Source organism: Pseudomonas sp. CAU 1711 (assembly GCF_039888625.1).
Taxonomy (GTDB): Bacteria; Pseudomonadota; Gammaproteobacteria; order Pseudomonadales; family Pseudomonadaceae; genus Aquipseudomonas.
Window position 1 is genome coordinate 57,672 of the sequence record NZ_JBDQQT010000011.1, and the last position, 113,049, is coordinate 170,720.

99 protein-coding genes and 6 tRNA genes (2 of these 105 running past the window's edge) are annotated in these 113,049 nt (G+C 66.8%); 29 read left to right on the forward strand and 76 right to left on the reverse strand.

Annotated features, from left to right (window positions below; genetic code table 11):
- Both AAFN46_RS13715 and AAFN46_RS13720 read right to left on the reverse strand, forming a co-directional pair.
- Positions 1 to 1,395: the 5' portion of a cyclic peptide export ABC transporter gene (locus tag AAFN46_RS13715; RefSeq protein ID WP_347809251.1), read on the reverse strand. 261 nt of this gene lie to the left of the window's left edge; 1,395 of the gene's 1,656 nt are visible here — the first part of the coding sequence; it begins with the start codon at positions 1,393 to 1,395; its stop codon lies off the left edge, out of view.
- 18 nt (positions 1,396 to 1,413) lie between these two features.
- On the reverse strand, positions 1,414 to 4,677 hold the full coding sequence (locus AAFN46_RS13720) for an amino acid adenylation domain-containing protein (protein WP_347809252.1): 3,264 nt from the start codon (positions 4,675 to 4,677) through the stop codon (positions 1,414 to 1,416).
- Between the two features lie 518 nt (positions 4,678 to 5,195).
- Here AAFN46_RS13720 and dusA point away from each other — a divergent pair.
- Complete coding sequence (gene dusA, locus AAFN46_RS13725; protein WP_347809253.1) at positions 5,196 to 6,206, forward strand: tRNA dihydrouridine(20/20a) synthase DusA; 1,011 nt, start codon at positions 5,196 to 5,198, stop codon at positions 6,204 to 6,206.
- A gap of 75 nt (positions 6,207 to 6,281) precedes the next feature.
- Positions 6,282 to 7,205, forward strand: a complete 924-nt coding sequence (gene tal, locus AAFN46_RS13730; protein ID WP_347809254.1) for a transaldolase — start codon at positions 6,282 to 6,284, stop codon at positions 7,203 to 7,205.
- 64 nt (positions 7,206 to 7,269) lie between these two features.
- Here tal and rssC read toward each other — a convergent pair whose 3' ends face one another.
- Both rssC and rssB read right to left on the reverse strand, forming a co-directional pair.
- Positions 7,270 to 7,764, reverse strand: coding sequence for an anti-sigma factor antagonist RssC (gene rssC / locus AAFN46_RS13735; protein WP_347809255.1), 495 nt, complete (start codon positions 7,762 to 7,764; stop codon positions 7,270 to 7,272).
- Positions 7,761 to 8,945 (reverse strand): two-component system response regulator RssB, encoded by a 1,185-nt coding sequence (gene rssB / locus AAFN46_RS13740; protein WP_347809256.1) that lies wholly within the window; start codon positions 8,943 to 8,945, stop codon positions 7,761 to 7,763. Before rssB ends, rssC begins: the two co-directional genes overlap by 4 nt.
- A gap of 213 nt (positions 8,946 to 9,158) precedes the next feature.
- On the opposite strand from rssB, the gene AAFN46_RS13745 reads away from it, so the two are divergent.
- On the forward strand, positions 9,159 to 9,458 hold the full coding sequence (locus AAFN46_RS13745; protein ID WP_347809257.1) for a PilZ domain-containing protein: 300 nt from the start codon (positions 9,159 to 9,161) through the stop codon (positions 9,456 to 9,458).
- 53 nt (positions 9,459 to 9,511) lie between these two features.
- Here AAFN46_RS13745 and AAFN46_RS13750 read toward each other — a convergent pair whose 3' ends face one another.
- Entirely contained in the window at positions 9,512 to 10,213 is a 702-nt protein-coding gene (locus AAFN46_RS13750) for a VacJ family lipoprotein (protein ID WP_347809258.1), read from the reverse strand.
- 246 nt (positions 10,214 to 10,459) lie between these two features.
- Between AAFN46_RS13750 and AAFN46_RS13755 the strand changes: the two genes are divergently transcribed.
- Entirely contained in the window at positions 10,460 to 11,116 is a 657-nt protein-coding gene (locus AAFN46_RS13755; protein WP_347809259.1) for an HAD family phosphatase, read from the forward strand.
- A gap of 124 nt (positions 11,117 to 11,240) precedes the next feature.
- Entirely contained in the window at positions 11,241 to 11,504 is a 264-nt protein-coding gene (locus tag AAFN46_RS13760; protein ID WP_347809260.1) for a DUF4404 family protein, read from the forward strand.
- A 352-nt stretch (positions 11,505 to 11,856) separates the two neighbouring features.
- Here AAFN46_RS13760 and queF read toward each other — a convergent pair whose 3' ends face one another.
- The 5 genes from queF to AAFN46_RS13785 form a co-directional block, all read right to left on the reverse strand.
- Positions 11,857 to 12,684, reverse strand: a complete 828-nt coding sequence (queF, locus tag AAFN46_RS13765; RefSeq protein ID WP_347809261.1) for an NADPH-dependent 7-cyano-7-deazaguanine reductase QueF — start codon at positions 12,682 to 12,684, stop codon at positions 11,857 to 11,859.
- A gap of 109 nt (positions 12,685 to 12,793) precedes the next feature.
- On the reverse strand, positions 12,794 to 13,708 hold the full coding sequence (locus tag AAFN46_RS13770; protein WP_347809262.1) for a hypothetical protein: 915 nt from the start codon (positions 13,706 to 13,708) through the stop codon (positions 12,794 to 12,796).
- Positions 13,709 to 13,852: 144 nt separating this feature from the next.
- Positions 13,853 to 14,632 (reverse strand): ABC transporter permease, encoded by a 780-nt coding sequence (locus AAFN46_RS13775; RefSeq protein WP_347809263.1) that lies wholly within the window; start codon positions 14,630 to 14,632, stop codon positions 13,853 to 13,855.
- Positions 14,629 to 15,561 carry an ABC transporter ATP-binding protein gene (locus AAFN46_RS13780; protein WP_347809264.1) on the reverse strand — a complete coding sequence of 311 codons (933 nt, stop codon included), beginning with the start codon at positions 15,559 to 15,561 and terminating at the stop codon, positions 14,629 to 14,631. The genes AAFN46_RS13775 and AAFN46_RS13780 overlap by 4 nt, the downstream gene beginning before the upstream one ends.
- Before the next feature lie 119 nt (positions 15,562 to 15,680).
- Positions 15,681 to 16,355, reverse strand: coding sequence for a transglutaminase family protein (locus tag AAFN46_RS13785; protein WP_347809265.1), 675 nt, complete (start codon positions 16,353 to 16,355; stop codon positions 15,681 to 15,683).
- A gap of 115 nt (positions 16,356 to 16,470) precedes the next feature.
- Here AAFN46_RS13785 and AAFN46_RS13790 point away from each other — a divergent pair, with 115 nt between their 5' ends.
- Positions 16,471 to 18,915, forward strand: coding sequence for an acyl-CoA dehydrogenase (locus tag AAFN46_RS13790; RefSeq protein ID WP_347809266.1), 2,445 nt, complete (start codon positions 16,471 to 16,473; stop codon positions 18,913 to 18,915).
- A gap of 59 nt (positions 18,916 to 18,974) precedes the next feature.
- Complete coding sequence (locus AAFN46_RS13795) at positions 18,975 to 19,385, forward strand: PA2817 family protein (protein ID WP_347809267.1); 411 nt, start codon at positions 18,975 to 18,977, stop codon at positions 19,383 to 19,385.
- 382 nt (positions 19,386 to 19,767) lie between these two features.
- Here the strand turns inward: AAFN46_RS13795 and AAFN46_RS13800 are convergent.
- From AAFN46_RS13800 to AAFN46_RS13815, 4 genes are all read right to left on the reverse strand, one after another.
- Positions 19,768 to 19,843, reverse strand: a tRNA-Gly gene (locus tag AAFN46_RS13800).
- A gap of 1 nt (position 19,844) precedes the next feature.
- Positions 19,845 to 19,920: transfer RNA gene (locus AAFN46_RS13805), tRNA-Glu, on the reverse strand.
- Between the two features lie 98 nt (positions 19,921 to 20,018).
- A tRNA-Gly gene (locus AAFN46_RS13810) sits at positions 20,019 to 20,094 on the reverse strand.
- Between the two features lies 1 nt (position 20,095).
- Positions 20,096 to 20,171, reverse strand: a tRNA-Glu gene (locus tag AAFN46_RS13815).
- A gap of 221 nt (positions 20,172 to 20,392) precedes the next feature.
- Between AAFN46_RS13815 and AAFN46_RS13820 the strand changes: the two genes are divergently transcribed.
- Entirely contained in the window at positions 20,393 to 21,163 is a 771-nt protein-coding gene (locus AAFN46_RS13820) for a hypothetical protein (RefSeq protein WP_347809268.1), read from the forward strand.
- 6 nt (positions 21,164 to 21,169) lie between these two features.
- Positions 21,170 to 21,832 (forward strand): glutathione S-transferase family protein, encoded by a 663-nt coding sequence (locus AAFN46_RS13825; protein WP_347809269.1) that lies wholly within the window; start codon positions 21,170 to 21,172, stop codon positions 21,830 to 21,832.
- 31 nt (positions 21,833 to 21,863) lie between these two features.
- Here AAFN46_RS13825 and AAFN46_RS13830 read toward each other — a convergent pair whose 3' ends face one another.
- The 3 genes from AAFN46_RS13830 to AAFN46_RS13840 form a co-directional block, all read right to left on the reverse strand.
- Positions 21,864 to 22,034: a hypothetical protein gene (locus tag AAFN46_RS13830; protein ID WP_347809270.1), complete on the reverse strand. Its 171-nt coding sequence runs from the start codon at positions 22,032 to 22,034 to the stop codon at positions 21,864 to 21,866.
- 110 nt (positions 22,035 to 22,144) lie between these two features.
- A complete protein-coding gene (locus tag AAFN46_RS13835; RefSeq protein WP_347809271.1) occupies positions 22,145 to 23,053 on the reverse strand; it encodes a response regulator in 909 nt (302 codons plus the stop codon).
- A 2-nt stretch (positions 23,054 to 23,055) separates the two neighbouring features.
- Positions 23,056 to 24,360, reverse strand: a complete 1,305-nt coding sequence (locus AAFN46_RS13840) for an ATP-binding protein (protein ID WP_347809272.1) — start codon at positions 24,358 to 24,360, stop codon at positions 23,056 to 23,058.
- 163 nt (positions 24,361 to 24,523) lie between these two features.
- On the opposite strand from AAFN46_RS13840, the gene AAFN46_RS13845 reads away from it, so the two are divergent.
- Together AAFN46_RS13845 and AAFN46_RS13850 are read left to right on the forward strand one after the other, a co-directional pair.
- The gene (locus AAFN46_RS13845; protein ID WP_347809273.1) at positions 24,524 to 24,691 is read left to right on the forward strand and encodes a DUF2897 family protein; all 168 of its coding nucleotides are present in this window, start codon (positions 24,524 to 24,526) and stop codon (positions 24,689 to 24,691) included.
- Positions 24,692 to 25,453 carry a CPBP family intramembrane glutamic endopeptidase gene (locus AAFN46_RS13850; protein WP_347809274.1) on the forward strand — a complete coding sequence of 254 codons (762 nt, stop codon included), beginning with the start codon at positions 24,692 to 24,694 and terminating at the stop codon, positions 25,451 to 25,453.
- Here the strand turns inward: AAFN46_RS13850 and AAFN46_RS13855 are convergent.
- The 3 genes from AAFN46_RS13855 to AAFN46_RS13865 form a co-directional block, all read right to left on the reverse strand.
- Positions 25,404 to 26,138 (reverse strand): amino acid ABC transporter substrate-binding protein, encoded by a 735-nt coding sequence (locus AAFN46_RS13855; protein ID WP_347809275.1) that lies wholly within the window; start codon positions 26,136 to 26,138, stop codon positions 25,404 to 25,406. The two genes, AAFN46_RS13850 and AAFN46_RS13855, sit on opposite strands and share 50 nt — an antisense overlap.
- A 158-nt stretch (positions 26,139 to 26,296) precedes the next feature.
- Positions 26,297 to 27,067, reverse strand: coding sequence for an amino acid ABC transporter substrate-binding protein (locus AAFN46_RS13860; RefSeq protein ID WP_347809375.1), 771 nt, complete (start codon positions 27,065 to 27,067; stop codon positions 26,297 to 26,299).
- Between the two features lie 128 nt (positions 27,068 to 27,195).
- Positions 27,196 to 27,825, reverse strand: a complete 630-nt coding sequence (locus AAFN46_RS13865) for a TetR/AcrR family transcriptional regulator (RefSeq protein WP_347809276.1) — start codon at positions 27,823 to 27,825, stop codon at positions 27,196 to 27,198.
- 168 nt (positions 27,826 to 27,993) lie between these two features.
- Here AAFN46_RS13865 and AAFN46_RS13870 point away from each other — a divergent pair, with 168 nt between their 5' ends.
- From AAFN46_RS13870 to AAFN46_RS13905, 8 genes are all read left to right on the forward strand, one after another.
- Positions 27,994 to 29,781, forward strand: coding sequence for an acyclic terpene utilization AtuA family protein (locus AAFN46_RS13870; RefSeq protein ID WP_347809277.1), 1,788 nt, complete (start codon positions 27,994 to 27,996; stop codon positions 29,779 to 29,781).
- A 92-nt stretch (positions 29,782 to 29,873) separates the two neighbouring features.
- Entirely contained in the window at positions 29,874 to 30,752 is an 879-nt protein-coding gene (locus AAFN46_RS13875) for an SDR family oxidoreductase (protein WP_347809278.1), read from the forward strand.
- A gap of 4 nt (positions 30,753 to 30,756) precedes the next feature.
- Positions 30,757 to 32,373: a geranyl-CoA carboxylase subunit beta gene (gene atuC, locus AAFN46_RS13880; RefSeq protein ID WP_347809279.1), complete on the forward strand. Its 1,617-nt coding sequence runs from the start codon at positions 30,757 to 30,759 to the stop codon at positions 32,371 to 32,373.
- A 156-nt stretch (positions 32,374 to 32,529) separates the two neighbouring features.
- Positions 32,530 to 33,690 carry a citronellyl-CoA dehydrogenase gene (gene atuD / locus AAFN46_RS13885; RefSeq protein ID WP_347809280.1) on the forward strand — a complete coding sequence of 387 codons (1,161 nt, stop codon included), beginning with the start codon at positions 32,530 to 32,532 and terminating at the stop codon, positions 33,688 to 33,690.
- A gap of 129 nt (positions 33,691 to 33,819) precedes the next feature.
- Positions 33,820 to 34,617 carry an isohexenylglutaconyl-CoA hydratase gene (gene atuE, locus AAFN46_RS13890; protein ID WP_347809281.1) on the forward strand — a complete coding sequence of 266 codons (798 nt, stop codon included), beginning with the start codon at positions 33,820 to 33,822 and terminating at the stop codon, positions 34,615 to 34,617.
- Between the two features lie 133 nt (positions 34,618 to 34,750).
- Positions 34,751 to 36,733 carry a geranyl-CoA carboxylase subunit apha gene (gene atuF / locus AAFN46_RS13895; protein WP_347809282.1) on the forward strand — a complete coding sequence of 661 codons (1,983 nt, stop codon included), beginning with the start codon at positions 34,751 to 34,753 and terminating at the stop codon, positions 36,731 to 36,733.
- A 92-nt stretch (positions 36,734 to 36,825) separates the two neighbouring features.
- On the forward strand, positions 36,826 to 39,393 hold the full coding sequence (locus AAFN46_RS13900) for an EAL domain-containing protein (protein ID WP_347809283.1): 2,568 nt from the start codon (positions 36,826 to 36,828) through the stop codon (positions 39,391 to 39,393).
- A gap of 39 nt (positions 39,394 to 39,432) precedes the next feature.
- Positions 39,433 to 40,251 carry an NAD(P)-dependent oxidoreductase gene (locus AAFN46_RS13905; RefSeq protein ID WP_347809284.1) on the forward strand — a complete coding sequence of 273 codons (819 nt, stop codon included), beginning with the start codon at positions 39,433 to 39,435 and terminating at the stop codon, positions 40,249 to 40,251.
- A 49-nt stretch (positions 40,252 to 40,300) separates the two neighbouring features.
- On the opposite strand, the gene AAFN46_RS13910 is transcribed toward AAFN46_RS13905, so the two are convergent.
- From AAFN46_RS13910 to AAFN46_RS13945, 8 genes are all read right to left on the reverse strand, one after another.
- Positions 40,301 to 40,780: a hypothetical protein gene (locus AAFN46_RS13910; protein ID WP_347809285.1), complete on the reverse strand. Its 480-nt coding sequence runs from the start codon at positions 40,778 to 40,780 to the stop codon at positions 40,301 to 40,303.
- Positions 40,781 to 40,915: 135 nt separating this feature from the next.
- The gene (locus AAFN46_RS13915; protein WP_347809286.1) at positions 40,916 to 41,722 is read right to left on the reverse strand and encodes a hypothetical protein; all 807 of its coding nucleotides are present in this window, start codon (positions 41,720 to 41,722) and stop codon (positions 40,916 to 40,918) included.
- Positions 41,719 to 42,303, reverse strand: coding sequence for an RNA polymerase sigma factor (locus AAFN46_RS13920; RefSeq protein ID WP_347809287.1), 585 nt, complete (start codon positions 42,301 to 42,303; stop codon positions 41,719 to 41,721). Before AAFN46_RS13920 ends, AAFN46_RS13915 begins: the two co-directional genes overlap by 4 nt.
- Positions 42,304 to 44,025: a VWA domain-containing protein gene (locus tag AAFN46_RS13925; protein ID WP_347809288.1), complete on the reverse strand. Its 1,722-nt coding sequence runs from the start codon at positions 44,023 to 44,025 to the stop codon at positions 42,304 to 42,306.
- Between the two features lie 63 nt (positions 44,026 to 44,088).
- Positions 44,089 to 45,525, reverse strand: a complete 1,437-nt coding sequence (locus tag AAFN46_RS13930; protein WP_347809289.1) for a PLP-dependent aminotransferase family protein — start codon at positions 45,523 to 45,525, stop codon at positions 44,089 to 44,091.
- A gap of 195 nt (positions 45,526 to 45,720) precedes the next feature.
- Positions 45,721 to 46,527 (reverse strand): OmpA family protein, encoded by an 807-nt coding sequence (locus AAFN46_RS13935; RefSeq protein ID WP_347809376.1) that lies wholly within the window; start codon positions 46,525 to 46,527, stop codon positions 45,721 to 45,723.
- Positions 46,527 to 46,886, reverse strand: coding sequence for a DUF4398 domain-containing protein (locus AAFN46_RS13940; RefSeq protein ID WP_347809290.1), 360 nt, complete (start codon positions 46,884 to 46,886; stop codon positions 46,527 to 46,529). Before AAFN46_RS13940 ends, AAFN46_RS13935 begins: the two co-directional genes overlap by 1 nt.
- Positions 46,883 to 47,710 (reverse strand): transporter substrate-binding domain-containing protein, encoded by an 828-nt coding sequence (locus AAFN46_RS13945; protein ID WP_347809377.1) that lies wholly within the window; start codon positions 47,708 to 47,710, stop codon positions 46,883 to 46,885. The genes AAFN46_RS13940 and AAFN46_RS13945 overlap by 4 nt, the downstream gene beginning before the upstream one ends.
- Before the next feature lie 114 nt (positions 47,711 to 47,824).
- Between AAFN46_RS13945 and AAFN46_RS13950 the strand changes: the two genes are divergently transcribed.
- Positions 47,825 to 48,748 carry an alpha/beta hydrolase gene (locus AAFN46_RS13950; RefSeq protein ID WP_347809291.1) on the forward strand — a complete coding sequence of 308 codons (924 nt, stop codon included), beginning with the start codon at positions 47,825 to 47,827 and terminating at the stop codon, positions 48,746 to 48,748.
- Positions 48,749 to 48,799: 51 nt separating this feature from the next.
- Here AAFN46_RS13950 and AAFN46_RS13955 read toward each other — a convergent pair whose 3' ends face one another.
- Complete coding sequence (locus AAFN46_RS13955) at positions 48,800 to 49,729, reverse strand: FAD-binding protein (protein WP_347809292.1); 930 nt, start codon at positions 49,727 to 49,729, stop codon at positions 48,800 to 48,802.
- Positions 49,730 to 50,479, reverse strand: coding sequence for an electron transfer flavoprotein subunit beta/FixA family protein (locus AAFN46_RS13960; protein WP_347809293.1), 750 nt, complete (start codon positions 50,477 to 50,479; stop codon positions 49,730 to 49,732).
- 306 nt (positions 50,480 to 50,785) lie between these two features.
- Between AAFN46_RS13960 and AAFN46_RS13965 the strand changes: the two genes are divergently transcribed.
- Entirely contained in the window at positions 50,786 to 52,468 is a 1,683-nt protein-coding gene (locus AAFN46_RS13965) for an electron transfer flavoprotein-ubiquinone oxidoreductase (protein WP_347809294.1), read from the forward strand.
- Between the two features lie 48 nt (positions 52,469 to 52,516).
- Here AAFN46_RS13965 and AAFN46_RS13970 read toward each other — a convergent pair whose 3' ends face one another.
- From AAFN46_RS13970 to AAFN46_RS14025, 12 genes are all read right to left on the reverse strand, one after another.
- Positions 52,517 to 53,017: a VOC family protein gene (locus AAFN46_RS13970; protein WP_347809295.1), complete on the reverse strand. Its 501-nt coding sequence runs from the start codon at positions 53,015 to 53,017 to the stop codon at positions 52,517 to 52,519.
- 115 nt (positions 53,018 to 53,132) lie between these two features.
- A complete protein-coding gene (locus AAFN46_RS13975; protein WP_347809296.1) occupies positions 53,133 to 55,520 on the reverse strand; it encodes an RND family transporter in 2,388 nt (795 codons plus the stop codon).
- Between the two features lie 18 nt (positions 55,521 to 55,538).
- Positions 55,539 to 56,615: a YCF48-related protein gene (locus tag AAFN46_RS13980; protein ID WP_347809297.1), complete on the reverse strand. Its 1,077-nt coding sequence runs from the start codon at positions 56,613 to 56,615 to the stop codon at positions 55,539 to 55,541.
- 171 nt (positions 56,616 to 56,786) lie between these two features.
- Positions 56,787 to 58,148, reverse strand: coding sequence for a DUF1329 domain-containing protein (locus tag AAFN46_RS13985; RefSeq protein ID WP_347809298.1), 1,362 nt, complete (start codon positions 58,146 to 58,148; stop codon positions 56,787 to 56,789).
- A gap of 368 nt (positions 58,149 to 58,516) precedes the next feature.
- A complete protein-coding gene (locus AAFN46_RS13990; protein ID WP_347809299.1) occupies positions 58,517 to 59,887 on the reverse strand; it encodes a DUF1329 domain-containing protein in 1,371 nt (456 codons plus the stop codon).
- A 58-nt stretch (positions 59,888 to 59,945) separates the two neighbouring features.
- A complete protein-coding gene (locus AAFN46_RS13995) occupies positions 59,946 to 61,874 on the reverse strand; it encodes a DUF1302 domain-containing protein (RefSeq protein WP_347809300.1) in 1,929 nt (642 codons plus the stop codon).
- A 358-nt stretch (positions 61,875 to 62,232) separates the two neighbouring features.
- Positions 62,233 to 64,890 (reverse strand): aminopeptidase N, encoded by a 2,658-nt coding sequence (gene pepN, locus AAFN46_RS14000; RefSeq protein ID WP_347809301.1) that lies wholly within the window; start codon positions 64,888 to 64,890, stop codon positions 62,233 to 62,235.
- Between the two features lie 59 nt (positions 64,891 to 64,949).
- On the reverse strand, positions 64,950 to 65,795 hold the full coding sequence (locus AAFN46_RS14005; RefSeq protein ID WP_347809378.1) for a DUF2797 domain-containing protein: 846 nt from the start codon (positions 65,793 to 65,795) through the stop codon (positions 64,950 to 64,952).
- Positions 65,796 to 65,803: 8 nt separating this feature from the next.
- Positions 65,804 to 66,067: a DUF1315 family protein gene (locus AAFN46_RS14010; RefSeq protein WP_347809302.1), complete on the reverse strand. Its 264-nt coding sequence runs from the start codon at positions 66,065 to 66,067 to the stop codon at positions 65,804 to 65,806.
- Positions 66,068 to 66,107: 40 nt separating this feature from the next.
- Positions 66,108 to 66,965, reverse strand: a complete 858-nt coding sequence (locus tag AAFN46_RS14015; protein ID WP_347809303.1) for a rhomboid family intramembrane serine protease — start codon at positions 66,963 to 66,965, stop codon at positions 66,108 to 66,110.
- A complete protein-coding gene (locus tag AAFN46_RS14020; RefSeq protein WP_347809304.1) occupies positions 66,962 to 67,936 on the reverse strand; it encodes a metallophosphoesterase in 975 nt (324 codons plus the stop codon). Before AAFN46_RS14020 ends, AAFN46_RS14015 begins: the two co-directional genes overlap by 4 nt.
- A 1-nt stretch (position 67,937) precedes the next feature.
- Complete coding sequence (locus tag AAFN46_RS14025) at positions 67,938 to 68,825, reverse strand: NAD(+) kinase (RefSeq protein WP_347809305.1); 888 nt, start codon at positions 68,823 to 68,825, stop codon at positions 67,938 to 67,940.
- Positions 68,826 to 68,860: 35 nt separating this feature from the next.
- Between AAFN46_RS14025 and AAFN46_RS14030 the strand changes: the two genes are divergently transcribed.
- A complete protein-coding gene (locus AAFN46_RS14030; RefSeq protein ID WP_347809306.1) occupies positions 68,861 to 69,838 on the forward strand; it encodes a DUF1853 family protein in 978 nt (325 codons plus the stop codon).
- Between the two features lie 84 nt (positions 69,839 to 69,922).
- On the opposite strand, the gene AAFN46_RS14035 is transcribed toward AAFN46_RS14030, so the two are convergent.
- The 5 genes from AAFN46_RS14035 to AAFN46_RS14055 form a co-directional block, all read right to left on the reverse strand.
- Entirely contained in the window at positions 69,923 to 71,032 is a 1,110-nt protein-coding gene (locus AAFN46_RS14035) for a cyclic nucleotide-binding domain-containing protein (protein WP_347809307.1), read from the reverse strand.
- A gap of 16 nt (positions 71,033 to 71,048) precedes the next feature.
- Positions 71,049 to 72,002, reverse strand: coding sequence for a pyridoxal-phosphate dependent enzyme (locus AAFN46_RS14040; protein ID WP_347809308.1), 954 nt, complete (start codon positions 72,000 to 72,002; stop codon positions 71,049 to 71,051).
- A gap of 62 nt (positions 72,003 to 72,064) precedes the next feature.
- Complete coding sequence (locus AAFN46_RS14045; protein WP_347809309.1) at positions 72,065 to 73,426, reverse strand: chromosome partitioning protein ParA; 1,362 nt, start codon at positions 73,424 to 73,426, stop codon at positions 72,065 to 72,067.
- Positions 73,427 to 73,635: 209 nt separating this feature from the next.
- Positions 73,636 to 74,067 carry a nuclear transport factor 2 family protein gene (locus AAFN46_RS14050; protein WP_347809310.1) on the reverse strand — a complete coding sequence of 144 codons (432 nt, stop codon included), beginning with the start codon at positions 74,065 to 74,067 and terminating at the stop codon, positions 73,636 to 73,638.
- 64 nt (positions 74,068 to 74,131) lie between these two features.
- A complete protein-coding gene (locus AAFN46_RS14055; protein WP_347809311.1) occupies positions 74,132 to 76,165 on the reverse strand; it encodes an NADPH-dependent 2,4-dienoyl-CoA reductase in 2,034 nt (677 codons plus the stop codon).
- Positions 76,166 to 76,366: 201 nt separating this feature from the next.
- Between AAFN46_RS14055 and AAFN46_RS14060 the strand changes: the two genes are divergently transcribed.
- Together AAFN46_RS14060 and AAFN46_RS14065 are read left to right on the forward strand one after the other, a co-directional pair.
- A complete protein-coding gene (locus AAFN46_RS14060; protein ID WP_347809312.1) occupies positions 76,367 to 77,413 on the forward strand; it encodes a carbon-nitrogen hydrolase family protein in 1,047 nt (348 codons plus the stop codon).
- A 1-nt stretch (position 77,414) separates the two neighbouring features.
- On the forward strand, positions 77,415 to 78,455 hold the full coding sequence (locus AAFN46_RS14065) for an AraC family transcriptional regulator (protein ID WP_347809313.1): 1,041 nt from the start codon (positions 77,415 to 77,417) through the stop codon (positions 78,453 to 78,455).
- A 270-nt stretch (positions 78,456 to 78,725) separates the two neighbouring features.
- On the opposite strand, the gene AAFN46_RS14070 is transcribed toward AAFN46_RS14065, so the two are convergent.
- The 11 genes from AAFN46_RS14070 to gspE form a co-directional block, all read right to left on the reverse strand.
- A tRNA-Asp gene (locus AAFN46_RS14070) sits at positions 78,726 to 78,802 on the reverse strand.
- A gap of 21 nt (positions 78,803 to 78,823) precedes the next feature.
- Positions 78,824 to 78,899: transfer RNA gene (locus tag AAFN46_RS14075), tRNA-Val, on the reverse strand.
- A gap of 146 nt (positions 78,900 to 79,045) precedes the next feature.
- Positions 79,046 to 79,558: a type II secretion system protein M gene (locus AAFN46_RS14080; protein ID WP_347809314.1), complete on the reverse strand. Its 513-nt coding sequence runs from the start codon at positions 79,556 to 79,558 to the stop codon at positions 79,046 to 79,048.
- On the reverse strand, positions 79,555 to 80,697 hold the full coding sequence (gene gspL, locus AAFN46_RS14085; protein WP_347809315.1) for a type II secretion system protein GspL: 1,143 nt from the start codon (positions 80,695 to 80,697) through the stop codon (positions 79,555 to 79,557). Before gspL ends, AAFN46_RS14080 begins: the two co-directional genes overlap by 4 nt.
- Positions 80,694 to 81,656 (reverse strand): type II secretion system minor pseudopilin GspK, encoded by a 963-nt coding sequence (gene gspK, locus AAFN46_RS14090; RefSeq protein WP_347809316.1) that lies wholly within the window; start codon positions 81,654 to 81,656, stop codon positions 80,694 to 80,696. The genes gspL and gspK overlap by 4 nt, the downstream gene beginning before the upstream one ends.
- Entirely contained in the window at positions 81,653 to 82,318 is a 666-nt protein-coding gene (gspJ, locus tag AAFN46_RS14095; RefSeq protein WP_347809317.1) for a type II secretion system minor pseudopilin GspJ, read from the reverse strand. Before gspJ ends, gspK begins: the two co-directional genes overlap by 4 nt.
- Entirely contained in the window at positions 82,315 to 82,704 is a 390-nt protein-coding gene (gene gspI, locus AAFN46_RS14100) for a type II secretion system minor pseudopilin GspI (RefSeq protein WP_347809318.1), read from the reverse strand. The genes gspJ and gspI overlap by 4 nt, the downstream gene beginning before the upstream one ends.
- Positions 82,701 to 83,240, reverse strand: coding sequence for a type II secretion system minor pseudopilin GspH (gene gspH, locus AAFN46_RS14105; RefSeq protein ID WP_347809319.1), 540 nt, complete (start codon positions 83,238 to 83,240; stop codon positions 82,701 to 82,703). Before gspH ends, gspI begins: the two co-directional genes overlap by 4 nt.
- A 6-nt stretch (positions 83,241 to 83,246) precedes the next feature.
- Positions 83,247 to 83,669: a type II secretion system major pseudopilin GspG gene (gene gspG, locus AAFN46_RS14110; RefSeq protein ID WP_347809320.1), complete on the reverse strand. Its 423-nt coding sequence runs from the start codon at positions 83,667 to 83,669 to the stop codon at positions 83,247 to 83,249.
- A gap of 7 nt (positions 83,670 to 83,676) precedes the next feature.
- Entirely contained in the window at positions 83,677 to 84,891 is a 1,215-nt protein-coding gene (gene xcpS, locus AAFN46_RS14115) for a GspF family T2SS innner membrane protein variant XcpS (protein ID WP_347809321.1), read from the reverse strand.
- Between the two features lie 56 nt (positions 84,892 to 84,947).
- Positions 84,948 to 86,459 (reverse strand): type II secretion system ATPase GspE, encoded by a 1,512-nt coding sequence (gspE, locus tag AAFN46_RS14120; RefSeq protein WP_347809322.1) that lies wholly within the window; start codon positions 86,457 to 86,459, stop codon positions 84,948 to 84,950.
- A 398-nt stretch (positions 86,460 to 86,857) separates the two neighbouring features.
- On the opposite strand from gspE, the gene AAFN46_RS14125 reads away from it, so the two are divergent.
- Positions 86,858 to 87,457, forward strand: coding sequence for a type II secretion system protein N (locus AAFN46_RS14125; protein ID WP_347809323.1), 600 nt, complete (start codon positions 86,858 to 86,860; stop codon positions 87,455 to 87,457).
- Positions 87,454 to 89,400 carry a type II secretion system secretin GspD gene (gspD, locus tag AAFN46_RS14130; protein ID WP_347809324.1) on the forward strand — a complete coding sequence of 649 codons (1,947 nt, stop codon included), beginning with the start codon at positions 87,454 to 87,456 and terminating at the stop codon, positions 89,398 to 89,400. Before AAFN46_RS14125 ends, gspD begins: the two co-directional genes overlap by 4 nt.
- A 45-nt stretch (positions 89,401 to 89,445) precedes the next feature.
- On the opposite strand, the gene AAFN46_RS14135 is transcribed toward gspD, so the two are convergent.
- The 14 genes from AAFN46_RS14135 to leuC all read right to left on the reverse strand — a co-directional run bounded on the left by AAFN46_RS14135 (position 89,446) and on the right by leuC (position 105,733).
- Positions 89,446 to 90,657 (reverse strand): O-succinylhomoserine sulfhydrylase, encoded by a 1,212-nt coding sequence (locus AAFN46_RS14135; protein WP_347809325.1) that lies wholly within the window; start codon positions 90,655 to 90,657, stop codon positions 89,446 to 89,448.
- Positions 90,658 to 90,668: 11 nt separating this feature from the next.
- On the reverse strand, positions 90,669 to 92,174 hold the full coding sequence (gene purF / locus AAFN46_RS14140; RefSeq protein ID WP_347809326.1) for an amidophosphoribosyltransferase: 1,506 nt from the start codon (positions 92,172 to 92,174) through the stop codon (positions 90,669 to 90,671).
- A gap of 32 nt (positions 92,175 to 92,206) precedes the next feature.
- Entirely contained in the window at positions 92,207 to 92,770 is a 564-nt protein-coding gene (locus tag AAFN46_RS14145; RefSeq protein WP_347809327.1) for a CvpA family protein, read from the reverse strand.
- Between the two features lie 88 nt (positions 92,771 to 92,858).
- The gene (locus AAFN46_RS14150; protein ID WP_347809328.1) at positions 92,859 to 93,425 is read right to left on the reverse strand and encodes an SPOR domain-containing protein; all 567 of its coding nucleotides are present in this window, start codon (positions 93,423 to 93,425) and stop codon (positions 92,859 to 92,861) included.
- A complete protein-coding gene (folC, locus tag AAFN46_RS14155; RefSeq protein ID WP_347809329.1) occupies positions 93,409 to 94,707 on the reverse strand; it encodes a bifunctional tetrahydrofolate synthase/dihydrofolate synthase in 1,299 nt (432 codons plus the stop codon). The genes AAFN46_RS14150 and folC overlap by 17 nt, the downstream gene beginning before the upstream one ends.
- The gene (gene accD / locus AAFN46_RS14160; RefSeq protein ID WP_347809330.1) at positions 94,704 to 95,579 is read right to left on the reverse strand and encodes an acetyl-CoA carboxylase, carboxyltransferase subunit beta; all 876 of its coding nucleotides are present in this window, start codon (positions 95,577 to 95,579) and stop codon (positions 94,704 to 94,706) included. The genes folC and accD overlap by 4 nt, the downstream gene beginning before the upstream one ends.
- Positions 95,580 to 95,710: 131 nt before the next feature.
- On the reverse strand, positions 95,711 to 96,331 hold the full coding sequence (locus AAFN46_RS14165) for a phosphoribosylanthranilate isomerase (RefSeq protein ID WP_347809331.1): 621 nt from the start codon (positions 96,329 to 96,331) through the stop codon (positions 95,711 to 95,713).
- Between the two features lie 56 nt (positions 96,332 to 96,387).
- A complete protein-coding gene (gene truA / locus AAFN46_RS14170) occupies positions 96,388 to 97,245 on the reverse strand; it encodes a tRNA pseudouridine(38-40) synthase TruA (protein ID WP_347809332.1) in 858 nt (285 codons plus the stop codon).
- 3 nt (positions 97,246 to 97,248) lie between these two features.
- Positions 97,249 to 100,035 carry a FimV/HubP family polar landmark protein gene (locus AAFN46_RS14175; protein ID WP_347809333.1) on the reverse strand — a complete coding sequence of 929 codons (2,787 nt, stop codon included), beginning with the start codon at positions 100,033 to 100,035 and terminating at the stop codon, positions 97,249 to 97,251.
- A gap of 154 nt (positions 100,036 to 100,189) precedes the next feature.
- Positions 100,190 to 101,194, reverse strand: coding sequence for an aspartate-semialdehyde dehydrogenase (locus AAFN46_RS14180; protein ID WP_347809334.1), 1,005 nt, complete (start codon positions 101,192 to 101,194; stop codon positions 100,190 to 100,192).
- A 104-nt stretch (positions 101,195 to 101,298) separates the two neighbouring features.
- Positions 101,299 to 102,411: an aspartate-semialdehyde dehydrogenase gene (gene asd, locus AAFN46_RS14185; protein WP_347809335.1), complete on the reverse strand. Its 1,113-nt coding sequence runs from the start codon at positions 102,409 to 102,411 to the stop codon at positions 101,299 to 101,301.
- A 55-nt stretch (positions 102,412 to 102,466) separates the two neighbouring features.
- Positions 102,467 to 103,549 (reverse strand): 3-isopropylmalate dehydrogenase, encoded by a 1,083-nt coding sequence (leuB, locus tag AAFN46_RS14190; RefSeq protein ID WP_347809336.1) that lies wholly within the window; start codon positions 103,547 to 103,549, stop codon positions 102,467 to 102,469.
- A gap of 97 nt (positions 103,550 to 103,646) precedes the next feature.
- A complete protein-coding gene (gene leuD / locus AAFN46_RS14195; protein WP_347809337.1) occupies positions 103,647 to 104,294 on the reverse strand; it encodes a 3-isopropylmalate dehydratase small subunit in 648 nt (215 codons plus the stop codon).
- An 11-nt stretch (positions 104,295 to 104,305) separates the two neighbouring features.
- Positions 104,306 to 105,733: a 3-isopropylmalate dehydratase large subunit gene (gene leuC, locus AAFN46_RS14200; RefSeq protein ID WP_347809338.1), complete on the reverse strand. Its 1,428-nt coding sequence runs from the start codon at positions 105,731 to 105,733 to the stop codon at positions 104,306 to 104,308.
- 166 nt (positions 105,734 to 105,899) lie between these two features.
- On the opposite strand from leuC, the gene AAFN46_RS14205 reads away from it, so the two are divergent.
- Positions 105,900 to 106,781, forward strand: a complete 882-nt coding sequence (locus tag AAFN46_RS14205; RefSeq protein ID WP_347809339.1) for a LysR family transcriptional regulator — start codon at positions 105,900 to 105,902, stop codon at positions 106,779 to 106,781.
- A 118-nt stretch (positions 106,782 to 106,899) separates the two neighbouring features.
- Positions 106,900 to 109,815: an EAL domain-containing protein gene (locus tag AAFN46_RS14210; protein WP_347809340.1), complete on the forward strand. Its 2,916-nt coding sequence runs from the start codon at positions 106,900 to 106,902 to the stop codon at positions 109,813 to 109,815.
- Between the two features lie 54 nt (positions 109,816 to 109,869).
- On the opposite strand, the gene AAFN46_RS14215 is transcribed toward AAFN46_RS14210, so the two are convergent.
- A complete protein-coding gene (locus AAFN46_RS14215) occupies positions 109,870 to 110,319 on the reverse strand; it encodes an Hsp20 family protein (protein WP_347809341.1) in 450 nt (149 codons plus the stop codon).
- A 106-nt stretch (positions 110,320 to 110,425) separates the two neighbouring features.
- Between AAFN46_RS14215 and AAFN46_RS14220 the strand changes: the two genes are divergently transcribed.
- Entirely contained in the window at positions 110,426 to 111,172 is a 747-nt protein-coding gene (locus tag AAFN46_RS14220) for an SDR family oxidoreductase (protein WP_347809342.1), read from the forward strand.
- 1 nt (position 111,173) lies between these two features.
- Here AAFN46_RS14220 and AAFN46_RS14225 read toward each other — a convergent pair whose 3' ends face one another.
- The 3 genes from AAFN46_RS14225 to AAFN46_RS14235 form a co-directional block, all read right to left on the reverse strand.
- A complete protein-coding gene (locus tag AAFN46_RS14225; protein WP_347809343.1) occupies positions 111,174 to 112,142 on the reverse strand; it encodes a tRNA-dihydrouridine synthase in 969 nt (322 codons plus the stop codon).
- Between the two features lie 76 nt (positions 112,143 to 112,218).
- Positions 112,219 to 112,668 carry a thioesterase family protein gene (locus AAFN46_RS14230; protein ID WP_347809344.1) on the reverse strand — a complete coding sequence of 150 codons (450 nt, stop codon included), beginning with the start codon at positions 112,666 to 112,668 and terminating at the stop codon, positions 112,219 to 112,221.
- On the reverse strand, positions 112,665 to 113,049 hold the 3' portion of the coding sequence (locus AAFN46_RS14235; RefSeq protein ID WP_347809345.1) for a bifunctional 4-hydroxy-2-oxoglutarate aldolase/2-dehydro-3-deoxy-phosphogluconate aldolase. 266 nt of this gene lie beyond the right edge of the window; the window shows 385 of its 651 coding nt (coding positions 267-651); the start codon falls outside the window, past its right edge — the gene reads right to left on this strand; the stop codon is at positions 112,665 to 112,667. Before AAFN46_RS14235 ends, AAFN46_RS14230 begins: the two co-directional genes overlap by 4 nt.

Here is a 113,049-nt window from a genome sequence, read left to right on the forward strand (position 1 = left end):
CGCCAGACGCTTGCGCTGGCCTTGGGAGAGCCGCGTGGTGGACAGCAGACCGGCGGCATCGATGGCGACCTTGCGCTCCATGCGCAGACGATTCAGCCAGGCATGGGCCAATTGCGCATCGAACTCGCCGGCGGGGCCGACCAGGCGCTCGAACAGGTGGAAGGTGGAAAATACCGTGGCGAAATGGCTGCGATACCACTCCGTCCGCTCGGGTGTGACGGGCTGGCCATGCAACGACAGTCGCCCTTGCGCCGGCTGGTAGAGTCCGGTCAGCAACTTGGCGAGTGTCGACTTGCCGCTGCCGTTGCCGCCGACGATGAACAGGGTTTCCCCCTGCTCCACCGTCAGGTCGATGGGCCCCAGGCTGAAGCCATACTCGTCGCCCTCTCCGGGATAGGCGTAGGTCACCCCCTCCAGCCTCAGCAGCGGGCCGCTGCCGCTGGCCAGCGCAGGTTTCGCCTCGGGGAACTCCGGGCAATAGGGTGCGAGAGCCAAAGACTCGATCTTCGCCAGGGCCACGCTGCCGGAGACCAGGTTCGGCAGGCTGCCGATCAGGTCGTTGAGGGGCATGCGCAGGAACATCAGCACCAGGACGAAGGCCGCCACGGTGGAGGCCGGCAACCCCAGCCAGGCGCCGGCGGCGAACAGGCCGCCGGCCAGGCCGAGGATCAGCGTCACCGTCCAGTTCAGGCTGAGGGTCCAGTAGCGGTCGGCCCGCACTTCGTTCAGCCGTGCGCGTTCGGCGGCCGGCTGCAGGTCGAGGGTGTAGAAGCGTTGCCGGCGCCAGGCATTCAGGGCCAGCTCGTAACGTCCCTCGATGCATGCCTCGTAGGCGGTATAGAGCTGATCGTCGGTATCGCGCACCCGCTTCATCAGGCCACGCATGCGAGCGAACCAGCCGTAGGCGAGCCACACGCCGAGCCCCAGCCCCAAGGCACAGAGCAGCAGCAATTGCCAGGAAAGCCAGGCCAGATAGACGCAACCGCCGAGCATCAGAATGCCGTTGTAGAGCACGAACGGCAGGCGATTGAAGGCCTGGCCGATGGCCTCGATGTCCTTGCTGAGGGTCGCGTAGAGACTGGCCGCGCCGATGTTCTCCAACTGCTCGATGGGGGTATCCAGCAGGCGTTTGACCATCTGCAGGCGCAGCTCGAAGATCACCCGGTGCCCCAGGGCGGTCAGCAGCGCCTGAGCGCCGAAGCCACAACCGAACAGCACCAGCAGCAAGCCCGTGAACAAGGCGGCGTGGCTCAGGCCGAGCGCAACGCCACCACCGATCAGCCGGTTGATTTCATTGAGCAAGGCAATGCCCGCCGCCGCGCTCGCCAGGCTCGCCAAGAGCCCCAGCGCCAGCAGCGCGCGATGGCGTTGCAGCAGGGACAGGAAAATCGTCATGCATGCACCTCAGCGTGCTTATTCGAAGGCTTCCAACAGGCTGTCGATCAGCGCCAGCTTGTCATTCGGTTCGGCATGCGCGCTGCGCTCGAGCAGCGCGGCCATGTCGCCCAGCCGCGGATGGGCGAACAGCTCGGCCAGGGTCGGCTCGTGCCCGTAGGCGCTGCGCAGGCGGGACTGCATGCGCACCAGCTGCACCGACTGAGCGCCCAGGGCAAACAGGTCATCGTTCACGCTCTGCACCGGCACCCCGAGCACCTCATGCCAGATCGTCGCCAGGCGCAGCTCCCACTCGCTGCGGGGCGGCGGCCCTTCCTCCGGGCCTTGCCAGCGCGGCTCGGGCAGGCCCTTGCGATCCACCTTGCCATTGGCGTTGAGGGGGAAGCCGTCGAGCGTCACGAAAACCGCCGGCACCATGTAGCCGGGCAGGCGCTCCCGCAGGTGGGCGACCAAGGCGTCCGAGCTGGGCGAATCACCGCGCAGGTACGCCACCAGCGCCTCCTGGCCGCCCGGCGCGCGGCGCACGACGACCACGGCCTGCTGGATCCGGGGATGACTGGCGAGGGCGGCTTCGATCTCCCCCAGCTCGATCCGAAAGCCCCGCAGCTTGACCTGGAAATCGCGCCGACCGATGAACTCGATTCGTCCATCGGGATATTGGCGCGCCAGATCCCCCGTGCGATACAACCGACTGCCCGGCCCCGCGCCCGGTGCATCGCTCGCGCAAAATGGATTGGGCACGAAGGCCGCGGCGGTCAGCTCCGGCCGCTGCGCATAACCACGCGCCAGGCCGGCGCCGCCGATATACAGCTCCCCGGTCACGCCTGGCGGTTGTGGCTGCAGGTACTCATCGAGGATGTACAGGTGGTTGTTGGCCAGTGGCCGGCCGAGCGGCACAGTCGCTCCCGCCACCTCCCGCACCGGCTCGGCGGCGGACCACACGGTCGTTTCGGTCGGCCCGTAGAGATTGGTCAGCGTCACGCCCCGCACCAGCAGCCGCCGCGCCAGGTCGGCGCCAAGGGCCTCGCCACCGCAGAGCACGCGCAGTCCGTTCCAGGCCGGGCTAGCGTGCTCCACCAGCATTTCCCAGCTGGCCGGGGTGGCCTGCATAACGGTTATCGCCTGCCGCTCCAGCAGGCGCAGCAGCTCGACAGGCTGCAGCACCTGCTCGCGGGTTGCCAAGACCACACAGGCGCCATGCAGCAGCGGCAGGAACAGCTCCAACCCGGCGATATCGAAACCGAGCGTGGTCACCGCCAGCAGCCGGTCATCGGCAGTGATCCGCGCGTAATCCTGGATGCCATGGAGAAAGTTGACGAAGGCTTGCCGGCCGATCTGAACACCCTTTGGCCGCCCCGTGGAGCCGGAGGTGTAAAGGCTGTAGGCGAGCTGTTGCGGATGCACGGCTAACCCAAGGTCGTCGACGCCGTATGACGCCAACTCGCTACCGAGCGCCTCCAGGGTGACCACCGGCGGATACTCGGCGAAGGCACCGGCCATGACCTGGCGAGTAAGGACCAAGCAGGGCTGGGCCTGCCCCAGAATATCCGCGTTGCGGACGGCGGGCTGCGCCGGATCCATGGGTAGATAGGCCGCACCAGCCTTGTGAATGGCCAGCAGGGCGACGAGCAAGGCTGCTTCACGCTCCAGGCACACCGCCACCAGCCGGTCACGCGCGACGCCGGCCTGGCGCAACCAGTTGGCTAGACGGTTGGCCCGAGCATTCAAATCGCCATAGCTGAGCCGCTCATTGCCGCAGATCAGCGCGATACGCTGCGGCGCGACTCGGACTTGCCGCTCGAACAGCGCAAGCATGTCCTCCCCTTCATTCAGCGGGCGGGCGGTCCGGTTCCACTGGCGCAGCGACCGTTCGCGCTCGTCATCGGCCAGCAGCGGCAGACGCCAGACCGGCACGTCCGGCTGGCCGATCAGCGCCGCCAGCAGCTGCCGATAATGCGCCGCCAGTCGCTCGGCGGTAGCCGGCAGGAACAGCTCCAGGCTGTACTCCAGCTCACAGAACACGCCGTCCGGCCGCAGGGCAACGTCCAGGCTCAGGTCGAACTTGGCGCTATCTGCGTCCGTGCGCACCTGCTCGGCCCGCACCTTCGCCAGGGATAGGCATACAGGCGCGCCGCTGCTGAGGTTGAACATCACCTGAAACAGCGGACTGCGACTCGCATCGAACTCCACCTGCGATTGCTCCAGCAGCATCTCGAACGGCAGTTCGGCATGATCGAGCGCCGCCAGCGACTCGCCGCGCAGCCGTCGGCACAGCGCCCGGCCGCTAACGGCCTCGCCCAGTTCGACGCGATAGACGAGTGTGTTGACAAAGAAGCCGATCAGCTCCTCCAGCTCGTACTGCCCGCGTGCAGCATGGGGCACGCCGATGGCGAATTCGCGCTGGCCACTGTAGCGCGCGAGCAGCACCTGCCAGGCTGCCAGCAGCACCACGAAGGGCGTGCAACCCTCGGCGCGGCAGAAGCTGCGCACCGAGTCTGCCAGCTCCAGCGGCAGCTCGAAGCGCAAGCGTCGCCCCCGATGCCCTTGCCTCGGTGGCCGTAAGTGGTCGGTGGGCAACTCCAGGACCGGAATTCGTTCACCCAGGTAATCGCGCCAGTAGGCCAGATCGGCACGCAGCGCCTCCCCATTCAAGCGCTGCCGCTGCCAGACGGCATAATCGGCGTACTGCACCGGCAATGGCGGCAGATCCACCGCTTGGCCGTCGAGCTCCGCGCGATAGAGAGCCGCCAGGTCACGCACCAGGATAGGGTTGGACCAAGCGTCCGAGACGATGTGATGCATGGCCAGGAGCAGGCCGTGATGCTGCTCGCCAAAGCGCAGCAGAACTATCCGCAGCAGTGGCGCCCGCTGCAGATCAAAGGCGCGCAGGCTTTCCAGCTCCAGGCGCTCGCGCAGTAGCCCGAGGCGCTTCTCGGCCGACACACCTGAGCAATCCTCCAGGGGGATCGCGAACCCATTGCCGGAACAAACGACCTGAAGCGGCTCGCCGTCGTATTCCACGAATTGCGTGCGCAGAATCTCATGACGCTCGATCAACGCGCCGAACGCGCGCTCCAGCGCCGCCACATCGAGGAGCCCATCCAGCAGGAAGGCGCGAGTCAGGTTATAGGAGGCTCCGGCCGGATCCAGCTTGTGCAACAGCCAGAGCCGTTGCTGGGCAAAAGACAGTGGAGCCGGCTCCGCCCCCGGGCGGGAAAGGATGGCGTCGGCCGATGCTTGCGCCTCGTCGAGCAATAACGCCAATAGCGCATCGTCATTCATAGCTGGACATCCCGAATGCGCCGCATGGGCACCATTTTCAGAGGCCCGAATCCTATTCGCTAATGACAATCATTGTCAAATCAATCAGAGAAACATTCCGCACCCAGCCTTGACCTCAATCCGCGCCACTTCACCGGTGACCGCCCGCCTCACCAGCACGGCCATTAACGGGCAGCCGGACCCAGAAAGGAGCCGGAAGATGGCGGGAGCAGACGGCCGCAGCCTGGCCTCTGCGGCACTCCGCGAGCGGCATCGGGCGACCGCTCGAGCGCTCAAGACCGGGCAGAGCGAAGCGCCGATCAGCCGTTCGCTTGGGGTGAGCCACTCTCTAGGGGCTGCACGATGCACTGGCGTCATGGCCGTGAGGCTGCGGAGACCTTGGCAGCCAAGTCACATGCGACACTCCGAACCGAGGCCGAGCGGCCCTGGTGGGACAAGCAGCTATCCAGGTGGTAAATTCGCCCGCTTAAAGAATGTCCGGAAAGCCCTGAAAAGCAGTTGAGAACGCGACACGCGAAATGCCTTTAGAATCAGCCTCACAACCAGAAACCACGCGCCCTAGACTGTCCCGCCGCTTCTCCGTTGCGCCGATGATGGACTGGACCGACCGCCATTGCCGCCACTTCCTGCGCCAACTGTCCAGCCAGACCCTGCTCTATACCGAGATGGTCACCACCGGCGCCCTGCTGCATGGCGATGCCCAGCGTTTCCTGCGCTATCACCACTGCGAGCACCCGCTGGCCCTGCAACTGGGCGGCAGCAATCCGCAGGAGTTGGCCGCCTGCGCGCGCATGGCCGAGGAGCACGACTACGACGAGGTCAACCTGAACGTCGGCTGCCCCAGCGACCGGGTGCAGAACAACATGATCGGCGCCTGCCTGATGGGCCACCCGCAGCTGGTGGCCGACTGCGTCAAGGCCATGCGCGACGCGGTGAGCATCCCGGTGACGGTCAAGCACCGTATCGGCATCAACGGCCGCGACAGCTACGCCGAGCTATGCGAGTTCGTCGGCACGGTGCGCGAGGCCGGCTGCGAGAGCTTCACCGTGCATGCGCGCATCGCCATCCTCGAAGGCCTGTCGCCCAAGGAGAATCGCGAGATCCCGCCACTGCGCTACGAGGTGGCGGCACGGCTCAAGCAGGACTTCCCCGACCTGGAGATCATCCTCAACGGCGGCATCAAGAGCCTGGAGGAATGCCAGCAGCACCTGCAGACCTTCGACGGCGTCATGCTGGGCCGCGAGGCCTACCACAACCCCTACCTGCTGGCGCAGGTCGACCAGCAACTGTTCGGCCTGGACCGACCGGTGCTCGGCCGCGCCGAGGCGCTGCTCCGCATGCGCCCTTATATCGAGCAGCACCTGGCCGAGGGCGGCGCCATGCATCACATCACCCGCCACGTGCTGGGCCTGGCCCAGGGCTTCCCCGGCGCCCGGCGCTTCCGCCAACTGCTCTCGGTGGACGTACACAAGACCCAGGAACCGCTGGCCCTGCTGGACCAGGCCATCGAACTGCTCGGCGGACGCTGAAAAGCCCGCGCCAGACCGTTGAGCGGCCCACGTCGCTCGGGTAAGGTCGAGGTCATGTAACGACAGGGCCTCGTCATGACCTCTAAGCTGGACCAACTCAAGCAGTACACCACAGTAGTCGCCGACACCGGCGACCTCGATGCCATCGCCCGGCTCAAGCCGGTGGACGCCACCACCAACCCCTCGCTGCTGCTCAAGGCCGCCGCCCTGCCCCGTTATGCGGAGCTGCTGGATATGGCCGTAGCCGACTGTGCCGGCGACCCGGGCCTGGCCTGCGACCTTTTCGGCGTGGCCGTCGGCCAGGAGATTCTCAAGGTGATTCCGGGGCGCATCTCCACCGAGGTGGATGCGCGGCTGTCCTTCGACGGCCAGGCCACCCTGCGCCGCGCCGAACGCATCATCGAGCTGTACGACCGGGCCGGTATCGGCCGCGACCGCGTGCTGATCAAGATCGCCTCGACCTGGGAAGGCATCCGTGCCGCCGAACAGCTGGAGAAGGCCGGCATCCAGACCAACCTGACCCTGCTGTTCTCCTTCGCCCAGGCCGTGGCCTGCGCCGATGCCGGGGTGTTCCTCATCTCGCCCTTCGTCGGGCGCATCTACGACTGGTACAAGAAGGCCGAAGGCCGCGACTTTGTCGGCGCCGAGGACCCGGGCGTGCAGTCCGTGTCGCGCATCTACCAGTACTACAAGGCCAACGGCTACTCGACCGTGGTAATGGGCGCCAGCTTCCGCAACCTGGGGCAGATCGAGCAGCTGGCCGGCTGCGACCGTCTGACCATCAGCCCCGAGCTGTTGCAGCAACTGGCCGACGACCAGGGCGAGCTGCCGCGCCTGCTCCAGCCGGGCAGCGGCGAGTCGCGCCAGGTATTGGACGAGGGCGCTTTCCGCTGGGCCCTGAACGAAGACGCCATGGCCACCGAGAAGCTGGCCGAAGGCATCCGCCTGTTCGCCCGCGACCAGGAGAAGCTGGAGGCCCTGCTGGCCGCCCGCCGCTGAGCCTGGCACAAACGAAAAGGGCGATATCCGCGGGGATATCGCCCTTTTCACATCCGTTGGCGACTCAGCTGCGCTCCAGCGCATTGACCAGGTCGTGGAAGGCCTCGCGATTGGACTCGTTGAGCCCCATGAGAATGCGGTGAGCCTCCAGCACCTTGGAGCGCACCATCTCCTCGGATTGGTCCTGCGAAGGTAGGTCGCTCAGGCACTCCGGGCAGGGCACCGGACGGTCGACGATGTTGAATACCTGATCGAAGCCCATCGACTGCAACAGGCGGGTGATGTCCTCATGAGTGGTCACCACCGTGGGCAGCAGGCCCACCTTCTGCCGGGACAGGATGGAAAGCTTGGCCAGCAAGCCGAGCGTGGTGCTATCGATGCTGCGGGTTTCCGTCAGATCGATGACGATCGCCGTGAAATTCAGCGCAGAAAAGATCTTCTCTATCGTTGCATCCAGGGCCGAACACAGGGTCAGGCGCACTTCGCCCATGAACTTCAGGACGAAGGTACCGTCCTGCTCGGCGAACTGGATCCTACCGGGGCTATTCCCAGGATTCATGCAAGGTTCCTGCTCAACACCAGCAAGGCGATATCATCCGGCATATCGTGCAGATTGGCCAGTCCGAAGACCTGGCGCAGGCCATCCAACGAGCCTCCGGCCTGGCTGACCAGTCTGGGCAGCGCGGCCTCCTTGTCTTTGAGCGTGTCGCCGGGCAAAAGATCCAGGATACCGTCCGACATCAAGGTCAGACTGAAGGACTGCGGCAACTGCATGACCTGATCGCCGTAGCTGGCCTCCTCGAACAAACCCACCGGCAGGCCGCGGCCCTCCAGATAACGGGCCTCGCCTTCGCCGAACAGCACCGGCAACGGCAAATGGCCGCCGATGCTGTAGGTCAGACGGTCGCTCTGCAGATCTATCACCCCACCGAGCATGGTCACGTGCTTGCCCAGCTTGCAGTTGATCAGGCCACGGTTGATGTGACCGAGCACGTCGGACGGCTTGAACTCGGGCAGGACGCCACCACGCTTCCACTCATAGAGCAGGCGCGTGGTCATGAATTTGAGCAGCACGGTGACGAAGGCCGAGGAGGCGCCGTGACCTGAGACATCGGCCAGATAGAAGGCGATACGGTGCTCGTCCACCCGGAAGTAATCGACGAAGTCGCCCGAGAGGTAGAGCGAGGGGATGATCTGGTGGGCGAACTCCAACCCATCCGCCTGCCAGGGCGTACCCGGCAGCATGTTCATCTGTACCTGGCGCCCGGCGTTCTGGTCCTCCTGCAGCAGATGCAGGCTGGCCTGCAGCTCGCGGTTGGTCGCCTCCAGCTTCTCGCGGTAACGCTGGTTCTCCAGGCGTAGCTGGAAGCGGTCCAGGGCCCGGCGTACCGAGTGCTCCAGCACGGCAAGATCTTCCAGCGGCTTGATCAGGTAATCGGCGGCGCCCAGGCGCAGGGCCTCGACCGCATCGCTCATGACCCCGGCGCCGGACACCACGATGACCGGCACCTCGCTTCCGAGGGCATTGATCCGGCGAATCAGCTCCAGCCCGTCGACCTGCGGCATGCGCAGGTCGCAGATGACCACATCGGGTTGCTCGCGCTCGAACACTTCGAGCCCCTGTAGTCCGTTACCGGCCTGCAGGACCAGGAAACCGCTGTCTTCCAGATAGGCGGCCAGGCTGGCGCGCACCACCTCGTCATCGTCGATAATCAGCAGCTTGGCGCTGGGATTGGGCATGGGCGATCCAGGCAAACGACGCCGGAAAGAGATTGGATTGGCCATCCGGAACCGGGGAAACCTCGGTGCTCGGACGATTCAAGGCGCAGACGGTACTCCCATCTTCCGGGCGATTCAAGCCGCTGCCGATTGTCGCCCGGCGCCTTTACACCCGAAATCCGCGAGGGGTATAAGACCCTCGGGGAGTGCCCGAAAAACAAGAGGACAGGGTCCATGAGCCAGAACGATCGTGCCTACAGCGAGAAACGTGACTTCATCCGCATGCGGCTGGAAGCCCCGGTTACCCTCCACCATGCCGGCCGGGAAATCGCCGCCCAGTGCCTGGACCTGTCCAGCACCGGCATGCAGCTGGAAGCCGACTGCCAGGTCGCCATGGGCGAGCGGGTGAAGGTGCATATCCCATCCGACCATAGCGAGCTCAAGGGGCTCGAGGCCCAGGCCGAAGTGGTGCGGGTCACGCCGCTGGATGACGGCAGAACCTCCATCGGCCTGGCGATATTGTCGATGAGCTGAACACGAGAAAGGCGGCCTAGGCCGCCTTTCTTCTTGCTGCGCAGGGCACGACGTCAGAAGTCGTCCACCACTTCGCCGTCCTTGACCTTGAACTCGCGGTTCTGCAGGTAGGCGTTGCGGATGAAGATGTACTTGTCGCCGGTAATCATCTTCTCCGCCGACAGCAGGCTGGCGCGGGTGTCGACCACATCCACCGCACGGGTGACGTTGCGGGTGGGCACATGGTCGATATAGGGGTAGGGCTCGAGGAAGCTGTCCGGGATCTTGGCACCGGCATCGCGCACCGTGCTCGGGCCGAGGAACGGGATGACCAGATACGGGCCGCTATCGACGCCCCAGGCGCCCAGGGTCTGGCCGAAGTCCTCGTCGTTGCGCTGCAGCCCCATGTGGCTGGCCACGTCGAAGAAGCCCAGCAGGCCGATGGTGCTGTTGAAAATCAGACGCCCGGTATCGACGCCGGCGTCGTGCAGCTTGCCCTGCAGCAGGTCGTTGGCCAGGTTGCCGACATCGCCGAGGTTGTTGAACACATTGTGCACGCCATCCTCGAGAAACTGCGGAGTCACCGCCTGGTAACCCTTGGCCACGGGCTTGAGGGCATAGGTGTCGAGGGTATCGTTGAAGCGGAACACCGGACGGTTGAAGGACTCCCAGGGGTCCTCCTCGTTCGCACTGGCGGCCAGCGGCAGCAGTGCCACGCTGGTCAAGGCACACAGACGGGCCAGTCGAGCCATCCAGCTCGTGCCGATCATACGCATTTGCAGTCTCCCCATCGCATCGGTAGTGTGCGGCCCGCAGCCGCTCAGGAATCTGAAGTCGCGCAGTATAAACATCACGGCTCTCCATGACAGCAGCATAGCGGACTGGCGCGAGGCAAATCACAGCCATCATGACGAGGGCGGGCGCCACTGACGGATCGTGGGCGCCGCGAGATGAGCGCCGCGTAACTTCATCGTCACACGGGCTCGCTACCCTGCCCGCACACCTAGGGAAGCGAGCCTGTCATGCCTGAGCGCCAATTCACCGCCCTGCTATTCGGCCTGAGCGGCTGCCTGGTCGACCACGGCGCCCGCACCCTGGCCATCGCCCTGCAACACAGCGGCCTCAACCAACGCCCGCAGCGGCTGGAGCCCATGCTCGGCGCCCTGCAGGCCAGCGCCGACGAATGCGCCGAGCCACTCCCCGGCGTGGAGGAGCTGCTGGCCGACCTGCGCCAACAACAGCTGTCCTTCGCCTGGCTGGACGACCTGCCGGACAGCGTGGCCCGGCGCCTGGCCAGCCCCCTGCCGAACGGCACCCCGGGGCAGACGCTGAACGGCAGCCGCCCCTGGCCCGCGCCCGACTCCATCTGGCACTGCCTGAGCGGCTTGCGGGTCGAGCAGCTGGACGGCTGCGTACTGATCGCCAGCGAGCCACGCCTGCTGCAGGCCGGGCTCAACGCCGGGCTCTGGTGCATCGGCCTGGCCACCTGCGGCCCGCTGTGCGGGCTGGCCCTGGGCGACTGGCAGGCACTTGCCGCCGGCGAGCGCGAGAAGCTGCGCGCCCAGGCCACCCTGGAGCTGTACCGTCTCGGCGCCCACTCGGTGATCGACCATCCCGGCGAACTGCCCGCCTGCCTGCTGGATCTGGCGACGCGACGCGGCAAGGGCGAGAAGCCCTGAGCCGCTAAATGTTGCGCCGAGCCGGGCAAGCAGCGCCGCGCTGGATTAACCTTCTACTACCGACGAAGCCGAACCCTGCTCGCCAACAGGGGGCCACTCTGAGGTAACCGAGAAGGAGACGACCATGCCGGCACGCCTGCAGCAACACCTCCAGCGTCTGAGCGAGGAGCTCGCCAAGGACGCACCGCTCGACACGGAAGACCGCGCCGCCCTGCTCGAACTGATGCAGCAGATCGACCTGAAGCTGGCCAAGGAGCTGGCCGGCGACCCCGATGCGACCCTGGTGGACGGAGTCAACCTGGCCGTCGAGCGCTTCGAGAGCCAGCACCCGACCCTCACCGGCACCCTGCGCAACATCCTGCAGAGCCTGGCCAATATGGGCATATGAGGCATCCAGAGCAGAGAAAGCCCGCTTTCGTGTAATGCTGTTCACTTAAGAAAACGTCGCGATTTCTTTACAGAGCCATGGCGTTTTTCTGGCTTGTGTCTGCCCGAGGGCACACTGCGCAATGCCCTCGCCTGGATGCTCTCCCGGCAAAAGGTGTACCTAAGTGCTCCCCTCTCCCGCCGGGAGAGGGGCTGGGGGTGAGGGACTATCGCCTACTCGTTGCTTGACCCTCACCCCGGCCCTCTCCCAGGGGGAGAGGGAGAACGACAGCCGCAGACCTGAACCAAGAAAAGTCCGGTCGTGGCCGTGATGCCGCTAGGTGAACAGCATTACGCTTTCGCGGGCTTTTGCGTTACTGGCGCACCAGCCGGCGGTTGTCCGGGGCGATGGCCTCGGTGCTGCGGTAGGGGTTGATGTCCAGCCCGCCGCGGCGCACATAGCGCGCATAGACGGTCAGCCGCTCAGGCTGCAGCAGGCGTTGCAGGTCGAGGAACACCCGCTCCACGCACTGCTCGTGGAAGTCCTGATGCTGGCGGAAGCTCACCACATAGGCCAGCAGGCCGGCCGCATCCAGGCGCGGGCCGCGGTAGTCGACCACCAGAGTGCCCCAGTCCGGCTGGCCGGTGACCGGGCAGTTGGATTTCAGCAGGTGGCTGTAGAGCACCTCCTCCACCACCTCGCCGCCACAGCGCAGCAGCTCCGGACGCGGATGGGCATAGTCGCCGACCTCGATCTGCAGATCGTCGATGCAGCGCCCCGGCAGCGTCGCCACGCCCTCGGCAGCCACCTCGTCCAGGCCACGCACGCGCACCGTCACCGGCGCACCGGCGGCAGCGGACAGGTCGCGCGCCAACACCGCCTCGACCTCGGCCGGGCTGGCATAGGCCGTCTGGTTCAGCGAGTTGAGGTAGAGCTTGAACGACTTGGACTCGATGATGTTCGGCGAGTCGGCGGGGATGGCGAACTCGCCGATGGCCACCACCGGCTTGCCGCTCGGAGTCAGCCAGGACAGCTCGTAGCAGTTCCAGTAGTCCACGCCCCGGTAGGGCAAGGTGCCGGCCGTCAGCCCCAGCTCGGCCCACTTGGTGGTGCGCGAAATGGGGAACAGCAGCTCGGGGGCGTACTGGGAGACGTATTCGCTGGACTTGCCCAGCGGCGAGTGTTCGGCGGGATGCTGCATGAAGACGGCCTGGAGAGCGGGAAACGACGGGCATTGTACTCCATGCCCTGCGCCCTCTTGCCAGCGGCAGCCCATGCCCCTCCGCACAAGCCACGGCAGCCTGGCCGGTTCAGGGCGCCACGCAGCCGACCCTGAGCAGCAGCGGCGCGCCGGGATAACTGCCGCTGCTGAACGTGGGCGTGCACTGCACCGGCGGTAGAGTACGCAGGAACTCGGCGGCGGGCTGGGCCTGGATCGGCCCCTCCGGCACCAGGCTCAGCTCCAACGTGGCGCCGGGTTCCAGGTGCAACGGGTTGCCGTCGATAGAACCGTCCACGGCGAAGCGACTGGGGTTATGCACACTGAGCAGGCGCAGGCGCGACGACGCCCCCGGGAACAGCTCCTCCAGCAGCGCGCCGGGCCAACTGGCACGGCCACGGCACTCGTAGGCGTTGGCGGCCGTGCGCAGCAGATCGGGATCGACCACCTCGACCCGCGCATTCAGATCGATGCGCCCCAGCCAGTCCGGGTGGCCGGCGCGATTGCCCTCCGGGTCCGCCACCTCGCTGCGGAAGGCGATGTCGCTGGTCTCCCGCACCACGAACGTGCGCTCGCCACGGTGCTGGGCGATGTCTTCGGCGGCCGCCAGGGGCGGCATCGGCTCGGGCGTGACACGAATGCGCGCGTTAAGGTCGGGCTGGCAGCCGAGATGGCTGGGCGCAGCACACTCGCTGCGCCGCTCCTGCTCGTCGGCTATGGCCGAACAGAGGTTGCAGTAGCCGTCCAGGCAGATGCTGCCGCCGATCGGGCAGTCTCTGCCCGAGCTGCAGCGCTGCAACTCGGGCAGGTTGCCATTGGCGAAGCGGCAGAAGCTCGGGTGCGGCGGCCGCTCGGTGTCCCAGGCGATAACAACAGTATCACCGGGACAGGCCAGGGCCGGGGTCGCGCTCAACTCGCCACCGGGCATGCCGGCCAGCCCCGAGCGATCCAGGGTACATGCGGAGAGCGACAGGACGATGAACAGGATCGATAGATACGGCTGCATGACAGTGCCTCCCTGCGAGCGATGCCTGAGTTACAGGCATAGCCGCTGAGGCCGACCTGGCAAGCCGGCATGACCAGCGGCGCGATCGCCTCAGGTCACCCCGCCATGCTCGCTCGCAGGCGCCCGCGCCGATTGCCGCAGCCTTTACTGACGCATGCCGCGGCCGCTCTCGAGCAGGCGGATGCAGACGATATAGAGCACCGAGCTGGCCAGCAGCATCATGCCGATGGCGATGCCGATATTGATGTCGGACACGCCGAGGATGCCGTACCTGAAGGCGTTGACCATGTGCAGTATGGGGTTGGCCAGCGACACGTGCTGCCAGAACTGAGGCAGCAGGCTGATCGAGTAGAACACCCCGCCCAGGTAGGTCAGCGGCGTCAGCACGAAGGTCGGGATGATCGAGATATCGTCGAAGTTGCGCGCGTAGACCGCGTTGATGAAGCCGCCCAGCGAGAAGGTGATGGCGGTGAGCAGAATCACCAGCACGGTCACGCCCAGGTGATGCACCTGCAGCTGGGTGAAGAACAGCGACAGCAGGGTGACGATGAAGGCCACCGCCAGGCCGCGCAGGGCGCCGCCTATGGTGTAGCCGATCAGGATGGTGTGCGGCGACACCGGCGACACCAACAGCTCCTCGACGTTGCGCTGGAACTTGCTGGAAAAGAAGCTCGACACCACGTTGCTGTAGGAGTTGGTGATCACCGACATCATGATCAGCCCGGGCACGATGAACTCCATGTAGGAGTAGTCGCCCACCCCGCCGACCTGGCTGCCGATCAGGCGACCGAAGATGACGAAATACAGGGCCATGGTGATGGCCGGCGGCAGCAGGGTCTGCGCCCAGATACGCATGAAACGCCGCACTTCGCGACGCACTATGGTCTGCAGGGCGACCCAGTTGGAAGCGAGTTCCGGGCTCATTTGGCCACCTTTTCCAGGTTCTTCTCGACCAGGGAGACGAACAGCTCCTCCAGGCGATTGCTCTTGTTGCGCAGGCTCAGCACCTCGATCTTCTGCGTCGCCAGCTGGCGGAACAGGTCGTTGATGCCCTGGCTCTTCTCCACCTGCACTTCCAGGGTGTGGTCGTCGACCAGCCGCGCCGGATAGCCGGCGAGCTGCGGCATGACCAGGGTCGACTCCTTGAGGTCGAGCAGGAAGGTCTCCACATGCAGCTTCTTCAGCAGGTCCTTCATGCTGGAACGCTCGACGATGCGCCCGTGGTCGATGATGCCGATATGCCGGCAGAGCTGCTCGGCCTCCTCCAGATAGTGAGTGGTGAGGATGATGGTGATGCCCTGCTGGTTGAGCTCGGTGAGGAAGCTCCACATCGAGCGGCGCAGCTCGATGTCGACGCCGGCGGTCGGCTCGTCGAGGATCAGCAGGCGCGGCCGGTGGATCAGCGCGCGGGCGATCATCAGGCGCCGCTTCATGCCGCCGGACAGTTCGCGCGAGGCATTGTTGCGCTTGTCCCACAGACCCAGCTGGGTCAGGTACTGTTCGGCGCGCTCCTTGGCCAGCTTGAGCGGGATGCCGTAGTAGCCGGCCTGGGTGGTGAGGATGTCGAAGCACTTCTCGAACTGGTTGAAGTTGAACTCCTGCGGCACCACGCCCAGGCAGCGTTTGAGCCCGGAGGGGTCGCGATCGAGATCGCGGCCGAACACTTCGACGCTGCCGCCACTCTTGTTCACCAGGGTGGAGAGGATGCCGATGGTAGTGGACTTGCCGGCGCCGTTGGGGCCGAGCAGGGCGAAGAAGTCGCCCTCTTCCACCTCCAGGTCGATGCCCTTGAGGGCCTGGAAGCCGTTGGCGTAGGTCTTGGTGAGCTGCCGGATGGACAGAGCGGAGGTCATGGTGTGCGCTTACTTCGGCAAGGGAATGGCTTAAATAAGGTCGCGGGCAGGCAAATGCAACCTCGTGTCAGGCTAGCCTGCCCGCTGCGCGCCGGCGGATAAACCCCGCACGACTGATATCAGCTATCGACGGCCTTCATGTTCGCCACTTCGGCCTGCAGGTCGCCGCTCAGAAAGGCCGAATCCAGCGCGAACAGGTGCGGGTAGCAGTGCTGGAGATGGGCGAAGAACAGCTCCACCGGCAGGTCGTCGAACTGGCCGTGATCGACCAGGTACTCCATATAACGCTCACCCTCGGCATTGAAGGGGTGGAACACGCTATCGCTGCGCCCGTCGAACTCCAGCGGCGCCACGCGGAACAGCTCGCACAGGGCCAAGTTGAAGGCCGGCGTGGCCTTGACCCATTTGCCGCCCAGGAACAGCTCGGTGTAGCCGTGCATGGCGAACACCTCGCTGCGCAGCAGCTCAATCAGGCGCGGGGTGGACAGGTGGTTGCGCACATCGGCCAGGCCGATGCGTGCCGGTATCCCGCAATGCCGCGCGCAGGCCGCCAGCAGCAGGGCCTTGGGCACACAGTAGGACTCGCCCGCCGCCAGGGCGTGGCTGGCCTTGAGCGTCTGTAGATCGGGGCTGAACGCATAGGGGTTGTAGCGGATTTCATCGCGTACCGCCCGATACAGGCTGACGGCCTGCTCGCGCGGATCGCGGCTGGTGCCGCGCCACCGTTCGGTGAACTCGACTACCCTGGGGTGGTCGCTATCGATGAACCGACCGGGTCGCAGATTGGCGTGCATGGAGAGCTTCCCTGGGATTTTCGCCAGTCTAACCGGGCGACCAGCGCCTCGGGCATGACGATCCGGCCAAGCAATCCGCCCCTCTCGCCAGGGACGGCCCCATGGAGGACTGTGCATGCTCGTCATCTGGTTGCTGCTTCTGCTGCTGGCCGTCGCCGGACTCGCCTACAACCGCGTCGCCATCCTGCCCGCTCTGGGCCTGGTTGCCGCCTACCTGCTGCTGTTCAACCTGTTCGGCCACGCGCCGAGCTGGCTGCATGGCCTGCTCTGGCTGCTGTGGCTCGCCGTGGCCACGCCAGTGGCCCTGCCCGAGCTGCGCCGCAGGCTGATCAGCGGACCGCTGTTCGCCTGGTTCCGCAAGGTGCTGCCGCCGATGTCGGACACCGAGCGCGAAGCCATCGATGCCGGCAGCGTGTGGTGGGACGGCGAACTGTTCAGCGGTCGCCCGGACTGGAAACTGCTGCTGTCCTACCCGACACCGCACCTCAGCGAGGAAGAACAGGCCTTTCTCGATGGCCCGGTGGAGGAACTCTGCGCCATGGTCAGCGACTGGCAGATCGGCCAGCAGCTCGACCTGCCGGACAAGGCCTGGCAGCACATCAAGAGTCACGGCTTCTTCGGCCTGATCATTCCCAAGGAATATGGCGGCAAGGGCTTCTCCGCCTATGCCCATTCCCAGGTGGTGATGAAGCTGTCCACCCGCTCCGGCGACCTCGCTTCCACCGTGATGGTGCCCAACTCCCTGGGCCCGGCCGAACTGCTGCTGCACTACGGCACCGACGAGCAGCGCCAGCACTACCTGCCGCGCCTGGCGCGCGGCGAGGAGATCCCCTGCTTCGCCCTGACCGGCCCGCTGGCCGGCTCCGATGCCGGCGCCATGCCCGACACCGGCATCGTCTGCAAGGGCCAGTGGCACGGCGAGGAAGTGCTCGGCCTGCGCCTGACCTGGGAGAAGCGCTACATCACCCTGGGGCCGGTCGCCACCCTGCTCGGCCTGGCCTTCAAGGCCTACGACCCCGACCACCTGCTGGGCGAGCGGGAAGATCTGGGCATCAGCCTGGCGCTGATCCCCACCGACACCCCTGGGGTGGAGATCGGCCGCCGCCACCTTCCGCTGGGCGCCGCCTTCATGAACGGCCCCAACGCCGGCAAGGACGTGTTCGTCCCGCTCGACCACCTGATCGGCGGGCCGGACTACCTGGGCAAGGGCTGGATGATGCTGATGAACTGCCTGTCGGTCGGCCGCTCCATCTCCCTGCCGGCAGGTGGTACCGGCGCGGCCAAGCTCTCCGGACTGGTCAGCGGCCAGTACTGCCGGGTGCGCGAGCAGTTCGGCGTGCCGCTGGCGGCCTTCGAAGGCATCCAGGAGGCCCTGGCGCGCATCGCCGGCAATGCCTGGATGATGGACGCCGCGCGCACCCTCACCGCCGGCGCGGTGGACCTCGGCGAGAAGCCCTCGGTGCTGTCGGCCATCCTCAAGTACCACCTGACCGAGCGTGGCCGTGAGTGCGTCACCCACGCCATGGACGTGCACGGCGGCAAGGCCATCATCATGGGACCGAACAACTACCTGGGCCGCGCCTGGCTTGGCGCGCCGGTGTCGATCACCGTCGAGGGCGCCAACATCCTCTCGCGCAACCTGATGATCTTCGGCCAGGGCGCGATTCGCTGCCATCCCTTCGTCCTCGATGAAATGGCCCTGGCCGGCTGCGAGGACCAGGAACAGGCCCTGCGCGAGTTCGACGCCCTGCTGCTGCGCCATCTCGGCTTCGCCGTCGGCAACGCCGCCGGCGCCCTGCTCCACGGCCTGACCCTGAGCCGCTTCGGCGACGCCCCCGGCGACGCGCTCAGCCGCCCCTATTTCCGCGCCCTCAACCGCCTGGCCGCCGCCTTCGCCCTGCTCGCCGACTGCAGCATGATGCTGCTCGGCGGCGAGCTGAAGCGCCGCGAGCGCCTGTCCGCGCGCCTGGGCGATGTGCTCAGCCACCTCTACCTGGCCAGCGCGGCGCTCAAGCGCTACCACGACCTGGGCCATCCCGAGGCGCTGCAACCGCTCATGCGCTGGGCCCTGGAAGACAACCTGGCGGCGGCCGAGCGCGCCCTGGAACAGCTGCTGGCCAACTTCCCCAGCCACTGGCTGGGCTGCCTGCTGCGGGTGCTGGTCTTCCCCCTCGGCCGCCGTCATCGTGGGCCGAGCGACGCGCTGGACGCCGAGGTCGCCGCCATCCTCGGCCGCCCGCGTGGCGATCAGGCCCTGGAGAGCCTGCTCGATGGCTGCTACCGGCCACAGGCGGGCGATGATCCGATTGGCGCCCTGCAGCAGGCCGTGGAGCTGCTCGACGCCAGCGCGGCGAGCCGCAACAAGCTGCAGCAGGCCGTCAAGGATGGCCTGCAACCCCGCCCCGGCGAGTCGGATATAGAGGCGGCGCTGCGCGAAGGGCTGCTCGGCGCCGAGGAAGCCGAGCAGCTACGCCAAGTGGAGGCCGCGCGACGGCGGGTGATAGATGTCGACGACTTCGCCCAGGAGGACCTCAAACTGAGTCGTGGCAAGGTGCGTTAGCGCAGGACGGGCGCGGCGCCTTATACTCCGCGCCCGTTTCGCTTTACAGGACTCCCACCATGGCCAGCGCCCATCTCGACCACCATCTCGCCCTGCTCACCCACCTGCGCGGCATCCTGGTCGCCCTGGGCGAGGCCGAACAGGTGGAGGACGACAGCCACGCGCTGTTCCTCGAACGCTTCGACGAACTGCTGGCGCAACTGCCTGTCGATCCGGAGAGCAGCCAGTACCAGGGCCAGGACATCATCAGCCAGGTGTTCCACCGCTACCCGCAGATCGCCCACCTGGTGCCGCGCGACCTGCTGTGGTTCTTCGGCGGCGACTGCCTGCACTTCATGCCCGACGAGGAGATCGACCTCTATCAGCGCCTCGACGAGCGCCGCTTCGAGGCCGAACAGAACGGCGATCCGTTCGACTGGAACCGCGAAAAGCAGTTGCTGGCCCTGCCCGACGACAGCGCCAAGCACTGAAACGCAAAGCCCCGCTCAAACGGTAATGCTGTTCACTTAAGAAAACGCCGCGACCTCTTTACAGAGTCGCGGCGTTTTCTGGCTTGTGTCTGCCTGAGGGCACACTGCGCAATGCCGTAGCTTGGATGTTGCTCTAGTAAAAGGTGCCCTAAGCGCTCCCCTCTCCCGCCGGGAGAGGGGCTGGGGGTGAGGGTGTTTCGGCGAGGCCCTCACCCCGGCCCCCTCCCAAGGGGAGAGGGCGAACAACAGCCGCAGACCTGAACCAAGAAAAGTCCGGCCGTGGCCGTGATGCCGCTAAGTGAACAGCATCAGGCGCAAGCGGGGCTTTGTAGGCTACGGCACAAACGAAAACGCCACCCGGTTGGGTGGCGTTTCGTGAATTTGGAGCGGGAAACGAGACTCGAACTCGCGACCCCGACCTTGGCAAGGTCGTGCTCTACCAACTGAGCTATTCCCGCATGGCGTCCCCTAGGGGACTCGAACCCCTGTTACCGCCGTGAAAGGGCGGTGTCCTAGGCCACTAGACGAAGGGGACGTGGCCAGGAGCTTATAACAGCTTCCCGAATTGCCAGACTGCATGACTGCCTTCTGGACTTTTATCCGAAACCCCACCGAAGTGAAATTCCGAGAATCTGGAGCGGGAAACGAGACTCGAACTCGCGACCCCGACCTTGGCAAGGTCGTGCTCTACCAACTGAGCTATTCCCGCATGGCGTCCCCTAGGGGACTCGAACCCCTGTTACCGCCGTGAAAGGGCGGTGTCCTAGGCCACTAGACGAAGGGGACGTGGCCCGGAGCTTACAACAGCTTTCCGGCTTCCGGCGACTCGGCCTTCACCAACTCGTCGAAAGTGGCGCGCATTCTATGGAGCCTTTCCAGGAGCGTCAACCCTCAAGCAAAACTTTTTTCAAATCAATGACTTCGAGCCTGAATTTGATACAGCGCTATGAGCGCAACGGCTAAGGCACTACACTCGGGGAAAAAAGAAGCGCACGGGAGATTCAACGGTGTCCCCACTCGTCATCACCGCCCTGATAGTCGCCGGCATCGTGGTGCTGTTCGCCATCGGCTACATCAACCACATGGTGGAGAACAGCCGGCTGGAGAAGGCACGCCTCAAGGCCGAGCTGAACGACCGTATGCGGCGCAGCCGCGACGTCTCCGATGGCATGCCCGGACAACTGATCAGCCCGGCGCTCAAGCTGCTGCTCAGCCGCTTCGAACAGCACTATGGCGAACGCCTGCTGCAGCTGGACAAGAAGAACGCCAATCTGAGCCAGCGTCTTGCCGAGCTGCGCGAGCTGGTCGCCAAGGGCGACGCCATTCCGGTCGGCAACCCACCGCAGCAGATCATGACCGAGGCCAAGGCCAAGGACGTTCGCCACCTGCTGGAGAACCTGCACGGCCTGATCACCCGCGCGGCCCAGAGCGGCCTGCTGCCGGCAGCCGAGGCTAAGCGCTGGCTGGCCGAGCTGCGCCGCATGCTGGTACAGCTGCACTTCGAGTTCTTCATCAACCTGGGCCAACAGTCCATGCAGCAGGACCAGCCGGGCCAGGCCCGCCTGGCCTACGAACGCGGCGTGCAATACATCCGCAAGCAGCCCGATCCCGAAAGCTACCAGAGCCAGCTGAAACAACTGGAGCAGTTACTGGCCCGCGCCAACGCCGTGGTGCTGGCGAAGGCCCAGCCCGCCGCCGCCGATGAGCCCAGCGAGCTGACAGAAGGCCTCAAGTCCCTCGAAGAAGACGAGTGGAAGAAGAAGAACATCTACGACTGAGCCCCCATGAACCTGATCGTCTACGGCGCCCCGCTGTCCCCCTTCGTGCGCAAACTGCGCCTGTGCCTGCTGGAAAAGGGCCTGGATTACCAGCTGGAAATCGTCACGCCCTACGGCCAGCCGGACTGGTACCGCGAGCTCAACCCCCTGGGCCGCATCCCGGCCTTGCGCGACGGCGACCTGACCCTGGCCGATTCCAGCGTGATCTGCCAGTACCTGGAGGAACGCTACCCCGAGCGCACGCCCCTGTTCGGCGGCGATGCCAGCCAGGCGGCCAAGGTGCGCTGGCTGGAAAAGTACGGCGACTACGAACTGGCGCCGCTGTGCACCTTCGGCGTGTTCCGCAATCGTCTGCTCAAGCCCATGCTCGGCCAGCCCTGCGACGAGAATGCGGTGCAGAGGGCGCTGCACGAGAAGCTGCCCACGCACTTCGACTATCTGGAGCGGACCCTGGGCGCGGGCGAGTTCTTCCTCGGCGAACAGCTGAGCCAGGCCGACCTGGCGATCTACAGCCAGTTGCAGAACATGGAGCACGGCGGCGAAACGCTGGACGCGCAGCGCTGGCCGGCGCTGGCGGCCCATTACCTGCGCATCCAGGCACGCGCCTCGGTGCAGAGCCTGCTGCCGGGCGAGCTCAAGGTGATCGCCAAGATCGGCGCCAAGGCCTGAGCCCGATTCGAGCAAGCCGCGCGCCCGCCCGCTAATCCTGCGCCTGCCCCATGGTTTCCTGGTCACGTCGCGGTAGCTGGTGAGGCGCGGCCAGGCGCTGCCTGAGGCGGGCGACGAACTGATCGGCCGCCTCCTGCGAAGGAAAGGGCACGGTGCAGTGCCCCAGGGTGACGATCCAGCCGCGGCCCGCGGCCTCACGCATGCCGATATCCATGCCGATTCCCCTCTGCTGTTTGACTGGGCCTGCGAGAGAAGCCCCCCCACGCGCTTCCGTGCTGCTGAGCCTCCATGGGGCGTACGCCCGCCTTCGACTCAGGCGCTGAGCCGCTCGCGCAGCCTGCCGAGCATGCCCAGCAGGCTGCCCACGCGCTCGCGCTCCGGCGCCTCGCGGGGTGCCTCGGCCAGGCGGGCGACCGCCCGCTGCGGCTGCTGCCGGTAGATCAGGGCCTGTTCGGCGGCGGCGCGCAGGCCCTTGTCGAACAGGCCCTTGCGGATCGGCTTGGGCAGGTAACGGAAAATCTGCGCCTCGTTGATCAGCTTGAGCAGGGCCTGGGTATCGCAGAAGGGCGTGACCACCAGGCTGAGCAGCCGAGGGTGGGCCTGGGCCAGGCTCTTGAGCAGCGGCGCGGTGTCCGCCCCCGCCAGGCACAGGTCGCTGACCAGCAGGTCGATGGGCTCCTCGTTGAGCCAGCGCAGGGCCTCGTCCAGGCTGTCGGCACGCAGCAGGCGATGGCCGCCGGCGCTGCAGAAGGCGCCGACGCACGCCAGGGTCTCCGGCGCCTGGTCCAGCAACAGCAGGTTGAGCGACACTTCCGCCGGGGCGGGCGCGGCGGCCGGAGCCGCACCCTGCACCGCCAGGCGCGCGGCCTGGCGCAGGGTCTCGGCCATTTCCCGCGGGTCCCAGGGCTTGGCCAGATAGCGAAAGATGCCGCCCTCGTTGAGCGCATCCATCGCCGCCTGCTGGTCGGAGTAACCGGTCAGCAGGATGCGCAGGGCCGCGGGCTGCAGCTCACGGGCCCGGGCCAGCAGCTCGGCACCGCTCATCTGCGGCATGCGCTGGTCGCTGACGATCACCTGCACCGTCTCGCCGCGCAGGCGCTCCAACGCACGCAGCGGGTCGCTCTCCACCAGCACCTCGTAGTCGCGGCGGAACTGCAGGGCCAGGCTGCGCAGGATGCGCTCCTCGTCGTCGACGAACAGCACGCGGATCGGCTGACTCATGTTCATGCGCTCCGTTTCAGGTTGGCGGTCTGGTTGCACGGCAGGCTGAGCAGGAAACGCGTGCCGCGCCCCGGCTCGGAGACCACGCGGATGCTGCCGCCGTGGTCCTGGACGATCTTGTAACTGATCGACAGGCCGAGCCCGGTGCCCTGCCCGACCGGCTTGGTGGTGAAGAAGGGGTCGAAGATGCGCTCGAGCACCTGCGGCGACATGCCGCGACCGTTGTCCTGCACCGAGACGAACACCCAGCCTGCCTCGCTCCAGCTCTTCACCTGGATGCGGCCGTAGCCGTCCATGGCCTGGGCGGCGTTGGTCAGCAGGTTGAGCAGCACCTGGTTGATCTGCGAGGGCGCGCAGGCGATGCGCGGCAGCTCGCCGAGCCGCTGCTGCACCTCGGCCTTGTCCTTGATGCTGTTGCGGGCGATCAACAGGGCGCTGCGGATGCAGTCGTTGAGGTCGACCTCCTCACTCATGGCGCGGTCGAGGCGGGCGAAGTCCTTGAGCCCGACCGCCAGCTCGCCGATCTGCTGCAGGCCGTACTGGGTGTCGGCGAACAGCTGCGCGAGATCCTCCGCCAGCAGCTCGGGCGCCGCCTGTTCGCGGGCCCGGGCAGCCTCGTCGAGGGCGCGGGCCAGATCGACCTCGGCACAGCCCGGATCGGCCAGGCAGTCGCCCAGCCGCGCCTGGGCCGCGGCCAGATCCAGCAGCGGTCCGGTGAGGTCCTGCAACAGCTGCAGGTTGTTCTTCACGTAGCCCAGCGGCGTGTTCAGCTCGTGGGCCACGCCCGCCACCATCTGTCCCAGGGAGGCCATTTTCTCCGACTGCACCAGTTGCGCCTGGGACTCCTTGAGGTCGACCAGGGCCTTGCGCAGCACCCGGTTGCGCTGGGCCACCCGGTGCTCCATGGCCTTGAGCAGATCGAGCACGGTGCCCAGCCCCTGATACAGGCCCGCCTCGTCGACCAGGATGAAGTCGTCGCGGATCGGCGACTGCAACTGCGCGGTGATCTGCCGCGCGGCCTCCTCCAGGCTGGTATCGAGACTGACCACCAGCGGCGCCGGATTCATCACCTCGCCGACCGGCTTGCGCCCCCAGAGATCGCGGCCGAAGCGCTGCATGAAGATGTCCTGCAGGGTCGAGCGACTGACCAGGCCCAGGGGGCGGCCGTCCTCCGCCACCACCGGCAAGGACAGGAAGCTCTTGTGCTCGGGCATCAGCAGGCGATCGGCGACATCACTGATGCTGATCTGCACCGTCAGTGCGGACACCGGCCGCAACAGGCGACCGAGTGCGGGAACGACTTCCATGGAACTACCCCCGACCTTCGAATGGCCGGCATTCAAGCAGCCGCAGATTGCCAGCATGTGACAGCCATCACGCGAAACAGAGCCCTCGAACGGCCAAGTGCAATATTTGCCCGGCGCCCAGGCCGCGCGCTAAGGTGGGCATACCTTCTTCGAGGAGCACGCCATGCCCTGGTACGCCTGGCTGATCATCATTCTCGCCCTCGGCTCCATCCTCGGCAGCCTGCTGCTGCTGCGCGACAGCGCACGCAAGCTGCCGTTGAGCGAGGAGCAACTGACCCGGATCCGCCAGCGTAACGCCGAGATGGACGCCAAGGACGCCGAAGACCGCTGAATGCCGCCACTGCATCTGCGCCTGCTGCCGCCGAGCCTGACGCTCGCCCTGGGCCTGGCACTCGGCTTCATCGCTCCACCGGCCGCGGCGTTCTGCGTGCTCTACATGGGCTGGGTGCTGCTGGCCGAGCGGCGGCTGCCGTTCTGGCTCTGGTGGTGTGGCGGCCTGGCTGGCGGCATCGCCCTGGCGGCCCATCTGCTGCCCGGCTTCCAGCCGCTGGCCCTGTGGTCGCCTCGGCTGCTGAGCCCCGACGCGCCACCCTATGGCCTGCGCCTGTCCTGGGACAAACTGCTGCTCGGCCTGACCCTGCTGGCCTGGTGGCTGGGCCGACCACCAGTCGCACAGCGCAAGGCTTGGGCAGCCTGGCCCGTGGCGGCGGCCACCCTGCTGCTGGTCCCGCCGCCGGCGCTGGCACTGGGCGTGGTCGACTGGCAACCGAAATGGCCGCAAGGCTGGTGGCTGTGGCTGGTGGTGAACCTGAGCGTGGCGGTGCTGGCCGAAGAACTGCTGTTTCGCGCCTGGCTGCAGTCAGCCCTGACGGCACGCCTGGGCGCCGTCGCCGGCATCGGCCTGACCGCCCTGCTGTTCGGCGCCGCGCATGCGCCCTTCAGCCCGGCCTTCGCCTTGGTGGCGGGCTGCGCCGGCCTGGGCTACGGACTGGTCTTCCACCTCGGCGCCCGGCTATGGCCGGCCGTAGCGCTGCACGGCGCCGTCAATACTCTGCATTTCCTGCTGCTGAGCTACCCGCTACGTGCGTCCTGACATCTATCCCATAGGGCGCGAAGATGCGCTCCAGCTCGCCATTGGCGCGCAATAGCTGCAGCACCTGGCGAAAGTCCTCGGCGCTGATCGGCGCCTGCGGATGAAGAATGGCGTAGTGCCGATAGCGCTGGTCCTCCCAGTCCGAGACCAGCAGCTGCTCGCGCAGCTGCGGCTGCTCGCGTAGGCGCGCGCCCAGCCAGGAGCGCGTGGTCGGGGCGACATCGGCACGGCCGCGCAGCACCAGCTTGAGATTGCTCTCGTGGGAGTAGGTCAGTACCGCGTTGTAGTTCTGCTCCAACCACTTCGGATCGTTGTTGAACCCGGCGAAACCGTAGTGATAACCGTTGAACAACGCCATGCGTTTGCCCATCAGCCTGTCGAAATAGCTCTGGTCGCGCCCCGGCTCGGCGCGGGCGATGAAAATCTCGGCGTCCTCCAGCCCCAGGTCGATGCGCGTGCCGGAGATGCCCTGCCAATCCCAGTCGGGATTCTCGAAGATGGCGACATGCAGGCGCCCCTGACGGAAGTCATCGAAACGGCGGTTGAGCGAGGTGGCGCGCAGGCTGAAGTGATGTTGATCCTGCACCCGGTTGAGCGCGTCCACCAACTCGCCGAGCAACCCGTTGTGCGGATTGTTCTCGGGCTTGATCACGTAGGGAGGGAAATGTACGGCCGCGATCAACACGTCCCTGGCCGTAGCGACATTCGAGCTGAACAATGCCGCCAGTAGCAGCACGCCCCCCAGCAATCCCTGTCGATTGCACCCCATTACAACCTCTCAGACTGTCCGGTCTCCGCTGAGACTAGCCCAGGGTCTGATTTGCGTAAATGACAAGAACCCGGTCAGCGAGGCATGGGGTCGGCCGGCTCGGCCTGCACCTGGGAGGCATCCAGCAAGTAGTAACGCGTCAGCAGCTCGCCGAGCCTGCCACTGCCCTTCAGCTCCTGCAGCAAGCGCTCGAGCCCATCGCTGTCTATGACTGCGCCTGGGCGCAGCAAGGCGTGATGACGATAGACCTGGTCGGTGCGGGTGGAGACCAGCAACTGGGCGCCCAACTGTGGATGCTCTCTCTGGTACAGGCGCAGGTAGGAACGGGTCACCACGCTGATGTCGGCACGATCGTGCAGCAGCATCAGCAGATTGCTGTCGTGCGAGTAGGTCAGCACCGCGTTGAAGTTGTTGCTGAGAAAGTTCTGGTCGGCGTTGAAGCCGGCGAAACCATAGTGATAGCCGTTGTACAGAGCCATCCGCTTGTTTCGCAAACTGGCGAAATAGCTCTGGTCGCGCCCGGGAACGGCACGGGCGACATACACCTCGGCATCGGAAATGCGCAGATCGAGCATGTCCAGTTCGATGCCCTGCCAGCCCCAGTCGGGCGACTCGAAGAAGATCAGGTCATAGCGCCCCTCGGTGAAATCGCGATATCGACGCGTCACCGAGGTCGGCACCAGCTTGAAGCGATAGTGCTGCTGTGCCTCGTTGAGCGTGCCCAGCAGCTCGGGCAGCAGCCCTTTGGGCTTGCTGCTCTCCGGCTTCACTATATAGGGAGGGAAATGGTAGGCGCCCACTCGCACCAGCTGCTCCGCCTTGGCCACAGGCACGCAGAACAGCATGGCGATCAGCAGCAGGCGAAAGAACGTCGGCAAAGCGGTTACCTCGGCAGGAAGACGGAGCAGTGCTCGGCTCCTCCCTGTAGCCGCGCAGCCATGGGCCAACTCTGCAAGCAGATTAGCCTAATTTCTCAAGCGTTCTTGAACACCAGGCCAAGTGCCTGCTCGGCCAACTGATCCAGGCTCATCTTGCCGTCGGGGCGGAACCAGGTGGTGGTCCAGCTCAGCGCGCCGGTGAGAAAGCGCCGCAGGACGAAGGGGTCGGCCTTGAACTGGCCGGCGGTACGAGCCTCACCGAGCACATCGAGCCAGATCTGCTCATAGCGGTCGCGCAGGCTGAGAATATAGGCCTGACTCTCCTCGGACAGCGAGCGCCACTCGTAGACCAGCACGCCCATGGCCTCGCCGGTGCCGCCCATGATCGACTGCAGCTCGCAACGGATCAGCGCCAGCACCCGCTCGCGCGGACCCTCTGCCCCCTCCAGGGCGGCACGCATCAGCGCGGTGTTGTAGAGGATGGTCTCCTCCATCACCGCCTTGAGGATCTCGTCCTTGCTCTTGAAGTGGTGGAAGATGCTGCCGGACTGGATGCCCACGGCACCAGCCAGGTCGCGCACCGTGGTGCGCTCGTAGCCCTTGCTGCGGAACAGGTGGGCGGCGGTCTGCAGCAGCTTGCCACGGGGGCTGTCCGGGTCGGTCAGCTCGCCATTGGCGACCAGCTGCTGCATCACTTCTCGGGCTTTCTGTTCGTCTAGGCTCATCGTTCCCCCACTCGGCGCTGGTCTGCGCAGAATTGTACGCAAGCTGGCGAATTTAGGGGCTGCGAAGATACCAAGCAAGCGCTCGGGAAAATTTGCTCTCGACACTTTTCAACCAAGCGCTTGCTTGGTAGCCTTCGACTCATCTGGCACCGCATGGATTCTCCGAGCATGAGCAAGACCCTGCGCATCGGTTGCGCCTCCGCCTTCTGGGGCGACACCTCCACCGCCGCCGCCCAGTTGGTGCGCGGCGCCGAACTGGACTACCTGGTGTTCGACTACCTGGCCGAGATCACCCTGTCGATCATGGCCGGCGTGCGCATGAAGAAGCCGGACGAGGGCTATGCCAGCGACTTCGTCGAGGTGCTGGCGCCGTTGCTCGGCGAGATCGCGACGAAGAAGATCCGCGTGATCAGCAATGCCGGCGGGGTCAATCCGAGTGCCTGCGCCGCCGCCCTGGCCGCCGCCTGCGACAGGGCCGGCGTGCCGCTGAAGATCGCCGTGCTGCACGGCGACAACCTGCAGCCCAAGCTCGGCGAGCTGGCCAAGGCCGGCACCCTGGAGATGTTCAGCGGCGCCGCCCTGCCGCCGATGTGCGTGTCGGTCAACGCCTACCTCGGCGCGCCGGGCATAGTCGCGGCGTTGGAGGCCGGCGCCGATATCGTCATCACCGGCCGCGTGGTCGACAGCGCCGTGGTCAGCGCGGCGCTGGTGCATGAATTCGGCTGGAGCTGGAACGATCACGACAAGTTGGCCCAGGCCGCCCTGGCCGGCCATATCATCGAATGCGGCGCGCAGTGCACCGGCGGCAACTTCACCGACTGGCGCGAGGTGCCGGACTACGAACATATCGGCTTCCCGGTCATCGAAGTGCGCGATGACGCCAGCTTCGTGGTGACCAAGCCCGAAGGTAGCGGCGGCCTGGTCAGCGTGCTGTCGGTGGGCGAGCAGATGCTCTACGAGATCGGCGATCCGCGTGCCTACCTGCTGCCGGATGTGGTGTGCGATTTCACCCAGGTACGGCTGACCCAGGTCGGCGATAACCGCGTCGAGTTGAAGGGCGCGCACGGCCTGCCACCGACCGAGCAATACAAGGTCAGCGCCACCCACCCGGACGGCTTCCGCTGCACCGCCAGCTGCCTGATCGCCGGTATCGACGCGGTGGCCAAGGCCGAGCGGGTCAGCCAGGCGATCATCGGCAAGACCGAGGAGATGCTCGTCGAGCGCGGCTGGGGGCCTTACCGGGAGGTGTCCATAGAGTTACTGGGGGCCGAGGCCACCTATGGCCCGCACGCGCGCAGGCAGGACAGCCGCGAAGTGGTGATCAAGCTCGCCGTGAGCCACGCGAAGAAGGAGGCACTGGTGCTGTTCTCCCGCGAGATCGCCCAGGCCGCCACCGGCATGGCGCCGGGCCTGACCGGCATGATCGGCGGCCGTCCCACGGTATATCCGGTGATCCGCCTGTTCAGCTTCCTGGTGGACAAGAGCGCCTGCGCGCTGGCCGTGGAGATCGACGGCCAGCGTCGCCCGGTCGCCCTGCCGCAGACCGAAGCGTTCGACCCGGTGCGGATCGCCGCCGAGGCCACCCTGCCCGCTCCTGTCGGCAGCGCCGAGGCCAGCGTGCCGCTGATCAAGCTGGCCGTGGCCCGATCCGGCGACAAGGGCAACCACAGCAATATCGGCGTGATGGCGAGAAAGCCCGAGTACCTGGCCTGGATCGCCGCCGCGCTGACGACCGAGGCCGTGGCCGGCTGGATGGGCCACAGCCTGGACGCGCAGAGCGGCAAGGTCAGCCGCTGGTACCTGCCGGGCAGCCACAGCCTCAACTTCCTGCTGGAGAACGCCCTGGGCGGCGGCGGCGTGGCCAGCCTGCGTATCGATCCGCAGGGCAAGGCCTTCGCCCAGCAGCTGCTGGAATTCCCGGTGCCGGTGCCACGGGAAATCGCCGAGCAGCTATGAAACGTAGGCTGGGTTAGCCGCAGGCGTAACCCAGCACAGCCAACACGCTGGGTTACGGCCAAGGCCTAACCCAGCCTACGACAGGAACAACAATGGCATACGACTCAGTCTTCAAACCCGGCCTGTTCGCCGGCCAGTGCATCCTGGTCACCGGTGGCGGCAGCGGCATCGGCCGCTGCGTGGCCCATGAACTGGCGGCCCTCGGCGCCCATGTGGTGCTGGTCGGGCGCAAGGCAGATAAGTTGGAGAAGACCGCCGGAGAGATCATCGAGGACGGCGGCAGCGTCGGCTACCGGGTCTGCGATATCCGCGACGAGGAGGCGGTCAAGGCCATGGTCGCGGCGGTGATCGCCGAGCGCGGCGCCATCCACCATCTGGTCAACAACGCCGGCGGCCAGTACCCCGCCCCGCTCGCCTCGATCAACCAGAAGGGCTTCGAGACCGTAGTCAGAACCAATCTGGTCGGCGGTTTTCTGGTGGCCCGCGAGGTGTTCAACCAGAGCATGAGCAAGACCGGCGGCAGCATAGTCAACATGCTCGCCGACATGTGGGGCGGCATGCCCGGCATGGGCCATTCGGGAGCGGCAAGGGCCGGCATGGAGAACTTCACCAAGACCGCCGCCGTCGAGTGGGGTCATGCCGGGGTGCGGGTCAACGCCGTGGCACCCGGCTGGATCGCCTCCAGCGGCATGGACACCTACGAGGGCGCCTTCAAGGCGGTGATCCCCACCCTGCGCGAGCATGTACCGCTCAAGCGCATCGGCAGCGAGTCGGAAGTCTCGGCGGCCATCGTCTTCCTGCTGTCGCCGGGCGCGGCCTTTATCAGCGGCAACTGCATCCGCATCGACGGCGCCGCCAGCCAGGGCAGCCGCGCCTTCCCGCTGTTCAAGGCCAAGTCGGGGCAGAGCCAGGCCTACAACGGCTTCCACCGGGCCTATCTGCCCGATGTGCTGAAGGATCAAGAGGAATAACACGATGCCGGTGATCCAATCCGAACTCGATGTCCATGGCGACAGCTTCGCGCAGAACCGCGAGGCCATGCTGGGCGCCATCGCCAGCTTCCGCGAGGTGGAGCAGAAAGTCCTCGACAAGGCGTTTGATGCCAAGGCCAAGTTCGACAAGCGCGGTCAGCTGCTGCCGCGCGAGCGCCTCAACCTGCTGCTCGACCCAGGCGCACCGTTTCTCGAACTCTGCTCCCTGGCCGGCTACAAGCTGCACGACGACAAGGACGGCACCCAGGCAGGCGGCGGACTTATCGCCGGCATCGGCCATGTGGCGGGGGTGCGCTGCCTGGTGATCGCCAACAACAGCGCGATCAAGGGCGGCACCATCTCGCCCACAGGCCTGCGCAAGTCGCTGCGCCTGCAGCAGGTGGCTCTGGAGAACAGGCTACCCATCGTCACCCTGGCCGAGAGCGGCGGCGCCAACCTGAGCTACGCCGCCGAGATCTTCGTCGAGGGCGCACGCGCCTTCGCCAACCAGGCGCGGCTGTCCGCCGCCGGCATCCCGCAGATCACCGTGGTGCATGGCTCCAGCACCGCCGGCGGCGCCTACCAGCCGGGCCTGTCCGACTACGTGGTGGTGGTGCGCGGCAAGGCCAAGATGTTCCTCGCCGGCCCGCCGCTGCTGAAAGCCGCCACCGGCGAGATCGCCACCGACGAGGAACTGGGCGGCGCCGAGATGCATGCCCAGGTCGCCGGCACCGCCGAGTACCTGGCCGAGAACGACGCCGATGGCGTGCGCCTGGCCCGCGAGATTCTCGCCATGCTGCCGTGGAACGCCCAGCTGCCGCTGCGCCCGCAGCGCGCCTACAAGGCGCCGCTGTATCCGGCCGAGGAGCTGCTCGGCGTGGTGCCGGCCGATGCCAAGAAGCCCTACGATGTGCGCGAGATCATCGCCCGCATCGCCGACGGCTCGGAGTTTCTCGACTTCAAGAACGAGTTCGACAGCCAGACCGTCTGCGGCCACCTGCGGATCGAGGGCCAGCCCTGCGGCCTGATCGGCAACAACGGCCCGATCACTCCGCGCGGTGCGGCCAAGGCCGCGCAATTTATCCAGCTGTGCGAGCAGAGCAACACGCCCATCCTGTTCCTGCACAACACCACCGGCTTTATGGTCGGCACCGAGTCCGAACAGCAGGGCGTGATCAAGCACGGCGCGAAGATGATCCAGGCGGTGGCCAACGCCACGGTGCCCAAGCTGACCCTGGTGGTCGGCGGCTCCTACGGCGCAGGCAATTACGCCATGTGCGGTCGTGGGCTGGACCCGCGCTTTATCTTCGCCTGGCCCAACAGCCGCACCGCGGTGATGGGCGGCGCCCAGGCCGGCAAGGTGCTGCGCATCGTCACCGAGGAAAAACACCTCAAGGAAGGCAAGGAGCCCGACCCGAAAATGCTCGACATGCTGGAGATGGCCACCGCGCAGAAGCTCGACGGCCAGTCCACCGCGCTGTACGGCACCGCCAGCCTGTGGGACGACGGTCTGATCGACCCGCGCGACACCCGCGCCCTGCTCGGCCTGCTGCTCGACATCTGCGCCGAGGCGCAGATGCGCCCGCTCAAGACCAACACCTTCGGCGTCGCCCGCTTATAAGTCCCCTCTCCCCTTGGGAGACGACTGCATGGATGCAGGAGGTAGGGCGACGCAGGAAGCCGAAGCCGAGGATCAGGGTGAGGGACCAGCGCCCGCCACCCTCACCCCAGCCCTCTCCCAAGGGGAGAGGGGGATAGAACGAGGAGAACAAGAAAAATGATCTTCACCCAGGAACACGAAGAACTGCGCCGCACCGTGCGCAACTTCGTCGAGCACGAGATCAACCCGCACGTCGACGAATGGGAGAAGGCCGGCAAGTTCCCCATGCACGAGATCTTCAAGAAGGCCGGCGATCTCGGCCTGCTGGGCATCTCCAAGCCGGAGAAGTTCGGCGGCATGGGCCTGGACTACAGCTACTCGGTGGTCGCCGCCGAGGAGTTCGGCACCATCCACTGCGGCGGCATCCCCATGGCCATCGGCGTGCAGACCGACATGTGCACCCCGGCCCTGGCTCGCTTCGGCTCCGACGAGCTGCGCGAGGAGTTCCTGCGTCCGGCCATCGCCGGCGAGATGGTCGGCTGCATCGGCGTCTCCGAAGTCGGTGCCGGCTCCGACGTGGCCGGTCTGAAGACCACGGCGCGCAAGGACGGCGACGACTACATCATCAACGGCAGCAAGATGTGGATCACCAACGCGCCGAGTGCCGACTTCATCTGCCTGCTGGCCAACACCTCGGACGACAAGCCCCACGTCAACAAGTCGCTGATCGTCGTGCCGATGAACAGCCCGGGCATCAGCCTCAGCCCGCACCTGGACAAGCTCGGCATGCGCAGCTCGGAGACCGCCCAGGTGTTCTTCGACAACGTGCGTGTGCCGCAGCGCAACCGCATCGGGGCAGAAGGCTCGGGCTTCATGATGCAGATGCTGCAGTTCCAGGAGGAACGCATGTTCGGCGCGGCCAACATGATCAAGGGCCTGGAGCACTGCATCGACAGCACCATCGAGTACTGCAAGGAGCGCAAGACCTTCGGCGCGCCCTTGATCGACAACCAGGTCATCCACTTCCGCATGGCCGAGCTGCAGAGCGAGGTCGAGGCCCTGCGCGCGCTGGTCTACCGGGCCACCGAGCTGTACGTGGCCGGCAAGGACGTGACCAAGCTGGCCTCCATGGCCAAGCTCAAGGCCGGGCGCCTGGGCCGCGAGGTCACCGACGCCTGCCTGCAGTACTGGGGCGGCATGGGCTTCATGTGGGACAACCGGGTTTCCAGGGCTTACCGCGATGTGCGTCTGGTCAGCATCGGCGGCGGCGCCGACGAGATCATGCTGGGCATCATCTGCAAGCTGATGGGCATTCTGCCTGGGAAAAAGAAAGGCTGACCCCGGGGTGGATAACGCCGCCTGCGAGCTCCGTAGGATGGGTTGAGCGAAGCGATACCCATCACTCCACACCTATGGGTATCGGCGCCGCGCGCCCTCGCCCATCCTACGCACAACGAGGAACCCGGCATGAGCGAACTGCCGAACTGCCAAACCCTGCTGCTGGAACAGGCCGAAGGCGTGCTCTACATCACCCTCAACCGTCCGGACAGCCGCAACGCCATGGGCCTGGCCATGGTCGAGGAACTGCGCGCGGTGCTGCGCGAGGTATGTGGCGACACGAATGTGCGCGCCCTGGTGCTGCGCGGCGCCGACGGCCACTTCTGCGCCGGCGGCGACATCAAGGACATGGCCGAGGCCAGAGCCAAAGGTGGCGACGCCTACCGCGAGCTGAACCGCGCTTTCGGCAGCCTGCTGGAGGAGGCCCAGGCCGCGCCACAGGTGCTGATCGCCGTGCTGGAAGGCGCGGTGCTCGGCGGCGGTTTCGGCCTGGCCTGCGTCTCCGATATCGCCATCGCCCACAGCCAGGCCAAGTTCGGCCTGCCGGAAACCAGCCTGGGGATTCTGCCGGCGCAGATCGCGCCCTTCGTGGTGAGGCGCATCGGCCTGACCCAGGCCCGCCGCCTGGCCCTGACCGCCGCCCGCTTCGACGGCGCCGAGGCGCTGCGCCTGGGCCTGGTGCATTTCAGCGAGGCCGACGACCTGGCCCTGGTCGAGCGCCTGGCCGAATGCCTGCGCCAGGTGCGCCAGTGCGCCCCCGGCGCCAATGCGGCGACCAAGGCGCTGCTGCTGGCCAGCGAGACGGAGAACCTCGGCAACCTGCTCGACCACGCCGCCGGCCAGTTCGCCGAGGCGGTGACGGGGGCAGAAGGCATCGAAGGCACCCTGGCCTTCGTGCAGAAGCGCAAGCCCAGCTGGGCGCAATGAGACCATCCCCCTCTCCCTCCGGGAGAGGGTTGGGGTGAGGGAACCGCAGGCCGCTCGGAGCAGCTTGAAACACCCTCCCCCCTGGCCCCTCTCCCAAAGGGAGAGGGAAACAGAGTTCAGGAGCCAGAGAACCATGCCCGCCTTCAACAAGATCCTGATCGCCAACCGTGGCGAGATCGCCTGCCGGGTGATGCGCACCGCCCAAGACCTCGGCTACCGCAGCGTGGCGGTGTACTCCGAGGCCGACGCTGGCGCGCGCCATGTGCAGCTGGCCGACGAAGCCGTGTGCATCGGCCCGGCGCAGGTCGGCCAGTCCTACCTGGTGATCGACAACATCATCAAAGCCGCGCAGAAGACCGGCGCCGACGCCATCCACCCCGGCTACGGCTTCCTCTCGGAGAACGCCGAGTTCGCCCGCGCCTGCGAGGCGGCCGGCATCGTCTTTATCGGCCCGAGCGTGGAAGCCATCCACCTGATGGGCAGCAAGCGTCTGTCGAAGATCGCCATGCTGGAAGCCGGCGTGCCCTGCATCCCCGGCTACGAAGGCGCCGAGCAGGACGATGCGACCCTGAGCCGCGAGGCCCAGCGCATCGGCTACCCGCTGATGATCAAGGCCAGCGCCGGCGGCGGCGGGCGTGGCATGCGCCTGGTCCATGACGCATCCGAGCTGGCCGCGCAAATCCGCACCGCCCGCTCCGAGGCGCAGAACGCCTTCGGCTGCGGCGAACTGATCCTGGAACGCGCGGTGATCCAGCCACGTCACGTGGAGATCCAGGTGTTCGGCGACCGCCACGGCAACATCGTCTATCTCGGCGAGCGCGACTGCTCGGTGCAGCGCCGCCACCAGAAGGTGGTCGAGGAGGCGCCCTGCCCGGTGCTGACGGCCGAGCTGCGTCAGGCCATGGGCGAGGCGGCGGTAAAGGCGGCGGCGCGGGTGAACTATGTCGGCGCCGGTACCGTGGAGTTCCTGTTGGATGCCAGCGGCGAATTCTTCTTCCTGGAGATGAACACCCGCCTGCAGGTCGAGCACCCGGTCACCGAGCTGATCACCGGGCAGGACCTGGTGGCCTGGCAGATTCGTGTGGCCGAGGGCCAGCCGTTGCCGCTCAGGCAGGATGAAATTCGGCTCACCGGCCATGCCATGGAGGTGCGCCTGTATGCCGAGGACGCGGCCGCGGGCTTCCTGCCGCAGACCGGCCAGGTGCTGCGCTGGGAGCCGGCGCTGCGCGATGGCGTGCGCATCGATCACGGCCTGGTCGAGGGCCAGGCGGTGACGCCCTTCTACGACCCCATGCTGGCCAAGGTGATCGCCTATGGCGCCACCCGCGACGAGGCCCGGCGCAAGCTGGTGCGCGCCGTGGAGGACTGCGTGCTGCTGGGGGTGAACGGCAACCAGCGCTTCCTCGCCAACCTGCTGGCCCACCCCGAGTTCGCCGCCGGCAATGCCACCACCGCCTTTATCGGCGAGCACTTCGCCGATGATCCGAGCCTGAGCCCGCAGGCGCCGGCCGCCGCCGAACTAGCCACTGCCGCCGCCCTGCTCTACCAGGCCTCGGCGACCGCCAGCGCGCACCAGTCGGGCCTGTCCGGCTGGCGCAACAGCGGCGGCGCGCCCTGGTGCTTCCTGCTCAAGCAGGGCGAGCACAAGCATGCGGTGGAGCTGCAGGTGCTGCAGGCCGGCGCCCAGCCGCAGCTGCGCGCGCGGGTCGGCGAACAGTCCGTCGAGCTGCGCCTGCTGGCCAGCGACGGCCGCTGGGCCACCCTGGAACTGGATGGCGTGCGCCGGCGCCTGGCCTATCACCAGAACGGCGAGCTAATCTGGCTGTATGGCCAGGGCGGCAATCTGGAACTGCTCGACGTCACCCACGAGCCGGCCAGCGGCGCCGAGGGTGCGGCCTGCGGTACGGTGAAGGCGCCGATGGATGGCGCCATAGTCGAGGTGCTGGTCGGCGAGGGGCAGAAGGTCGGCAAGGGCCAGCTGCTGCTGGTGCTGGAGGCGATGAAAATGGAGCACCCGCTGAAGGCCGGCATGGACGGCGTGGTCCGCCGCGTCCAGGTCAGCCAGGGCGATCAGGTGAAGAGCCGCCAGTTGCTGGTGGAGGTGGTGGCCGATTGATCGCGACTGACGGCGGTTTCGTGACGCTGGGAATATGGCAATTTGTCGCAAAGCCGGCGATTATCCAAGAGCCTCCGTCAGCAGGATCGTCCATGCCGTCTCCCTCGAAAGCCAGCCAGCGCGAGCCCGCCCAAGGACTGAGCCATACGTTCGCCCGCCTTACCCTGCCAGCCATTTCCGCCCTGCTGCTGCTGTCGCTGCTCGCCAGCGTGATCGTCCTGGTCCACCTGGCCCATAGCCAGGATCGGCAGGCGTTGGCGCAGACCCTGTTCTTCGCCGACAAGGCCCTGCAGGCGCGGCGCGACAGCCTGCTGCGCAGCCTGATCGACAACGCCTTCTGGGGCGATGCCTACCTGCATATGAACGACGGAGTCGACACGGGCTGGGCCTACGAGAGTCAGAACCTCGGCCCCACCCTGTTCGATACCTTCGGCTACGACGGGATTCTGGTGATCGATCCCGCCGGGCGTACCCGCTATGCCGTGATCGAGGGCCAGCTACGCGAGCTGGATGCCAGGGACTGGCTCAGCGGAGACCTCGACGGACTGATCGCCGAGGCCCATCACGCGGTGGCCGAGAACGAAGGCGTGACGGGCCTGATGCAGGTCGAGGGCCAGCCGGCCCTGGTCGCCGCGGCCGAATTCACCAACGACGACGACCCGCGGGTGCCGGTGCGCCCCGGTCCCGCCTCGGTGCTGCTGTTCGTCGATGTACTCGGCGCGGCGAAACTGACCGACCTGGGGCGTGACTACTCCCTGCCCAACCTGCGCCTGGCCGACCGCCAGACGGAAGAAGGTTCACCGGCGCTGTTGCTGGGCCAGGTCGACGGCCAGACGCTGCACCTCACCTGGGATGCGCCGATGCCCGGTCGCAGGCTGCTGCAGTGGGTGCTGCCGCTGATCGGCCTGGTCGGCCTGACCCTGGCCGTGCTGACCGGGCTGGTGCTGCGCCATGCCCTCAGAGCCGCTCGCCTGATGGACGCCGGCTATGCCCGCCTGGCGCACAGCCGCGCCGAGTTGGCGGCCAGCGAGGCGCGCTTTCGCGACGTCGCCGAGATCGCCTCCGACTGGTTCTGGGAGACCGACGCCGAGCGGCGCCTGACCTATCTGTCCGAGCGTTTCGAGGCCGTCACCGGGCATCGCCCCGAACAGTGGCTGGGCCGCCCGCTGGACAACCTGCTGGAGGGCGAGGGCCAGGCGCTGCCCGCCTGGCTGACGCACTGCCGCGGCACGCTGAACTGCCGCTATCAGGCCGCCAATGGCCACCCGCGCATCTGCCGCATCGCCGCACGCCCCATCGAACACGGCGCGGGACTCTATCGCGGCAGCGCCAGCGACATCACCGAGGAGGTGACGGCGCAGGCGCGCATCCAGTACCTGTCGCAGCACGACAGCCTCACCGGCCTGCCCAACCGCCATCGCCTGCACGAGTTCCTCGCCGGCAAGCTCGACCGGGCGCCTGTGCTGGAACAGCCGCTGGTGATGCTCAGCATCGACCTCAACCGCTTCAAGCCGGTCAACGATGCCTTCGGCCATGCCGCCGGCGACCGGGTGCTGCACGAGGTTTCCCGGCGCCTGCATGCCTGCATTCGCGAAGGCGACCTGGTCGCCCGCCATGGTGGCGACGAGTTCATCATGGTGCTCAACGGCAGCCACTCGGAGCAGGCCATCGAGCAGATCTGCATGCGCCTGATCGAGAGCATCGAGGCGCCCTTCCAGGTCAACGGCCAAGTGGTCTTCATCGGTGCCAGCATCGGCATCAGCAGCGCCCCCGAGGATGCCACCCGAGTCGAGGACCTGCTGCGCTATGCCGACCTCGCCCTCTACCAGGCCAAGGCGGCCCGGCGCAGCGGTTGGCGCTTCTATTCCCAGGACATGAACCAGCTGATCCTCGAGCGCCGCCAGCTGGAACAGGATCTGCGCCTGGCGCTGGAGCGCGACGACCAGCTGTGCCTGCACTTCCAGCCGCGCTACCGCCTCGACGACCTGGCCCTGGTCGGGGCCGAGGCGCTGGTGCGCTGGCAGCACCCGCAGCGCGGCCTGCTCGGCCCCGACCAGTTCATCCCGCTGGCCGAGGAAACCGGCCTGATCGCGCCACTCGGCCAGTGGGTGCTGCGCCACGCCTGCCAGGAAGCCATGGCCTGGCCCGCGCACCTGCTGGTGGCGGTGAACCTGTCACCGCGCCAGTTCCGCCGCAGCGACCTGGCGGCCGAGGTCGCCGCCGTGCTCGACGCCACCGGCCTGCCTGCCGAACGCCTGGAGCTGGAGATCACCGAGAGCGTGATGCTCGACGACGCCCTCGATGCCCAGACCATACTCGAGGGTCTCAAGGCCCTTGGCCTGCACCTGTCGATGGACGACTTCGGCACCGGCTACTCCTCCCTCAGCTACCTGAGCAACTACCCCTTCGACGCACTGAAGATCGACCGCAGCTTCATCGCCGATCTCGAGCAGTCGCCGCACAAGCAGGCCATAGTCCAGGCCATCATCGGTCTGGGTCGCGCGCTGTCGATGCGGGTCACCGCCGAGGGGGTGGAAAACCTGGCCCAGCAGGAGCTACTGCGGCGCGACGGCTGCTGCGACGCCCAGGGTTTCCACCTGAGTCGCCCCCTGCCGGTCAGCGAACTGCGGCGACTGCTACAGACCGGGCCAGGAAGCTGAGCATCACCGCCCCCAGCCGATAACAATAAGGAAAAGTTAATGACACTGGCCAACCAGACCCTGTTCATCACCGGCGCCAGCCGCGGCATCGGCCGCGAGATCGCCCTCAAGGCCGCCGCCCAGGGCGCCAATATCGTCATCGCGGCGAAGAGCGCCGAGGCCCACCCCAAGCTGCCGGGCACCATCCATACGGTGGCGGCGGAAGTCGAAGAAGCCGGCGGCAAGGCCCTGGCCCTGCAGCTGGACGTGCGCGACGAGGAGGCGGTGAAGGCCGCCATGGCCCAGGCCGCCGCGCACTTCGGCGGCATCGACGCGCTGATCAACAACGCCGGCGCCATCCGCCTCAAGGGCGTCGAGCATCTGGAGCCCAAGCGCTTCGACCTGATGTTCCAGATCAACAGCCGCGCGGTGATGGTCTGCAGCCAGGCCGCCCTACCCTATCTGAAGCAGAGCCGCGGCCATATCCTCAGCCTGTCGCCGCCGCTCAACCTCGATCCCAAGTGGTTCGCCAGCTACGGCCCCTACACCACCACCAAGTACGGCATGAGCATGCTGACCCTGGGCATGCACGAGGAATTCAGAAAGTACGGCATCAGCGTCAACTCGCTGTGGCCGAAAACGGTGATCGCCACCGCCGCCATCGAGTTCGAGGCCGGCGGCCCTGCGGTGATGAAGGCCGCGCGCCTGCCGGCGATCATGGCCGACGCCGCCTGCGCCATCCTCGCCAGCCGCGAGCGCAGCATCAGCGGCCGCCTGCTGATCGACGAGGAGATCCTCCGCGAGCAGGGCCAGAGCGATTTCGAGCAATACCGCTTCGACCCGGCCGGCAAGCTGATGACCGACCTGTTCGTCGACTGAGCGCAGTTCCCCTCGCGCCGGCCACCTTCGCCTGGGCCGGCGCCTTCTACTAGTTGCGGAACTCGATCTGCAACTCGGCCCCCTCCACCGACTGCCAGTAATCGTCGTCCCTATCGTTGGTGATCAGCCGGCCATTGAGCTGGAAGGGCCCGGGCTCGATCGGTTTCTCCAGGAACAGGGGCGGCAGCAGCGCTTGCTCGGGCAAGCCCTCCCGCGGTTCGTGCGACGCCAGGCGTTCCACGGTCTCCTTCGGCAAGCGCAGATCCAGTTGCACCGGCGGCAGCTGCGGCGCCTCGGCAATCTCGGCGGCGACCTGCTGCCGCCTGGGGGGCGCGATAGCGACCTTGTCCTTGTCCACCTTGGGTACGGCACGCTCCACGACGACCGGATCGGCTGTCGCATGGGGTTCGGCAGATTTGCCGGGGCCGACCGGAGCAGGCGCGGGCTCGGTCTGGGGCGGGCTCGGCATGGGGGGCGGCGCCTTGGCTGGCTCGTCACAGGCCGCCAGCAGGGTGGTGGCGAGTGCCATGGCTAGAACACGAAAAACGGTCATTGCTCTCGGCTTGGCAGGGAATTCTGATCATGCTCCCCCTTGCCCCGGAATCTGGCAAGACGCAGCGGTTAACCCACATTAGGGCGGCAACCGCTGCTTAGTGGGAGCCTGTCAGGGCGAAGCGGCCGCCTCGCTCTCCAGTCGCCGCAGGATGGCTTGCAGATTCTCCTGGGGGTGAGCCTGCTGCAACAGCGCCAGCAGCCGCTGCGCCTCCTCCTGCTGCCCTTCCCGGCGTAGGCGCAGCACCTCACGCAGGCGCTCCTCCAGCGGCGCTGACTCCTGGAGCCGCTGCGCCTGGCGGCTGGCGCCCTGCGTCGCCTTGGCTTCCTCGCTTCGAATGAGCTCACCGGAAACCTGCTGCTCGGCCAGGGCCTGCGGTGGTTCGGCCATATCGGCGGCATCGGCCATGCTCTCCGCCGGCGCTGTGGCGGCAGGCGCGGCAGGGGCCATCTGCCGTGCGGCGGCCGGTGGGGAGGCGGCAAAGGAATCGGCCTCGACCTGGGACTCACCTGCCTTGGCCTTCTTCTGTACCGCCTCGGCCTTGCGCCGTTCGAACTCGCCGGAAGACCGGCTCGCCTCGGCGGCCACTGCCGGAGCCGGGGCTGGGGCCTGAACCGCGACGGGTGCCGGCATATCGTAGGGGGCGGGCAGCTGCTCCTGAGTGCGCCAGGTCAGGCTCAGGCCGATGCCGAGCGTGGCCAGGCCGGCGAAGGCCACCGACCAGCGGGTATGGCTGCCGGCACCGAACAACCAGGCATGCAGGCGCTGCGACCAGCGCGGTTGGGGCTGTTCCACGGCCTCGCGGGCGGCGGCCAGGATGCGCGCATCCACGGCGGCGGAAGGCTCACCACGGCTGTGCTGGCGGAAATGCTCCAGCAGCTCGCGTTCATGCTGCAGGTCTTGCTCGTGTTGGCTCATGCGGATACCTCCTCGGCCGAAGCCGGATCGGCCAGCAGCCGACGTAACTTGTTCAGCGCGTAGCGCAGGCGGCTCTTCACGGTCTCCGCCGGGGTACGGGTGAGTTCGGCGATTTCCGTCAGTTCCAGGTCGCCATGGGCGCGCAGCAGGAACACCTCGCGCTGCTCCTCGGGCAGGTCGGCCAGCGCCGCCTGCAGGCGCTCCTGGTCGCGACTGAGCAGCAGCTGCTGCTCGGGGCCGGGCCCCGGGTCGGCGCTGGCGTGCCGCGCCTCGTCGTACTCATCGAGCTTTCCCTGATGACGCCCACTCTTGCGCCAGTGGTCGATCAGGCGGTTGCGCGCGATCTGGTACAGCCAGGTCTTGAACAGCACCGCCTCGCGCTGCTCGCTGGCGCTGCGGATCAGGCTCATCCAGGTGTCCTGGAACACCTCCTCGGCCAGGGCGTGGTCGCCGCACAGGCCGAGAAGGAAGCGGAACAGACCGAGGCGGTGGCGCTCGTAGAGCGTGGCGAAGGCCGCCGCGTCGCCGTTGCGATAACGCCGCAGCAGCGCGGCGTCATCGTCTTGCAGTGGGAGGTTCAATTAGTCGGCCCTGACTTGAACGTTTTGCCCAGTTTGCAGGCTCTGCGCCAGTTCGACCAGCTGCACGAACTCGCCACGCAGGCCAAAGGGATCATCGCCCCTGGCGCCACGCGCCAGACTGGCGCTGTCGGCCAGGGAGAAGTCGCCGGTGTACTGACCGTCGCGCAGTTGCTGGGCGAAGGCGGCCACGGCGGCGGCGAAACGCAGATCCTCGCTGGCCTGGGCGATAGGCGTCGCCTCGCCCTTGCCGATCGGCCGCTCGACCAACTTGCTGGCGCCCCCCTGCGGCGCCTTGTAGCGCAGGCGCAGCCAGGCGATCTCGCCGGGCCTGCCCTCGGCCTTGCCGGCCTGGGCGTAGCGCAGCGGCTCCAGCCAGCCCTTGGCGCCCACCGGCACCACCTCGTACAGCGCGGTGACCGTGTGCCCGGCGCCGATCTCGCCGGCGTCGATCTTGTCGTTGGCAAAGTCCTCACGCTTCAGCGTGCGGTTCTCGTAGCCCAGCAGGCGGTACTCGCTGACCTCGGCCGGGTTGAACTCGACCTGGATCTTCACGTCCTTGGCCACCGTCGCCAGGGTCGAGCTGAGCTGGTCGACCAGCACCTTGCGCGCCTCGCGCAGGTTGTCGATGTAGGCGTAGTTGCCGTCGCCGGCATCGGCCAGCTGCTCCATCAGCTGCTCGTTGTAGTTGTCGGTGCCGAAGCCCAGGGTGGTCAGCGACACGCCTGTCTTGCGCTTGTCGGTGGCCAGTTGCTTGAGGCTCTCGAAGTCGCTGATGCCGACGTTGAAGTCGCCGTCGGTGGCCAGCAGGATGCGGTTGATGCCGTCCTTGAGCAGGCCCTTCTGCGCCTCCTGGTAGGCCAGCTGGATGCCGGACTCGCCGGCGGTGGCGCCACCGGCCGTGAGCCGCTCGATGGCGGCACGAATGGTGGCCTTGTCGCTGCCGGCGGTGGACTCCAGCACCAGGCTGGAGGTGCCGGCGTAGGTGACCAGGGCCACGCGATCCTGCGGGCGCAGCTGGTCGACCAGCAGCTTGAGGGTGGCCTGGACCATGGGCAGGCCCTCGCGGCGGTCCATAGAGCCGGACACGTCGACCAGGAACACCAGGTTGGCCGGCGGCAACTCGGCGGCGCTCAGCTCAGTGGCCTTGATCGCCACCCGCAGCAGGCGGGTCTCAGGGTTCCAGGGGGTGGTCGCCAGCTCGGTGGCGACGCTGAACGGCACGTCGCCCTCGGGTTTGGGATAGGCATAGGGGAAGTAGTTGACCAGCTCCTCCAGGCGCACCGCGTCCTTAGGCGGCAGGCTGCCGCCATTGAGGAAGCGGCGCACGTTGGCATAAGCGCCGGTGTCGACGTCGATGCTGAAGGTCGACACCGGCTCCTGAGCCACGGCCCGCACCGAGTTGCTATCGATCTTCTGGTACTGCTCGCGGTAGACGTCCTGATAGCCGAAGCCGGCGCTGTCGGCCAGCGGCGCCGCCGGCGCGCGCTGCGCCGTGGCCTTGCGTGCCTCCAGGGCACCGGCCACGGCCGATGGCTGGGCGATGTAGGGCGCGCTGGCATCCACCTCCTCGCGCAACACCTCCTGCTTGGCCTTGGACTCGCTCGGCGCGGGCGTGGCGGCACGGCGGGCCGGTTCATCATTGGAGGCGCTGCAGGCGGCCAGGGCCAGCGCCAGGGTGGCGGCGAAGCCGGCGAGCAGGGGGTGGGGAGCGATACTGGACATGGCGGGGTCTCCTCGGGTGAAAGTCCATTCGCCTGAGTAGACGCAGCGCCATGGCGATCCGGGTTAACCGGCTTGATTTTCCTGACACAGCTGCCGGGCCAACTCGCCGAGCGTCTGCATCGCCCGTTCGGCCTCGCGGTTCCAGGGCACGCCGCAGGTCAGGCGCAGGCAGTTGTTGAACTGCTCGGTGTTGCTGAAGATCAGCCCCGGGGCGATGCTGATGCCCTGCTGCAGGGCCCGCACGTGCAGCTCCTGGGCGCTGACCTTGCCCGGCAGGCTGACCCAGAGGATGAAGCCGCCGTTGGGTCGGGTCATCTGCGTGCCTTCCGGGAAGTGCTGCTGCACCGCCAACTGGTAGGCGGTCATGTTCTTGCGGTATTCCTGACGGATGTGCCGCAGGTGGCGGTCGTAGCCGCCGTTCTCCAGGTAGGCGGCCACGCCCATCTGGGTCACGCTGCAGGCCGAGTGGGTACTGAAGGTCTGCAGCCGCTCCACCTCGTCCTGATAGCGGCCGGCGATGATCCAGCCGATGCGCACGCCGGGCGAGAGGGTCTTGGAGAAGCTCGAGCAATACACCACCTGGTCGTCGCGGTCGTGCGCCTTGAGCGCCTTGCTGCGCCCCGGCTCGAACAGCAGCTCGCCGTAGATGTCGTCCTCGATCACCTGGATGCCGTGGTCGGCGGTCAGGCGCAGCAGCTGCTTCTGCCGCTCCTCGGGGATGCTGCCACCCAGCGGGTTGCTCAGCCGCGCGGTGAGCACCAGGGCCTTGATCGGCCACTGGTTGGCGGCCAGCTGCAGGGCCTCCAGACTGAGGCCGGTGGTCGGGTCGCTGGGGATCTCGATGACCTTGAGGCCGAGCACCTCGGCCAGCTGCAGCAGGCCGTAGTAGGTCGGCGACTCGGCGGCGATCAGGTCGCCGGGCTGGGTCAGCACGCGCAGGGCCATGTGGATGGCATCCACGCAGCCGTGGGTGACCACCACTTCCGAGGGGTCCACCACCACACCGGCGTCGCGCATGCGGATCGCCACCTGGCGGCGCAGCGGCTCGTAGCCCGGGCTGAACATGTAGCTGAAGGCACGCGGGCTCTGGAAGCGGGTGACCTTGGCCAGTTGCTGGTGCAACGAGCGCACCGGCAGGTAGTCCACGTGCGGCACGGCGGCGCCCAGGGGGAACACGCCCTCCTGGCGCGAGTCGTTGAGCACCTGGCTGATGATGCTGCTGCGGGTGACCAGGGCGGGCCGCTCGACACGGGCGATGTCCGGCGTCGGCGCGGTGAGGCCGGCGGTCTGATGCACGTAGAAGCCGGACTGCGGGCGGGCGCGGATCAGGCCCATGTCCTCCAGATTGGCATAGGCCTGCAGCACGGTGGCGTGGCTGACGCTGAGCTGCGAGCTCATCTTGCGCACCGAGGGCACGCGCTCGCCCGGCTGGTAGACGCCGCGGCGGATGTCCTCGGCCAGCTGCTGGGCGATGCGCTGGTAGAGCAACAAACTGGTCATGAGGACACTCCTTTCACTACTGGACCGTAACAGTAGCGAAGCGAACGATGAAGTTGGCGATACAGTCCTGCACTATGCCTACGGTACAGTTTCAGCTGTTACAGATTAGATCGCCGCGGACCCTGCCCTCATTAGACTTTGGTCTAATAAAAAACCCGGACCTGGGCCCGGGTTCTCTGTCGGCCTGGGGCTCTGCTAGCGAAGGGCGCCGAGCTTGCCCTGCTCGTCGGAGATGAGGATCTCCACCCGGCGGTTCTGCGCGCGCCCCCTGGCCGAGGCGTTCTCCGCCAGCGGGTGGGCCTCGCCATACGCCTTGACTTCGATGCGCCTGGCATCGATGCCGAGGTCGATCAGCAGGTCCGCCACCGTCTGCGCCCGCGCCCGCGACAGCTCGAGGTTCTCCGCCGCCTTGCCACGGTTGTCGGTATAACCCTCGATGCGCACATTGCGCCGCGGGTTGATCTGCAGGAACTGCACCAGCTTGAGGATGGTCCGGTTGGCCGAGGCCTTGAGTTCGCTGCGACCGGCGTCGAACAGCACATCGCCGAGGGTCATCATCAGCCCGCGGTCGGTCTCGCTGGCGGCCAGCTGGATCGCCTGCTCCTCGACCCATAGCCCCTGCTGCTGGGCACTGAGCAGCTTGGCCTCGCGCAGTGCCAGTTGCAGGCGCTCGCGCTCCAGCTCGAGCCTGACCAGGCGCTCCTGGTTGAGGTTGAGCTCGCTGTGCTGGCGAGCGATCTCGCTGTAGCGCTGGCTGAGATAGGCGTAATGCACGACGTCGTCGGCACTGCCCCAGTAGCTGGACAGCCGCTCGGCGCGGGCCAGCGACTCGCCGGAGCGGATCAGGTCCTTGGGGGCGCTGCGCAAGACATTGGTATCGTCCTTGACGGCCAGGAAGCTCGCCTCGGCCGCGCTCAGCGCCTCGCGCCCCTGCTGGCTGGCGCAACCGCCGAGCAGCGCCAGGGACAGCAGCACGGCAGTGCCGACAATGCGTTGGTCGATCACGGCATCTCTCCCAGTTGCTTGCGCAGGCGGACGATCCGCGCGTTCATTTCATCGAGCTGCTTGCGGCTCTTCTGGTTGAGCACCTTGGCCTCGGCCAGTCGGGCGTCCAGCTCGGCCTGCTCGGCGAGCTGGCGGGCACGCTTGTAGTCCTCCTCGCCCATGTTCTTCTCGGCACGGGCCAGCTTCTTCTCGGCCAGATGCATTTCCTCGATCGCTGCATCGGCGCCCACGGCGCGGGCCTGCTCGACGGCCTGAGTGGTCAGGCGCATCTGCTCGGTCGGGGCCGGATCGTTGGCGCAGCCGGCCAGGGCCAGCGCGGCCAGGACAAGGATGGGGGATAGCTTCACGGGAATCATTCCTGCTCTTGCGAAGGGATGTCGGCGCTTTCCGCCTGCTGCGTCTTCCAGCGCTCCAGATTGCGCTGCAACAGGCTCTCCGGCACACCGGAAGCGGACAATTCTGTCATTTTTTTCGCCAGCTGTCCGCGCAGCCAGGGATCGTTGCACGCCGAATTGTGCGACAGCGCCAGATACAGCCCCTCGCTGGACACGGGCGGTTCGAGGATTTCCAGGCTGCTCAGCATGCCCTGGGTCTCGGCCAGCGCCAGCCCGGTGTGGCGCTCATGCAGGAGGTAATCGGTACGCCCGAGCAGCAGCTTCTGAAACGCCTGGAGCCGAGCGGTCTCCTTCTCCAGAACCAGGTTGTCGCGCGCAAAGGCCACGAACTGCGGGGCGAGCCGCGCGCCCTGCATGACGCCACCCTTGCGCTCGCGCAGGTCCTCCCAACCGACATAGGGGAAACCCTGGTCCTTGCCCACCCAGACCTGGGTGGACAGCGTGAAGAAGGCCGGGTGCACGTAGTCCATGCTCTCCAGGCGCTCGACGTCGAGCGTCGCCCCCGCCAGCAGATCGACGCGGCCACTATGCACCTCGGCCAGGGCCTGCTTGCCATCGCCCATGTACAGCATCTCGACCTTGAGCCCCAGTTGCTCGCCGATCAGCATCAGCAGATCGGCATTGGCACCGATCAGGTGCTTGGGGCTCTGCGGATCACGCCACAGGTAGGGGGCGGACTGCGGATTGCCGGTAGCCACCAGCGTCTCGCATTTGCCCGCCGCCTCGCCCCAGAGTGGGAACAGGGCCAGCAGGGACAAAGTCTTCAACAGCGACGTTTTTCGCATCGGATTGACCGCTCGGATGGAGATGGCGACAGGTTCGCCCTCTTCGACGAGGGCGAGCCGCTTCATGCTAGCGTAACAGGCGCGCTCGATAATAATTAGCGATAAGGAATCGCCATGAAAAAGCCTCTGACCGCGCTGGTGCTACTGCTGACCGCAGCCGCCGCCACGCTGTACCTCTCCCCTGCCGCACTACTCGCCAGCTTCCAGTTCATCGAACGCCAACTGGCCGGTCTCTCGCCCGAGCAGATAGAGGTCGAGGGGCTGACCATCCACTACTACGCCGGCGGCCCCGCCGACGGCGAGCCGCTGCTGATGGTGCATGGCTTCGCCGCCAACCGCGACAACTGGCTGCGCTTCGCGCGCCACTTCACCGAGCGCTATCGGGTGATAGTCCCGGACCTGCCGGGTTTCGGCGCCAGCAGCAAGCCGGATATCGACTACGACGTGGCCAGCCAGACCGAGCGCCTACATGCCTTCGCCCAGACCCTGAAACTGGAGCGCCCACACCTGATCGGCAACTCCATGGGCGGACATATCGCTGCCCTTTATGCCGCTCGCCATCCCGCACAGATACGCAGCCTGGCCCTGCTGGACAACGCCGGGGTCAGCGCGCCGCGCAAGAGCGAGATGATCCAGCGCCTGGAACGTGGCGAGCCGAACCCGCTGGTGGCGCGCGACGCGGAGGAGTTCGATACCCTGCTGAACTTTGTCTTCGTCACCCCGCCCACGCTACCGGCCTCGCTCAAGCGCCATTTCGCCGAGCAAGCGGTGGCCAACCAGGAGCACTATGCACGCATCTTCACTCAGCTACGCGGCAACTACGTGCCTCTGGAGCCGGAACTGGGGAGAATCCAGGCACCCACCCTGCTGCTCTGGGGAGACAGCGACAGAGTGCTGGACGTCTCCAGCATCGAGGTGATGCAGCCGCTGCTGAAGAAACCGAGCGTGGTGGTGATGAAGAACTGCGGCCATGCGCCGATGATCGAACGCCCGCAAGAGACGGCGCAGCACTACCAGGCCTTTCTCGACCGCCTGTAAAAACAAGAAACCCGCTCGATGAGCGGGTTTCTTGTGGCGACGGGAAGCGGATCAGACCAGCTTCTCGAGCTCCGGAACGGCCTCGAACAGGTCGGCCACCAGGCCGTAGTCGGCGACCTGGAAGATCGGCGCCTCTTCGTCCTTGTTGATGGCGACGATGACCTTGGAGTCCTTCATGCCGGCCAGGTGCTGGATGGCACCGCTGATGCCGACCGCGATGTACAGCTGCGGCGCGACGATCTTGCCGGTCTGGCCGACCTGCATGTCGTTCGGCACGAAGCCGGCATCGACGGCGGCGCGCGAGGCACCGACGGCAGCGCCCAGCTTGTCGGCCAGGGCGTACAGGTGCTTGAAGTTGTCGCCGTTGCCCATGCCACGGCCGCCGGATACGACAATCTTGGCAGCGGTCAATTCCGGACGGTCGGACTTGGCCAGCTCTTCGCCGACGAAGGACGACTTGCCGGCATCGGCGCCAGCGCCGACGGCCTCGACGGCAGCGGAACCGCCTTCGGCGGCAGCGGCGTCGAAACCGGTGGCACGCACGGTGATCACCTTCACGGCAGCGCTGGACTGCACGGTGGCGATGGCGTTACCGGCGTAGATCGGGCGCTTGAAGGTGTCGGCGCTCTCGACGGCGATGATCTCGGAGATCTGGTCGACGTCCAGCAGGGCGGCGACGCGCGGCAGGTAGTTCTTGCCGTTGGTGGTGGCCGGAGCCAGCACGTGGCTGTAACCCTTGCCCAGCTCGGCGATCAGCGGAGCGACGTTTTCCGGCAGCTGGTGAGCGAAGGCGGCGTTGTCGGCGACCAGGACCTTGGACACGCCGGCGACCTTGGCGGCGGCTTCGGCGGCGGCGCCACAGGCGCTACCCGCGACCAGCACATGGATGTCGCCACCGATCTTGGCGGCGGCGGTCACGGTGTTCAGGGTGGCAGCGGCCAGGGCGGAATTGCTGTGTTCAGCGATAACCAGGATAGCCATTTAGATTACCTTCGCCTCGTTCTTCAGTTTCTCGACCAGTTCGGCCACGGACTTGACCTTGATGCCGGCTTGGCGGGCAGCCGGAGCTTCGACCTTCAGGGTCTTGACGGTGGAGGCGGTGGAAACGCCCAGGGCGTCCGGGGTGACCACGTCCAGCGGCTTCTTCTTGGCCTTCATGATGTTCGGCAGGGAAGCGTAGCGCGGCTCGTTCAGACGCAGGTCGGTGGTGACGATCGCCGGCAGGGCCAGGGCAACGGTCTGCAGGCCGCCGTCGATCTCACGGGTGACGTTGACCTTGTCGCCAGCCACTTCGACCTTGGAGGCGAAGGTGCCCTGGGCGAAGCCGGTCAGGGCGCCCAGCATCTGGCCGGTCTGGTTGTTGTCGCTGTCGATGGCCTGCTTGCCCATGATGACCAGCTGCGGCTGCTCCTTGTCGACCACGGCCTTGAGCAGCTTGGCCACGGCCAGGGAGTTCAGCTCTTCGCTGGTCTCGACCAGGATGGCGCGGTCGGCACCCAGGGCCAGGGCGGTGCGCAGCTGCTCCTGAGCGGCGTTCGGGCCGATGGTGACGACAACGATCTCGCTCGCCACGCCTTTTTCCTTCAGGCGTACGGCTTCTTCCACGGCGATCTCGCAGAAGGGGTTCATCGACATCTTGACGTTGGCGAGGTCGACGCCGGAGTTGTCCGCTTTGACGCGGACCTTGACGTTGTAGTCGACCACTCGTTTGACAGCTACAAGAACCTTCATGGATTCCTCGTTACTCTCCGGTGAATAAGAATGTCGCCAAGGCGAGCCTGGCCGGTGATGCTAGTCGGCCGGAACCGACGGTCAGCCCATACGGCGAACGCAAAACCGCCCGTATCTTGACCGGAACGCCTTTTTCGGTCAACTCGAATAATCCCCATTTATCCGGCGCCAGCCCTTGCCCTACACGGCTTTGACAAAATTCAAACAAACGTTTGTATTGGACGCCCCGGGGGCTATATATATAATGCCCAGCGCGCAGGCCAGAGAAAGCCTAGCCCTAGCCAGATCAACAACACCGAAGAAGCCTTGAGTAGGAGATTCTCTGTGGAACGCGAATTTATGGAATTCGACGTCGTCATCGTCGGCGCCGGCCCCTCCGGCCTGTCCGCCGCCTGCCGACTGAAGCAGAAGGCCGCCGACGCCGGCAAAGAGATCAGCGTCTGCGTGGTCGAGAAGGGTTCCGAAGTCGGCGCTCACATCCTCTCCGGTGCGGTCTTCGAGCCGCGCGCCCTGAACGAACTGTTCCCCAACTGGAAGGAACTGGGCGCCCCGCTGAACACCGAAGTCAAGCGCGACGACATCTATCTGCTGCGCAACGCCGAGAAGGCCACCCGAATCCCCGACTTCTTTGTGCCCAAGACCATGCACAACGAAGGCAACTACATCATCTCCCTGGGCAATCTGTGCCGCTGGCTGGCCCAGCAGGCCGAAGCTCTGGGCGTCGAGATCTACCCGGGCTTCGCCGCCCAGGAAGCGCTGATCGACGAAAACGGTGTGGTGCGCGGCATCGTCACCGGCGACCTCGGCGTGGATCGCGAGGGCAATCCGAAGGAAGGCTACTATACCCCCGGCATGGAGCTGCGCGCCAAGTACACTCTGTTCGCAGAAGGCTGCCGCGGCCATATCGGCAAGCAGCTGATCAAGAAGTACGACCTGGACAGCGAAGCCGACGCCCAGCACTACGGCATCGGTATCAAGGAAATCTGGGACATCGACCCGGCCAAGCACCAGCAGGGCCTGGTGGTGCATACCGCCGGCTGGCCGCTGGACGTCGTCGGTACCGAGAACACCGGCGGCTCCTTCCTCTACCACCTGGAGAACAACCAGGTGGTGGTCGGCCTGATCGTCGACCTGTCCTACGGCAACCCCTTCCTGTCGCCCTTCGACGAATTCCAGCGCTACAAGCACCACCCGGTGATCGCCCAGTACCTGGAAGGCGGCAAGCGCGTGGCCTATGGCGCGCGCGCCATCTGCAAGGGCGGCCTGAACTCGCTGCCGAAGATGGTGTTCCCGGGCGGCGCCCTGATCGGTTGCGATCTGGGCACCCTGAACTTCGCCAAGATCAAGGGCAGCCACACCGCCATGAAGTCCGGCATGCTGGCCGCCGAGGCCGTGGCCGACGTGCTGCTGGCCGACGGCCAGGGCGGCGACCTGCTCAACGGCTACGTCGATGGCTTCAAGGCCAGCTGGCTGTACGACGAGCTGTTCCGCAGCCGCAACTTCGGTGCGGCCATCCACAAGTTCGGCGCCATCGTCGGTGGCGGCATCAACTGGCTGGATCAGAACGTCTTCGGCGGCAAGATGCCGGTCACCCTGCACGACACCAAGCCGGACCATGCCTGCCTGAAGACCGCCGCAGAGTCGAAGCGCATCGACTATCCGAAACCGGACGGCAAGCTGAGCTTCGACAAGCTCTCCTCGGTGTTCCTCTCCAACACCAACCACGAGGAAGAGCAGCCCTGTCACCTGAAGCTCACCGACGCCAGCATTCCGCTTGCCAAGAACCTGCCGCTGTATGACGAGCCGGCGCAGCGTTACTGCCCGGCCGGCGTGTACGAGGTGGTGACCCAGGAAGACGGCGAGAAGAAGTTCCAGATCAACGCGCAGAACTGCGTGCACTGCAAGACCTGCGACATCAAGGACCCGGCCCAGAACATCACCTGGGTGGCTCCGGAAGGCACCGGCGGCCCGAACTACCCCAACATGTAATTCGAGCCCGAATGAGGAAGCCGCCGCGAGGCGGCTTTTTCATGCCCGCTATTCACCGGCGAAGGTCCGCTGCAAGCCGGCGATATCCAGCTTCCGCATCCGCAGCATGGCCTCGGTCGCCCGCTGCACCGCAGCGCCATCCGGCGCCTGCAACAGCTCCAGCAGCACTTCCGGCACCACCTGCCAGGACAGGCCATAGCGATCCCTCAACCAGCCGCACCGCTGCGCCTCCGGCGCCCCGCCCTCGCCCAGTCGCGCCCAGTAGTGGTCGATCTCCGCCTGATCGCAGCACATCACCTGCAGAGAGACGGCCTCGTTGAAACGCAATAGCGGCCCGCCATTGAGCGCGGTGAAGGCCTGGCCATCCAGCTCGAAGGCCACCGTCATGGCCGCGCCCGGCGTCTTGCCGTGGAGCTCGAAGCCGGCCTCGCCATAACGGCTCACCCGGGTGATACGCGAATTGGGGAAGGTGCCGGTGTAGAAGGCCGCGGCCTCCTCGGCCCGATCGCCGAACCACAGGCACGGCACTATCTTCTGCTGCAAGCGCATGTCGTCTCTCCTCGCTAACACCACCCTCCTCCCTGATCGTTCGAGCAAGTCGAGAATAGACAGACGGAATGAAAAAGGGCTCCCGAGGGAGCCCTTTCACTTACCGCAATACCGATCAGTGGGCGAACAGCGAACCGCCCTGCTTGCCGGCCAGCTTCTCCGGCTTGATCAGGAAGCGGGCCAGGGCCGGCAGCAGCCACAGGGCACCGAACATGTTCCACAGCAGCATGAAGGTCAGCATCAGACCCATGTCGGCCTGGAACTTGATCGCCGAGAAGATCCAGGTGACCACGCCGATGGCCAGGCACAGACCGGTGAACAGCACCGCCTTTCCGGTGGAGCGCAGGGTCTGGTAATAGGCCTCCTGCAGCGGCAGGCCGGCGCGCAGGAAGCTTTCCATGCGGCTGTAGATGTAGATGCCGTAGTCCACGCCGATGCCCACGCCGAGCGCGATCACCGGCAGGGTCGCCACCTTCACGCCTATGCCCAGCCAAGCCATCAGGGCATTGCCGAGGATGGAGGTGAGGATCAGCGGCAGGATGATGCACAGCATGGCGCCGAAGGACCGGAAGGTGATCAGGCACATGGCTGCGACGCAGATGTAGACCAGGATCAGGATCTTCAGCTCGGAAGTGGCGATCACCTCGTTGGTGGCCGCTTCGATACCGGCGTTGCCGGCCGCCAGGATGAACTCCAGGCCTTCCTTGCTGTTCTCCGCGGAGAACTCCTGCACCACCGCCACGGCGCGCTTGAGCGTGGCCGCCTTGTGGTCGTTGAGGAACACCAGCACCGGCGCCACCGAGCAGTCGGCGTTATACAGGCCGTCGGCACGGGCGATGGAGTTGTTGAGGATGTCCGGGTTGCGCGACAGGGTCTCCCACTTCAGGTTGCCCTCGTTCATGCCCTTGATCACCTGCTTGGACACGCTGACCATGGAGATGGCCGACTGCACGCCCTCGGTGTTCTCCAGACGCCACATCAGCTGATCCATCGGCGCCAGGGCGTCGTAAGTCGAGCAGCCCTCCTTCGCCGTCTTGACCATCACCACCAGCACATCGGAGCTGGTCGAGTAGTTGCTGATGATGAAGTCGTTGTCCTTGTTGTAGCGCGACTCCGGGCGCAGTTCCGGCGCGCCCTGGTCGAGGTCGCCGATCTGCAGGTGGGTCTTCTGGTACCAGAAGGCCGCCACGCCGGAGGACAGGGCGATGACCACGGAGATCGGCGCCACCACCGGGTGGGCGAAGTTGGACAGCAGGCGCCAGAACGGCTGGTCGCGATTGGCGTCCTTCTTGCTGCGCTCGATGGCCCGCTTGCTGATGCCGATATAGGAGATGGCCACCGGCAGCAGGATCAGGTTGGTGAACACGATCACGGCCACGCCAATGGAGGCGCCGATGGCCAGCTCGCGGATCACGCCGATATCGATCACCAGCAGGGTGATGAAGCCGACGGCGTCCACCAGGATGGCGATCATGCCCGGCAGGAAAAGCTGACGGAAAGTGCGGCGCGCGGCGGTCAGGGCATTGTCGGCGTCGCTCGACTGCAGGGCGATACCGTTGATCTTCTGCACCCCGTGGGAGATGCCGATGGCGAAGATCAGGAAGGGCACCAGCATCGAGTAGGGATCGAGACCGAAACCGGCCAGGTTCATCAGGCCCAGCTGCCAGACCACCGCGATCAGGGTGGTGGAGACCACCGAGATGGTCGAGCGAATGCACCAGCTGAACCAGTACAGCAGCACCAGGGTGATGACCAGGGCGACGCCGAAGAAGGCCACCACCATGATCAGGCCGTCGATCAGGTCGCCGACCTTCTTGGCGAAGCCGACGATATGCACCTGCACATTGGGATTCTGCGCCTGGTACTTGTCGCGGATCTTCTCTTCCAGCTCATGGGAGAACTGGCGGTAGTCCAGCTTGAGCAGCTTGCTCTGATCGTTCGGGTCCGGGTACTGCTCAAGCAGCGGCACATCGACGATGCTGGACTTGAAGTTGTTGGCCACCAGGCGGCCGACCTGGCCCGACTTCAGCACGTTGCCGCGCAGCTCCTGCAGGCTCTGCTCGGAGCCGTCATAGGTCTGCGGGATCACTTCGCCACCGTCGAAACCTTCCTCGGTCACCTCGGTCCAGCGCACGGCCGGGCTCCACAGGGACTTCAGGCCGGAGCGATCGACGCCGGGAATGTAGAACACCTCGTCATGGATCTGCTTGAGCGTCTCCATGTAGTCCTTGTCGAAGATGTCACCCTGCTTGGCCTCGACCGAGATGCGCACGGTGTTGCCGAGGTTGGCCAGGTCGTTGCGGTGCTCGAGCATCTTCTCGATGAAGGGATGCTCCAGCGGGATCATCTTCTCGAAGCTGGTCGAGGGGCGGATCTGCGAGGCCTGCCACAACAGCAGCAGGGTGATCAGCATGCAGAGGGCGATGACGATCGGCCGGTTGTTGAAGATCAGGCGCTCGAGGAAGGTCGCCTTGTCCTGATGGTGGCTGCTCATGGAAGTCATATGCTCATACGCCCCGGCTTATTGTTTTTTGCCTGGCTCGGCGCCAGTCGGAGTAGCGGTATGCACGCCGCCCTGCCCCACCAGGATCAGGTTGCCTGCCGCATCGGCGGTGGCCGAAGCCAGCGAGGCGCGGTCGGCACGGTTGATCACGGTGAAAGCGCGACCGGAGTCCTTGCTGGTCAGCACGCTGCCGCCATGGCCGACGATGACCAGGTCGCCATTCTTCAGCAGGCTGCCGCCGGCCAGGCCGAACTCCAGCGGACCGCTATCGGAGAGCAGCTTGACCTGCTGCCAGGTGGCCCCGAAGTCGCCGGAACGGTACAGGTTGCCACGCAGGCCGAAAGCCAGCAGGGTATTGCTGCTGGCGGTGCCGAGCACGCCGAACAGGGTGCCCTGATACGGGCCCTGGACCTTCTCCCAGGTCTGCCCCCAGTCGGCGGAACGGAACATGCTGCCCGCCTCGCCGACCACGAACAGGCCGGCATCCTTCACCGCGGCGATGCCATTGAGGTGGTAGCCATCCTCGTTGTCCAGGCGGTCGCCGACATCGTTCCAGGTCTTGCCGCCGTCGGTGGTTTCCAGCAAGGCGCCGTAAGCGCCCACGGCGTAACCGGTGCTGGTGTCGCGGAACCAGACATCGAGCAGCGGAGCTTCGCGCTCCAGGTCCTCGTACTGCAGCTTCCAGTTGGCGCCACCGTCTTCGCTGACCAGGATCTGCGAATCGTGACCGACCGCCCAGCCGTGCTTGTCATCGACGAAGTACAGGGCCGTCAGCAGCTGGCGAGTCGGCACACGTGCCTGCACCCAGTTGCGCCCGGCGTCTTCGGAAAACAGGATATGGCCGCGATCGCCGACGGCGACCAGGCGCTTGCCGGCGTGGGCGATGTCCAGCAGCAGGCTGGTCACGGCCTTGGGCGATTCGATGGAAAGGACGTTGGCGGACTCGGCGGCCTGCGCGGGCAGCGACGCGGTCATGGCCAGGATGGAACATACGCCGAGCAGAGACAGCGCTTTCGCCAGCGGCGATTGATGACGAACCGGGGTCTGAAGGCTCAGGTCGTCGGAGCGGGTGCGCCGCATGACGGGCTCACGCATATATTTCCCCCTTTATTCTTATAGGTGGGTACAGGCCTTTTATCAGGCGGGCCCATGCTATACGGCTTTGGAAAAAACTGACAATCGGCGTGACGTTATGTTTTGTTAAGCGCCGAATCGCCGAGAATCGCCACCGGGCAAGGCCGCCCGCATTGCGGGCGGCCTTGGTCGTCAGCGGGTGCCGAGGCGTCGCAGGGTGGCCACGGAGAAGTGGTTGGCGTCCGGCAGCGGCTGGCTGAAGTCGCTGATGCGCTTCTCCTCGTTGTCGAGGTTCTGCACGTAATAGCGGCCGGACTGCAGGTCGTGGAACACATCCAGCGCCGACCAGATGGTGGGCAGCTCGTAGTAGTTCTTCAGGTAGGCGATGGACACCCGCCACAGCTCGCCGCGACTGTCGTACTGGTCCACCACCGCGGCCTGCCAGCTGTCCTCATCGAGGTACAGGGTGCGCTTGCCATAGACATGGCGGGCGCCCGGTTTGAGCGTGCCCTCCACCACCCAGACCCGGTGCAACTCATGACGAGTGAACTGCGGATTGAGGTGGCCAGGTTGGATCAGTTGGTCATAGCTGACATCGGGACTGGAGACCCTGTAGTTGTTGTAGGGAATGTAGATTTCCCGCTTGCCCAGCAGCTTCCACTCGTAGCGGTCCGGCGCGCCGTTGAACATGTCCTTGTCGTCAGCCGTCATCAGGTTGTCGGCGGTACCCAGCGGGGTGTCGTAGGCCACGCTGGGGGCGCGCCGCACGCGGCGCTGGCCGGCGGCGTAGGCCCAGGCCTGGCGCGCCTCCTGCACCTGGTCGAGCGTCTCGTGCACCAGCAGCGCCCCGCCGGCCAGGCGCGCCGGGGCCTTGGTCACGGCCATGTAGTAGAACAGCAGGTTATCCAGCTGCTCGGCCGAACCGCCCTGCCGGTAGTAGTTGAACAGCGCCTCCTGCTCGGTGGTGATCAGCGCGTAGCTGCCGTTGCGCTGCACGCTGGCGTCCGAGGACTGGCGCACGGCATAGGTGCCGCGATAACGGGCGACGTGATTCCACAGGGCCTCCGCACCGCTCTGCGGAATCGGGAAGGGAATGCCGCCGTAGGCACCGCTGAAACCGCTGCCGCCCGCCAGCAGGCTCGCCTGCTCGGCATTGCGCCGGGTGTTGTCGTACACCCACTGCGGTGCCGAAGCGCTGCGCCGGCTCGGATAGACCGGCATCTGGAAGCTATCCGGATAGGCCTTGAACAGCGCCAGCTGACCCGGCGTCAGGTTGTCCTTGTACTGCTCCAGATTGGCCTTGCCGATGGTAAACAGCGGCTTGTCGTCCGCGAAAGGGTCGACATGGTGGTGGCCGGGCCCGGCATAGCCGGCGGGCGGCTGGGTGATGCCGCCGCTCCAGGCGGGAATGCTGCCGGCGGCATTGGCCGCCTTGTCGCCACCCAGTGGGGTGAGGCTGCTGCCCAGTTTGGCCGCTTCCTCGGCACTCACGGCCGCCAGGGCGGCATTGGACAGGCACAGCAGCAGGCCCGTCGCGAACAGTCCTTTCAACATGATTGTGTCGCTCCACTCGTTCAGGCCAGGCATGCCTGGCCGGCTGTACGCACCACCGCCAGGGTATGCCGGAAGCCTGCGTCCTTTCCGGAAGGCCCGCAGCAATGCCTGGCGCGCGAACTAGCGGCGCGAAAGATTCAGGGCATTGCGGGTGATGACCCATGATCGGGATGGCCAGATGCCAGCCCGCTCGCGCGGCAGTTAAGCAGATTACCCCGAGCAAAAGCACCAAGCAGTGCACGCCTGCAGGCAGCGACCGAATGGTCAGGAACGGGCTTCAGAGTCAGGCAAAAAAACGTCGACCCGGTCACAGGACCGGGTCGATAGAGGGCCGCCCCGGAGGGCGGCAGGAGTAGCAGGGGTATTGCTCAGCGGGTGCCGCGGCGACGCAGGGCAGAAGGCGTGAAGTAGCTGTCTTCCGGGGTCGCCTTGGTGAACACCACGGTGGCCGGCTCCTCGCTGTCGAGGTTCTGCACGTGGTAGCGACGGCTCTGCAGGTCGTGGAAGGCCTCCATGGCCGACCAGGTGGTGGGCAGGTCGTAGTAGTTCTTCAGGTAGGCGATGGACACCCGCCACAGCTCGCCACGGGTGTCGTACTGGTCCACCACCGCAGCCTGCCAGCTGTCCTCGTCGAGGTACAGGGTGCGCTTGCCGTAGACGTGACGGGCGCCCGGCTTGAGCGTGCCCTCCACCACCCAGACGCGGTGCAGTTCGTTGCGGGTCAGCGCCGGGTTGATGTGGCCGACCTGCAGCACGTCCTTGTACTTCACCTCGGGGCTGGAGATCTTGTAGTTGTTGTAGGGAATGTACAGCTCCTTCTTGCCCAGCAACTTCCAGTCGTAACGATCCGGCGCGCCGTTGAACATGTCGGTATCGTCGGCGGTACGCAGCCCCTCGGAGGCGGCGATCGGCGTGTCGTAGGCCAGGTTCGGCGCGCGGCGCACGCGGCGCTGGCCGGCGGCATAGGCCCAGGCCTGGCGCGGCTCCTTCACCTGATCGAGGGTCTCGTGCACCAGGGCGGCACCGCCGGCCAGACGCGCCGGGCTCTTGGTGAAGTTCAGGTAGTAGAACAGGATGTTGTCGAGGTCGGCATAGCCGCCCTTGGGATCGTAGTAGCGGAACAGCGCCTCGACCTCGGACACCACCGGCGAGAAGGCGCCATTGCGCTGTACCGCCACCTCGGCGGAGCGCCGGGTGATGTAGGTGCCACGGTAGCGCACGATGTGGTTCCACAGCGCCTCCAGGCCACTCTGCGGGATCGGGAAGGGCACGCCGCCGTAGGCGTCCGCGAAACCGTTGCCGCCCTCGACCAGTCTGGCCGTGGTGGCGTTCTTCAGGCTGTTGTCATACACCCACTGCGGCGCCGAGCCGGAGCGACGGCTCGGGTACACCGGCATCTGGTAGGTGTCCGGATAGGCGTTGAACAGGGCGATCTGCCCGGCGCTCAGCCTGTCCCTGTACTGCTCCAGATTGGCCTTGCTGATGGTGAACAGCGGCTTGTCTTCGGCGAACGGATCGACATGGTGCTGGCCATTGCCCTGGTAGCCGGCCGGAGGCTGGGTGATGCCACCGGTCCAGGCCGGAATGCTGCCATCGGCGTTGCCGGCTTGTTCCGCGCCGAAGGGCGTCAGGCTGGTGCCGAGCTTGGCCGCCTCCTGGGCGGAGACGGCGGCCTGGGCGCCGCCGGCGGAAAGCGCGAGGGCGATGGCGGCGCCCATCAGCCGGTATTTCATCTGCATGGTGATTCTCCGTAACTAGCGGACCGGGCGGCCTGGCCGCCCGCCCCTGGAATGCGGTTCAGAAGGAGTACTTGAGGTTGACGCCGAGGTTGTCGCGGTCGCGGCCACTGTTGTTCTGCCCGCCACCGTAGTACTCGGTGTACTGCACCTCTGCCTCCAGGCTGTTCAGGTAGCTGGCGCGCAGGCCGAGCGTGTAGGCCATGGCGCCTTCGACGAAGTTGCCGGTCTGGTGCGAGTTGCCCTGGAAGTTGTGCTTGAACACGGCGAAGGGCGACAGGTTGATGCCGGCGTAGACATCGTTCCAGGTACCGGACAGGGCCAGGGTGTAGCCATAGGCGTCGCGGTCGAGCTGGTCCTCGTCTTCATAGTCGGACACGTAGGCACCGTTGACCCGGCTGGCGAAGCCGCGCTTGCTGCCGTCATAGGCGGTGTAGCTCAGGCTGCTGGCGCGCACGTGCTCGGAGGCCAGTTCGGCCACCCCCATCAGCGAGTCGAAGCCGATGGCCGGACCGAAGTTGTAGATGCTGCCGAGGGACAGATTGAAGGCCTCGACCCGCTCGTAGTTATGGAACACGCCGGCACGGCACAGCTGCTTGCCGGAGATGTCGGCACAGGCCTGGTCGCCGGCGACACTGCCGTCGTAGATATTGGTCAGGCCGAAGAAGCCCTGGCCGAGCAGATCGCCGAGCAGGTCGTTGGTGGCGCTGATGCCCACCGGCAGATTGGGTCGGTAGGCGATCTCGCCGAACACCGAGGCCTCGCCGATGTTGGTGTTGAAGCTGAAGCCGTAGACACGGATATCTTCCACGTACTCGCGGCGGGCGATGGCATTGCTGGCGGCGTCCAGGGTCGCCACGGCGGGCGCGAACGGCCCCGAGACAGCACCCAGCGCGGCCATATCGACGCCCTGGTAACTCCCCATGTCCGCCGCGATCTGCGGTTCCTTGGCGTGGTAGTTGATGTAATAGAAACCGAACTCGGTGAGGTTCAGCTCCTCGGCCACGTAGCGCAGGGCGAAGCCGTATTGGCCGTCGTTCTTGGCATTGATGTCGCTGCCGACATTGGCCACCTTGAACACGTTGAACTCGGGGTCCAAGTAGGCGTTGGGGCCGAACGGGCCGTTGCCGACCAGGCCGGCGCCCAGTGCCGATTGATAGTTGGCCATGGCCGTGGCCAGCAGCGGATTGTCGTAGCGGGTATAGGCGGTGTTGCCGCCAGCGGCGAACAGGTCGGTCTCGGAGAAGAAGGTGCCGACCGGGTCGATGGCCGACTCCTTCCAGTTCCACTGGTAGAAGCCTTCCAGGGACAGGTTGTCGGTCAGGCCGATATTGAAGTTGAAGGCCTCCACCGGCACCAGCACTTCCTTCAACTCGGAGCCCGGCAGGCGGAACTTGGCGGCGTCTATCGGATTGGTGGTATTGATGCCGCCGCGATAGAAGATGCCCTCGCCCCAGTTGAACACCTGGCGCCCGACCTTGACGGTCAGCGGCATGGCCCCGATGTCCCAGTTGCCATAGACATAGGCATCGAGAATCTCGGCGCTATGACCGGCACTGCGGCGAGTCTCGTCGGTGAAATGGTCGTTGTTCGGATGGCTCTGACTCGGCCGGTAGTCGTCGTTGTCGTTTCGCTTGTCCATGATCTGGGTGTCATAGAAGGCGGTGCCGCGCACGAACATGCCGTAGTTCTGATAGTTGGCCTCCAGGTCGGAGGTGATCTTGTACACCTCGGAGACCAGGCCGGTATCGAAGTTGCGGTTGCCGTCGTTGCCGTTGGTGTCGTCGTTGCTCTTGTCCCGCCCCTGCACCCGGTAGAGCTGGCCATAGGACAGCGTGGTGTCCAGCGCGCCGGTCACCTCGCCATCGGCCAGGCTGAACTCGACGGCTCCAGCCGGCACTGAAAGGACGAGCGGAATAAGCCCGGCGAGGGCGAAGCCCGCCTGGGCGGGGGCGAGGCGTAGGGACGACTTGCGCAAGGGGATGGCCATCGGCAACTCCATGGATCGGCAGTTCTTGTTATGGGCTCTGGGGCCACTGCTCACAACGCCGGACAGCACCGGCGTCACGAGCGAGCACGGGCTATTCAAGATCGATACCAAAAGAGCGCCGAAACGCGGAGATTGATGCACTAGGGCATGGCCACACGAAAAATGGCCGGCGGCGCCTCGGGATGTCTCAATTTGTCGCCCGACTGGCGCACTTTAACCTTGAGATTCAGAGACTTACGAGAGGCGAGAAGCCTCTGCGACGGGGCTTTGGGCAGGATTGAAAAACTGATCAGGCGGAAAGGAAACAACGGGTAACAACGTGCGTTACCAAGCAAGCGCTCGGTAACGCACGTATCGATCAGGCCAGGCTCTTGCTGACCACCTCGAACACGTCGCTGGACAGCTCGCCACTGGCCAGGATGCGCTCCAGCTCGCCACGCATCAGCGCCTGGCGCTGCTCGCCGTACTTGCGCCAGCGGGTCAGCGGACCGAGCAGGCGCGAGGCGATCTGCGGGTTCAGCGCATTGAGGGTGATCACCTGATCGGCCAGGAAACGGTAGCCGCCGCCGTCGACCGCATGGAAGTTGACCAGGTTCTGCCCGGCGAAGGCGCCGATCAGCGCACGCACCTTGTTCGGGTTCTTCAGGGTGAAGGCCGGGTGCTGCATCAGCGCCTGCACACGCTGCAGGCCACCCGGCAAGGTGCTGGCGGCCTGCACGCTGAACCACTGGTCCATGACCAGGGCGTTGTCCTTGAAGTGCTCGGCGAAGGCCTTGAGCGCCTCGGCCTTCTCCGCCTCGTAGGAGGAATTGACCAGCACCGCCAGGGCGGCCAGGCGCTCGGTCATGTTGTCGCACACCTCGTACTGCTCCAGGCAGGCGGCCAGCACCTCGGCCCTGCCGGTGAGCATCAGGTACGACAGCGCGATGTTCTGCAGGCTGCGGCGGGCGAAATGGGCGGACTCGGCCACATAGGGCGTGCTGCGCGAGATCTCGCGATTGGCCTGGTAGCGCTTCCACAGCGGCTCGAACAGCGCGCCTGCCAGCTGCGCGCGGGCGAACTCGCGGGCGGCGTGGATGGCGTCGACATCGGCCACTTCGGCAATCTCGGTGAGGTAGCCCTCGCCCGGCAGCGAGAGCATCTCGGCGACCATGGCCTGGTCCAGCGCCTCGTCCAGCAGCAGGGTACGGAAAGCCTCGACCAGACGCGGGTCCAGCACCAGCGGCTCGCCACGCTGATGCTGGCCGATCAGCTCCTGCAGCACCTGCACGCAGAGCTGCTGGCCGGCCTCCCAGCGGTTGAAGCCGTCGCTGTCGTGCTGCATCAGGAACATCAGCTGGTCGCGACTGTAGGGGAAACTCAGCTTGACCGGCGCGCTGAAGCCGCGCAGCAGCGAGGGCAGCGGCTTCTCGGCGATGCCCACGAAGGTGAAGGCCTGCTCGGCCTGGGTCACCTGCAGCACACGGGAGCGTCCGACCGGCTCGTCTTCGCCGACCAGCTGCAGCGGCAGCTCGCGGCCCCGGGCGTCGAGCAGGGCCAGTTCGACGGGAATCACGAACGGCAGTTTCTCGCTCTGCCCCGGGGTGGCCGGGCAGCTCTGGCGCAACTGCAGGCGGTAGGTGTTGGCCGCCGCGTCGTAGCTCTCGCTGACCGTGAGAAGCGGGGTGCCGGCCTGGCTGTACCAGCGCTTGAACTGGGTCAGGTCCTGGCCACTGGCGTCCTCCATGGCCTTGACGAAGTCGTCGCAGGTCACCGCCTGGCCATCGTGGCGCTCGAAGTAGAGGTCCGAACCCTTGCGGAACAGCTCAGGCCCGAGCAGGGTGTGGATCATGCGCAGCACTTCCGAACCCTTCTCGTAGACGGTCAGGGTGTAGAAGTTGGAGATCTCCATGAAGGCGTCCGGGCGCACCGGATGGGCCATGGGGCCGGCATCCTCGGCGAACTGGTGAGTACGCAGGTAGGCCACGTCCTCGATGCGCTTGACCGTGCGCGAGTTCATGTCGGCGGAAAACTCGGCGTCGCGAAACACGGTGAAGCCTTCCTTGAGCGACAGCTGGAACCAGTCGCGGCAGGTCACCCGGTTGCCCGACCAGTTGTGGAAGTACTCGTGGGCCACCACGGCCTCGACCCGCTGGTGGGCGGCATCGGTGGCGGTCTCGGCCTTGGCCAGCACGCAGCTGGAGTTGAAGATGTTGAGGCCCTTGTTCTCCATGGCGCCCATGTTGAAGTCGTTGACCGCGACGATCATAAAGATGTCCAGGTCGTACTCGCGCCCGTACACCTCCTCATCCCACTTCATCGACTTCTTCAGGCTGTCCATGGCGTGCTGCACCTTGTCGATGTTCTCCGGCTCGACATAGATGCGCAGGGTGACTTCGCGGCCGCTCATGGTGGTGAAACTGTCTTCCACGCACCACAGGTCGCCGGCGACCAGGGCAAACAGGTAGGCCGGCTTCTTGAACGGGTCCTCCCAGGTCGCCCAGTGGCGACCGCCCTCCTCGCTGCCGCTGGCGATCGGGTTGCCGTTGGACAGCAGCACCGGGTAGCTGTGCTGCTCGGCGCTGAGCGTGGTGGTGAACTTGCTCATCACGTCCGGGCGGTCGAGGTAGTAGGTGATCTTGCGAAAGCCCTCGGCCTCGCACTGGGTGCAGAACATGCCGCCGGACTTGTACAGGCCTTCCAGCGCGGTGTTGCTCTCCGGGTGGATGCGCACGCTGCTGTCGATGACGAACTGTTCTTGCGTCGGCTGCAGGGTCAGGTGGCTGTCGCTGAGCTGATAGTCGGCGGCGGAGAGCAGGCGGTCGTCCAGTTTCAGCTCCAGCAGCTCCAGCTCCTGGCCGTCCAGCACCAGCGGCGGTAGGCCTGCGCCGGCCTCTGGGTTACGCCGCATCACCAGCTGGGCATGCACCAGGGTATGGTCCTCGAACAGCTCGAAGGTCAGGTGGGTCTCGTCGATCAGGTAGTCGGGCACCCGATAGTCCTTGAGGTAGATCATCTTCGGCTGTTCGGTACGCATAAGGGGCCTCTTCGAGGCAGCTTCAAGCGGCAAGCTTCAAGCTGCAGGTAGGGTTCTCATCAGTTTGCGGCTTGTGGCTCGCAGCTGATGGCTATCTGGTAAGCGGTGTATTTGCGCAGATTGATCACGCCGGTGTCGAGGATCAGGTACTGGCCCTTGATACCCTTGAGAATACCCTCCACCACCGGGGTTTTCTCCAGGTCATGGCTGGCGACCTTGGTCGGGTAAGCCTCCACCGGATACTGGATCGTCAGCACCTCGGCATCGGTTACCGGCTGAATGGCCTGCAGACCGAAACGCTGCTGCAGCGCGGCAATGCCCTCGGCGCAGCTGGTCAGCAGCTCGTCGCGAATCGCCGGCAAATCCAGCGCCACGGCATCGCCCTTGAGCAAGGCGCGCCAGTTGGTCTTGTCCGCCACCCGAGTGCGCAGCAGGTCCTCGACGAAGCCGGACTGCTGGCGGGTAGCGACGCGGAAGATCGGCAGCGCCTGGCTGGCACCCTGGTCCAGCCAGCGGGTGGGAATCTGGCTGGCGCGGGTGATGCCGACCTTGATCCCCGAGGAGTTGGCCAGATAGACCACATGGTCGGTCATGCAGAACCGCTCACCCCACTCGGGCTCGCGACAGGTGCCGGCCTCAAAGTGGCAGCGCTCCGGGCTCATGATGCAGCTGTCGCACTGCGCCAGCCTGGTGAAACAGGGGTAGCAGTAGCCCTGGGCAAAGCTCTTCTTGGTCTTGCGCCCGCAATGGCTGCAGTGGATGGCGCCGAGGAACTCCAGGCGCACACGCCTGCCCAGCAGTGGGTTGACCGGCACCTCGGTGTCATCCAGGCGAAAGGCGTACTGCGCCATATCGCCCAGGCGCACCGCCATCTTGCTTAGGCTGCCGCGGCCCAGCTCGATCATCGCGGTCATCAGTGCAGGCTGTCGCTGGACTTGAACAGGATGTTGGGGATCGGCTCGGCGTGCGACTGGCACTCCTGCGGGCCCATGTAGCCGGTGCGCTCTTCCTCGGGCAGATTCTGCATCTCCCAGGCGATCATGGCCTGCAGCGACAGTTCCTTCTGCTCCTGGCTGAGCTTGCGCCCGTCCGGCCACTTGCCGATCTCCACCGCCAGCTTGAGGCTCTGGTAGATCTCGGGGGTAATGTTCTCGATCATTTCGGCAAAGGACGGCATCGCGGGCTCCGACAACGGCAAGCTAAACAGGCCGGCCAGTTTACCGGCGCAGGCGCGCCAGCGCACCGCCGACGAGACCCGCGGCGCAGCCGGCGAGCAATCCACCGACATGGGCGGCATTGGCGATGGAGCCGAACAGGGTGTCGATCACGCCGGTCAGGCACACCACCAGCCAGATCAGCATCATCGCCAGCACGCCGCGCGGCAGTACATAGGCCGGGGTCGGCGCCAGCAGGCGGAAGATCCAGCAGTAGCCAAGCAGGCCGTATAGCACGCCGGACAGGCCGCCGAACAGCGAGGGACCGCCATGGGCGTACTGGGCGAAGTTCGACAGCAGGGCGAAGGTCAGCGTCAGCCCGAGCAGCACCAGGCCGCCCTGGCGCGCCTCGATGCGCCGTCCCAGCTCCCAGTACCACAGGGCGTTCATCGCCAGGTGCAGCGGCCCGAAATGGATCAGCATGGGGCTGAACAGGCGCCACCACTGGCCGCCGTGCAGCGTCTCCAGCCAGGGCTGGAAATGGATGTACCGGCCCTGGATCTGGAAGTCCTGGAAGCTCAGCCAGCGCACCACCTCGAAGTTGCTGCCGCCGAAGCTCAGCAGCGCGACCAGCAGGGTGAGCAGCAGCATCGCCGTGGTCAGCGGGCTGGCCCGCAGATGCGCGGCGATGCCCGGGCGCTGGGGCCTGACCGGCGTCGGCACCTCCTCTTCCGCGACGCCCCGCGGATAGCGCAGGTACAGTTCGCGCACCTGCTCGGCCAGCGCCTCGGCCGGCACCCAGAGCACCTGGGTATCGCGCTCTTCGCTGACCCGGTGCGGCACCTCGAGCCGACGCAGCAGGGCGACGAAGCCGCTGAGGTCCTCCTGCAGCGGACGACGCAGCGCCGCCACCGGGCTCACTGCGGCGCCTCCGGGCGCTCCACCTCGACCCAGACGAACTTGCCCGGGTCGATCCGCGTCTCCTCGTCCAGGCGGTAGGCCACCAGCTTGCCGTACATCACCGCGCTGTAGTCCAGACAGGCCAGGTTGTCGCGGATCGGCGCCGGGCGGCCGCGGCGCCAGTAGTGACCGACGAACAGCATCGGCTCGTCCGCGCCGTACTGCAGCAGACGGTCCTTGTCAGTGGGGCTCAGGGGCAGGCTGGCCACGCTCTCGGGCAGCGCGTCGGGCTGGAACACCACGTCGCCATAGGTCTGCGGGTCGTCCTCCCAGAACTTGGTGCGGAAATAGCTGCGGGTAAAGCCTTCCTCGCTGATCAGGGTCAGGCCCTGCGGCAGGCGCATGTCGGTGCCGCGCAGCAGGCGCTCGAATACTCGGTTGGCGAAGCTGCCGGGGATCGCCGAAGCCATGACGAAGTCGCGGTCGACCCGGCCGTCGCAGAAGCGCCGACGCAGTTCGCCGATCAACTCGCCATCCCAGCAGGCATGCACCAGGCGGAAGCGCCCGGCATCGAGAAACAGCGGCAGTTGCTGGAACCAGTCGAGGAAGTCATGCCAGTCGGCCGGGTGCTCGGCGAACTGCTGGAAGGTCTGCTGCAGCAGGCGCTCGTGGCGTGGCGTGTGCTCGCGCACATGGCGCCGCTCGCTATTGGCCGGCGCCTCGGTGTACCAGCCGAGGGCGTTGTACTCGTGGTTGCCCATCAGGCACAGGGCCTGGCCGGCCTCGACCATGTCGTGCACCAGGTGCAGCGCTTCGCGGATACGCGGGCCGCGGTCGATGATGTCGCCGAGGAACAGCGCCATGCGCCGTGGGTGGCGCCATACGCCATCGCGGCGGCTGTAGCCCATCTGCTCGAGCAGGCGCTCCAGACTGCGTCCGCAGCCATGCACATCGCCGATCAGGTCAAAGCCGCGCCCGCCATCCAGGAACATCTCAGTCGTGGCTCCACTGGCGCCCGCCCCAACCGAGCTTGGTGCGGCAGATCTCGTAGTAGTTGTGTTCGAGCGGATGGATCAGACGCAGCTTATGCGGCTTCTTGGCCACCGTGATGGTGTCGCCGGGGGCGCAGGTGAAGTGGTTCTGGCCGTCGCAGGACACCAGCGGATAGATCGGCAGGTCGTCGGCCACCACTATCTTCAGCTCGCTGTTGCCATCCACCACTATCGGCCGGCTGGACAGGGTGTGCGGGTACATCGGCACTATGACAATGGCGTCCAGCTTGGGATGCATGATCGGCCCACCGGCGGACAGCGAGTAGGCGGTGGAGCCGGTGGGCGTGGCGATGATCAGGCCGTCGGCCTTCTGGCTGCAGACGAAGTGGCCGTCGATGAACAGCTCGAATTCGATCATCTTGGTCGACTTGCCCGGGTGCAGCACCACGTCGTTGAGCGCGTCGCCCTGGCCGATGGCCTCGCCATGGCGGCGCACTTCGGTCTCCAGCAGGAAGCGGCTCTCCTCGAGGAAGCGCCCCTCCAGCACCTCGGCCACCTTGACCTCCAGCTCGTCAGGCTTGATGTCGGTGAGGAAACCCAGGCTGCCGCGGTTGATGCCCAGCACCGGTATCTTGTGCCGGGCCAGCGCCCGCGCGGCACCGAGCATGCTGCCGTCGCCGCCGACCACTATGACCAGATCGCAGACCTCGCCGAGAATCTTCCGCGAACTGGTCTGCAGGCCATGACCAGGCAGCACCTCGGCGATGCTCTCTTCGAGGATCACATGCAAATGGCGCTCGGTCAGGAAGTTCTTCAGGCGGCGGATGGTGTCGAGCACCTGGGCGCTGCCCAGGCGACCGATGATGCCGATATTGCGGAATTGCTCCATGGGGCGCTCTGCAACGGGGGGAGAATGCCCGGATTATGGGCGAAAGCCCGCCGCAGCGGCAAACCAGGCGCTATGCTCGGCCGATGACGACCCTCCTCGACGAACTGCTGGCGCAACTGCGCCAGCCCCAGGTGCGCGACCTGGCCTGGGCCCTGCTCTCCCCGCCGCTGCTCGAAGGCGGCCGGCTGCCGCTGCGCCATCCGCTGGCCGCCAGCGCCTGGAGCCAGAACCCGCAGCTGCTGGCCGAATGGCTGCTGCACCAGGAGCGCGAGCCCGAGGCCCTGCTCGCCCAACTGGCCAACGGCTCCAGCCGCCTCGGCCGCTACTACGAGCGACTGTGGCAGTTTGCCCTGCAGGCCGCCCCCGATATCGAGCTGCTGGCCGCCAACCTGCCGGTGCGCCAGGGCGGCCATACCCTGGGCGAGCTGGACCTGCTGCTGCGCGACGCCGAGGGCGTGCACCACCTGGAACTGGCGATCAAGCTGTACCTGGGCCCCGAGCGGGACGCGGGCGAGGACGCGGACAATTGGCAGGGCCCATCCAGCGACGACCGCCTGGGCGCCAAACTGGAGCACCTGCGCCGCCACCAGCTGCCGCTCTCCGGCTCGCCGGCGGCCCGCTCTAGCCTTGCCGGGCTGACCGAGCTGCCGGCCAGCGCTGCGGCCTGGCTGGGCGGCTATCTGTTCTATCCCTGGCAGGCCAGCTGCGCCGCGCCACATGGCTACCATTCCCGGCATCTGCGCGGGCGCTGGCTACACCGTCGCGACTGGCCATGTGCGGCGCCGGAGCAGCAGCACTGGCAGCCACTGCCACGCCAGTCCTGGCTGGCGCCGGCCCGGTTGAGCCGGGAGCAGCTCTGGAGCGACGCCCAGTTCGCCGCCTGGCTGGAACAACTGGACGCCCGGGCACCGGCGCAGCTGCTGGTACGCCTGGAGCCGGCAGAGGATGGCGACTGGCACGAGCGCGAAAGGCTGTTTCTGGTCGGCGATACCTGGCCGAAAACACCTGCCTAGGAACGAGCTCTGCTCGCGAAAACACCCGAGCGGAATGCTTCGCGAGCAGAGCTCGCTCCTACAGAAAATCGCGGAGCGTAAGGCTCAGTAGCTGCGCTCGATACGCCCACCGGAGCGGGCCAGGTAGCCCGGCCCGTTCTCGCACAGCAGGGCACTGCGCTGCACCACCGGCAGCGCATCCAGGCCATCGCGCAGGGCATAGGCGGTGAAGCCCAGCTGAGACAGCAGGAACACCGCGCTGGTACTGCGCTTGCCGCTGTCGCAATAGCACAGGTAGGCCTTGCCCTTGTCCAGCAGGCGCGCCTTGAGGCGCAGCAGGTGCAACGGCATGTTCAGCGCCTGCTGGGCATGAGCCTGCTCGTATTCGGGCTGCAGGCGCACGTCCAGCCACTGAGCGCCGCCCGACAGCAGGCGCGCCGCCTCGCCGAAGGACACCTCGTCGACCACCGGGGCCTTGAGCAGAGCGAAGAAGTCCTGGCGATTCAGGCGCAGAACCACGCCCGGCTCGATCAGGGTGACGGTGGCATTGCGCGGCTGGTCGGAGAGCAGCGCCTCCTCGCCGAAGCAAGCGCCCACCTCCAGCTCGGCCAGCACCTGGCGGCCGCCGTCGCCACCGCGAAACACCTCGGCGCGGCCGCTCTTGAGGAAATAGCAGCAGTCGCCCGCCTCGCCTTCCACCAGCACCCGGCTGCCGGCCGGCAGGTCGATCGGCCGCAGACGCTCGAGCATGGCGCGCACATTGGCCGGCGGCACCTTGCTGAACAGTGGATTCTCCAGCAGGCGCTCCAGCCACTCGACGTCGTCGCCACTGCTGCCGAGGTCGAGCAGCAGGTCCTGATAGGCCAGGCGCCAGGTGAGCAGCCGGTCGAGCTTGGCGGAGTCCAGCGCCAGCACGCTGACATCGCTCAGGGCACGCGCCTCGTGCTGGCGCGGCAGGCTCGGCGACAGCGGATGGCAGCTGGCCTCGCTGCCGGCCGCGAGCAATACCTCGCTGCCCTCGGCATCGCGCAGCTGCAGCTCGCCGGACAACAGGTAGTAGGTGGTGCGGGCCTTGTCGCCGCGGCGGAACAGCAGCTGGCCGGCCAGCAACGGCTGCGGCACCAGCTGCCCACGCAGCTCGCGCCACTGCTGTTCGGAAAGCACGTTGAGCGGAGTGAAGCTGCGCAGCTGTTCGGGATTCAGCGGCTCGGTCATCGACACCTGTCCTTCGTTATTCTTGGCGCACCGCGGCCAGTTGCTCCAGGCGTTGGGCCATGGCCCTGCGCCCTTGCAGCCCTCCGCTATGGAGCAGCAGCAGGCGCGTACCCGGAGCAAAGTAACCGGCCTGCACCTCGTCACGCAATGCCAGCAGCGCCTTGCCGGTGTAGAGCGGTTCGAGCGGCAGCCGCGCCTCGCGCTCGCAAGCCTCGATGAACTGCGCCAGCTCGGCGTCCAGGCGAGCGAAGCCACCGCGGCTGGCGTCCAGCAGGCGATAGCCTTGCGCCGCCACGCCGGCCTCGACCAGAGTGCTCGCCAGCATCGCCTCCACGCCATGCCCCGGCGGCACGGCCATGGCGACATGCACCGGGCGCGCGCCCTGCTCGCCCAGCACCACCCCAGCCGCCGTGGTGCCGGTGCCGGCGGCCAACCACCAGCCATGGTAATCGTCCCAACCCAAGGCGCCCAGCTGCTGCCTGGCCATCTCGACCATGGCCGTGCAGGCCAGCGCCGCCGGCAACCCGGCGCCGCCCTCGTCCACCGGCAGCAACCCTGGATAGCGCTCGCGCCAGGGCCGCCAAAAGCCTGGCTGGTGCCTCTCGCGATAACCGGCATAACCCAGCCAGTGCAGGCGCATGCCGCAGGCCTGCAGGTCACGCACCGTCGGCGTGTCCTGCGGCTCGCCACGCAGCAGGCCGACGCTGGCGAAGCCGAAACGCCGGCCGGCCGCGGCCAGGGCATGCAGGTGATTGGAATGGGCGCCGCCCAGGCTGATCAGGCCCTCGGCGCCGGCCGCCGCGGCCGCCTCGATATGCGGCCTGAGCTTGAACCATTTGTTGCCGGACAACAGCGGATCGAGCAGGTCCAGGCGCAGCACGGCGAGTTCGACGCCGGCACGGGCCAGCCAGTCGAAGGAAAGCGCTTGCAGGGGGGCGACTGGAGTCCAGTGCGGTGCGGTGAACGGCATGGGGAAGCGGGTCCGGTCGAGGGGCCATGACGGCGCCCCCCATGATAACCGGCTGCGGGTGCTCAGCTGACGGTGCGCAGCCGCGCACCCGCCTTGTGCCGGGCACAGCAGTTGGACTCGCCGACCACGAAACGGCTGGGCGTCTCCACCCGGTCGATCGGCATGGAACAACGCCCCCCGGACGACAGGCTGGCCTCGCAGGTGGGTTGCTGGTAGTGCGCCAGCCACTGGCGGTACTGCTCCTCGGAGACAAAGCACTTGGCCGCCGCGTAGCTCATGGGGTTGTTCTGGTAACGGGCGATGTCCTGTAGCGGGATGGTCAGATGGCCGGCGCCCGGGTGATAGACCACGAAGACCACGCCAAGCTTGGCCAGGCGCTCGAGGATCTGCTCGCCGCCCTGGCTGGCCAGCTCGTCGCACTCGCGCTTGAGCCGCTCCAGTTCCTGCTTCAGCTGGGCCTCCTGCTCGGCGCTGTAGGCCAGTTCGACGTCGCGGATGGCTACCTGCTCCTTGGACTCGGCCAGCGCGGTGGCCACCCGCGCCTGCAGTTCCGCGTCGAACTGGGCACGCAGGATATCGGCCTCGCTACGGCCATGCTTTTCCAGATCGCGCAGTTGCCTGGACAGCTCCTCGCGGGACTGCTGCATGCTGTCGGCCTGGGCCGCGAGCTGCGCCTTGAGACTGGCGTTCAGCTCCTCCTGGCGGCGCAGGCTCTGCTGCAGGCCCTGGATTTCGGCCTGCAGGGCGCGCTGGCGCTCGTCGGCCGCCAGCTTCTGGCGGGCCAGTTCCTCCTCGTGCTGCTTGCTCAGGCTGCTGATGCGCAGGCGCTGCTGCTTGATCAGCTGTGCGGTCTTCTGCCGGTGTTCCTGCTCCAGGCGCTCATCCTGCCGGGCAGCCTCCTGGCGCGCCGGGTCGGGCGCCTGCCATTTGTCCTCGGCGGCCACCTGCAGGCGCTCGGGCAGCACCACCGGGGCCTCCTCCTCGGCCAGCAGGCCGAGGTTGTTGCGCTTGATCGCGTCGCGCACCAGCACCAGGTCATTCTTGCCCGGGGCCAGGCTGGGGTCCCACAGATGCATCTGGTGCCAGGACACCGGACACTGGCTGCGGCAAGCCAGACGAATGGGGCCGGCGCCCAGGTCCGGGCCACGCCCGGCGTTGTCGGCCAGGTGACGCAAGGGCAGGTTCCAGCCCTTGTCGGCAGCGCCCAGCTCGTCGAAGTCCAGATAGAAGAACACCACGGCACGCACCAGCAGGCGCGGGTTGATCAGCACATAGGCCAGGCGGACCTGTTCGTCGGCGAACTCGGGCAGGTTGACCACGTTGTCGAGCAGCGCCTCGAATTCGGGAAACAGCATCTCCTTGCAGATGCCGCGCTCGTTGAAGAACAGCACGGCTTCGACCATCTGTGCTTTCTGCATGCTCATGGATTTCCCTCAAGGCCATCAGGATCACGTTCGGCACGCTGCGGGCTTGCCCCGCGCGGGCGCATAACCTGTAAAACAGGCGCAATCCCTTGTTTCAAACAGTCTAGGGGAAAAAGTATCACGGGCAATGTGACTGGGTTGGCAGCCGCTCGGGCGCTCCGACGGGCGTGAAACGGCTGCCGGGTGAAACTGTGACGGGGTTCGGCGATTCAGGCTTTGGCACTTGCCAGGAAAGGTGCCAGGCGCCGGGCCATCTCCTCGCCAAGGGCGGCCAGGCCGCTCATCGGCCGCACCATCACCTCGAACTCGACGATCTTGCCCGCATCGTCGAAGCGGATCATGTCGATGCCCTTGAGCTCGCGCTCGCCGACCCTGGCGGAAAACTCCAGCACCACGCTGAGGCCATCGGCAGTGGCCAGTTCGCGGTGATAGACGAAGTCCTGAAAGACCTTGAGCACGGTATTGAGGATCAGATTGACCGCCTGCGCGCCCGGATAGGGTTTGTGCGCCATGGGCGAGCGAAACACCGCCTGCGGGTGCAGCAGCTCGGGCAGACGGCTCAGGTCCTGAGCGGCGACGAACTGGTGCCAGCGCTGCAGGCTGGCGGCCGCGGCGGGTTGCAGCTGGGTGTCGAGAGACATGGACTCCTCCTTATTGTTATCGGCCATAAAGCAGAAGCCCCGCTCGGGGCGGGGCTTCTGTCGATCAGAGTTCGGCGGCGAGGCGCGAGCCCTGGTTGATCGCACGCTTGGCATCCAGCTCGGCGGCCACGTCGGCGCCACCGATCAGGTGCACGCTCTGTCCGGCGGCCACCAGTCCGTCGTGCAGCTCGCGCAGCGGATCCTGGCCGGCGCAGACGATCACGGTATCGACCGGCAACACCTGCGGCTCACCGCCTGCGATGCGGATATGCAGGCCGGCGTCGTCGACCTTGAGGTACTCGACGCTGTTGAGCATCTGCACCTTCTTGTTCTTCAGGCCGGTGCGGTGGATCCAGCCGGTGGTCTTGCCCAGGCCGTCGCCGACCTTGGACTTCTTACGCTGCAGCAGGAACACCTCGCGCGCCGCCGGGTGCACCTCGGCCTTGATCCCGGCGATGCCGCCACGGGCGTCCAGCGCGGTGTCGATGCCCCACTCCTTCCAGAAGGCCTCGCGGTTCTGGCTGGTCGCCTCGCCGGCATGGGTGATGAACTCGGAGACGTCGAAGCCGATGCCGCCGGCGCCGATCACCGCGACCTTCTGGCCGACCGGCTTGCGCTGCAGGATGGCGTCCAGATAAGTGATGACCTTGGCGTTATCGATGCCTTCGATGGCCGGGGTACGCGGCACGATGCCGGTGGCCAGGATCACCTCGTCGAAGCCGCCCTGGGCCAGGTCCTCGGCCGACACGCGGGTGTTCAGGCGCAGGTCGACGCCGGTGGTCTCGACCTTCTTCTTGAAGTAACGCAGGGTCTCGTAGAACTCTTCCTTGCCCGGCACGCGCTTGGCCACGTTGAACTGACCACCGATCTCGCCGGCCGCATCGAACAGGGTCACCTCATGGCCACGCTCGGCCGCCACAGTGGCGGCCGCCAGTCCGGCCGGGCCGGCGCCGACCACGGCGATCTTCTTCACCGTGGTGGTCGGGATGTAGTTCAGCTCGGTCTCGTGGCAGGCGCGCGGGTTGACCAGGCAGCTGGTCAGCTTGCCGCCGAAGGTGTGGTCCAGGCAGGCCTGGTTGCAGCCGATGCAAGTGTTGATCTCGTCGGCACGGCCGGCGGCGGCCTTGTTGACGAAGTCCGGGTCGGCGAGGAACGGACGGGCCATGGACACCATGTCGGCATCGCCCTCGGCCAGCACCTGCTCGGCCACTTCCGGGGTGTTGATGCGGTTGGTGGTGCACAGCGGGATGCTCACCTCGCCCTTGAGCTTGGCGGTGACCTTGGTGAAGGCCGCGCGCGGCACCTTGGTGGCGATGGTCGGGATGCGCGCCTCGTGCCAGCCGATGCCGGTGTTGATGATGGTGGCGCCGGCCTTTTCGACGGCCTTGGCCAGCATCACGATCTCGTCCCAGGTGCTGCCGCCCTCGACCAGGTCGAGCATCGACAGGCGATAGATGATGATGAAGTTCGGCCCCACGGCCTCGCGCACGCGGCGCACGATCTCCACCGGCAGGCGCATGCGGTTCTCGTAGCTGCCGCCCCAGCGGTCGGTGCGCTGGTTGGTGTGGGCGACCAGGAACTGGTTGATGAAGTAACCTTCCGAACCCATGATCTCGACGCCGTCATACTCGGCCTGCTGGGCCAGCAGCGAGCAGTTGACGAAGTCCTGGATCTGCTTCTCGATGCCCTCCTCGTCCAGCTCGCGCGGCTTGAACGGGTTGATCGGCGCCTGGATGGCCGAAGGCGCCACCAGTTTCGGGCTGTAGGCGTAGCGCCCGGCATGCAGGATCTGCATGCAGATCTTGCCGTCCGCCTCGTGCACGGCGCGGGTGACTATCTTGTGCTTCTCGGCCTCCTCGACGGTGGTCAGCTTGGCCGCGCCGGCGTACACGCCGCCCTCCTCGTTCGGGCCGATGCCGCCGGTGACCATCAGGCCGACGCCGCCGCGGGCGCGCTCGGCGAAGTAGGCCGCCATGCGCTCGAAGCCGTTGGGCTTCTCTTCCAGGCCGGTGTGCATGGAGCCCATCAGGGTGCGGTTCTTCAGGGTGGTGAAACCCAGGTCCAGGGGGGCCAGCAGGTTCGGGTAGGCGTTGCTCATGATCGTCTCCACGGCATCGGGCTTGTCACGGAAGCGCCACGCCTCGTTCGGGCGCGGTCGTTGTTGCGGCAGACGATAAAGAGCCACCGCCGAGCGCTCAATGATCGAAAAGCACAAGTTATTGATCGTAAATGACAGGGCGACTAGGCAAAGACCACGCCTTGCCCTAGGCTGGCAGCGTCATTGCCACCGGTCGCCGCCATGCTGAAACTGCTTCGCTACGCCCTGCTTTTGCTCCTCGCCGCCGCCCTGATCGCCTATGCCGCGTGGATCCAGTGGCGCCCCACCAGCCACTTCCTCAGCGACCTGCGCAGCTCGCTGGCCTTCAGTCAGGGCCGCGACAACGGCCGTGGCAACCTGCTGGGCATCCAGCCCTATCTGCAGGCCGCCGACTACCGCAGCGTGCTGCACCTGCACCGCAAGCTCTCCGCCCACCTGGACCAGGCGCGCGAGCTCGGCCTGCTCAACCCGAAGACGGTGGTGATACTGCCCGAACATATCGGCACCTGGCTGGTCGCCGCCGGCGAGAAGCGCGAGGCGTTCGCCGCCCGCGACCTGGCCGAGGCACGCGTCTGGCTGGGCCTCAGCCATCCGCTGGAGCTGCTGCGCGCCACCCTGTTCAGCCAGGGCAAGGCGCCGCTCAGCGACGCCCTGCTGCGCATGAAGGCGGCGCAGATGGCCGCCGACTACCAGAGCCTGTTCGGCGGGCTGGCCGAGAGCTACGGCGTGACCCTGGTCGCCGGCTCCATCGTGCTGCCCGAACCCAGCGTGGCGGAAGGCGTGCTGCAGGTCGGCGACGGCCCGCTGTACAACGTCAGCCTGGTGTTCGGCAGCGACGGCCTGCCGCTCGGCCAGCCGCAGCGCAAGGTGCTGTTGCACCGCGACGAGAAAGGCTTCACCACCGCCTCCTCCAGCGACCAGCTACAGGCGATCGCCACTCCGGCCGGGCGCCTGGGCGTGCTGATCGGCGCCGATGGCGAGCAGGCGGAACACTATGCGCGGCTCGCCGCACAGCAGGTCGAGCTGATTGCCGTACCGGCCTTCCTGCCGGGGAATGCCAGCGCCCCGAGCGCAACCGAGACGAGGCTGCCGACCTATCTGGCGCAGGCACGGGCCGGCATGGCGGTGTTTCTGCGCGGTCAGCTGTGGGACCTGGGCAGCAGCGGACGCAGCATGGCGGTGACGCCCGAGACGCTGCGGCGGGTCGAGGACGCGACCGGCGCACGCCTGCTCAACCTGTGGCTGTGACATGAAGGCGACACGCATTCGCCTGGGCGACCTGTCCGTCGCCTTCGTCCACGGCCTGGTCGCCGCCCTGGCCGAGAAAGGCATCGCCGCCGACGAGCTGCTGCGCCAGTTCCGCCTGGACGCCGCGCGCCTGGCCCTGCCGCGCGAGCGCCTGTCGATCCCGCGCTACATGCGTCTGGGCCACAGCGCCATCGCCCTGTGCGGCGACCCGGCGCTGGGCCTGGAGATGGGCCGCCACAGCCGCATCGCCCAGGCCGGCCTGGCCGGGGTCACCGCCGCCCAGGCGCCGACCCTGCGCGAGGCGGCGCGCACCCTGATCCGTCTGGAACCGCTCTACGCGCACAACTATCGCGGTCAGTCCAGCTTCCATGAGGACAGCCGCGGCGCCTGGCTGAGCTTCTACTCGATCAGCCCGTACAACGACTTCAATCGCTTCGTGGTGGACTCGGTGCTCTCCAGCTGGCGCCACCAGCTCGGCGCCCTGCTGGGCGAAACCCTGGCGGTGGAGCGGGTCGAGATCGAGTTTCCCGCGCCCGCCTATGCCGAGCGCTACGAGCAGTGCTTCGACTGCCCGGTGGAGTTCGACGCCGGCCACAACCGCCTGCGCCTGGCCAATGCAGTGCTGGATCAGCCGCTGGCGCAGCACTGCCCGAGCACCTGGCAGCAGCTGCTGGAACTGGCCGAGCGGGAGCTGGAACAACTGACCCGCACCCGCAGCCTGCGCGAGCGCGTCATCCATCTGCTGGGACCGATGCTGCACGGCCGCGAGCCGGAGCTGGAGGAAGTGGCGCGGAAGCTGCAGCTGCCGAGCTGGACGCTCAGGCGCAAGCTGGCCGACGAAGGCACGCAGTTCCGCACGCTGCTGGGCGAGACGCGGCGCGATCTGGCCATGGCCTATATCCGCGACACCGAACTGGCCTTCGGCGAGATCGCCTACCTGCTCGGCTTCGCCTCGGCGGAGGCCTTCCAGAGGGCGTTCAAGCGCTGGAACGGGCAGACGCCCGGGGACTTTCGACGCAGCCAGCGCCTGCAGGGGAGCTAGGCTGTTGACGTTCTGTCACGGCCGCGACGGAGCTTCTAGAGCTCGGTGGCGTCCTCGGCGGGCTCGAGCGGGTCATGATCGAGGGCGTGGGCTTCCAGCAGTTCTTCGACGTAGTCATCCATAGGTCATCCTCCTGTCGTTAGGCCAATGGTCAGACAAAGACCATGCCAACAGCCTGAAGATTCCCGATGACAATGCGGTGACAGCGGATATTTTCCGTCGGAAAGCGAAAAGCCCCCAGTTCTTGCGAACTGAGGGCTTCTCTTTATATGGCGCAGCGGACGGGACTCGAACCCGCGACCCCCGGCGTGACAGGCCGGTATTCTAACCGACTGAACTACCGCTGCGCGTCGGTTCTCGCAAGAGACTGGTGGGTGATGACGGGATCGAACCGCCGACCCTCTGCTTGTAAGGCAGATGCTCTCCCGGCTGAGCTAATCACCCGAGTAGCCTTGCGAGGTGGCGAAATTTACGCAGCTACCCGAGCTAAGTCAACACCCTGCTTGAATTTTTTCTTCGTGGCGGACTTTTCGGGGCGATCGCCGTGGCGCTCCATCGCGGTGCCGACGCACCAGCGATGGGCACCATGCTCAACCCGCACGCAGCACCAGGCGGCTGCTCACCTTGCCCTTGTCGGCACGTTCCAGCCCCGCCTCGTCGATGCTCACCCCCTGCTCGTCCAGGCTCACCAGCCAGCGCAGCAGGCGGGCGAACTCGGTGGGCTGCAGGCTGATCTGCAGCGCTCCGTCGCCCTGGCTGTCGAGGCGCTCGATGGTCAGCCCCTGGCTCGCCGCACTGGCGGTGACCAGCCCCTGCAGCGCCGAGGGATCGAGGCTCGCCCGCGGCCGCGCCTGACGCTCGCGCAGCTGCGGCGCCTGCTGCAGCATGTAGGCCTGCAGCGCCTTCTGCTGCTGCAGATAGGCGCCGGCACGCGCCTGCCGCTGGCTGACCGGCTGCCACAGCAGCAGATAGAGCAGCACCAGGGCGAAGAAGCCGCCCAGCAGCGCCAGGGCCAGCCTGTCGCGCTGCGCCAGGCCCTGCCAGCGGACCGCCAGGGCGCCCTGCGCCCAGCGCGCCCGCCATTGACTCAGCCACTCGCTCATCCGTTACCCCCTATCACCAGGCGCGCGCTGACGCCGCTCTCCTCTCGGCTCGCCGAGCCCATTTCCACCGCCAGACCGGCCTCCTGCAGGCGCCCGCGCAGGCTCTCCAGGGCGGCGAAGTCGCTGGCCTGCAGGTTCAGCGCGAGATCGCCGCGTTGGGCGTTGAAGTCCAGCTGCTGCACCTGTACCCGCGCCGCCTGCTGATCGAGCGCCGCGGTGACCTGGCCGAGCAGCTCCAGCAGGCGGCTCTCGCCGCTGCCCGCCGACTCCGCCAGGTGCTGATCGAACTGCGCGCGCAGGTTGATCAGCCGGCTATCCTCGGGAAACAGCTCGCGGTAGAGCGCCTCGTTGGCCTGCGCATAACGCTCGCCCTCGCGCTGCAGGTACCAGCCCTGGGCCAGATTGAAGCCCCACTGCAACACCAGCCAGAGCCCCAGCAGCCCGACCAGCGGGCGCCAGCGCTGCCAGTGGCCGGAGGCCTCGCGCCGGGCGAAGGCCCCCTGCGCCAGGTTGCAGCCGGGCCGCTGCCGGGCCAGCCAGGGCAACGCGGCAGGCAGCTCGCGCACTTCGTCCACCTGTGGCGGAACCGCCTGCCCGGCCTCGACCAGGGCGATGCACGGCTGCGCGCACAGCGGCGCCAGCGCCGGCCAGTCGCTGTCGCGCAGCGCCAGGCGGGCCTCGCCACTGCCGCCGAGCAGCCAGCGCTCGCCGGCGCAGAGCAACTGGCTGCCCTCCTCGGGCAGCAGGTCGGCATCCAGCGCGATGTCCTGCGGCGGGTTGTCGCCGCACAGTGCCAGCCAGCCGCTCAGCCAGGCACGGCGCAGCGCATAGACCCGGTGCCGACCGTCGGCAAGCTGGCTGCCGACGCACAAGTGGAACAGCTCGACATCCTCGGCCAGCAGCTCCTCGACGGCATACGGCAGGGCCTGGGCCAGCCAGCGCGCGCGGGTGGTCGGCAACGCCACGGCGCAGACCGTGGCCGCCTCGATCGGCAGCACCAGGCGCCAGGGCTGTGGCGCGGCCGGCAGCGCCTCCAGCCAGGGCAGCTGGCGACAGTCGTCGCCCTCGACGCGCCACACCGGCAGCTCGGCAGACTGCGCGGCGCAGGCCTGCGGCGGCAGAAACAGGGTCACACTCATCGTTCGGACTCCTCGGCGGGCGGCGGCGCAAGGCCCTCCTGCCCCAGATCGCGCGCCAGCAGACGGACGCGCCCATCGTTACCACGTTGCAGATAGCTGGTCAGCACCTGGCGGCGGTCGCCCAGCAGCACCTCGGTGGTGACCATGAAATACTGGCTGGCCACGCCCAGCCCCTGAGTCGCCACGCCATAAGCCTGCAGGGTCTGCAGCGCGCTATTGGGGTCGGCATAGCCACTGCGTCCGCGCCCCTCGATCTGCGCCTTGAGGACCGCCGCCGGAATGCCCTCGCCCAGGCAGGCCAGCACCTGCGCGCTGGCCGTGTTGAGGTTGAGCTCGGCATCCGGCGGCAGCGCGCTGACATAGGGCGCCAGGCGCCGGTAGTCGACCTCGTTCATGTCCAGCAGCAGGCGCAACTCCGAGACGTCGGCGATGCGCCCCGGCCCGGTGCGGTAGGCCGGTTTGGCCAACAGATACTGGTGATCCTCGGCGCCCGCCCCGCCATGGGGGTCCTGATCGCCGTCGAGCCAGTCGCGCACACGCTCGGCATGGGCCAACGGCAGGCCCAGCTGCTGCAGCAGCCGGCGCAGGCGCAGCAGGGCCAGATCACCGGCCTCGCCGTTGGCGGCCAGGCTGTTGAGATTGAAGCGCCCGGCCAGGTCCTCGATGCGCAGGCGCAACTCGCCGCCCTCGTCCAGAGGAAAGCTCAGCTTGGGGTTGGCCCAGGCCTCGCCCGGATGATCGACCTTCTGCTGCCCACCCTGCTGCAAATCGCGCAACAGCAGCGCCCGCGCCAGCGTCTCGCCGCCCTCGGCGTAGTACTGCGCCTGACGCACCAGCAGCTGGTTGCCGACGCTGCGGATGGTCAGCTGCTGGCGCAGCATCAGCCCGGCGCAGACCACTGTGGCCAAGGCCACCACCAGCAGCACCGTGATCAGGGCCACGCCCGCCTGCCGCCTCATGCCGCCGGCTCCTCGGGCAACAACTGTTCGCCCCCGCCGTCCGGAATCTGGGGGCGCCCCTGTTCGGGCGCCTCCGGCAGCCGCCACAGGCGCCGCAATTCGCCGTAGTAGCGGTGTTCGATGATCAGCTCGACGGCCTTGGGCAACAGGGTCAGACCCTCTTCGGAACTGCTGTTGGCCGGCGGCCAGCTCTGCAGCCAGCGGCCCTCCGGGTCGAGAAAGCGCAGCTCGAAGCGGCGCACGCCGTCCAGTGCCTGCTGCACCTGCGGCTGGCTGTCCTGGGCCTGGTCCAGCACCAGCCAGTAGGCCCGCTGCCAGCGCTCGCCCTCGAGCTGCCAGCGCACCCGCTGCAGGGTCGCACGCGGCTGGCCCAGGGGATTGCGCCAGCCGCTGCGGGTGAACTCCAGACGATCCCCTTCGCCGAGCATGGCCGGCAGCGGGTCGCCCAGCGGATCGCGCACCGGACGCAGGCGCGCCTGCAACAGGTCGCGCTCGAAGGCGGCCATGGCCCGGGTCAGCTCGCGCAGGCGCTGCTCCTGCTGGCGCTGCGCGGTATCGGTGCGCAACACGCTGTCGAGCATGCGGTAAGTGGCCATCGCCAGCAGGGCGAAGATGGCGATGGCGATCAGCACTTCCAGCAGAGTGAAACCGCGCTGCCTCATGGCTCGACTCCGAGGAAACCGGTCAGCGTCACCAGGGCGTTGTCCTCCAGCTTGCCCGGCAGCCCGCGCTGCGGGCGCGGCGCCACGCGCACGACCACCCGCAGCATGCCCGGCTCGCTGGTCGCGCTCACCTCGCTCTGCCACAGCCAGCGGCGCCCTGCGAAGGTTTCCTCGCCCTGGGCGCGCCCTTCGCCCGGCGCGGCCTCCTCCAGCTGCAGCTGTTGCATCCGGTTGTCCGCCAGCCAGGTGGCGAAGGTCTTGTCCTCCAGGCGCGCGGCGGTCTGCAGCGCGCGGGCGCTGGCGCTGAGCACGCTGGCGGCGACCACGGCGAAGATCGCCATGGCGACCAGCACCTCCAGCAGGGTGAAGCCGTCCTGGCGCCTCATCCGGCACGCCCCTTGGGCTTGTCCGTTTCCACCCGGGGCTCGGCGAAACCGTCGCTGTGCAGCACCAGCTTCGGCAGGTCGCGCCCCGCGCCGCCCATCTGCAGACGGAAGGGCGTCAGCTCGCCGCTGGAGAGGATCAGCAGTTGCGGCTGCGCCGCCTTGGCCACCGGCTTGGTCGCACCGCGCGCGCTGGGCGGGAGGAACAGTTGCTGCTCTTCCACCTCGATATGCAGCTCGATCCACTCGGGCAACTCGTACGCCGAGCGCCCCTGGGCCTCCCAGCGCGCCCGGCGCGGATCGTACTGCAGCACCTGGTAGGCATTGCGCTCGAAGCGCAGGCCGTACTCGCGGTTGTCCAGCACGGCCTCGTCCGTCAGTACCCGCATCAGCTGCACCAGGCGCTCGGCCTCGTCGTTAAGCTCGCGCGCGGGGCTGCGGGCGATGCCGCTGCCGAGCACGGCGATGCCGGTGAGCACGCCGAGCAGCACCAGCACCACCAGCAGCTCGATCAGGGTGAAGCCGCGCACGCGCCGCATCGGCGATCAGAGGCCCCAGTTGCCGATATCGGCATTGGTGCCGTCGCCGCCTTCCTGGCCGTCGGCGCCCAGGCTGTAGAGGTCGACCTTGCCGCGAGTGCCCGGCGACAGGTAGAGGTACTGGTTGCCCCAGGGGTCGACCGGCAGCTTCTTCAGGTAGCCCTCGGCGTTCCAGTTCTTCGCCGGCGGGTTGCCGCTGGGCTTCTTCACCAATGCCTCCAGGCCCTGCTGGGTGCTCGGGTAGTTCTGGTTGTCCAGCTTGTACATGTCCAGCGCCGCGCCGATGGCGCGGATGTCGTTCTGCGCGGCGGTGACCTTGGCCTGGTCCGGGCGGCCCATCACCTGCGGCACCACCAGGGCGGCGAGGATGCCGAGAATGACCACCACCACCATGATTTCGATCAGCGTGAAGCCTTTTTGCTTGTGCATCGTCTATTCAACCCACCAGTTGGTTCAGAGAAAGGATCGGCAGCAGGATGGCCAGCACGATCACCAGCACCACCGCGCCCATGAACACCAGCATGAACGGCTCGAACAGCCCCACCAACAGGCCGATGGTGGCCGCCAGGTCGTTCTCCTGGTTGCGCGCCGTGCGCGCCAGCATCTGGTCCAGCTCGCCGGAGCGCTCGCCGCTGGCGATCATGTGCAGCATCATCGGCGGGAACTGGCGGCTGGCCTCCAGCGCCCGCGACAGGCTGCCGCCCTCGCGCACGCGCTGGGTGGCGTTGGCCACGTCGTTGCGGATGATGCGATTGCTCACCACCTCGGCGCCGATGGCCAGCGCCTCCACCAGCGGCACGCCGCTGCGCACCAGGATGGCCAGGGTCGAGGCGAAGCGCGCCGTCTCGGTGGCGGCGATCAGCCCGCCGACCAGTGGCACGCGCAGCAGGAAGGCGTGCCAGCGCCGGCGCAGGTCTTCGTTGCGCAGAGCGCGGCGGAAGGCGAACACGCCGAGCACCGCCAGCACCACCACCAGCGCGCCCCAGGCCTTGACCAGTTCGCTGAGGAAGATCAGCCCGCGGGTCAGCGCCGGCAGGGTCTGCCCGGAGTCGACGAACACCCGCACCACGTCCGGCACCACATAGCCGAGCAGGAAGCCGACGATGCCCAGCGAGGCGAGCATCAGGATGATCGGGTAGAGCAACGCCATCTGGATCTTCTGCCGCGACTGCTGGCGCTGCTCGGTGTAGTCGGCCAGCTGCTCCAGCACCGGGCCGAGATGGCCGGCATGCTCGCCGGCAGCCACCGTGGCGCGATACAGCTCGGGAAAGGCCGCCGGGTAGGTGGCCAGGGCCTTGGCCAGGCTGTGGCCCTCCAGCACCTTGCCGCGCACGGCCAGCAGCATCGACTGGATGCGCGGCTGGCGCGATTGGGCGGCAGCCGCGCGCAGCGCCTCCTCGATGGGCAGCGCGGCGCCGATCAGGGTGGCCAGCTGGCGGGTGACCAGGGCCAGATCGCGGGCCGACAGGCCACGACGCAGGCTGAAACCACCGGCGGTACCCTCCTCCTTGCGCTGCACCGGCTCGACCTGCAGCGGCGACAGCTGTTTCTCGCGCAGCAGTTGGCGTACCTGGCGGGCGCTGTCGCCCTCCAGCACACCCTTCTGCTGGCGGCCCCGGGTATCCAGGGCGATATATTCGAAGGCGGCCATCTATCCCCTCTCCCCGGCCCTCTCCCCCGAGGGGAGAGGGTGCATGACTGCTCGCATCAGTCCTCCCGCGTCACGCGCAGGACTTCTTCCAGGGTGGTCACCCCTTCCAGCACCTTGCGCCGGCCGTCGTCGCGGATGCTCGGGCCGAGGCTGCGGGCGTGGCGCAGCAGTTCCTGCTCGCCGGCGCCGTTGTGCACCAGGGTGCGCATCTGGTCGTCGAAGATCACCAGCTCGTAGATGCCGGTACGGCCGCGGTAGCCCTGCTGGTGGCACTCCGCGCAGCCCTTGGCGTGATAGATCTGCGGCTGGCTCTGCGGATCGAGACCGAGCAGGCCACATTCGGCCGCATCGGCCGGGCGCGCCTCGCGGCAGTGCACGCAGAGCACGCGCACCAGGCGCTGGGCCAGCACGCCGAGCAGGGAGGACGACAGCAGGAAGGGCTCGACGCCCATGTCCACCAAACGGGTGACGGCGCCGACGGCGCTGTTGGTGTGCAGGGTGGAGAGCACCAGGTGGCCGGTCAGCGAGGCCTGCACGGCGATATCGGCGGTTTCCTGGTCGCGGATCTCGCCGACCATCACCACGTCCGGATCCTGACGCAGGATGGCGCGCAGGCCACGGGCGAAGGTCATGTCCACCCGCGGGTTGACCTGGGTCTGGCCGATACCCTCCAAGTAGTACTCGATGGGGTCTTCCACCGTGAGAATGTTGCGCGAGCGGTCGTTCAAGGTGACCAGGCCAGCGTACAGGGTGGTGGTCTTGCCCGAGCCGGTGGGGCCGGTGACCAGGATGATGCCGTGCGGCTTGCGCAGGTTCTCGTCGAGCAGGCGGCGGTCGCGCTCGCTCATGCCCAGGTGCGTGAGCGACAGGCGCCCGGCCTGCTTGTCGAGCAGACGCAGCACCACGCGCTCGCCATTGGCCGACGGCAGGGTCGAGACGCGGATATCCACCTCGCGGCCACCGACTTTCAGCGAGATACGGCCGTCCTGCGGCACGCGCTTCTCGGCGATGTCCAGGCGGGCCATGACCTTGACCCGCGAGACCAGCAGCGCGGCCAGCTCGCGGCGCGGCTCGATCACTTCACGCAGGATGCCGTCGACGCGAAAGCGCACCACCAGGCGCTTTTCGAAAGTCTCCAGGTGGATATCGGAGGCGCCGGCCTTGATCGCCTCGCTGAGGATGGCGTTGATCAGGCGGATGATCGGCGCGTCGTCCTCCTGCTCGAGCAGGTCGCCGGATTCCGGGGTGAGCTCGGCCAGGCTGGCCAGGTCGAGTTCGGCGCCGAGGCCCTCGGCCATCTGCCGCACCTCGGAGGAGTCACGCTGGTAGGCCAGGGACAGCTGTTCCTCGAAGGCCTCGGGCTCCAGCCAGTGCAGCGGCAGCACGCGGCCGGCGAAACGCTGGGCCTCCTGCACGGCGGTCAGGCTGGCGCCGCGGCGCACCTGCAGCTGGGCCTGGCCGAAGGGCTCGCGCAGCAGCACGCCGTGGCGTTTGGCGAAGGCGAATGGCAACGAGCGCAACGGCGGCTCGGCCGGGGCCGCTAGCGCGGCGTGGGTATCGGTGGACATGTGCGGGCCCGTTCCTGAAGCAGAAGATCCATCTAGCTGTCGTTATTGTTGTTATGCGGCGCGACCAAGGCGCCAAGTTAACGGATTTTCACACAAACTGCAGTGCAGATTTCGCCTGCGGCGCCACAGTCTAGCGAGCTATTGGTGGTGGCGCCGTGCAACCATTCGCCTCCTGCGTGGTTCGAAACATTTCACGCTTTCGGTCGACAACGGGCAGGCATCCTCTCGCAAACCCTGCCATGCAAGATCGACTTGCGTTAAGGTTGCTGCCGCCCGCACAGTACGTGCCGGGTCGATGCGTGCCAGGTAGAGCACGCACCAATAACAAAAGGACTCGGGGGATACCTGTAGTGGGTGCGACAACTAGCCGTCTCGCGACCTGGCTGAGGCAACATGGCGTGACCGCCCTGTGCCTGCTGCTGGTGGTCGGCATGAGCCTCAGCCTGACCCGCCAGGGCGTCGAGCACCTGCGCCTGCTGCGCAGCCAGCCCACCGACCAGGCCAGCGCGCCTCTCGCCAGCACGCGCCAACACCCTTCCCCCGAGCAGCTGCAGAACCTCTTCGGCCTGCCCGCCGAGGCCAGAAGCGAGCAGGCGGCGCCGCCGACCCGGCAGCAGTTGACCCTGCTGGCCAGCTTCGTCAACCCGGACGCCCGGCGCTCCGCCGCCATCATTCAGATCGCCGGTGCCCAGCCCAAACGCATCGAGGTCGGCGATGAAGTCAACGCCAGCACCCGCCTGCATGCCGTGCATCCGGACCGCGTGGTGCTCGAACGCAATGGCCGGCAGGAGAGCCTGAGCTTTCCCGCCATCCGCCCGCTGTCGAGCTCCGCCCCCAGCTACTCGCCGCAGTCGTTCGACACCCAGCAGTTGGAACAGCTGCAGAGCGACGAAGTCCAGGCCCTGCAAGAGCGCATGGCCACCCTTCAACAACGCCTGGAAGGCACCGACGAGCAGTCGGCGCCGACCCTATCGCCAGAAGCCGAAGACACCCCATGAGCCACCGCAATCGCCCGTCGTGGAAACCTCTGCCCCTCGCCCTGCTGCTGGCCGCCGGCTGTCTGCTCGGCCAGCCCCCCATGGCCGTCGCGGCCGAGCCGGCCGGCGTCAGCCAGGGCGCGGAGAACTGGACGATCAACATGAAGGATGCGGATATTCGCGAATTCATCGATCAGGTCGCGGCCATCACCGGCGAGACCTTCGTCGTCGACCCTCGGGTCAAGGGCCAGGTCACGGTGATATCCAAGACCCCGCTGGGCCTGGAGGAGGTCTACCAGCTGTTCCTCTCGGTGATGAGCACCCATGGCTTCAGCGTCCTGACCCAGGACGACCAGGCGCGCATCGTGCCGGTGGCCGAGGCGCGCAGCGGCGCCAACCATGGCCGCCGGGCACCCGACGACATGCAGACCGAACTGATCCAGGTGCAGCACACCTCGGTCAACGAGCTGATTCCGCTGATCCGTCCGCTGGTGCCGCAGAACGGCCACCTGGCGGCGGTGGCCGCGTCCAACGCGCTGATCATCAGCGATCGGCGCTCCAACATCGAACGCATCCGCCAGCTGATCGCGGACCTGGACGCCCAGGGCGGCGGCGACTACAGCGTGATCAACCTGCAGCACGCCTGGGTGCTGGATGCCGCCGAGGCACTGAACAGCTCGGTGATGCGCAACGAGAAGAGCAACAGCGGCACCCGGGTGATCGCCGACGCCCGCACCAACCGCCTGATCCTCCTCGGTCCGCCGGCCGCGCGCCAGCGCCTGGCCAACCTGGCCCGTTCGCTGGATATCCCCAGCAGCCGCTCGGCCAATGCCCGGGTGGTCCGCCTGCGCCACAGCGACGCCAAGAGCCTGGCCGAGACCCTCGGCGACGTCGCCGAGGGCCTGAAGACGCCCGAGGGCGGCGAAGCCGCCAGCAGCAAGCCGCAGAACATCCTGATCCGCGCCGACGAGAGCCTCAACGCCCTGGTCCTGCTGGCCGACCCCGACACCGTGTCGACCCTCGAGGAGATAGTGCGCAACCTCGACGTGCCGCGCGCCCAGGTGATGGTCGAGGCGGCCATAGTCGAGATCTCCGGCGACATCAGCGACGCCCTCGGCGTGCAGTGGGCGGTGGATGCGCGCGGCGGCACGGGCGGCCTGGGCGGGGTCAATTTCGGCAATACCGGCCTGTCTGTGGGCACCGTGCTGCGCGCCATCCAGGAGGACAAGATTCCGGACGACCTGACCCTGCCGGACGGCGCCATCATAGGTGTCGGCACCAGCAGTTTCGGCGCGCTGATCACCGCCCTGTCGGCCAACAGCAAGAGCAATCTGCTGTCCACCCCCAGCCTGCTGACCCTGGACAACCAGGAGGCGGAGATCCTGGTCGGGCAGAACGTGCCGTTCCAGACCGGCTCCTACACCACCGACGCCGCGGGGGCCAACAACCCCTTCACCACCATCGAGCGCGAGGACATCGGCGTCACCCTCAAGGTGACCCCGCACATCAACGACGGCGCCACCCTGCGCCTGGAGGTGGAGCAGGAAATCTCCTCCATCGCCCCCAGCACCGGCCTCAACTCCAAGGCGGTGGACCTGGTGACCAACAAGCGCTCGATCAAGAGCGTGATACTGGCCGACGACGGCCAGGTGATAGTGCTCGGTGGACTGATCCAGGACGACGTCACCACGACCGATTCCAAGGTGCCGCTGCTCGGCGACATCCCCCTGCTCGGCCGCCTGTTCCGCTCGACCAAGGACACCCACGTCAAGCGCAACCTGATGGTGTTCCTGCGCCCGACCATAGTGCGCGACCGCGCGGGCATGGCCGCGCTGTCCGGCAAGAAGTACCGCGATATCAGCGTGCTGGGTTACGACGAGGGCAACGGCATGCTGCCGGGCGACGCCCAGCGCCTGTTCGACAAGCCGGGCGCCGGCGCCATCGACCTGCGCAAGGACGACTGAGGGCAACGCAATGGAAAACGCCGCTCATCGAGCGGCGTTTTCGTTTCACAGGGCGGCCAGTCCGCGCGCCAGATCGGCCTTGAGATCGGCGATGTCCTCCAGGCCCACCGCGACGCGAATCAGGTTGTCGCGGATGCCGGCATTGGCCCGCTCCTGCGGAGACAGGCGGCCGTGGGAGGTGGTCGCCGGGTGGGCGATGGTGGTCTTGGTATCGCCCAGATTGGTGGTGATCGAGATCACCCGGGTCGCGTCGATGAAGCGCCAGGCGGCGGCCTTGTCGCCCTTGACCTCGAAGCTCAGCACCGCGCCGAAGGCGCTCTGCTGCCGCTTGGCCAGCTCGTGCTGAGGATGGCTGGGCAGGCCGGCGTAATAGACCCTGTCGATGCCTGCCTGGCCCTCCAGCCAGCGGGCCAGCTCCAGCGCGCCGGCGCTCTGCGCCTGCATGCGGATGCGCAGGGTCTCCAGGCCCTTGAGGAACATCCAGGCATTGAAGGGGCTCAGGGTCGGGCCGGCGGTGCGCAGGAAGCCGACGATCTCCTTCATCTGCTCGGCACGCCCGGCCACCACCCCGCCCAGGCCACGACCCTGGCCGTCGATGAACTTGGTGGCCGAGTGCATGACCATGTCGGCGCCCAGCGCCAGCGGTTGCTGCAGCGCCGGAGTGCAGAAGCAGTTGTCCACCGCCAGCAGCGCGCCACGGGCGTGGGCGATCTCGGCCAGGGCGGCGATATCGACCAGCTCGGCCAGCGGGTTGGACGGCGACTCGACGAACAGCAGCCTGGTATTGGCCTTGAACGCCGTTTCCCAGGCGCCCAGATCGGCCAGCGGCGGGTAGTCCACTTCAATGCCGAAGCGCTTGAGGTACTTCTCGAACAGGCTGATGGTCGAGCCGAACACGCTGCGCGACACCAGCACATGGTCGCCGGCGCAGCACAGGCTCATGACGATGGCCAGGATGGCGGCCATGCCGGATGCGGTGGCCACCGCCTGCTCGGCGCCCTCCATGGCGGCGATGCGCTGCTCGAAGGCGCGCACCGTCGGGTTGGTGTAGCGCGAGTAGACGTTGCCCGGCTGTTCGCCGGCGAAGCGCGCGGCGGCATCGGCGGCGCTGCGAAACACGTAGCTGGAGGTGAGGAACATGGCCTCGCCGTGCTCGCCTTCCGGCGTGCGCTGCTGGCCGGCGCGCACCGCCAGGGTGTCGAAGCCCACGCCTTCGAGGTCGCTGTCCAGCCTACCCGCTTCCCACTCCAGACTCATGCTGCGCTCCTTCAGTCGTTGTGCAGATCGATGATGGCGCTGGCGCTGTGCACCTTGACCTTGGCCGCGTCGTTGCGCGCCTGCTCGATCCTGTTCAGGTAGGCCTCGTTGACGTCGCCGGTCACGTACTGGCCGTCGAACACCGCGCAGTCGAAGTGCTCGATCTTGATCTTGCCACCGCCGACCGCTTCCTTGAGGTCGTCCAGGTCCTGGTATACCAGCCAGTCGGCGCCGATCAGCTCGGCCACCTCCTCGGTGCTGCGGCCATGGGCGATCAGCTCGTGGGCGCTGGGCATATCGATGCCGTAGACGTTGGGGTAACGCACGGCCGGCGCCGCCGAGCAGAAGTAGACTTTCTTCGCCCCCGCCTCGCGGGCCATCTGGATGATCTGCTTGCAGGTGGTGCCGCGCACGATGGAGTCGTCCACCAGCATCACGTTCTTGCCACGGAACTCCAGGTCGATGGCGTTGAGCTTCTGGCGTACCGACTTCTTGCGCGCGGCCTGGCCCGGCATGATGAAGGTGCGGCCGATATAGCGGTTCTTGACGAAGCCCTCGCGGAACTTCACGCCCAGCTGGTTGGCCAGCTCCAGGGCGGAAGTGCGGCTGGTGTCCGGAATCGGGATGACCACGTCGATATCGTGATCCGGGCGCTCGCGCTGAATCTTCTCGGCCAGCTTCTCGCCCATGCGCAGGCGCGCCTTGTACACCGACACGCCGTCCATGATCGAGTCTGGCCGGGCCAGGTAGACGTGCTCGAAAATGCACGGCTTGAGCTGCGGGTTCTGCGCGCACTGGCGGGTGTGCAGCTTGCCGTCCTCGGTGATGTACACCGCCTCGCCCGGCGCCAGGTCGCGGATCAGGCTGAAGCCGAGCACGTCGAGGGCGACGCTCTCGGAGGCGATCATGTACTCCACGCCCTCGTCGGTGTGGCGCTGGCCGAAGACGATCGGGCGGATCGCGTGCGGGTCGCGGAAACCGACCACGCCGTAGCCGGTGATCATCGCCACCACCGCGTAACCACCGCGGCAGCGCGCATGCACGCCGGCGACGGCGGCGAACACGTCTTCCTCGGTGGGCTGCAGCTTGCCACGCACCGCCAGCTCGTGGGCGAATACGTTGAGCAGCACCTCCGAGTCGGAGTTGGTGTTCACATGACGCAGGTCGGACTCGTAGATCTCGCGCGACAGCTGCTCGACGTTGGTCAGGTTGCCGTTGTGCGCCAGGGTGATGCCGTAGGGCGAGTTGACGTAGAAGGGCTGCGCCTCGGCGGAACTGGAGCTGCCGGCGGTGGGATAGCGCACGTGGCCGATGCCGACGTTGCCCACCAGGCGCTGCATGTGGCGCTGCTGGAACACATCGCGCACCAGACCGTTGTCCTTGCGCAGGAACAGGCGCCCGTCGTGGCTGGTGACTATGCCGGCAGCGTCCTGGCCGCGATGCTGGAGCACGGTAAGCGCGTCGTACAGGGACTGATTGACGTTGGACTTACCGACGATACCGACGATGCCGCACATGTGACGCAACCTCTGTGTTGTGAATCGGAAAACTACAGGCTCTCTGGCAGTTTAGGCTGCGAGAAGGCCTCTTTGAACGGCAGCTCGGGGGTTTCCGTGATGCCGCTGGCAAGCCACTGGCTGGACAGGCCCAGGATGAGATTCTTCGACCAGTCCGCCACCATCAGAAAATGCGGCAGCAGGGTCGACTGCCGCCACCACTGATCCTGCTGCACCGGCGCCAGGCTCACCAGCCCCACCAGCACTACCACCAGCAGGGCCCCGCGCGCCGCGCCGAAGACCATGCCGAGAAAACGGTCGGTGCCCGACAGGCCGGTCACCCGGATCAGCTCACCGATGAGGAAATTGATCAGCGCCCCGACCAGCAGGGTCACCACGAAGAGAATGGCGCAGGCGGCGATGACCCGCATCGACGGGGTCTCGATGAAATCGCTCAGGTGCTGCGACAGGGCGCCACCGAACATCCAGGCGACCACGCCGGCGATGATCCAGGTCAACAGCGACAGGGCTTCCTTGAAGAAGCCGCGGCGCAGGCTGATCAGGCTGGAGATGGCGATGACGGAGACTATCGCCCAGTCGACCCAAGTGAATGCCACGTTGCTGCCTACAGACGGGAAAGGCGGCGAATTCTAGCAGAGCGCGTCCGGCCCGGTAAGCCGGGCCGGCATTCCGCGATGGCAGCGGTCAGCCTTTTTCCGGCTGGAAACGCACCACGAAGCCATTGAGCTTCTGCTGACGGTTGAGCTGGTCGCGCAGGCGGTCGGCCTCGGCCCGCTCGATCACCGGACCGACGAAGACCCGGTTCATCCCGTCGAAGGTGCGGATATAGGCGTTGTAGCCCTTGCTGCGCAGGGTCTGCTGCAGCTTTTCGGCGCCGGCGCGACTGGACAGGCTGGCCAGCTGCACCGACCAGCTGACCGGCAGGTTGTTGGCATCCAGGCCACTGGCCGGCTTGCTCTGCGCGACAGCCGCGGGGGCCTGCTGTTGGGGTTCGGCAATGGGCTCTGCGGGGCTTTGCGGCACCGGCTCGACCGGCGGCACGGCCTCTTCGGCGACCGGCTCGGGCACGTTTACCGGCTCCAGTTCTATTTCGGGCATGCTCGGCTTGTCCGGCATGGCCGGGGCGTCGACCACCACCTGGCGCAGCTCATCCTCGCGGGAAAACAGCATGGGCAAGAAGATCACCGCCAGCGCCACCAGCACCAGTGCGCCGACTATCCGCTGCTTGAGCCCCTTATCCAGCACCGCCATTGCCTGCCTCCGCCCTCTGGCCAAGCCACTCCAGGGCCTCGGCCACGCAATAGAAAGATCCGAACACGAGGATCTCGTCGTCCTCGCTCGCCTGGCCACACTGTACCAGCAATGCCTCTGCCACGCTGGTGCAGCTGCGCACATTGGCGCCGAGGTTGCACAGGGCCGCCTCCAGCTCACCCGCAGGGCGCGAGCGCGGGCTATCCAGCGGCGCCACGGCCCAGTCCTGAACATCCAGCTGCAGTGGTGCCAGCACGCCGGGCAGATCCTTGTCGGCGAGCAGGCCGAACACCGCCAACCGGCGCCCCCTGGGCGGCCTAGCCGCCAGTCGCGAGGCGAGGTATTCGGCGGCGTGCGGATTGTGGCCGACATCCAGCAACAGGGTCAGCGCCCTGCCCTGCCAATTCAGGCTGCGCCGCTCCAGCCGACCGGCCACCCGCGTGGCAGCCAACGCCGCAGCCAGGCGCTCGGGCTGCCAAGGCAGATCCAGCGCGGCATAGGCCTGCAGGGCCAGGGCCGCGTTCTCCATCGGCAGGTCGAGCAGCGGCAGATCATGCAGCTCCAGCGTCCGCCCATCGGCAGTCAGGCCGCGCCAGTGCCAGCCATTCTCGCCCAGCGCCAGGTCGTAGTCGCGACCGCGCAGGAACAGCGGGCAATCCAGCTCCGCAACCCGCTGCAGCAGCGGCAACGGCGGCTCCAGGTCGCCACAGAGCGCCGGCTTACCCTGGCGCAGGATGCCGGCCTTCTCAAAGGCCACGGATTCGCGGGTATCGCCCAGCCACTCGGCATGGTCCAGACCGATGCTGGTCACCAACGCCAGGTCGGCGTCGACCAGATTGACCGCATCGAGGCGACCGCCCAGACCGACCTCCAGCACCACGGCGTCCAGCGCGGCCCGCTCGAACAGCCAGAAGGCCGCCAGAGTGCCCATCTCGAAATAGGTCAGGGAAATCTCGCCACGCCCCGCCTCGACGGCGGCGAAGGCCGCACACAGCTCGTCGTCGCGGGCATCGCGCCCTTGCAGCTGCACCCGCTCGTTGTAATGCAGCAGGTGCGGCGAGCTGTAGACGCCAACCTTGAGCCCCTGCTCACGCAACAGGGCAGCCAGGAAGGCGCAGGTAGAGCCCTTGCCGTTGGTGCCGGTAACGGTGATCACCAACGGCGCCGGCTTGCCCAGGCCGAGCCGGTGAGCCACTTCGCGGGAGCGCTCCAGCCCCATATCGATGGCGCTGGGGTGCAGCTGCTCCAGGTAGCTCAGCCAGTCGGCGAGGGATCGACTCATGCAGTGGCCGCGGGCGTGGGCAGGTGCTGCAGCTGCGCCAGCAGGCTGGCCAGGCGCGGACGCAGGTCCTTGCGGTGGATGATCAGGTCGATGGCACCGTGCTCGAGAAGGAATTCGCTGCGCTGGAAGCCTTCCGGCAGCTTCTCGCGCACGGTCTGCTCGATCACTCGCGGACCGGCGAAGCCGATCAGCGCGCGCGGCTCGGCAACTATCACGTCACCGAGCATGGCCAGGCTGGCGGAAACACCGCCGTAGACCGGGTCGGTCAGCACGGAGATGAAGGGCAGGCCTTCCTCGCGCAGACGCGCCAGCACGGCGCTGGTCTTGGCCATCTGCATCAACGAGATCAGCGCTTCCTGCATGCGCGCGCCACCGGAGGCGGCGAAGCACACCAGCGGGCAACGCTTCTCCAGGGCCGCATTGGCGGCACGCACGAAGCGCTCGCCGACAATGGCACCCATGGAGCCGCCCATGAAGCTGAACTCGAAGGCGCAGGCCACCACGGGCATGCCCTGCAGCTTGCCGCTCATGGAGATCAGCGCATCCTTCTCGCCGGTGTCTTTCTGCGCGCTGGCCAGGCGGTCCTTGTACTTCTTGCTGTCTCGGAACTTCAGGCGATCCACCGGCTCCAGCTCGGCACCCAGCTCCTCGCGCCCCTCGGCGTCGAGGAACAGGTCCAGGCGCGCGCGCGCATCGATGCGCATGTGGTGGTTGCACTTGGGGCAAACGTCGAGGGTCTTCTCCAACTCGGGGCGATAGAGCACGGCATCGCAGGACGGGCACTTGTGCCAGAGCCCTTCCGGCACCGAGCTCTTCTTGACCTCGGAACGCATGATCGAGGGGATCAGCTTTTCTCTCAACCAGTTGCTCATGCTTACTCTCCGTAGCTGTTGCGGGCCTTTCGGCGACCCGGGCGAATCTGATTCAGGCCGTCGGCGGCTGTCGCCGCCCTACGACCGGGGCGCAATGGCTTATGGACGGCAGGCATCCGCCCGCCGTCACATCAGGCGCCACGTGCCGCGCGAATGAATGCCTCGATCTTCTGCGCATCCTTGATGCCCTTGCTCGCCTCCACCCCGCCACTGACATCCACCGCATAGGGCCGCACCTGCGCCACCGCGGCAGCGACATTCACCGGGCGCAGACCGCCCGCCAAGATCAGCGGCTTGCTCAGCTCCTGCGGCACCAGCGACCAGTCGAAGGCCTCGCCGGTTCCCCCGGGCACGCCTTCGACATAGGTGTCCAGCAACACCCCCTGGGCGCTCGGGTAGCGATCCACCTGGGCGGCGATATCGTCACCGGCCTTGACCCGCAGTGCCTTGATGTAGGGACGATTGAAGCCCTCGCACTGCTCCAGCGACTCATCGCCATGGAACTGCAGCAGGTCCAACGGCACCCGCGCAAGGATGCTCTCCAGCTCGGCGCGCTCCATGTCGACGAACAACCCCACGCTGGTGACGAAGGGCGGCAGCGCGGCGACTATGGCGCGAGCCTGCTCGATGCCGACCGCCCTGGGGCTCTTGGCGTAGAACACCAGGCCGATGGCGTCGGCACCGGCCGCGACGGCGGCCAGGGCATCCTCGACCCGGGTGATTCCGCAGATTTTGATGCGAACGCCTGTCAACGTGCCGACACCTTCTGGAAAAGAAAAATCGATGGTAGCAAAGCCACGAGGCAGTTTCAGCCGAAGCTTTGCGGCAAAGCAGAAAGGAAGTGCGGGCCCAGATAGCGCTGCGGCAAGTCGAACTCCTGCGGGTACTCGACCTGCACCAGGTACAGCCCGTAGGGGTGGGCCGTCACCCCGCCGGCGCGCCGGTCACGGGCCGCCAGCACCTCTCCCACCCAGGCGGGATCGCGCTCGCCGGCCCCTATGGTCATCAGCACGCCGGCGAAGTTGCGCACCATGTGATGCAGGAAGGCATTGGCGCGCACGTCGATGACGATGAAGCGACCATGCTCGATCACCTCCAGGTGATGCACCGTCTTCACCGGCGACTTGGCCTGGCATTGCACGGCACGGAAGGAGGTGAAGTCGTGGGTACCGACCAATAGCCGGGCGGCCTCGCGCATCCGCGTCACATCCAGCGGCCGGTGGTTCCAGGTGACCTCCTCGGCCAGATGCGCCGGGCGGATAGGGTCGTTGTAGATCACATAGCGGTAGCGCCGGGCGAAGGCCTTGAAGCGCGCGTGAAAGTCCGCCGGCATGACCTTGGCCCAGGTCACGCTGATGTCCGCCGGCAGATTGGCATTGCCGCCCATCACCCAGGCCTTGAGCGGGCGCTCGACGCGGGTGTCGAAGTGCACCACCTGGCCACTGGCATGCACACCGGCGTCGGTGCGGCCGGCGCAGATCACCCCGACCGGCTCGGCGGCGACCTGCGCAAGGGCCTTCTCCAGGGCGGCCTGTACCGAGGGCACTCCGGCCTCCTGGCGCTGCCAGCCACGATAGCGGGCCCCCTTGTACTCGATGCCGAGGGCGATTCTGGAAACGCCAGCGGCGGCCATCTCGGCCGCCGCTGGTGGTATTGCTGGGGACATGGATTAGCTCAACTTGGCGATCAGCTCGCGCGCTTCCTGCTGCTGACCCTCGCTACCCTCGGCGATGACCTCGTCGAGGATGTCGCGGGCGCCTTCGCTGTCACCCATATCGATGTAGGCGCGCGCCAGATCCAGCTTGGTCGCGGTCTCGTCGGTGCCCGAGAGGAAGTCGAAGTCGTCGTCCACATCCAGGCCTGCGGTTGCACTTGAGGAAGCCTCCGGCTGCGCGGTCGGCAACTCGTCGGCCAGGCCACCACCCAGCTCGTCGAGCTCGGCCGAGACGGCATCCAGCTGAGCGGAGAAGCTATCCGCGGCCGGAGCGGCCGGGGTCTCGTCGGCCAGCGACAGATCGAAGTCGGTCGGCATGTCCAGCCCACCCTCATCGCTCGCGGCAGCCGGCTCGTCGTCCAGACTCAGCATGAAGTCTTCTTCGCCAGCGGCCTCGCTCGGCTTGCTCTCGGCGTCCAGATCCAGGCTGAAGTCGGCCAGATCGTCGCCCAGAGACAGCGTCTCGCTGGTGGCCTCGCCACCTCCCAGGTCCAGGTCGAAGTCCATCTCGGCCGGCGCACTGCTCGGCTCGGCCGACGCATCGAAATCCAGGCCTGCATCCAGCTCCAGATCGTCCAGGGAGGCCTCTGCGGCGGCAGGCTTGGCAGGCTCGTCGAAACCGGCATCCAGCTCGTCCAGGCTCAGGTCGAAGGCATCGTCCATGCCGGCTGCCGGCTCCGCGGAGGCGGGCTCGTCGAGAGCCAGGTCATCCAGACTGAAGCTGTCCATATCCTCGCTCGCCGCCGCAGCCGCGGCGGCACCACCTGCAGCCGCAGCCGCCATGGCCGGGTACTTGGCCTTGAGCTGATCGACGGCACCGGCCGCACCGCCGATTTCGCGCAGTTCCTGCTCCTGACGGGCGAAACCGGCGCGATCGCCCTGCTCCGCACAGACTTCCATCAGCTTCAGACGCAGATCGCTGCGATGCGGCTCGTCGTTGATGGCGTTCCGCAGCAGTTCGGCGGCCTGGGCGAATTTACCGTAGGCGATATAGATGTCCGCCTCGCCCAGAGCATCGGCGGTTTGCGGAGCGACACGCTCCTCGGCCTGCGGGCGCACCTGGGTTTCGTCGCCCGCATCGCCGCCGAGCCCCGCGAAACTGTCGTCCGGCAGGCCCATGTCGCTGGCGAAGCTGTCAGCCGTATCCTCCATGGCCAGGCTGCTCTGCAGCTCCGCCTCTTTCATGGCATTGCGCCGCGACAGCACCATCAGCCCGATCAGCAGAACCAGCAGCGCTCCGCCCCCTACCGCACCCAGCAGCATGGGATTGCTCAGCAGCTGATCGACCATCCCCTGCGGCTCGGGCTGCTGCGCCGGCGCGGTCGGCTTTACGGCCGGAGTCGGTTTGGCCGGCGTTTCCGGCTTGGTGGCCTGCACCGGCTTGGGCGCAGGAGCCTCGGCAACCGGCTTGGCCGGCTCCGGCTTTTTTACCGGCTCCTCGTAATTGAAGTCCGTGGTGGCCGGTTTCTCGGCCGGCTTCACTTCCGCCGGCTTGGCCTCTGCCGCCGGTTGCGCCTGGGGCGGCTTGACCTCTGCCGGCTTGGTCTCGGCAACGGGAGCCTCGGGCTGGGCCGGAGCCGCGGCAGCCTTGCTCTGCCGGGCGAGATCGCCCTGCAGCTTGGCCAGCTGGTTGTCCTTCAGCTCGATCAGGCGCTGCAGCTTGTCCAGCTGGCTCTGCAGGTCGGTCATGCGCCCCTTGAGCTCTTCGTTCTCGCGGCGAGTCGAGTCCAGGCTCTCCTTGGTCACCGCCAGCTGATCGCTGAGCGCCTTGCTGTCGGCCTTGCCCTTGTCGCTGCCAGCCGCCTTGCCGCTGTCGGCGGAGACCAGCTTCAGGCTGTCCTTGACCTCGGTCTTGGCCGGTGCGGCGCCCGCCGCAGCTCGCTTGGTGGCATCCAGCTGACGCGACGCGCTGGCCAGACCACGACCTTCGCGCCAGGCCGCATTCTGTTCGGCGACCTGGGCCAGGGCCTCGGCCTGGCTGCGGCTCTTGACCTGCTCGTCGGAGGGCAGGCGCAGCACCTGACCGCTCTTCAGCCGGTTGATGTTGCCACCGATGAAGGCATTGGGATTGAGATCGAGAATGGCCAGCATGGCCTGGTGCACGGTGCCGTTCTGGCGGCTGCTCTGGGCGATTTCCCAGAGGGTGTCGCTGGCGCTGGTGCGGTACTCGTTACCCTGGACCTTGACCGGGGCACTCGGCGCCGCCGGTGTAGTCGGCCGGGCCGGCGCACTGGCACTGGGCGTTACCGGGCGCGGAGCGGGAGCTGCAGCTTGCGGGCGCGGCGCCGGCGCGCTCGCGACGGGGAGGCGCGGAGCGGGAGCCGTCACCGGCGTCGGCGCGTAAAGCGGCGGGTCCAGCAGCAGGGTGTACTCGCGCAGCAGGCGACCGTTGGGCCAGAGCACTTCGACGAGGAAGTTCAGGTAAGGCTCGCGCACCGGCTTGGTGGAGGTGATGCGAATCACACTCTTGCCATTGGGCTTGATGACCGGGGTGAACTTGAGGTCAGTCAGGAAATACTGCCGATCGACTCCCGCCTTGTTGAACTCTTCCGGCGAGGCGAGTGTAGGGATCACTTCAGTCGACGCCAGATCGCGCACTTCGAGCAGCTCGATTTCAGCCACCAGCGGCTGACTCAGAGAAGACTGCAGGTCGATCTCCCCCAGCCCCAGTGCGTGTGCCGTACCTGAGGTCAGCGCGGAAGCCGCTGCAATTGCCAGCACTAGTTTGCGAACCCGAACCATAGCGTAATCCCTTGTTTTATCTTTTTTTCTCGTTGCACGAGAGGATTTTGAAGCGCGCTGCCTGCACCCGCCCTGAGGCGACTCCCCGCCAGCGAACTACCAAACCAGTATTGCCAAGCTAGAATAAATCTTCAAATTTGGGGCTAAGTATCTTTTACAGATAGTGTTTTATCAACAACTCACCAATTTGCACAGCATTGAGCGCAGAGCCTTTTCGTACATTATCTGACGTAATCCACAAATTAAGCTCAGCCGGGTCATCCAGGCCAGCGCGCAAACGCCCGACATACAACTCATCCTGCCCCACCGCGTCGCCGACCACGGTCGGATAATCGCCATCTTCCACCAGCTCCAGGCCGGGTTGCCGCTCCAGCAGAGCGGCGACCGCCGCCGTGTCCACCGGCCCGCCGGTCTCCAGGGAGACCGCCAGGCTGTCGCCGAAGAACACCGGCGCCAACATGCAGGTCACCGAGACCCTGAGCCCCTCGACGCCCAGCACCCGCTTCAGCTCTGCGGCCACGCGGCGCTCGAGGCGGGCATGACCGCCCTCCTCCAACTCGCCGACCCGGGCCAACAGGTTGAATGCCACCTGGCGATCGAACAGCTGCGGCTCCAGCGGGCGCATGTTGAGCAACTCGGTGGTCTGCCGAGCCAACTCCGCCACCCCGGCGCGCCCCAGGCTGGAAACGGCCAGGGCGGCATTCAGGGTGACCTTGCGCAGCCCAAGGCTGGCGCGTAGCGGCGCCAGCACCGCGGCCAGGGCAGTGGCAGCCGGCGCCGGACTGGCCAGCAGATAGGGCGCACTCGCGCCGGTCAGGGCCTCGGCATTGGCCTCGGGCACCATGGGCAACGCCTGCTCCAGGGCACCGCTCAGGTCGATCACCGAGCAGCCGGCCGCATGGGCCTGCGCGGCATACTGGCGACTGACCTCCTCGCCGGCGGCGAAGAACGCCAACCGTACCTGGGCGAAATCGAAGCCGACCAGATCGCGTACCCGCAGGTTCTTGCCGCGAAAGGCCACGGCCTGGCCAGCGGACGCGTTGCCGGCCAACAGATGCAGCGCGCCGACCGGGAACTCACGCTCCTCCAGCAGCTGCACCAGGGTTTCGCCGACGGCGCCGGTGGCGCCGATCACGGCGATATCGAAGGTCTTGGACATCGCAAAGCCTCAAGGAAACACCTGATTGATCGGCACTCTACCCGCACGACCCGAAAAATAAAAAGGGCCGGTCATGGACCGGCCCTCTGGCACCACAGTGGCGATCAGCGTTCCAGCAGGATACGCAGCATGCGCCGCAACGGTTCGGCCGCCCCCCATAACAACTGGTCGCCGACGGTGAAGGCACCGAGGTACTGCGAGCCCATGTTGAGCTTGCGCAGGCGGCCGACCGGCACGCTCAGGGTACCGGTGACGGCGGTCGGGCCGAGTTCGCGAATGCTCGCCTCGCGGCTGTTCGGCACCAGCTTGACCCAGGGGTTGTGCTGGCTGATCAGGCCCTCGATGTCGGCCATCGGCACGTCCTTGTTGAGCTTGATGGTCAGCGCCTGGCTGTGGCAGCGCATGGCACCGATGCGCACGCATAGGCCATCCACCGGGATCGGGCTCTTGTTGCGGCCAAGGATCTTGTTGGTCTCGGCCTGGCCCTTCCACTCTTCGCGGCTCTGGCCATTGGGCAGCTCCTTGTCGATGTAGGGGATCAGGCTGCCGGCCAGCGGTACGCCGAAGTTGTCCACCGGGAAAGCCTCGCCGCGCATGGTCTCGGCGACCTTGCGATCGATGTCGAGGATGGCGCTGGCCGGATTGGCCAGGTCCTCGGCCACCGCGCCGTGGATGGCGCCCATCTGCTTGATCAGCTCGCGCATGTTCTGCGCCCCTGCGCCGCTCGCGGCCTGGTAGGTCATGGCGCTCATCCACTCGACCAGACCGGCCTCGTACAGCCCGCCCAGGGCCATCAGCATCAGGCTGACGGTGCAGTTGCCGCCGATATAGTTCCTGGTGCCGGCGTCCAGCGACTGGTCGATCACCCTGCGGTTGACCGGGTCCAGCACTATGACCGCGTCATCGGCCATGCGCAGGCTGGAGGCCGCGTCGATCCAGTAGCCGTTCCAACCGGCTTCGCGCAGCTTGGGGAAGACTTCGTTGGTGTAGTCGCCGCCCTGGCAGGTCAGGATCACGTCGAGGCTCTTCAGCTCGTCGATGCTGTAGGCGTCCTTCAGCGGAGCAATGTCCTTGCCAATCGCCGGGCCCTGGCCGCCGACATTGGAAGTGGTGAAGAACACCGGCTCGATCAGGTCGAAGTCACGCTCTTCCAGCATGCGCTGCATGAGCACGGAACCGACCATACCGCGCCAACCGATCAGACCTACACGTTTCATAACGACTCACACCTCTATAAGCGGCCTCGCCCGATGGCGGACGAAGCCGGAAAGATTACAGGCTACGCAGCGCCTCGACTACTGCGTCGCCCATGGCGGCGGTACCGACCCTGGTCTTGCCTTCCGACCAGATGTCGCCGGTGCGCAGGCCCTGGTCCAGCACCAGGCTCACCGCCTGCTCGATGGCGTCGGCGGCTTTGATCTGGCCGAAGCTGTAACGCAGCATCATGGACACCGAGAGAATGGTCGCCAGCGGGTTGGCGATGCCCTTGCCGGCGATGTCCGGCGCGGAACCGTGGCACGGCTCGTACATGCCCTTGTTGTTGGCATCCAGCGAGGCCGACGGCAGCATGCCGATGGAGCCGGTCAGCATCGACGCTTCATCGGAGAGAATATCGCCGAACATATTGTCGGTGACCATCACGTCGAACTGCTTGGGCGCACGCACCAGCTGCATGGCGGCGTTGTCGACGTACATGTGCGACAGCTCGACCTCTGGGTAGTCCTTGGCCACTTCCTCGACCACGGCGCGCCACAGCTGGCTGGAGGCCAGCACGTTGGCCTTGTCCACCGAGCACAGCTTCTTGTTGCGCACCATGGCCATGTCGAAGCCGACCTTGGCGATGCGGCGGATTTCGCTCTCGCTGTACGGCAGGGTGTCGTAAGCCATGCGCTCGCCGCTCTCCAGCAGCTTGCTCTCGCGCGGCTGGCCGAAGTAGATGCCGCCGGTCAGCTCACGGACGATGAGAATGTCCAGGCCGGCCACCACTTCCGGCTTGAGGCTGGAGGCCTCGGCCAGTTGCGGATAGAGGATGGCCGGACGCAGGTTGCCGAACAGCCCCAGCTGCGAGCGGATCTTCAGCAGGCCGCGCTCCGGACGGATGGCCGGGTCGATGGTGTCCCACTTGGGTCCGCCGACGGCGCCGAGCAGCACCGCATCGGCGGCGCGGGCGCGCTCCAGGGTCTCGTCGGCCAGCGGCACGCCGTAGCGGTCGATGGCGGCGCCGCCCAGATCATCGAAACTCAGCTCGAAACCCAGGGCGTACTTGTCGTTGGCCAGGTTCAGCACCTTGACCGCCTCGGCCATGATCTCCGGGCCGATGCCGTCGCCGGGGAGAACCAAAATCTGTTTGGACATGGGAATTTCCTTCGGAAATAGCTTCAAGCTGCAAGCCACAAGCCTCAAGCAGAGCCGCCCTAACTTGCAGCTTGCCGCTTGAGGCTTGCAGCTCCGGTTATTTGATCGCGCCGAACAGCCAGGGGCTGCTCTGCCGGTGTTTGCCTTCGAAGGCCTTGATCGCCTCGGCGTCCTGCAGGGTCAGGCCGATGTCGTCCAGGCCATTGAGCAGGCAGTGCTTGCGGAAGGCATCCACCTCGAAGCCGTACTGCTTGCCGTCCGGGCGGGTCACGGTCTGCGCGGCCAGGTCCACGGTCAGCTGGTAGCCCTCGGTGGCCTCGCACTGCTGGAACAGCTCGTCGACTTCCTCGTCCTTCAGCACGATCGGCAGCAGGCCGTTCTTGAAGCTGTTGTTGAAGAAGATGTCGGCGAAGCTCGGCGCGATCACGGTGCGGAAGCCGTACTCGTCCAGCGCCCAGGGCGCGTGCTCGCGGGAGGAGCCGCAGCCGAAGTTCTCGCGTGCCAGCAGCACGCTGGCGCCCTGATAGCGCGGGAAGTTGAGCACGAAATCCTGGTTCACCGGGCGCTGCGAGCAGTCCTGGTTGGGCTGGCCGACGTCGAGGTAGCGCCACTCGTCGAACAGGTTGGGGCCGAAGCCGCTGCGCTTGATCGACTTGAGAAACTGCTTGGGGATGATCTGGTCGGTGTCGACGTTGGCGCGGTCCAGCGGAGCGACCAAGCCGGTGTGTTGGGTAAAGGCTTTCATCACTTCTCTCCTCAGGCCTGGATCAGTTCGCGCACGTCGATGAAGTGGCCGGTGACGGCTGCCGCCGCGGCCATGGCCGGGCTGACCAGGTGGGTACGGCCACCGGCGCCCTGACGACCCTCGAAGTTGCGGTTGGAGGTGGAGGCGCAGTGCTCGCCACTCTCCAGGCGATCCGGGTTCATCGCCAGGCACATGGAACAACCCGGCTCACGCCACTCGAAACCGGCCTCGATAAAGATCTTGTCCAGCCCTTCCTGCTCGGCCTGCGCCTTGACCAGGCCGGAGCCCGGCACCACCAGCGCCTGCTTGACGGTCGCGGCGACCTTGCGCCCCCTGGCCACCTCGGCGGCGGCGCGCAGGTCCTCGATGCGCGAGTTGGTGCAGGAACCGATGAACACGCGATCCAGACGGATATCGGTGATCGCCTGATTGGCGGCCAGGCCCATGTACTTGAGGGCGCGGACGATGGAGTCGCGCTTGACCGGGTCCTTCTCGGCGGCCGGGTCCGGCACCTTCTCGTCCACCGCCAGCACCATCTCCGGCGAAGTGCCCCAGGACACCTGCGGCTTGATCTCTTCGGCCCTCAGTTCGACCACGGTGTCGAACACCGCATCGGCGTCGGACACCAGGGTCTGCCACTGCGCCACGGCCTTGTCCCAGTCGGCGCCCTTGGGCGCGAAGGGGCGGCCCTCGACGTAGGCGATGGTCTTCTCGTCCACCGCCACCAGGCCCACTCGCGCCCCCGCTTCGATCGCCATATTGCAGATGGTCATGCGGCCTTCCATGGACAGCTCGCGGATGGCGCTGCCGGCGAACTCCAGGGCGTGGCCGTTGCCGCCTGCGGTGCCGATCTTGCCGATCACGGCCAGGACGATGTCCTTGGCGGTGACGCCGAAGGGCAGCTGGCCCTCCACCGCTACCCGCATGTTCTTCATCTTCTTGGCCACCAGGCACTGGGTGGCGAGCACGTGCTCGACCTCGGAGGTGCCGATGCCGTGGGCCAGCGCACCGAAGGCGCCATGGGTGGAGGTGTGCGAGTCGCCGCAGACCACGGTCATGCCCGGCAGGGTGGCGCCCTGCTCCGGGCCGACCACATGGACGATGCCCTGGCGGCTGTCGTTCATCTTGAACTCGAGGATGCCGAAGTCGTCGCAGTTCTCGTCGAGGGTCTGCACCTGGATGCGCGACACCTCGTCGACTATGGCCTCCAGGCCACCCTGGCGCTCGGCACGGGTGGTCGGCACGTTGTGGTCCGGGGTGGCGATATTGGCGTCCACTCTCCAGGGTTTACGCCCGGCCAGACGCAGCCCTTCGAAGGCCTGCGGCGAGGTCACTTCGTGGAGGATCTGCCGGTCGATGTAGATCAGCGACGAACCATCGTCGCGGCGCTTCACCTCGTGCATCTCCCAGAGCTTGTCGTACAGGGTCTTGCCGGCCATCTCGGTATCCTCATCAGATTGTTCTACGCGGGCGTGGCGGGATCTGCCGTCCACCCCCTCGGGCCAGGGTCGCGCGCCCTTTAGCCGATGTGCGCATGCTAGGGGCTTGCTTTGAATAACTCCAATTCATATTTTTCATTCATTGGATAACTCAAAGGAATTCAAAATGGACCTGGCCAACCTCAACGCCTTTCTCGCCGTGGCCGAGAGCGGCAGCTTCTCGGCGGCGGGCGAACGCCTGTTTCTCACCCAGCCGGCGGTGAGCAAACGCATCGCCGCCCTGGAGCAACAGCTCGACGTGCGCCTGTTCGACCGCCTGGGTCGCGAGGTGGGCCTGACCGAGGCCGGACGTGCCCTGCTGCCGCGCGCCTACCAGATCCTCAACGTGCTGGACGACACCCGGCGCGCCCTGACCAATCTGAGCGGCGAGGTCGGCGGCCGGCTGACCCTGGCCACCAGCCACCATATCGGCCTGCACCGCCTGCCCCCACTACTGCGCGCCTTTACCCGCATGCATCCGCAGGTGGCGCTGGATATCCAGTTCCTCGACTCGGAGGTGGCCTACGAGGAGGTCCTGCACGGCCGCGCCGAGCTGGCGGTGATCACCCTGGCCCCCGAGACCCGCGAGCCGGTGCACGCGGTGCCGGTGTGGAGCGACCCACTGGACTTCGTCGCCGCGCCCGAACATCCGCTGGCGCGCAGCGGCGCCGTGACCCTGGCCGACGTGGCACGCCACCCGGCAGTGTTCCCCGGCGGCAACACCTTCACCCATCACATCGTCAACAAGCTGTTCGCCGCCCAGGGCCTGGCGCCGAATATCGGCATGAGCACCAATTACCTGGAAACGATCAAGATGATGGTCTCCATCGGCCTGGCCTGGAGCGTGCTGCCGCGCACCATGCTCGACGAGCAGGTGGTGCGCCTGCCGCTGCCGGGCATCCAGCTGTCGCGCCGGCTCGGCTACATCCTGCATCGCGAGCGCACCCTGTCCAATGCCGCCAGGGCCTTCATGGCACTGCTCGACGAACAGCGCGCAGACCTTGCCTAGACCGCGCAACAGCGGCTAACGTGGGGTTCATAACGATAAGAATAAGCAGCTCGCCAGCCTCTGCGTCGGCCCCTTTTCCACAGGCGCGAAAGCCAGAACGAGCCCGGACGAGGACCCTATGTCCAAAGCCCCCGAACAACCGCCCTTCCCCCACATACCAGCCCTCGACCCGGCCGAGTTCGAGAAGACCTGGCAGGACGCCCCCTTGCTGCTCGCCGCGCTCAACGGCGCGCATCTCGGCGCCTGGTACTGGGACACCGAGAGCGGCAAGGTCAGCTGGTCACGCGGCGCCCAGGCACTGTTCGGCCTCGACCCCAAGCGCCCGCTGCGGCGCCAGGTCGACTACATCGAGCTGATCCCCGAGGAAGACCGCGCCAAGGTGCGGCAGTTGTTCCAGGACGTGCTCGACGGCATCCCCAGGACCGAGGCGCTGCGCCACCGCATCCGCTGGCCCGACGGCAGCCTGCGCTGGCTGGAGATCAGCGGGCGCCCGCAGGTCGACGCCCAGGGGCACAGACGGGTGTTCGGGGTGATCCGCGATATCACCCAGCAGCAGGAGCAGGAAATCGCCCTGCGCGACAGCCAGGAACGCCTGAGCCTGGCCCTGGAGTCGGCCGACCTGGGCACCTGGGACTGGCATATCCCCAGCGGCACCCTGCATGGCTCGGAGCGCGCCGCCAGCCTCCACGGCCTGGCTGCCGAGCCCTATCACGGCGCCTTCGCCGACTTCTTCGAGCACGTGCCGCTCGACGACCAGCGACAGATGCGCAAGGTCTATGGCGAGACCTGCGAGAGCGGACGCAGCGAGCAGCAGCTGACCTACCGGGTGGCCCTGGCAAATGGCGAAACCCGCTACCTGGAGAGCACCGCCAAGCTCTATCGCGACGGCGAAGGCCAGCCGCTGCGCATGGTCGGCATCCTCATGGACATCACCGAGCGGGTGCTGCGCGAGCAGCGCCTGGCCTCCTCCGAGGAGAAGTTCGTCACCCTGTTCCAGGCCAGCCCCGAGCCGATCTGCGTGTCGCGCATCCGCGACGGCGTGTTCATCGAGGTCAACCCCAGCTTCAGCCAGGTGTTCGGCTGGCTCCCCGAGCAGATTGTCGGGCGCAGCGCCCCCGAGATGCGCTTCTGGGTCGACGAGAGCCAGCGCCAGCGACTGTTCGAGAAGCTCACCCAGGACCAGGGCCTGAACAACGAGGTGGCGCGTTTCCGCACCAAGGGCGGCCACGAGCTGACCTGCGTGCTGTCCACCCGCTTCATCCGCGTCGACCGCCAGCTGTGCATCACCACCACCTTCCGCGACATCACCGAGCGCCAGGCCGCCGAGGCCGCGCTCAAGGCCAGCCAGGAGAAGTTCGCCAAGGCCTTCCACTCCAGCCCGGACGCCATCACCATCACCGAGCGCGACAGCGGTCGCTACATCGAGGTCAACGAGGGCTTCTCGCGCCTGACCGGCTATCGCCCGGAGGAAGTCATCGGCCGCAGCTCGCTGGAAATGAAGGTCTGGGCCTACCCGGAAGAACGCACGCGGATGATCGAAACCCTGCTGCGCGAGGGCCGGGTCTACCATCAGGAGATGCACGGCCAGCACCGCGACGGCAGGGTCAAGCTGGTCGAGGTCTCGGTCGACCCCATCGAGCTCGACGGCACGCCCTGCCTGCTGCTCACCGCCCGCGACATCAGCGAGCTGAAGGCGGCCCAGGCGCAGATCCAGCACCTGGCCTACCACGACTCGCTGACCAACCTGCCCAACCGCGCCCTGCTGATGGACCGCCTGACCCAGCAGATCGCCCTGCTCAAGCGCCACCACCTGCACGGCGCACTGCTGTTCCTCGACCTCGACCACTTCAAGCACATCAACGACTCGCTCGGCCACCCGGTCGGCGACGCCGTGCTGAAGATGGTCACCGCCCGCCTGGAAGCCAGCGTGCGCCAGGAGGACACTGTGGCGCGCCTGGGCGGCGACGAGTTCGTGGTGCTGCTCTCCGGCCTCGAAGGCAAGCGCTCGGAAGTCGCCCAGCACGTTCGCCAGGTGGCCGAGAAACTGCGCAGGCTGCTGGCCGAGCCCATGCTGCTGGACGGCCACCGCCTGCAGGTGACGCCGAGCATCGGCATCGCCCTGCTGCCGGATCACGGCGACAACCCCACCGACCTGCTCAAACGCGCCGACATCGCCCTGTACCGGGCCAAGGATTCCGGGCGCAACACCATCCAGATGTTCCGCAAATCCATGCAGGACGCCGCCAGCGAGCGCCTGCGCCTGGAGAACGACCTGCGCCTGGCCCTGGCCCGCGGCGAGTTCGAGCTGTATTTCCAGCCCCAGGTGGATGCCCGCCAGAACACGGTGATAGGCGCCGAGGCGCTGCTGCGCTGGAGCCACCCCAGCCTCGGCCCGCAGTCGCCGGCACAGTTCATCCAGGTACTGGAGGAAAGCGGGCTGATCCTCGAAGTGGGCGCCTGGGTGCTGGACGAGGCCTGCCACGCCTGCGCGCGCCTGCTGCACGACGGCCTGGTACGCCACGAGAGCTTTCAGCTGTGCGTCAACATCAGCCCCCGGCAGTTCCGCCAGCACGACTTCGTCGAGCAGGTCGAGCGCCGCCTGAAGCTCAGCGAACTGCCGGCCGACATGCTCAAGCTGGAGATCACCGAGGGCATCGTCATCCAGAACCTCGACGACACCATCGGCAAGATGCGCCGCCTGCAGAAGCTCGGCCTGAGCTTCGCCATGGACGACTTCGGCACCGGCTACAGCTCGCTGACCTACCTCAAGCGCCTGCCGATCGACGTGCTGAAGATCGACCAGTCCTTCGTCCGCGACGCCACCAGCGACCCCAACGACGCCGAGATCATCCGCGCCATAGTGGCCATGGCCCGCAGCCTCAACCTGGAGCTGGTCGCCGAAGGGGTGGAGCAGCAGGAGCAGCTGGATTTCCTCCTGCAGCAGGGCTGCCACCAGTACCAGGGCTACCTGTTCAGCAAGCCGCTGCCGCTGCTGGAGTTCCATGCCCTGCTCCTGGCCGGCGGCCCGGACTGAAACGCAGAAGGGCACCCGCGGGTGCCCTTCTGCTCCTGCCTGGCGATCGCGCGATCAGCCTTCCAGCGCCGGCTTCTCGCCACCGATGGGAATACGCTTGGGCTTGGCCTCTTCCGGCACGATGCGCTCCAGGTCGATATTGAGCAGCCCGCTGTCGAGCGAGGCGCCCTTGACCTCGATATGGTCGGCCAGGCGGAAGGACAGCTTGAAACCGCGCTGGGCGATGCCCTGGTGCAGGTAAGTGACGCTCTCGCCAGCACGCTCGCGGCGGCCGCCGGTGACGCTGAGCACGCCGCGCTCGACCTGCAGCTCCAGGTCTTCTTCACGGAAGCCGGCGGCCGCGACCACGATGCGATACTGGTCGTCGCCATGCTTCTCGACGTTGTAGGGAGGATAGGAACTGGCGCTCTCGCCATTGCGCAGGGCCGACTCGAACAGATCGTTGAAGCGATCGAAACCGATGGACTGGCGGAACAGCGGGGCCAGGGAAAGAACGTTGCTCATGGTGCATCTCCTGAATGATTCAGCAAGTGACGTATGGGCGGGACCCGACTGCGGCATCCCGCATTAACCTAGATGGGAATGGGCCAGAGGATTTCAAGGGGCGAACATGGACAAGGTCATGCTGATCACCGGCGCCAGCCGCGGCATAGGCGCGGCCACCGCGCGCCTGGCGGCGCAGCGCGGCTATCGCCTGCTGCTGAATTACCGCAGCCGCGCCGACCTGGCCGCCAGGCTGGTGGAGGAAATCGCCGCCGCGGGCGGCCAGGCCGAAGCGGTACAGGCCGACATCGCCGACGAGGCCGAGGTCCTGCGGCTGTTCGAGGCGCTCGACCGGCGCCATGGCCGCCTCGACGTGCTGGTCAACAATGCCGGCATGCTGGAGAAGCAGATGCGCGTCGAGCAGATGGACGCCGCACGCCTGCAACGCGTGCTGGCCACCAACCTGATCGGCACTTTCCTCTGCTGCCGCGAGGCGGTGAAGCGCATGTCCACCCGCCATGGCGGCCGGGGTGGCGCCATCGTCAACCTGTCGTCCATGGCCGCGCGGCTCGGCGCCCCCGACGAGTACGTGGACTACGCCGCCGCCAAGGGCGCGGTGGACAGCCTGACCCTGGGCCTGGCGCGCGAGGTGGCCGACGAGGGCATCCGGGTCAATGCCGTCAGACCCGGCCTGATCGATACCGAGATCCACGCCAGCGGCGGCGAGCCGGGACGCATCCAGCGCCTGCAGGGCAGCGTGCCGCTGCGCCGCGGCGGTACCCCCGAGGAAGTGGCCGAGGCGATTCTCTGGCTGGCCTCGGAGCAGTCCTCCTACTGCACCGGCAGCTTTATCGATGTCAGTGGCGGGCGCTGAATCAGGCGCTCTCGGCCAGTGCTGCGCCCGGTGAACCCAGCAGGTAGTCGATCCGCGCGCAGTCGTTCTCCCGGCGCAGCTCGGCGAACAGCGCCTGCGCCTGCGGGTAGCTGCGCGTGAGCATGGCCAGCCACTGCTTGAGACGCCCCGGGGCATAGCGCGGCGCCAGCTTGCGCCGGGCCTGCAGCCAGAAGTCCTGCAGCAGCGGCAGCAGCTCGGCCCAGCTCATGGGCCGTACCTCTTCGCCGCGCCGGGCGGCGGCGATCTGCCGGGCCAGGTCGGGGCGCGAGACCAGGCCGCGACCGAGCATGATGTCCTCGACACCGCTGACTTCGCGGCAGCGCCGCCAGTCCTCGACGCTCCACACCTCGCCATTGGCGTAGACCGGCACCGCCACCGCCTCCTGCACGCGCGCCACCCACTCCCAGTGCGCCGGCGGCTTGTAGCCGTCGAGCTTGGTCCGCGCGTGCACCACCAGCTGCGCGGCGCCGCCCTCGACCAGGGCCCGCGCGCAGTCCAGGGCGCCGTCCGGGCTGTCGAAGCCCAGGCGCATCTTCGCCGTCACCGGGATCGCCGCCGGCACGGCGCGGCGCACCTCGCGCACGATGGCGTGCAGCAGCTCCGGCTCCTTGAGCAGCACCGCGCCACCGCGCGACTTGTTCACCGTCTTGGCCGGGCAGCCGAAGTTGAGGTCGATCACCGGCGCGCCCAGGCTGCAGGCGAAAGCCGCGTTGTCGGCCAGGCAGACCGGATCTGAGCCGAGCAGCTGCACGCGCATCGGCGTGCCGGCGCGGGTGCGCGAGCCGTCGGCCAGCTCGGGGGCCAGCTTGTGGTAGGCGGCCGCGGGCAGCAGGCGGTCGCAGACGCGGATGAACTCGGTGACGCACCAGTCGATGCCACCGACACGGGTCAGCACATCGCGCAGTATCTCGTCGACCAGCCCCTCCATGGGGGCCAAGGCGATTTGCACGGCAGAGGTCTCGAATAACGGGGTGGCGATTGTAGCGATCACCGGGCCCAGCGAGTAGCGCGCCGCGATGGCCGACTCACAGCTGCAGGGGAAAAGGCTCCAGCAGGGCGCGACCGTAGCCCTCGACGAACTCGACCGGCATGCGCTTGGGCTTGCCGCTGGACAGCTCGATGCAGACAAAGGTGGTCTGCGCACGCAGCAGCGTGGTGGCATCCGCCGGGCGCCACAGCTGAAAGCGCCGGGTCATCTTCAGGCGCTGGTCGGACTCGACTATCCAGGTGGCCATCTGCAGTTCCTCGCCCTCATAGGCGCTGGCCAGGTAGTCGACCTCGTGACGCAGCACGGCCATGGCGCGATCCAGGCGGCGGTACTCGGCCAGGTCCAGCCCCAGGTACTGCGAGTGGCGCCAGGCGCAACGCTCCAGCCAGCTGACGTAGACCGCATTGTTGGCATGCCCCAGGCCGTCGATGTCTTCGGCTGCCACCAGCAGATCGATGACGAACGGATCGGGCAACTCCCAACTCATGGCTTGGCCTCCAGGCTGGCGGCCAGGGCGCGGGCCTCGCTGGCCAGCTGGGTGATCTGGTCCCAGGCGCGGGCGCGGATCAGGTTGTCCGGCGCGATCCAGGTGCCGCCGACGCAGGCGACGTTGGGCAGGCGCAGGAAGCTCAGCAGGTTGTCGGCGGTGATGCCGCCGGTGGGGCAGAAACGAATGCCGGTGAAGGGTCCCTTGAAGCTCTTCAGCATCTTCACGCTGGTGCTGCCGCCCGCCGGGAACAGCTTCAGCGAGCGATAGCCATACTCCAGCGCCAGCAGCACCTCGGAGGGCGTCATCACCGCCGGCAGATAGGGCAGCCCGGAATCGTCGGCCGCGGCCGCCAGGCGCTCGGTGCAGCCGGGGCTGACG

Bases quoted from the DNA above. Each gene is read 5' to 3' on its own strand.
- AAFN46_RS14020 (WP_347809304.1), bottom strand. From the start codon at position 67,936: ATGTTCCTGGATGGCGGGCGCGGCTTTGACCTGATCGGCGATGTGCAT.
- leuC (WP_347809338.1), bottom strand. From the start codon at position 105,733: ATGGCCGGCAAGACCCTGTACGACAAGCTCTGGGAGATGCACGAGGTG.
- gspG (WP_347809320.1), bottom strand. From the start codon at position 83,669: ATGCACAAGCAAAAAGGCTTCACGCTGATCGAAATCATGGTGGTGGTG.
- leuB (WP_347809336.1), bottom strand. From the start codon at position 103,549: ATGTCCAAACAGATTTTGGTTCTCCCCGGCGACGGCATCGGCCCGGAG.
- purF (WP_347809326.1), bottom strand. From the start codon at position 92,174: ATGTGCGGCATCGTCGGTATCGTCGGTAAGTCCAACGTCAATCAGTCC.
- tal (WP_347809254.1), top strand. From the start codon at position 6,282: ATGACCTCTAAGCTGGACCAACTCAAGCAGTACACCACAGTAGTCGCC.
- AAFN46_RS13870 (WP_347809277.1), top strand. From the start codon at position 27,994: ATGAGCAAGACCCTGCGCATCGGTTGCGCCTCCGCCTTCTGGGGCGAC.
- accD (WP_347809330.1), bottom strand. From the start codon at position 95,579: ATGAGCAACTGGTTGAGAGAAAAGCTGATCCCCTCGATCATGCGTTCC.
- AAFN46_RS13905 (WP_347809284.1), top strand. From the start codon at position 39,433: ATGACACTGGCCAACCAGACCCTGTTCATCACCGGCGCCAGCCGCGGC.
- AAFN46_RS14175 (WP_347809333.1), bottom strand. From the start codon at position 100,035: ATGGTTCGGGTTCGCAAACTAGTGCTGGCAATTGCAGCGGCTTCCGCG.
- AAFN46_RS13990 (WP_347809299.1), bottom strand. From the start codon at position 59,887: ATGCAGATGAAATACCGGCTGATGGGCGCCGCCATCGCCCTCGCGCTT.
- AAFN46_RS13780 (WP_347809264.1), bottom strand. From the start codon at position 15,561: ATGACCTCCGCTCTGTCCATCCGGCAGCTCACCAAGACCTACGCCAAC.
- AAFN46_RS13825 (WP_347809269.1), top strand. From the start codon at position 21,170: ATGAACCTGATCGTCTACGGCGCCCCGCTGTCCCCCTTCGTGCGCAAA.
- atuD (WP_347809280.1), top strand. From the start codon at position 32,530: ATGATCTTCACCCAGGAACACGAAGAACTGCGCCGCACCGTGCGCAAC.
- AAFN46_RS13945 (WP_347809377.1), bottom strand. From the start codon at position 47,710: ATGCGAAAAACGTCGCTGTTGAAGACTTTGTCCCTGCTGGCCCTGTTC.
- gspD (WP_347809324.1), top strand. From the start codon at position 87,454: ATGAGCCACCGCAATCGCCCGTCGTGGAAACCTCTGCCCCTCGCCCTG.
- AAFN46_RS14040 (WP_347809308.1), bottom strand. From the start codon at position 72,002: ATGCCGTTCACCGCACCGCACTGGACTCCAGTCGCCCCCCTGCAAGCG.
- AAFN46_RS14045 (WP_347809309.1), bottom strand. From the start codon at position 73,426: ATGAGCATGCAGAAAGCACAGATGGTCGAAGCCGTGCTGTTCTTCAAC.
- AAFN46_RS14205 (WP_347809339.1), top strand. From the start codon at position 105,900: ATGGACCTGGCCAACCTCAACGCCTTTCTCGCCGTGGCCGAGAGCGGC.
- truA (WP_347809332.1), bottom strand. From the start codon at position 97,245: ATGTCCCCAGCAATACCACCAGCGGCGGCCGAGATGGCCGCCGCTGGC.
- AAFN46_RS14005 (WP_347809378.1), bottom strand. From the start codon at position 65,795: ATGATCGAGCTGGGCCGCGGCAGCCTAAGCAAGATGGCGGTGCGCCTG.
- AAFN46_RS13770 (WP_347809262.1), bottom strand. From the start codon at position 13,708: ATGCAGCCGTATCTATCGATCCTGTTCATCGTCCTGTCGCTCTCCGCA.
- AAFN46_RS13970 (WP_347809295.1), bottom strand. From the start codon at position 53,017: ATGCGCTTGCAGCAGAAGATAGTGCCGTGCCTGTGGTTCGGCGATCGG.
- AAFN46_RS13785 (WP_347809265.1), bottom strand. From the start codon at position 16,355: ATGCACGCCAATCTGCGACCCGGTCGGTTCATCGATAGCGACCACCCC.
- AAFN46_RS13875 (WP_347809278.1), top strand. From the start codon at position 29,874: ATGGCATACGACTCAGTCTTCAAACCCGGCCTGTTCGCCGGCCAGTGC.
- AAFN46_RS13790 (WP_347809266.1), top strand. From the start codon at position 16,471: ATGCTCGTCATCTGGTTGCTGCTTCTGCTGCTGGCCGTCGCCGGACTC.
- gspK (WP_347809316.1), bottom strand. From the start codon at position 81,656: ATGAGGCGGCAGGCGGGCGTGGCCCTGATCACGGTGCTGCTGGTGGTG.
- AAFN46_RS13775 (WP_347809263.1), bottom strand. From the start codon at position 14,632: ATGAGCCCGGAACTCGCTTCCAACTGGGTCGCCCTGCAGACCATAGTG.
- gspJ (WP_347809317.1), bottom strand. From the start codon at position 82,318: ATGAGGCAGCGCGGTTTCACTCTGCTGGAAGTGCTGATCGCCATCGCC.
- AAFN46_RS13910 (WP_347809285.1), bottom strand. From the start codon at position 40,780: ATGGCACTCGCCACCACCCTGCTGGCGGCCTGTGACGAGCCAGCCAAG.
- gspI (WP_347809318.1), bottom strand. From the start codon at position 82,704: ATGAGGCGCCAGGACGGCTTCACCCTGCTGGAGGTGCTGGTCGCCATG.
- AAFN46_RS14135 (WP_347809325.1), bottom strand. From the start codon at position 90,657: ATGAGTCTGGAGTGGGAAGCGGGTAGGCTGGACAGCGACCTCGAAGGC.
- AAFN46_RS14180 (WP_347809334.1), bottom strand. From the start codon at position 101,194: ATGTCCAAGACCTTCGATATCGCCGTGATCGGCGCCACCGGCGCCGTC.
- AAFN46_RS13960 (WP_347809293.1), bottom strand. From the start codon at position 50,479: ATGAAGGTTCTTGTAGCTGTCAAACGAGTGGTCGACTACAACGTCAAG.
- AAFN46_RS13745 (WP_347809257.1), top strand. From the start codon at position 9,159: ATGAGCCAGAACGATCGTGCCTACAGCGAGAAACGTGACTTCATCCGC.
- xcpS (WP_347809321.1), bottom strand. From the start codon at position 84,891: ATGGCCGCCTTCGAATATATCGCCCTGGATACCCGGGGCCGCCAGCAG.
- AAFN46_RS13795 (WP_347809267.1), top strand. From the start codon at position 18,975: ATGGCCAGCGCCCATCTCGACCACCATCTCGCCCTGCTCACCCACCTG.
- AAFN46_RS13950 (WP_347809291.1), top strand. From the start codon at position 47,825: ATGAAAAAGCCTCTGACCGCGCTGGTGCTACTGCTGACCGCAGCCGCC.
- atuF (WP_347809282.1), top strand. From the start codon at position 34,751: ATGCCCGCCTTCAACAAGATCCTGATCGCCAACCGTGGCGAGATCGCC.
- AAFN46_RS14230 (WP_347809344.1), bottom strand. From the start codon at position 112,668: ATGAGTTGGGAGTTGCCCGATCCGTTCGTCATCGATCTGCTGGTGGCA.
- AAFN46_RS14030 (WP_347809306.1), top strand. From the start codon at position 68,861: ATGGGCGAAAGCCCGCCGCAGCGGCAAACCAGGCGCTATGCTCGGCCG.
- AAFN46_RS13930 (WP_347809289.1), bottom strand. From the start codon at position 45,525: ATGACCAGTTTGTTGCTCTACCAGCGCATCGCCCAGCAGCTGGCCGAG.
- AAFN46_RS13850 (WP_347809274.1), top strand. From the start codon at position 24,692: ATGCCGCCACTGCATCTGCGCCTGCTGCCGCCGAGCCTGACGCTCGCC.
- AAFN46_RS13995 (WP_347809300.1), bottom strand. From the start codon at position 61,874: ATGGCCATCCCCTTGCGCAAGTCGTCCCTACGCCTCGCCCCCGCCCAG.
- atuC (WP_347809279.1), top strand. From the start codon at position 30,757: ATGCCGGTGATCCAATCCGAACTCGATGTCCATGGCGACAGCTTCGCG.
- pepN (WP_347809301.1), bottom strand. From the start codon at position 64,890: ATGCGTACCGAACAGCCGAAGATGATCTACCTCAAGGACTATCGGGTG.
- AAFN46_RS13830 (WP_347809270.1), bottom strand. From the start codon at position 22,034: ATGCGTGAGGCCGCGGGCCGCGGCTGGATCGTCACCCTGGGGCACTGC.
- AAFN46_RS13845 (WP_347809273.1), top strand. From the start codon at position 24,524: ATGCCCTGGTACGCCTGGCTGATCATCATTCTCGCCCTCGGCTCCATC.
- queF (WP_347809261.1), bottom strand. From the start codon at position 12,684: ATGCAGCATCCCGCCGAACACTCGCCGCTGGGCAAGTCCAGCGAATAC.
- rssB (WP_347809256.1), bottom strand. From the start codon at position 8,945: ATGCCCAATCCCAGCGCCAAGCTGCTGATTATCGACGATGACGAGGTG.
- AAFN46_RS14060 (WP_347809312.1), top strand. From the start codon at position 76,367: ATGCTGAAACTGCTTCGCTACGCCCTGCTTTTGCTCCTCGCCGCCGCC.
- AAFN46_RS14050 (WP_347809310.1), bottom strand. From the start codon at position 74,067: ATGTCTCTCGACACCCAGCTGCAACCCGCCGCGGCCGCCAGCCTGCAG.
- AAFN46_RS13925 (WP_347809288.1), bottom strand. From the start codon at position 44,025: ATGTCCAGTATCGCTCCCCACCCCCTGCTCGCCGGCTTCGCCGCCACC.
- AAFN46_RS13915 (WP_347809286.1), bottom strand. From the start codon at position 41,722: ATGAGCCAACACGAGCAAGACCTGCAGCATGAACGCGAGCTGCTGGAG.
- AAFN46_RS14035 (WP_347809307.1), bottom strand. From the start codon at position 71,032: ATGACCGAGCCGCTGAATCCCGAACAGCTGCGCAGCTTCACTCCGCTC.
- AAFN46_RS13860 (WP_347809375.1), bottom strand. From the start codon at position 27,067: ATGCTGTTCTGCGTGCCTGTGGCCAAGGCGGAGCAGCTGGTGCGAGTG.
- folC (WP_347809329.1), bottom strand. From the start codon at position 94,707: ATGAGTCGATCCCTCGCCGACTGGCTGAGCTACCTGGAGCAGCTGCAC.
- AAFN46_RS13755 (WP_347809259.1), top strand. From the start codon at position 10,460: ATGCCTGAGCGCCAATTCACCGCCCTGCTATTCGGCCTGAGCGGCTGC.
- gspE (WP_347809322.1), bottom strand. From the start codon at position 86,459: ATGTCCACCGATACCCACGCCGCGCTAGCGGCCCCGGCCGAGCCGCCG.
- AAFN46_RS13865 (WP_347809276.1), bottom strand. From the start codon at position 27,825: ATGAGCCTAGACGAACAGAAAGCCCGAGAAGTGATGCAGCAGCTGGTC.
- AAFN46_RS14025 (WP_347809305.1), bottom strand. From the start codon at position 68,825: ATGGAGCAATTCCGCAATATCGGCATCATCGGTCGCCTGGGCAGCGCC.
- AAFN46_RS14055 (WP_347809311.1), bottom strand. From the start codon at position 76,165: ATGAGCAACGCCTACCCGAACCTGCTGGCCCCCCTGGACCTGGGTTTC.
- AAFN46_RS13985 (WP_347809298.1), bottom strand. From the start codon at position 58,148: ATGTTGAAAGGACTGTTCGCGACGGGCCTGCTGCTGTGCCTGTCCAAT.
- AAFN46_RS13720 (WP_347809252.1), bottom strand. From the start codon at position 4,677: ATGAATGACGATGCGCTATTGGCGTTATTGCTCGACGAGGCGCAAGCA.
- gspL (WP_347809315.1), bottom strand. From the start codon at position 80,697: ATGAGTGTGACCCTGTTTCTGCCGCCGCAGGCCTGCGCCGCGCAGTCT.
- AAFN46_RS13840 (WP_347809272.1), bottom strand. From the start codon at position 24,360: ATGGAAGTCGTTCCCGCACTCGGTCGCCTGTTGCGGCCGGTGTCCGCA.
- dusA (WP_347809253.1), top strand. From the start codon at position 5,196: ATGCCTTTAGAATCAGCCTCACAACCAGAAACCACGCGCCCTAGACTG.
- AAFN46_RS13900 (WP_347809283.1), top strand. From the start codon at position 36,826: ATGCCGTCTCCCTCGAAAGCCAGCCAGCGCGAGCCCGCCCAAGGACTG.
- AAFN46_RS13750 (WP_347809258.1), bottom strand. From the start codon at position 10,213: ATGCGTATGATCGGCACGAGCTGGATGGCTCGACTGGCCCGTCTGTGT.
- gspH (WP_347809319.1), bottom strand. From the start codon at position 83,240: ATGCGGCGCGTGCGCGGCTTCACCCTGATCGAGCTGCTGGTGGTGCTG.
- AAFN46_RS14150 (WP_347809328.1), bottom strand. From the start codon at position 93,425: ATGGCGGTGCTGGATAAGGGGCTCAAGCAGCGGATAGTCGGCGCACTG.
- AAFN46_RS14010 (WP_347809302.1), bottom strand. From the start codon at position 66,067: ATGCCGTCCTTTGCCGAAATGATCGAGAACATTACCCCCGAGATCTAC.
- AAFN46_RS13760 (WP_347809260.1), top strand. From the start codon at position 11,241: ATGCCGGCACGCCTGCAGCAACACCTCCAGCGTCTGAGCGAGGAGCTC.
- AAFN46_RS13955 (WP_347809292.1), bottom strand. From the start codon at position 49,729: ATGGCTATCCTGGTTATCGCTGAACACAGCAATTCCGCCCTGGCCGCT.
- rssC (WP_347809255.1), bottom strand. From the start codon at position 7,764: ATGAATCCTGGGAATAGCCCCGGTAGGATCCAGTTCGCCGAGCAGGAC.
- AAFN46_RS14080 (WP_347809314.1), bottom strand. From the start codon at position 79,558: ATGAGCGAGTGGCTGAGTCAATGGCGGGCGCGCTGGGCGCAGGGCGCC.
- AAFN46_RS14220 (WP_347809342.1), top strand. From the start codon at position 110,426: ATGGACAAGGTCATGCTGATCACCGGCGCCAGCCGCGGCATAGGCGCG.
- AAFN46_RS13980 (WP_347809297.1), bottom strand. From the start codon at position 56,615: ATGCGTGAGCCCGTCATGCGGCGCACCCGCTCCGACGACCTGAGCCTT.
- asd (WP_347809335.1), bottom strand. From the start codon at position 102,411: ATGAAACGTGTAGGTCTGATCGGTTGGCGCGGTATGGTCGGTTCCGTG.
- AAFN46_RS14215 (WP_347809341.1), bottom strand. From the start codon at position 110,319: ATGAGCAACGTTCTTTCCCTGGCCCCGCTGTTCCGCCAGTCCATCGGT.
- AAFN46_RS13940 (WP_347809290.1), bottom strand. From the start codon at position 46,886: ATGATTCCCGTGAAGCTATCCCCCATCCTTGTCCTGGCCGCGCTGGCC.
- AAFN46_RS14210 (WP_347809340.1), top strand. From the start codon at position 106,900: ATGTCCAAAGCCCCCGAACAACCGCCCTTCCCCCACATACCAGCCCTC.
- leuD (WP_347809337.1), bottom strand. From the start codon at position 104,294: ATGAAAGCCTTTACCCAACACACCGGCTTGGTCGCTCCGCTGGACCGC.
- AAFN46_RS13975 (WP_347809296.1), bottom strand. From the start codon at position 55,520: ATGACTTCCATGAGCAGCCACCATCAGGACAAGGCGACCTTCCTCGAG.
- AAFN46_RS13835 (WP_347809271.1), bottom strand. From the start codon at position 23,053: ATGAGTCAGCCGATCCGCGTGCTGTTCGTCGACGACGAGGAGCGCATC.
- atuE (WP_347809281.1), top strand. From the start codon at position 33,820: ATGAGCGAACTGCCGAACTGCCAAACCCTGCTGCTGGAACAGGCCGAA.
- AAFN46_RS14065 (WP_347809313.1), top strand. From the start codon at position 77,415: ATGAAGGCGACACGCATTCGCCTGGGCGACCTGTCCGTCGCCTTCGTC.